General features: G+C 73.3%; 95 protein-coding genes, 1 tRNA gene, 1 other RNA gene and 3 pseudogenes (2 of these 100 running past the window's edge). 55 read left to right on the forward strand and 45 right to left on the reverse strand.

Annotated features, from left to right (window positions below):
- Window positions 1-524 carry the 5' portion of a potassium-transporting ATPase subunit KdpA gene (kdpA, locus tag O7599_RS20870; RefSeq protein WP_281617116.1) on the reverse strand. It extends 1,141 nt beyond the left edge of the window, so 524 of the gene's 1,665 nt are visible here — the first part of the coding sequence; the start codon lies at window positions 522-524; the stop codon falls past the left edge of the window.
- 9 nt (window positions 525-533) lie between these two features.
- Window positions 534-623 carry a K(+)-transporting ATPase subunit F gene (gene kdpF / locus O7599_RS20875; RefSeq protein ID WP_281617117.1) on the reverse strand — a complete coding sequence of 30 codons (90 nt, stop codon included), beginning with the start codon at window positions 621-623 and terminating at the stop codon, window positions 534-536.
- Between the two features lie 428 nt (window positions 624-1,051).
- On the opposite strand from kdpF, the gene crcB (O7599_RS20880) reads away from it, so the two are divergent.
- From crcB (O7599_RS20880) to O7599_RS20890, 3 genes are all read left to right on the forward strand, one after another.
- A complete protein-coding gene (gene crcB / locus O7599_RS20880) occupies window positions 1,052-1,594 on the forward strand; it encodes a fluoride efflux transporter CrcB (RefSeq protein WP_281617118.1) in 543 nt (180 codons plus the stop codon).
- Window positions 1,591-1,965 (forward strand): fluoride efflux transporter CrcB, encoded by a 375-nt coding sequence (gene crcB, locus O7599_RS20885; RefSeq protein WP_281617119.1) that lies wholly within the window; start codon window positions 1,591-1,593, stop codon window positions 1,963-1,965. Before crcB (O7599_RS20880) ends, crcB (O7599_RS20885) begins: the two co-directional genes overlap by 4 nt.
- Before the next feature lie 423 nt (window positions 1,966-2,388).
- Window positions 2,389-3,558, forward strand: coding sequence for a Cmx/CmrA family chloramphenicol efflux MFS transporter (locus tag O7599_RS20890; protein WP_281617120.1), 1,170 nt, complete (start codon window positions 2,389-2,391; stop codon window positions 3,556-3,558).
- A gap of 14 nt (window positions 3,559-3,572) precedes the next feature.
- Here the strand turns inward: O7599_RS20890 and O7599_RS20895 are convergent, their stop codons facing one another.
- Window positions 3,573-4,451, reverse strand: a complete 879-nt coding sequence (locus O7599_RS20895; RefSeq protein ID WP_281617121.1) for a hypothetical protein — start codon at window positions 4,449-4,451, stop codon at window positions 3,573-3,575.
- Between the two features lie 469 nt (window positions 4,452-4,920).
- Between O7599_RS20895 and O7599_RS20900 the strand changes: the two genes are divergently transcribed.
- Both O7599_RS20900 and O7599_RS20905 read left to right on the forward strand, forming a co-directional pair.
- Complete coding sequence (locus O7599_RS20900) at window positions 4,921-7,077, forward strand: serine/threonine-protein kinase (RefSeq protein ID WP_281617122.1); 2,157 nt, start codon at window positions 4,921-4,923, stop codon at window positions 7,075-7,077.
- A 152-nt stretch (window positions 7,078-7,229) separates the two neighbouring features.
- Window positions 7,230-8,564, forward strand: a complete 1,335-nt coding sequence (locus O7599_RS20905) for an FAD-binding oxidoreductase (protein ID WP_281617123.1) — start codon at window positions 7,230-7,232, stop codon at window positions 8,562-8,564.
- 6 nt (window positions 8,565-8,570) lie between these two features.
- Here the strand turns inward: O7599_RS20905 and O7599_RS20910 are convergent, their stop codons facing one another.
- The 5 genes from O7599_RS20910 to O7599_RS20930 form a co-directional block, all read right to left on the reverse strand.
- On the reverse strand, window positions 8,571-9,356 hold the full coding sequence (locus tag O7599_RS20910; protein ID WP_281617124.1) for a hypothetical protein: 786 nt from the start codon (window positions 9,354-9,356) through the stop codon (window positions 8,571-8,573).
- A 107-nt stretch (window positions 9,357-9,463) separates the two neighbouring features.
- The gene (locus O7599_RS20915; RefSeq protein ID WP_281623460.1) at window positions 9,464-10,762 is read right to left on the reverse strand and encodes an MFS transporter; all 1,299 of its coding nucleotides are present in this window, start codon (window positions 10,760-10,762) and stop codon (window positions 9,464-9,466) included.
- A gap of 90 nt (window positions 10,763-10,852) precedes the next feature.
- Window positions 10,853-11,221, reverse strand: a complete 369-nt coding sequence (locus O7599_RS20920; protein WP_281617125.1) for a metalloregulator ArsR/SmtB family transcription factor — start codon at window positions 11,219-11,221, stop codon at window positions 10,853-10,855.
- 65 nt (window positions 11,222-11,286) lie between these two features.
- Entirely contained in the window at window positions 11,287-11,709 is a 423-nt protein-coding gene (locus O7599_RS20925) for a PIN domain nuclease (RefSeq protein ID WP_281617126.1), read from the reverse strand.
- On the reverse strand, window positions 11,706-11,921 hold the full coding sequence (locus tag O7599_RS20930) for a type II toxin-antitoxin system VapB family antitoxin (RefSeq protein WP_281623461.1): 216 nt from the start codon (window positions 11,919-11,921) through the stop codon (window positions 11,706-11,708). Before O7599_RS20930 ends, O7599_RS20925 begins: the two co-directional genes overlap by 4 nt.
- A gap of 78 nt (window positions 11,922-11,999) precedes the next feature.
- Here O7599_RS20930 and O7599_RS20935 point away from each other — a divergent pair, with 78 nt between their 5' ends.
- Window positions 12,000-12,704, forward strand: coding sequence for a (2Fe-2S)-binding protein (locus O7599_RS20935; protein ID WP_281617127.1), 705 nt, complete (start codon window positions 12,000-12,002; stop codon window positions 12,702-12,704).
- Between the two features lie 34 nt (window positions 12,705-12,738).
- Here the strand turns inward: O7599_RS20935 and O7599_RS20940 are convergent, their stop codons facing one another.
- On the reverse strand, window positions 12,739-14,103 hold the full coding sequence (locus O7599_RS20940; protein ID WP_281617128.1) for a deoxyribodipyrimidine photo-lyase: 1,365 nt from the start codon (window positions 14,101-14,103) through the stop codon (window positions 12,739-12,741).
- Between the two features lie 142 nt (window positions 14,104-14,245).
- Here O7599_RS20940 and O7599_RS20945 point away from each other — a divergent pair, with 142 nt between their 5' ends.
- The 5 genes from O7599_RS20945 (at window position 14,246) to O7599_RS20965 (ending at window position 18,247) form a co-directional block, all read left to right on the forward strand.
- Window positions 14,246-14,530 carry a hypothetical protein gene (locus tag O7599_RS20945; RefSeq protein WP_281617129.1) on the forward strand — a complete coding sequence of 95 codons (285 nt, stop codon included), beginning with the start codon at window positions 14,246-14,248 and terminating at the stop codon, window positions 14,528-14,530.
- Between the two features lie 50 nt (window positions 14,531-14,580).
- Complete coding sequence (locus tag O7599_RS20950) at window positions 14,581-14,997, forward strand: STAS domain-containing protein (RefSeq protein ID WP_281617130.1); 417 nt, start codon at window positions 14,581-14,583, stop codon at window positions 14,995-14,997.
- A gap of 171 nt (window positions 14,998-15,168) precedes the next feature.
- Window positions 15,169-16,071 (forward strand): SigB/SigF/SigG family RNA polymerase sigma factor, encoded by a 903-nt coding sequence (locus tag O7599_RS20955; RefSeq protein WP_281617131.1) that lies wholly within the window; start codon window positions 15,169-15,171, stop codon window positions 16,069-16,071.
- 320 nt (window positions 16,072-16,391) lie between these two features.
- The gene (locus O7599_RS20960) at window positions 16,392-17,870 is read left to right on the forward strand and encodes a phosphatase PAP2 family protein (protein WP_281623462.1); all 1,479 of its coding nucleotides are present in this window, start codon (window positions 16,392-16,394) and stop codon (window positions 17,868-17,870) included.
- A 20-nt stretch (window positions 17,871-17,890) separates the two neighbouring features.
- Complete coding sequence (locus tag O7599_RS20965; protein ID WP_281617132.1) at window positions 17,891-18,247, forward strand: PRC-barrel domain-containing protein; 357 nt, start codon at window positions 17,891-17,893, stop codon at window positions 18,245-18,247.
- A 53-nt stretch (window positions 18,248-18,300) separates the two neighbouring features.
- Here the strand turns inward: O7599_RS20965 and O7599_RS20970 are convergent, their stop codons facing one another.
- The 4 genes from O7599_RS20970 to O7599_RS20985 form a co-directional block, all read right to left on the reverse strand.
- Entirely contained in the window at window positions 18,301-19,221 is a 921-nt protein-coding gene (locus O7599_RS20970; RefSeq protein WP_281617133.1) for a YihY/virulence factor BrkB family protein, read from the reverse strand.
- Window positions 19,222-19,323: 102 nt separating this feature from the next.
- On the reverse strand, window positions 19,324-19,935 hold the full coding sequence (locus O7599_RS20975; protein WP_281617134.1) for a VanZ family protein: 612 nt from the start codon (window positions 19,933-19,935) through the stop codon (window positions 19,324-19,326).
- A complete protein-coding gene (locus O7599_RS20980; protein WP_281617135.1) occupies window positions 19,935-20,387 on the reverse strand; it encodes a DUF2267 domain-containing protein in 453 nt (150 codons plus the stop codon). Before O7599_RS20980 ends, O7599_RS20975 begins: the two co-directional genes overlap by 1 nt.
- 348 nt (window positions 20,388-20,735) lie before the next feature.
- Window positions 20,736-21,605 carry an alpha/beta hydrolase gene (locus O7599_RS20985; protein ID WP_281617136.1) on the reverse strand — a complete coding sequence of 290 codons (870 nt, stop codon included), beginning with the start codon at window positions 21,603-21,605 and terminating at the stop codon, window positions 20,736-20,738.
- Between the two features lie 134 nt (window positions 21,606-21,739).
- On the opposite strand from O7599_RS20985, the gene O7599_RS20990 reads away from it, so the two are divergent.
- Both O7599_RS20990 and O7599_RS20995 read left to right on the forward strand, forming a co-directional pair.
- A complete protein-coding gene (locus O7599_RS20990; protein WP_281617137.1) occupies window positions 21,740-22,234 on the forward strand; it encodes an ATPase in 495 nt (164 codons plus the stop codon).
- The gene (locus O7599_RS20995) at window positions 22,231-22,575 is read left to right on the forward strand and encodes a metalloregulator ArsR/SmtB family transcription factor (RefSeq protein WP_281617138.1); all 345 of its coding nucleotides are present in this window, start codon (window positions 22,231-22,233) and stop codon (window positions 22,573-22,575) included. Before O7599_RS20990 ends, O7599_RS20995 begins: the two co-directional genes overlap by 4 nt.
- Before the next feature lie 64 nt (window positions 22,576-22,639).
- Here the strand turns inward: O7599_RS20995 and O7599_RS21000 are convergent, their stop codons facing one another.
- The 3 genes from O7599_RS21000 to O7599_RS21010 are packed head-to-tail and all read right to left on the reverse strand — an operon-like array spanning window position 22,640 to window position 26,592.
- Entirely contained in the window at window positions 22,640-24,724 is a 2,085-nt protein-coding gene (locus O7599_RS21000; RefSeq protein ID WP_281617139.1) for an iron ABC transporter permease, read from the reverse strand.
- 3 nt (window positions 24,725-24,727) lie between these two features.
- Window positions 24,728-25,735 (reverse strand): iron-siderophore ABC transporter substrate-binding protein, encoded by a 1,008-nt coding sequence (locus O7599_RS21005; protein ID WP_281617140.1) that lies wholly within the window; start codon window positions 25,733-25,735, stop codon window positions 24,728-24,730.
- The gene (locus O7599_RS21010) at window positions 25,732-26,592 is read right to left on the reverse strand and encodes an ABC transporter ATP-binding protein (RefSeq protein WP_281617141.1); all 861 of its coding nucleotides are present in this window, start codon (window positions 26,590-26,592) and stop codon (window positions 25,732-25,734) included. Before O7599_RS21010 ends, O7599_RS21005 begins: the two co-directional genes overlap by 4 nt.
- A gap of 162 nt (window positions 26,593-26,754) precedes the next feature.
- On the opposite strand from O7599_RS21010, the gene O7599_RS21015 reads away from it, so the two are divergent.
- From O7599_RS21015 to O7599_RS21035, 5 genes are all read left to right on the forward strand, one after another.
- Window positions 26,755-27,597 carry a hypothetical protein gene (locus O7599_RS21015; protein ID WP_281617142.1) on the forward strand — a complete coding sequence of 281 codons (843 nt, stop codon included), beginning with the start codon at window positions 26,755-26,757 and terminating at the stop codon, window positions 27,595-27,597.
- A gap of 280 nt (window positions 27,598-27,877) precedes the next feature.
- Window positions 27,878-29,695 carry an apolipoprotein N-acyltransferase gene (gene lnt, locus O7599_RS21020; RefSeq protein ID WP_281617143.1) on the forward strand — a complete coding sequence of 606 codons (1,818 nt, stop codon included), beginning with the start codon at window positions 27,878-27,880 and terminating at the stop codon, window positions 29,693-29,695.
- A 9-nt stretch (window positions 29,696-29,704) separates the two neighbouring features.
- A complete protein-coding gene (locus O7599_RS21025) occupies window positions 29,705-30,940 on the forward strand; it encodes an MFS transporter (protein ID WP_281617144.1) in 1,236 nt (411 codons plus the stop codon).
- Window positions 30,941-31,212: 272 nt separating this feature from the next.
- Complete coding sequence (locus O7599_RS21030) at window positions 31,213-31,665, forward strand: phospholipase (RefSeq protein ID WP_281617145.1); 453 nt, start codon at window positions 31,213-31,215, stop codon at window positions 31,663-31,665.
- A 404-nt stretch (window positions 31,666-32,069) separates the two neighbouring features.
- Window positions 32,070-33,323, forward strand: coding sequence for an MFS transporter (locus tag O7599_RS21035; RefSeq protein ID WP_281617146.1), 1,254 nt, complete (start codon window positions 32,070-32,072; stop codon window positions 33,321-33,323).
- Between the two features lie 121 nt (window positions 33,324-33,444).
- Here the strand turns inward: O7599_RS21035 and O7599_RS21040 are convergent, their stop codons facing one another.
- The 3 genes from O7599_RS21040 to O7599_RS21050 form a co-directional block, all read right to left on the reverse strand.
- On the reverse strand, window positions 33,445-34,527 hold the full coding sequence (locus O7599_RS21040) for a DUF5685 family protein (RefSeq protein ID WP_281617147.1): 1,083 nt from the start codon (window positions 34,525-34,527) through the stop codon (window positions 33,445-33,447).
- A 210-nt stretch (window positions 34,528-34,737) separates the two neighbouring features.
- Window positions 34,738-35,130 carry a nuclear transport factor 2 family protein gene (locus O7599_RS21045; RefSeq protein WP_281617148.1) on the reverse strand — a complete coding sequence of 131 codons (393 nt, stop codon included), beginning with the start codon at window positions 35,128-35,130 and terminating at the stop codon, window positions 34,738-34,740.
- Between the two features lie 158 nt (window positions 35,131-35,288).
- The gene (locus O7599_RS21050) at window positions 35,289-35,510 is read right to left on the reverse strand and encodes a hypothetical protein (protein ID WP_281617149.1); all 222 of its coding nucleotides are present in this window, start codon (window positions 35,508-35,510) and stop codon (window positions 35,289-35,291) included.
- Window positions 35,511-35,702: 192 nt separating this feature from the next.
- Here O7599_RS21050 and O7599_RS21055 point away from each other — a divergent pair, with 192 nt between their 5' ends.
- From O7599_RS21055 to O7599_RS21065, 3 genes are read left to right on the forward strand one after another with little or no spacing between them, the layout of a single operon-like run.
- On the forward strand, window positions 35,703-36,890 hold the full coding sequence (locus tag O7599_RS21055) for a CE1758 family FMN-dependent luciferase-like monooxygenase (protein WP_281617150.1): 1,188 nt from the start codon (window positions 35,703-35,705) through the stop codon (window positions 36,888-36,890).
- Window positions 36,890-37,402, forward strand: coding sequence for a MarR family winged helix-turn-helix transcriptional regulator (locus tag O7599_RS21060; RefSeq protein WP_281617151.1), 513 nt, complete (start codon window positions 36,890-36,892; stop codon window positions 37,400-37,402). The genes O7599_RS21055 and O7599_RS21060 overlap by 1 nt, the downstream gene beginning before the upstream one ends.
- Entirely contained in the window at window positions 37,399-38,079 is a 681-nt protein-coding gene (locus O7599_RS21065) for a CE1759 family FMN reductase (protein WP_281617152.1), read from the forward strand. Before O7599_RS21060 ends, O7599_RS21065 begins: the two co-directional genes overlap by 4 nt.
- Before the next feature lie 84 nt (window positions 38,080-38,163).
- On the opposite strand, the gene O7599_RS21070 is transcribed toward O7599_RS21065, so the two are convergent.
- The 6 genes from O7599_RS21070 to O7599_RS21095 form a co-directional block, all read right to left on the reverse strand.
- A complete protein-coding gene (locus tag O7599_RS21070; RefSeq protein ID WP_281617153.1) occupies window positions 38,164-38,541 on the reverse strand; it encodes a DoxX family protein in 378 nt (125 codons plus the stop codon).
- Window positions 38,542-38,710: 169 nt separating this feature from the next.
- Window positions 38,711-39,187 carry an SRPBCC family protein gene (locus O7599_RS21075; protein ID WP_281617154.1) on the reverse strand — a complete coding sequence of 159 codons (477 nt, stop codon included), beginning with the start codon at window positions 39,185-39,187 and terminating at the stop codon, window positions 38,711-38,713.
- Window position 39,188: 1 nt separating this feature from the next.
- On the reverse strand, window positions 39,189-39,377 hold the full coding sequence (locus O7599_RS21080) for an acyl carrier protein (protein WP_281617155.1): 189 nt from the start codon (window positions 39,375-39,377) through the stop codon (window positions 39,189-39,191).
- A gap of 150 nt (window positions 39,378-39,527) precedes the next feature.
- Window positions 39,528-40,865 carry a ketosynthase chain-length factor gene (locus tag O7599_RS21085; RefSeq protein WP_281617156.1) on the reverse strand — a complete coding sequence of 446 codons (1,338 nt, stop codon included), beginning with the start codon at window positions 40,863-40,865 and terminating at the stop codon, window positions 39,528-39,530.
- Window positions 40,862-42,121 carry a beta-ketoacyl-[acyl-carrier-protein] synthase family protein gene (locus O7599_RS21090; protein WP_281617157.1) on the reverse strand — a complete coding sequence of 420 codons (1,260 nt, stop codon included), beginning with the start codon at window positions 42,119-42,121 and terminating at the stop codon, window positions 40,862-40,864. The genes O7599_RS21085 and O7599_RS21090 overlap by 4 nt, the downstream gene beginning before the upstream one ends.
- Before the next feature lie 28 nt (window positions 42,122-42,149).
- Window positions 42,150-42,578: a cupin domain-containing protein gene (locus O7599_RS21095; protein WP_281617158.1), complete on the reverse strand. Its 429-nt coding sequence runs from the start codon at window positions 42,576-42,578 to the stop codon at window positions 42,150-42,152.
- 677 nt (window positions 42,579-43,255) lie between these two features.
- On the opposite strand from O7599_RS21095, the pseudogene O7599_RS21100 reads away from it, so the two are divergent.
- Window positions 43,256-44,152: pseudogene (locus tag O7599_RS21100) on the forward strand (non-reducing end alpha-L-arabinofuranosidase family hydrolase); the annotation flags it as partial.
- 159 nt (window positions 44,153-44,311) lie between these two features.
- On the opposite strand, the gene O7599_RS21105 reads toward O7599_RS21100, so the two are convergent.
- The gene (locus O7599_RS21105) at window positions 44,312-44,953 is read right to left on the reverse strand and encodes a superoxide dismutase (protein ID WP_281617159.1); all 642 of its coding nucleotides are present in this window, start codon (window positions 44,951-44,953) and stop codon (window positions 44,312-44,314) included.
- Window positions 44,954-45,171: 218 nt separating this feature from the next.
- Here O7599_RS21105 and tsaD point away from each other — a divergent pair, with 218 nt between their 5' ends.
- The 3 genes from tsaD to O7599_RS21120 all read left to right on the forward strand — a co-directional run bounded on the left by tsaD (window position 45,172) and on the right by O7599_RS21120 (window position 47,259).
- The gene (tsaD, locus tag O7599_RS21110; RefSeq protein WP_281617160.1) at window positions 45,172-46,215 is read left to right on the forward strand and encodes a tRNA (adenosine(37)-N6)-threonylcarbamoyltransferase complex transferase subunit TsaD; all 1,044 of its coding nucleotides are present in this window, start codon (window positions 45,172-45,174) and stop codon (window positions 46,213-46,215) included.
- Window positions 46,215-46,787, forward strand: coding sequence for a GNAT family N-acetyltransferase (locus O7599_RS21115; RefSeq protein ID WP_281617161.1), 573 nt, complete (start codon window positions 46,215-46,217; stop codon window positions 46,785-46,787). Before tsaD ends, O7599_RS21115 begins: the two co-directional genes overlap by 1 nt.
- Before the next feature lie 136 nt (window positions 46,788-46,923).
- Window positions 46,924-47,259, forward strand: a complete 336-nt coding sequence (locus O7599_RS21120; protein ID WP_281617162.1) for an antibiotic biosynthesis monooxygenase — start codon at window positions 46,924-46,926, stop codon at window positions 47,257-47,259.
- 70 nt (window positions 47,260-47,329) lie between these two features.
- Here O7599_RS21120 and O7599_RS21125 read toward each other — a convergent pair whose 3' ends face one another.
- Window positions 47,330-48,199 carry an SAM-dependent methyltransferase gene (locus tag O7599_RS21125; RefSeq protein ID WP_281617163.1) on the reverse strand — a complete coding sequence of 290 codons (870 nt, stop codon included), beginning with the start codon at window positions 48,197-48,199 and terminating at the stop codon, window positions 47,330-47,332.
- Window positions 48,200-48,339: 140 nt separating this feature from the next.
- Between O7599_RS21125 and O7599_RS21130 the strand changes: the two genes are divergently transcribed.
- Window positions 48,340-49,686, forward strand: a complete 1,347-nt coding sequence (locus tag O7599_RS21130) for a cytochrome P450 (RefSeq protein WP_281617164.1) — start codon at window positions 48,340-48,342, stop codon at window positions 49,684-49,686.
- A gap of 145 nt (window positions 49,687-49,831) precedes the next feature.
- Here O7599_RS21130 and O7599_RS21135 read toward each other — a convergent pair whose 3' ends face one another.
- Window positions 49,832-50,491: a hypothetical protein gene (locus O7599_RS21135; RefSeq protein WP_281617165.1), complete on the reverse strand. Its 660-nt coding sequence runs from the start codon at window positions 50,489-50,491 to the stop codon at window positions 49,832-49,834.
- A 573-nt stretch (window positions 50,492-51,064) separates the two neighbouring features.
- On the opposite strand from O7599_RS21135, the gene O7599_RS21140 reads away from it, so the two are divergent.
- The gene (locus tag O7599_RS21140) at window positions 51,065-51,370 is read left to right on the forward strand and encodes a PadR family transcriptional regulator (RefSeq protein WP_281617166.1); all 306 of its coding nucleotides are present in this window, start codon (window positions 51,065-51,067) and stop codon (window positions 51,368-51,370) included.
- 40 nt (window positions 51,371-51,410) lie between these two features.
- Here the strand turns inward: O7599_RS21140 and O7599_RS21145 are convergent, their stop codons facing one another.
- Window positions 51,411-52,769, reverse strand: a complete 1,359-nt coding sequence (locus O7599_RS21145; RefSeq protein ID WP_281617167.1) for an APC family permease — start codon at window positions 52,767-52,769, stop codon at window positions 51,411-51,413.
- A 158-nt stretch (window positions 52,770-52,927) separates the two neighbouring features.
- Window positions 52,928-53,341, reverse strand: coding sequence for an arsenate reductase ArsC (locus O7599_RS21150; protein WP_281617168.1), 414 nt, complete (start codon window positions 53,339-53,341; stop codon window positions 52,928-52,930).
- A 76-nt stretch (window positions 53,342-53,417) separates the two neighbouring features.
- On the opposite strand from O7599_RS21150, the gene O7599_RS21155 reads away from it, so the two are divergent.
- Entirely contained in the window at window positions 53,418-53,729 is a 312-nt protein-coding gene (locus O7599_RS21155; RefSeq protein ID WP_281617169.1) for a metalloregulator ArsR/SmtB family transcription factor, read from the forward strand.
- A gap of 1 nt (window position 53,730) precedes the next feature.
- Window positions 53,731-54,840, forward strand: coding sequence for an ACR3 family arsenite efflux transporter (arsB, locus tag O7599_RS21160; protein WP_281617170.1), 1,110 nt, complete (start codon window positions 53,731-53,733; stop codon window positions 54,838-54,840).
- Between the two features lie 49 nt (window positions 54,841-54,889).
- Here arsB and O7599_RS21165 read toward each other — a convergent pair whose 3' ends face one another.
- Both O7599_RS21165 and O7599_RS21170 read right to left on the reverse strand, forming a co-directional pair.
- Window positions 54,890-55,264, reverse strand: coding sequence for a metalloregulator ArsR/SmtB family transcription factor (locus O7599_RS21165; RefSeq protein WP_281617171.1), 375 nt, complete (start codon window positions 55,262-55,264; stop codon window positions 54,890-54,892).
- A 24-nt stretch (window positions 55,265-55,288) separates the two neighbouring features.
- Window positions 55,289-56,362 carry an NAD(P)/FAD-dependent oxidoreductase gene (locus O7599_RS21170; RefSeq protein ID WP_281617172.1) on the reverse strand — a complete coding sequence of 358 codons (1,074 nt, stop codon included), beginning with the start codon at window positions 56,360-56,362 and terminating at the stop codon, window positions 55,289-55,291.
- Between the two features lie 124 nt (window positions 56,363-56,486).
- Here O7599_RS21170 and O7599_RS21175 point away from each other — a divergent pair, with 124 nt between their 5' ends.
- Window positions 56,487-57,860, forward strand: coding sequence for an FAD-dependent oxidoreductase (locus tag O7599_RS21175; protein ID WP_281617173.1), 1,374 nt, complete (start codon window positions 56,487-56,489; stop codon window positions 57,858-57,860).
- Between the two features lie 193 nt (window positions 57,861-58,053).
- Complete coding sequence (murF, locus tag O7599_RS21180; RefSeq protein WP_281623463.1) at window positions 58,054-59,397, forward strand: UDP-N-acetylmuramoyl-tripeptide--D-alanyl-D-alanine ligase; 1,344 nt, start codon at window positions 58,054-58,056, stop codon at window positions 59,395-59,397.
- Window positions 59,398-59,412: 15 nt separating this feature from the next.
- Here the strand turns inward: murF and O7599_RS21185 are convergent, their stop codons facing one another.
- A complete protein-coding gene (locus O7599_RS21185; RefSeq protein WP_281617174.1) occupies window positions 59,413-59,895 on the reverse strand; it encodes a GNAT family N-acetyltransferase in 483 nt (160 codons plus the stop codon).
- A 255-nt stretch (window positions 59,896-60,150) separates the two neighbouring features.
- Between O7599_RS21185 and O7599_RS21190 the strand changes: the two genes are divergently transcribed.
- The 5 genes from O7599_RS21190 to O7599_RS21210 all read left to right on the forward strand — a co-directional run bounded on the left by O7599_RS21190 (window position 60,151) and on the right by O7599_RS21210 (window position 66,635).
- Window positions 60,151-61,248 (forward strand): HAMP domain-containing sensor histidine kinase, encoded by a 1,098-nt coding sequence (locus O7599_RS21190; RefSeq protein WP_281617175.1) that lies wholly within the window; start codon window positions 60,151-60,153, stop codon window positions 61,246-61,248.
- 220 nt (window positions 61,249-61,468) lie between these two features.
- A complete protein-coding gene (locus O7599_RS21195) occupies window positions 61,469-63,685 on the forward strand; it encodes an MMPL family transporter (protein ID WP_281617176.1) in 2,217 nt (738 codons plus the stop codon).
- 135 nt (window positions 63,686-63,820) lie between these two features.
- Window positions 63,821-65,146, forward strand: coding sequence for a histidine kinase (locus tag O7599_RS21200; RefSeq protein WP_281617177.1), 1,326 nt, complete (start codon window positions 63,821-63,823; stop codon window positions 65,144-65,146).
- A 31-nt stretch (window positions 65,147-65,177) separates the two neighbouring features.
- On the forward strand, window positions 65,178-65,837 hold the full coding sequence (locus O7599_RS21205; protein WP_281617178.1) for a response regulator transcription factor: 660 nt from the start codon (window positions 65,178-65,180) through the stop codon (window positions 65,835-65,837).
- A gap of 144 nt (window positions 65,838-65,981) precedes the next feature.
- Window positions 65,982-66,635, forward strand: a complete 654-nt coding sequence (locus tag O7599_RS21210; protein ID WP_281617179.1) for a DUF1707 domain-containing protein — start codon at window positions 65,982-65,984, stop codon at window positions 66,633-66,635.
- A gap of 149 nt (window positions 66,636-66,784) precedes the next feature.
- Here the strand turns inward: O7599_RS21210 and O7599_RS21215 are convergent, their stop codons facing one another.
- Window positions 66,785-67,363, reverse strand: a complete 579-nt coding sequence (locus tag O7599_RS21215; RefSeq protein WP_281617180.1) for a CGNR zinc finger domain-containing protein — start codon at window positions 67,361-67,363, stop codon at window positions 66,785-66,787.
- A 61-nt stretch (window positions 67,364-67,424) separates the two neighbouring features.
- Here O7599_RS21215 and O7599_RS21220 point away from each other — a divergent pair, with 61 nt between their 5' ends.
- Together O7599_RS21220 and O7599_RS21225 are read left to right on the forward strand one after the other, a co-directional pair.
- Window positions 67,425-68,624: an MFS transporter gene (locus O7599_RS21220; RefSeq protein WP_281617181.1), complete on the forward strand. Its 1,200-nt coding sequence runs from the start codon at window positions 67,425-67,427 to the stop codon at window positions 68,622-68,624.
- A gap of 77 nt (window positions 68,625-68,701) precedes the next feature.
- A complete protein-coding gene (locus O7599_RS21225; RefSeq protein ID WP_281617182.1) occupies window positions 68,702-69,784 on the forward strand; it encodes a cation diffusion facilitator family transporter in 1,083 nt (360 codons plus the stop codon).
- A gap of 25 nt (window positions 69,785-69,809) precedes the next feature.
- Here the strand turns inward: O7599_RS21225 and O7599_RS21230 are convergent, their stop codons facing one another.
- The gene (locus O7599_RS21230; RefSeq protein WP_281617183.1) at window positions 69,810-70,628 is read right to left on the reverse strand and encodes a hypothetical protein; all 819 of its coding nucleotides are present in this window, start codon (window positions 70,626-70,628) and stop codon (window positions 69,810-69,812) included.
- A 218-nt stretch (window positions 70,629-70,846) separates the two neighbouring features.
- On the opposite strand from O7599_RS21230, the gene O7599_RS21235 reads away from it, so the two are divergent.
- The 3 genes from O7599_RS21235 to O7599_RS21245 all read left to right on the forward strand — a co-directional run bounded on the left by O7599_RS21235 (window position 70,847) and on the right by O7599_RS21245 (window position 75,712).
- The gene (locus O7599_RS21235; protein ID WP_281617184.1) at window positions 70,847-72,622 is read left to right on the forward strand and encodes a histidinol-phosphatase; all 1,776 of its coding nucleotides are present in this window, start codon (window positions 70,847-70,849) and stop codon (window positions 72,620-72,622) included.
- Window positions 72,619-73,245, forward strand: a complete 627-nt coding sequence (locus O7599_RS21240) for a hypothetical protein (protein ID WP_281617185.1) — start codon at window positions 72,619-72,621, stop codon at window positions 73,243-73,245. The genes O7599_RS21235 and O7599_RS21240 overlap by 4 nt, the downstream gene beginning before the upstream one ends.
- Window positions 73,246-73,396: 151 nt before the next feature.
- Window positions 73,397-75,712, forward strand: a complete 2,316-nt coding sequence (locus tag O7599_RS21245; RefSeq protein ID WP_281617186.1) for an esterase-like activity of phytase family protein — start codon at window positions 73,397-73,399, stop codon at window positions 75,710-75,712.
- Window positions 75,713-75,758: 46 nt separating this feature from the next.
- Here the strand turns inward: O7599_RS21245 and O7599_RS21250 are convergent, their stop codons facing one another.
- The gene (locus O7599_RS21250) at window positions 75,759-76,559 is read right to left on the reverse strand and encodes a hypothetical protein (RefSeq protein WP_281617187.1); all 801 of its coding nucleotides are present in this window, start codon (window positions 76,557-76,559) and stop codon (window positions 75,759-75,761) included.
- A gap of 201 nt (window positions 76,560-76,760) precedes the next feature.
- On the opposite strand from O7599_RS21250, the gene O7599_RS21255 reads away from it, so the two are divergent.
- Both O7599_RS21255 and O7599_RS21260 read left to right on the forward strand, forming a co-directional pair.
- A complete protein-coding gene (locus tag O7599_RS21255) occupies window positions 76,761-77,009 on the forward strand; it encodes an SCO4226 family nickel-binding protein (RefSeq protein ID WP_281617188.1) in 249 nt (82 codons plus the stop codon).
- Window positions 77,010-77,172: 163 nt separating this feature from the next.
- Window positions 77,173-80,016 (forward strand): ABC transporter substrate-binding protein, encoded by a 2,844-nt coding sequence (locus O7599_RS21260; RefSeq protein ID WP_281617189.1) that lies wholly within the window; start codon window positions 77,173-77,175, stop codon window positions 80,014-80,016.
- A 136-nt stretch (window positions 80,017-80,152) separates the two neighbouring features.
- On the opposite strand, the gene O7599_RS21265 is transcribed toward O7599_RS21260, so the two are convergent.
- From O7599_RS21265 to O7599_RS21285, 5 genes are all read right to left on the reverse strand, one after another.
- Window positions 80,153-81,235, reverse strand: a complete 1,083-nt coding sequence (locus O7599_RS21265; protein WP_281617190.1) for a hypothetical protein — start codon at window positions 81,233-81,235, stop codon at window positions 80,153-80,155.
- A 307-nt stretch (window positions 81,236-81,542) separates the two neighbouring features.
- The gene (locus O7599_RS21270; protein ID WP_281617191.1) at window positions 81,543-81,806 is read right to left on the reverse strand and encodes a hypothetical protein; all 264 of its coding nucleotides are present in this window, start codon (window positions 81,804-81,806) and stop codon (window positions 81,543-81,545) included.
- Window positions 81,803-82,156 (reverse strand): hypothetical protein, encoded by a 354-nt coding sequence (locus tag O7599_RS21275; protein ID WP_281617192.1) that lies wholly within the window; start codon window positions 82,154-82,156, stop codon window positions 81,803-81,805. Before O7599_RS21275 ends, O7599_RS21270 begins: the two co-directional genes overlap by 4 nt.
- Before the next feature lie 649 nt (window positions 82,157-82,805).
- Window positions 82,806-83,789, reverse strand: a complete 984-nt coding sequence (locus tag O7599_RS21280; RefSeq protein ID WP_281617193.1) for a DUF3710 domain-containing protein — start codon at window positions 83,787-83,789, stop codon at window positions 82,806-82,808.
- A complete protein-coding gene (locus O7599_RS21285) occupies window positions 83,786-93,517 on the reverse strand; it encodes a LamG-like jellyroll fold domain-containing protein (protein WP_281617194.1) in 9,732 nt (3,243 codons plus the stop codon). The genes O7599_RS21280 and O7599_RS21285 overlap by 4 nt, the downstream gene beginning before the upstream one ends.
- 243 nt (window positions 93,518-93,760) lie before the next feature.
- Here O7599_RS21285 and O7599_RS21290 point away from each other — a divergent pair, with 243 nt between their 5' ends.
- Entirely contained in the window at window positions 93,761-95,734 is a 1,974-nt protein-coding gene (locus O7599_RS21290; protein ID WP_281617195.1) for a tachylectin-related carbohydrate-binding protein, read from the forward strand.
- Between the two features lie 68 nt (window positions 95,735-95,802).
- Here O7599_RS21290 and O7599_RS21295 read toward each other — a convergent pair.
- Window positions 95,803-96,576, reverse strand: a pseudogene (locus O7599_RS21295) (glycosyltransferase); the annotation flags it as partial.
- Window positions 96,577-97,562: 986 nt separating this feature from the next.
- Between O7599_RS21295 and O7599_RS21300 the strand changes: the two are divergent.
- Window positions 97,563-98,624, forward strand: coding sequence for a sialidase family protein (locus O7599_RS21300; RefSeq protein WP_281617196.1), 1,062 nt, complete (start codon window positions 97,563-97,565; stop codon window positions 98,622-98,624).
- Between the two features lie 230 nt (window positions 98,625-98,854).
- On the opposite strand, the gene O7599_RS21305 is transcribed toward O7599_RS21300, so the two are convergent.
- Window positions 98,855-98,939 (reverse strand) — tRNA-Ser (locus O7599_RS21305).
- A gap of 72 nt (window positions 98,940-99,011) precedes the next feature.
- On the opposite strand from O7599_RS21305, the gene ffs reads away from it, so the two are divergent.
- From ffs to O7599_RS21350, 9 genes and pseudogenes are all read left to right on the forward strand, one after another.
- Window positions 99,012-99,108: signal recognition particle sRNA small type (ffs, locus tag O7599_RS21310), an RNA gene on the forward strand.
- A 76-nt stretch (window positions 99,109-99,184) separates the two neighbouring features.
- Window positions 99,185-101,575: a DNA polymerase III subunit gamma and tau gene (locus tag O7599_RS21315; protein WP_281617197.1), complete on the forward strand. Its 2,391-nt coding sequence runs from the start codon at window positions 99,185-99,187 to the stop codon at window positions 101,573-101,575.
- A gap of 191 nt (window positions 101,576-101,766) precedes the next feature.
- Window positions 101,767-102,102: a YbaB/EbfC family nucleoid-associated protein gene (locus O7599_RS21320; RefSeq protein ID WP_281617198.1), complete on the forward strand. Its 336-nt coding sequence runs from the start codon at window positions 101,767-101,769 to the stop codon at window positions 102,100-102,102.
- Window positions 102,103-102,249: 147 nt separating this feature from the next.
- The gene (gene recR / locus O7599_RS21325) at window positions 102,250-102,849 is read left to right on the forward strand and encodes a recombination mediator RecR (protein WP_281617199.1); all 600 of its coding nucleotides are present in this window, start codon (window positions 102,250-102,252) and stop codon (window positions 102,847-102,849) included.
- 110 nt (window positions 102,850-102,959) lie between these two features.
- On the forward strand, window positions 102,960-103,622 hold the full coding sequence (locus O7599_RS21330; RefSeq protein WP_281617200.1) for a DUF5063 domain-containing protein: 663 nt from the start codon (window positions 102,960-102,962) through the stop codon (window positions 103,620-103,622).
- 226 nt (window positions 103,623-103,848) lie between these two features.
- Window positions 103,849-105,120: an aspartate kinase gene (locus O7599_RS21335; RefSeq protein ID WP_281617201.1), complete on the forward strand. Its 1,272-nt coding sequence runs from the start codon at window positions 103,849-103,851 to the stop codon at window positions 105,118-105,120.
- 254 nt (window positions 105,121-105,374) lie between these two features.
- A complete protein-coding gene (locus tag O7599_RS21340; RefSeq protein WP_281623464.1) occupies window positions 105,375-106,004 on the forward strand; it encodes a SigE family RNA polymerase sigma factor in 630 nt (209 codons plus the stop codon).
- A gap of 98 nt (window positions 106,005-106,102) precedes the next feature.
- Entirely contained in the window at window positions 106,103-107,572 is a 1,470-nt protein-coding gene (locus tag O7599_RS21345) for a hypothetical protein (protein ID WP_281617202.1), read from the forward strand.
- Between the two features lie 293 nt (window positions 107,573-107,865).
- Window positions 107,866-108,672: pseudogene (locus O7599_RS21350) on the forward strand (SURF1 family protein); the annotation flags it as partial.
- Here the strand turns inward: O7599_RS21350 and O7599_RS21355 are convergent.
- Window positions 108,650-110,692, reverse strand: coding sequence for a prolyl oligopeptidase family serine peptidase (locus O7599_RS21355; protein WP_348652557.1), 2,043 nt, complete (start codon window positions 110,690-110,692; stop codon window positions 108,650-108,652). The pseudogene O7599_RS21350 and the gene O7599_RS21355 sit on opposite strands and share 23 nt — an antisense overlap.
- A gap of 137 nt (window positions 110,693-110,829) precedes the next feature.
- The gene (locus O7599_RS21360; RefSeq protein WP_281617204.1) at window positions 110,830-112,116 is read right to left on the reverse strand and encodes a DNA methyltransferase; all 1,287 of its coding nucleotides are present in this window, start codon (window positions 112,114-112,116) and stop codon (window positions 110,830-110,832) included.
- 300 nt (window positions 112,117-112,416) lie between these two features.
- On the opposite strand from O7599_RS21360, the gene O7599_RS21365 reads away from it, so the two are divergent.
- Window positions 112,417-114,366, forward strand: the 5' portion of a protein-coding gene (locus O7599_RS21365; protein WP_281617205.1) for a polysaccharide lyase family 8 super-sandwich domain-containing protein. It continues 609 nt past the right edge of the window; only the first 1,950 of its 2,559 coding nucleotides appear in the window; its start codon is at window positions 112,417-112,419; the stop codon falls past the right edge of the window.

The following is a 114,366-nucleotide window of genomic DNA, read 5'->3' on the forward strand; positions in this document are numbered from 1 at the left end:
CGCAGCGTGCCGCGCACCAGGTCCGCCCAGAAGTTGCCGAGTTCGCCGGTGCGGGAGCGGGCGAAGCCGCGGATCAGCGCCACCGCGACGGCCATGCCGACGGCGGCCGAGACGAAGTTCTGCACCGCCAGGCCGCCGGTCTGGGTGAGCTGGCCCATCGCCGACTCGCCCGAGTACGACTGCCAGTTGGTGTTCGAGACGAACGACGCGGCGGTGTTGAACGCCTGGTCGGGGCTGATCGCCGCGAAGCCGAGGGAGAGCGGCAGCTTGTCCTGGAACCGCTGGAGGAGATAGAGGAAGACCACGCCGGCCAGGGAGAACGCGAGCACGGCGCGCAGGTACGCGGGCCAGCGCATCTCGGCGTCGGGGTCGGCGCCGACAGCGCGGTAGATCCAGCGCTCGACGCGGCTGTGCTTCTTGCCGGCGTAGACCCGGGCCATGTAGTCGCCGAGGGGACGGTGGACGAGCGCGAGGGCGACGACCAGCGCCGACACCTGGAGCACGTCAGCGAGTATCGGGCTCATCGCGGAACCTCAGAACCTCTCGGGGAAGACGAGGGCGAGGATGAGGTAGCCCAGCAGGGCGACGGCCACGATGAGGCCCACCAGGTTCTCGGCGGTCACAGCTTGGCCACCCCTCGGGCGATGAGTGCCACCAGCGCGAAGATCGCGATCGTGGTGACGACGAAGGCCACGTCGGCCATCGGGTGCTCCTAGACGGTGTCGGTGTCAGGTCGGATCTGACGGACACGTCCAGGGAAACCCCGCCCAGGTGCGGGTGTGACACGCGTTGACGGTGTCCTGACGAGGCGAGGGGCGGCGTTGACGGGATCCATACGCAGGTGAGGGGCGTGCGAGGCGGCACGGGCGGGGCGGGGGTGCGGCGGTAGCCTGGGAGGGCGGTGACGGCCCCCGGTTAGCCCGGCGGGCCGCCGCCGACGGCGGTGGGGCCCGCCGTACCCGAACCGCGGCGCCGGACGCCGCCAACGGTCCCTGCTTGCGACGGAAGGCGCGCGCTGCCGCGCGCCGCGGCGAGTGGGTGAGGTGCGCAGATGACGAAGGCCCCGCGGCCCGGCGAGCACGCAGGGCCGGTTCACCCGGCAGCACCGATCGACCCCGACGTGGAGGTGACGCGGCCCGCGCCGCCGCCCGGGGACCGGTGGCGCGGCCAGGGCGCGCCGGTGGCGGCGGTCGCGCTGGGCGGCGGCCTGGGGTCCGCGGCCCGCTACGGCGCGGGGCTCCTGTGGCCCACGGAGCCGGCGGGCTTCCCGTGGACGACGCTGGCGGTGAACGTCTGCGGGTGCGCGGCGATCGGCGTGCTGATGGTCGTGATCACGGAGGCGCGGACGGCGCACCGGCTGGTGCGGCCGTTCCTGGGCGCCGGGGTGCTCGGGGGGTTCACGACGTTCTCGACGTACGCGGTGGACGTGCGGCGGCTCGTGGTGGAGGAGGGCCGGGCGGGGGCGGGGGTCGCGTACCTGGCGCTGACGCTCGCCGCGGCGCTGGCGGCGGTGTGGGCGGCGCAGGCCGTGACGCGGCGGGCGGTGCGGCGGTGGTCGCCGGGCGGGGACGACCCAGGGGAGGGGGGCGCGTGAACTGGCTGCTCGTGATCGCCGGGGGGATGGTCGGGGCGCCGCTGCGGTACGTCACCGACCGGGCGGTGCAGGTGCGCCACGGCTCGCCGTTCCCCTGGGGCACGCTGGCCGTCAACGTCGCCGGCTGCCTGGTCCTCGGCACCCTCGCGGGCGCGACGCTCGCCGGCGCCGCCTCGGAGTCGGTGCGGCTGCTGCTCGGCACGGGGCTGTGCGGGGCGCTGACGACGTACTCGACGTTCTCGTACGAGACGCTGCGGCTGGCGGAGGAGGGGCGGGGGCGGTACGCGGCGGCGTACGCGGGCGCGAGCCTCGCGGTGGGGTCGGGCGCGGCCTTCCTGGGCGCGGCGGTGGGGGAGGCGGCGTGGGGCTGAGTACGTGGGGGGCGCGGGCCGGTGGGCGGCAAGCCGGTGCGTCGGGCGCGGGCGGGCCGCGGCCCGGAGTCCGCACGGGTCGTGCGGGGGTCGTGCGCGGGCCGTAGGCCGGTCGTACGCGGCTCGTAGGCGGATCGTGCGCGCGTCGTATCAGGGTCGTATGCGGGTCGTACGGGCGGTGCGTACGGAAAACCGGTGTGCCCCCCGCGCCACCCCTCCGGTAGCGTGCGCGTCATGTCGAGCCCCGAGTCGGACAGGGCGGGGGCTTTCGGTGACGCCGTCAGCCCCCTGAACCACTGAGTCCGCGAACCCGCCGCCCCGCCGCCTAGCGCGGCCGGCCCGGCGCGCGCCCAGGGGCGCCGACCGCGGTGACCGAGACGCCTTGCCCCCTTCTTCTCCCTCTCCTCGTCTCGGAGCCCCCCGATGCCCCTGCCGCTCTATCTGCTTGCCCTGGCCGTGTTCGCCATGGGCACCTCGGAGTTCATGCTCGCCGGCCTGCTGCCGGACATCGCCGCCGACCTCGACGTCTCCGTCGGTACGGCAGGCACCCTCACCTCGGCGTTCGCGATCGGGATGGTCGTGGGCGCCCCGCTCGTGGCCGCGCTCGCCCGTAACCTGCCCGCGCGGAGCACGCTCCTCGCGTTCGTCCTGGTGTTCTCGGCGGCGCACGCCGTCGGCGCCCTCACCGACGGCTTCGCCGTGCTCTTCGCCACCCGGGTCGTCGCCGCGCTCGCGAACGCGGGCTTCCTCGCCGTCGCGCTGACCACCGCCGCCGGCCTCGTACCGCCCGACCGGAAGGGGCGTGCGCTCGCCGTCCTGCTCTCCGGCACGACGGCGGCGACGATCGCCGGGGTGCCCGGGGGATCGCTGCTGGGCGCGGCGTTCGGCTGGAGGGCGACGTTCTGGGCGGTCGCCGCCCTGTGCCTGCCCGCGGCGCTCGGCATCCTCGCGGGGATCCCCGGGCGGCGGGGTCGGCAGGGCGCAGCCGGCGGGTCCGCGCTGCGCGCGGAGATCGCGCGGCTCAGGAGCCCGCGGCTGATCCTCGTCATGCTGCTCGGCGCGCTGGTGAACGCGGCCACGTTCGGCAGCTTCACCTTCCTGGCGCCCCTGGTGACCGACACCGCGGGGCTGGCGGAGGCGTGGATCCCGGTGGTGCTGGTGCTCTTCGGGGCCGGTTCGTTCGCGGGCGTCACCCTCGCCGGGCGGCTCGCGGACCGGCGCCCGGGTGCGGTCGTCGCGGCCGGCGGGCCGCTGCTGCTCGTGGGCTGGCCGGTGCTGGCGCTGCTGGCCGGGTACCCGGTCGCGCTGCTCGGGCTGGTGTGCGTGCTGGGGGCACTGTCGTTCGCGGTGGGCGGCACGCTGATCGCCCGGGTCCTGTACGAGGCCGCCGGCGCCCCGACGATGGCCGGGGCGTACGCGACGGCGGCGCTCAACGTCGGCGCCGTGGCCGGGCCGCTGGTCGCCGCGGGGACGATCGGCGCCGCCGGGGACCGCGGCCCGCTGTGGGCGAGCGGGGGTCTGGTCCTGGCGGCGCTGCTCGTCGCGTTGCCGTTCCGCGGGGTGTTCGCGGGTGTGCGGGCCGGCGAGGGGTGAAGCGCGGGTGCCTGCTAGAGGATCGGGAGGAGGGGGATGTCGATGTCGATGCCGCCGCCGTCGTCGTCGTTCGAGGAGCCGCCGCCGTCGCCGGAGCCGCCCGAACCGCCGTTGCCACCGCCGCCGTTGCCGCCGCCGCCTTCGTTGCTCGGCGTGGGCGTCGGCGTCGGCGTGCCGGTGGACGGGGACGACGACTCCGGGTCCGCCGTGTCCGGGTCCGTGACCCGGCCCTCCGCCGGGGTGGTGGTCGACGGCGCCGGGCGGTCCGTGGTGGGCGCCGGGCTCTTCGTCGGCCGGTCCGCGTCGCGGGCCGCCTTCGACGGCGGGGTCCGCGGGTCGGCGGACTCCGCGTCGCCGGGCCGCGCGGCGCCCGAGGGGCGGTCGCCGTCAGGGGTGGGGCTGCCGTCGCCGTCGGGCTCCTCGGACGGCAGCGGCTGCACCGGTGTGTCCGGCCGCGCCACGGCGTTGTCCGTACGGGCCCCTCCGCCGCCGCCCATGGCGTTCGCGGCGAGCAGCCCGCCGGACAGCACGGTCATGCCGGCCGCCGCCAGCCCGGCCAGCCGCCGCTTGCGCGGCTTGGCGCGGCGGTGCCGCGCGGCCGGCGGTACGAAGACGAGTTCCGCCCCTGTGCCGCGGTCGCCGGTGTCCGCGGCTTCCTCCGCCGCGGGTGCCGCGGGCGCCGCCGCGGCCGCCCTCGGCCGGCTGCCGTCCGCGAACAGCTCCAGGTCCTCGGGCGCGGGTCCGCCCGACGCCCCCGCGGGCAGTTGCAACACCGGCGAGCCCAGGGTCCCGTAGATCTCCGGGACCGCGGGAACGTCCCGCGGCGGCGCGCACCAGGGCGCTCCCGCCGCGTCGTGCCGGCTGTCGCAACGCGGGCAGTAGATCGTCGTCACAGTCCTGCCGTCCCTTCGGTCGCGTAGGGGGAGGGGTGCTCGACGCCGGAACAATGTGCCAGCGCCGGAATCCCGCGGAGCACGAAGAATCCCCATAAGGAGTGCGGCGGTGTGACCCATCTCACACAACCCCGGGCGGCGCAGACCCTCCCGCGTCCGGACATGGGCACCCACCGCGTCCCCGCCCGCGTCGCCCGCCCCGACGCGTACCGAAAGAGGGTCAGGCGGCCTACGCCGAGTTGTCGGCAGGGTGTTCCGCGTACGCCGAGGGCGCATTCCGGGGCGCACGGAGGCACGCGGCGCAATCCTCTGGACGCCCGGCCCGCCCGCCTCCGGAGCCGTAGTGTGCTGCCCCTGTCACCGCCGGCCGGTGACATGCCGTCGCGCTGAGGCGGCCTCCGACGGGGGCGACCGGGTGGGGGGAAGCGCCCGTGACGGCCCGACGACCTGGAGGGTGCGGGGGGAAGGCGTGACGGCGTTCGACGCGCTGGAGGGGGGAGATCCGCGGCGGGTGGGCCCCTACCGGCTCCTCGCCCGCCTGGGGGCCGGCGGCATGGGGCGGGTGTACCTGGGCTGTTCGCCGGGCGGCCGGGCGGTCGCCGTGAAGGTGGTGCGCACGGAGCTGGCCGGGAACGCGGACTTCCGGCGCCGGTTCGTCCGGGAGGTCACGGCCGCGCGGCGCGTCAACGGCTTCTTCACCGCCGGCGTCGTCGACGCCGACCCCGAGGGCGAACCGGCGTGGCTGGCCACCGCGTACGTGCCGGGGATGTCCCTGGCCGAGGCCGTGGACGCGCACGGACCCTGGCGGGTGCCCGCCGTACTCGCCCTGGGCGCGGGGCTGGCGGAGGCGCTGGGCGCCATCCACCAGGCCGGCGTGGTCCACCGGGATCTCAAGCCGGCGAACGTGCTGCTGGCCGTGGACGGGCCGCGGGTCATCGACTTCGGCATCTCGGCCGCGGGCGAGGCGGGTGCCCTGACCCGCCCCGGCACGGTAGTGGGCACGCCGGGGTTCATGTGCCCCGAGCAGGTGAGAGGGGTGTCGACGGGGCCGGCGGGCGACGTCTTCTCCCTGGGCGCGGTGCTGGTCTTCACCGCCACCGGCGTCAGCCCCTTCGGGACGGGCATGGCGCACGCCGTGAACTACCGCGTCGTGTACGAGGAACCCGTACTGGACTGGCTGGAGCCGGGGCTGCGCGCCGTCGTGGCGCGGTGCCTGGCGAAGGAGCCGGCGCGGCGGCCCACCGTGCCGGCGCTGGTGGCGGACCTGGCGGCGGCCACGGGGAGCGAGCGGTCGGCCGCGCAGGTGCTCGCCCACACCGGATGGCTTCCGCCGGCCGTCGCGAGCGCCCTCCACGCGCGTACCCACGCCGCGCCCGCCCGGGTCTCGCCCGCCCGCCCTGATCCACCGATCGGGCCGTTCTCGGGGCTGCCCGAGGGGCCGTACGGGGCGATGCCGGCGGGCCCGGTCGCGGCCTCCGCGCTCAACCGGCCCTGCGGCACCGGCTCCGGCTCCGGCTCGGGCTCGGGGGAGGGGGCGCACCCCACGCTGCCCGTGCACGACCACGGCCCGGCGGACACCGCGCACCTGTCCGGCCCGCCCGGACCCGCCGCCGCCTCCCCGCCGCCCGCGCCCGTACCGCCTCCGGCTCCCCGACTCCCGGCCGACGAGCGGCTGTTATGGGCCTTCGCCACCCGCGACGGCGTGCACTCGTCGCCCACGGTGGCGGACGCCGTGGTCTACTTCGGCAGCCTGGACGGCAACCTCTACGCGGTGGACGCCGCCACCGGCAAGTCGCGCTGGGCCTTCGCCACCGGCCGGGGCGTCGACTCCTCCCCGACCGTCGCCGGGGGCGTCGCCTACGTCGGCAGCCTCGACGGCATGCTGTACGCGGTGGACACCGCAACCGGCCAGCAACGCTGGGCGTTCAGCGCCCGCGCCGGCATCAGCTCGTCGCCGGCGCTCGCCGACGGGGTCGTCTACGTCGGCAGCCTGGACGGCGGCCTGTACGCCGTCGACGCCCGGACGGGGACGGTGCGGTGGACGTTCGCCACCGGGGCCGGCGTCGAGTCGTCTCCGGCGGTCGCCGGCGGCGCGGTCTACGTCGGCAGCCTGGACGGCAACCTCTACGCGGTCGACGCGGCCACGGGCCGGGTCCGCTGGCGGTTCCCCACCCGCGACGGCGTGTACTCCTCCCCGACCGTGGCGGAGGGCGTCGTGCACATCGCGAGCCTGGACGGCGGTGTGTACGCCGTGGACGCCGAAACCGGCCTCGGCCGGTGGGACTTCGACACCCGGGCCGTCGTCTCGTCGTCCCCGACCGTGGCCGACGGCGTTGTCTACGTCGGAGGCTGGGACCGCCATCTGTACGCGGTGGACGCCGCCACAGGCGTGGCGCGCTGGCGCTGCCTCACCGGCGGTGCCGTCTACTCCTCGCCGGCGGTCGCAGGCGGTGCGGTCTACGTCGGGAGCCTGGACAAGCACCTGTACGCGGTGGACGCCGCCACGGGCCGGCGGCGGTGGGCGTTCCGTACCGGCGGGGCCGTCGAGTCGTCGCCGTTCGTCGCCGGCGGGGCGGGCTACGTCGGCAGCAGAGACGGGCGGATGTACGCGGTGGAGATTCGGTAGAACCGGTGGGCCCGTCCGTACACCCCGGGGGGCCGTACTGCCCTGTTCGTCCCGGAAGTTCCGGTCGCCGCGGGTACCCCCGGTACGCCGATGGCCGACCCGCGCGGGATGCTGATCGGGACCGTTTGCTGTCGACTTCGTAAGGAACCGACATGAGCAACCTCGAAGAGCTCCGCTCCGCCGTCCGCGGCCGGGTGCTCCTGCCCGGCGACGACGGTTTCGAGCCGGCCACCCAGCCGTGGAACCTCGCGGTGCGGCAGCCCTCCGCCGCCGGCGTCGTGGAGGCGGCCGACGCCGAGGACGTCGCGGCGCTGGTCCGCTACGCGCGGCGGGCCGGTGTCGCCGTGGCCGCGCAGCCCGGGGGGCACGGCGCCTCGGGGGCGGTGGAGGGCGCCGTGCTGCTGCGTACCCGCCTCCTGGACGAGGTCCGGATCGACCCTGCGGCGCGCACCGCGCGGGTCGGTGCCGGGGTGCAGTGGGGACGCGTACAGGAAGAGGCGTCGCGGCACGGGCTGACCGGGCTGCCCGGCAGCTCCCCCGTCGTCTCCGTGACGGGCTACACGCTGGGCGGCGGCCTCAGTTGGTTCAGCCGCGCCCACGGCTGGGCGGCGGACTCCGTCACCGCCTTCGAGGTCGTCGACGCCGACGGCGCGTCCGCCCGGGTGACCGCCGAGTCCGACCCCGAGCTGTTCTGGGCGCTCAGGGGCGGCGGCGGCGACTACGCGCTCGTGACCGCGACGGAGTTCCGCCTCCACCCGGCGCCCGCCCTCTACGGCGGCCAGATGCTGTGGCCGGCCGCGCGGAGCCGGGAGGTGCTGGACGCCTACCGCACGGTGACCGCCGCCGCGCCGGACGAGCTGACCGTCTGGGCGGGGCTGCTGAACTTCCCCGGGGCAGAGCCGGTGGTCGCCGTCCACGCCACGTACCTCGGCGAGGGCGCCGGGGACGCCGGGGCCGAGTCGCTGCGCCCCTTCGACGCGATCGAGGGCCGGATGGACGACAACCGCGCCGTGCTGCCCCTCAGCGAGCTGGGCACCATCATCGACGAGCCCACCGACCCCAGCCCCGGCTCGGGCCGCGCCGAGCTGCTCACCGCCGTCGACGACACGGTGATCGACGCGCTGCTGGCCGAGCCGATCGCCCCGCTGATCGGCGTCCAGTTCCGGCAACTGGGCGGCGCGCTGAGCCGGCCCTCGGACTCGCCGCACGGCGCGCTGGCCGAGCCCTACCTTCTCTACCTCTTCGGCGTGCCGTTCTCGCCCGAGGTCGCCGCCGCCATCCCCGCCCGCCGGGACGCGCTGGTGAAGGCCCTCGGCCCGTACGTCACGGGCCGCAAGCCGTTCACGTACCTCGGCGCGGGCGAGAGCCCGGCGGCCGCCTTCGGCGCCGAGAGCCTGGCCCGCCTGCGGGCCGTCAAGCGCGACCGCGACCCGCAGGGGGTGTTCCGCAGCAACTTCCCCGTGGGCGAGGACACCGGTCAGGGCTGAGCGTCATCACTCCACCACCGCGGTGAACTCCGCGGTGCGCACGGCGTCCTCGTGCTTGAAGTCGAGGAACAGCCGGTACGTCCCCGGGCCCGGCACCTGCGCGTGGAACGCCACGACGGGGCCGGGCTCGGTCGCGCCGTCGCCGGGGGAGCCGTCGGGGTGGACGTGGACGTACGCGAGGTCCTCGCGGCGCAGCGCCACGAGGTGACCGTACGCGGCGAGGTAGGGCTGCAGGTCGGTGACCGGCTCGCCGTCGCGCGCGAACGTGAACTCCAGCCGCCGCCCCTCGCCCGCGGCCGGCTCGCCGGTCAGCGTCACCTCGCGGCCGTCGACGGTGAAGGAGCGGGCGGGCGGGGGGAGTTCGCGCGCCGGGCCGGTGCCGTCGCCGGCCCGGAGGTCCGCGCCGAGGGTGAGGGTGCCGCCGTGCGCGGCGGGGGCGAAGTCGGCGAAGACGCGGTAGGCCCCGGCCTCGGGGAGGCGTACGCGGACGGACCAGGTGCCGTCGTCGCCCTCGGCGGGGTGGACGTGGACGTAGCGGGTGAGGTCGCGGCGTACGACGATCAGGTGGACCAACTTGTCGTGGAGGGGCGTGAGGTCGGCGACGGGGCGGCCGTCGGAGCCGAGGAGGCGGAAGCGCAGCTCGGTCGCGGTGCCCGCCGGGAGGACGGTGGTCTCCAGCGCCAGCGTGTAGCCGTCCGCGGAACTGTCCAGGCCGGCGGGGCCGGCGGGTGCGTGGTGGGCGTGGGCGTCGTGGTGACCGTGGGCGGCGTCGTGGTGGTGCGTGGTGTTCATGGTGGGTGTCCTGCCCTTCTGGTCCGGTGCGGGCCGTGTGATGATCAGCGTAGCAGACATACCCCCGGGGGGTATCTGGCCCGGTGGCGCGCGTCACGCGGGGCGGCCTACGCGGCGGTGGTCGTACGGTCCCGGGTGAGCCGCGCGCCGCCTGCCGGCCGGTACGCCCCGGGCGCCGCGCCGGCCGTACGCCCCGCGCCCGCCGGCCGCCACAGCAGCACCGCCGCCACCGCCGCCGCGAGCCCGACGGCCGCCAGCACGCCCGCCGCCGCGGCCGTCCCCGCCCGCGCCGCCAGATAGCCGGCCAGCGGGTACGTCAGCAGCCACGCGACGTGCGACAGCGAGAACTGCGCCGCGAACGCCGCCGGCAGGTCCGCGCGCGCCGGCACCGAGCGGCGGATCAGCCGCCCCGTCGGCGTCACCATCGCCGAGGTCGCCGCCCCGAGCACGGCCCACGCGGCGAGCAGCGCCGGCCAGGCCCGTACGCCGCCCGCCAGGCCCGCCCCGACGACCGCCAGCACCGGCGCCGGCACGAACGCGGCCGGCAGCATCACCGCGCGGTCGCCGACCCGCTCCAGCACCCGGGGGAGCGCCAGCGCGACGGCCATCGACCCGGCGCCGAAGGCGCCGAGCGCGAGCGACACCTCGCCGACCGAGCGGGCGAAGTGGTCGCGGACCAGGACGACGGTGTTCACGACCACCATCGCGCCGGCCGCCGCCACCGCGAGGTTGAGCGCGAGGAGTGCGCGCAGCCGCGGCGCGGAGCCGAAGAGCCTCATGCCGTACGCGGCCCTGGCGAACGCCCCGCCGCGGGCGCCGCCGGGCTCGCGGGGGGTCGGCTTCGGCAGCGTCACGGAGACGACCAGCGCGGCGGAGGCGGCGAACCCTGCGGCGGTGCCGAGGAAGAGCCGGTCGTAGGTGAGGAGCGTCAGCAGCCCGGCGGCGAGCACGGGGCTGAACAGGCTCTCCATGTCGTACGCCAGCCGCGACAGCGACAGCGCGCGGGTGTAGTCGCGCTCGGCGGGGAGCACCTCAGGGATGGTGGCCTGGAAGGTCGGGGTGAACGCCGCGGAGGCGGACTGGAGCAGGAAGATGAGCACGTAGACCTGCCAGACCTCGGTCACGAAGGGCAGCGCGAGCGCGACGACGCCGCGCGCCAGGTCGGCGGCGACCAGCAGGGCGCGGCGCGGGACGCGGTCGGCGAGGGCGCCGACGACGGGGGCGATGCCGACGTAGGCGGCCATCTTGACGGCCATGGCGGTGCCGAGCACCGCGGAGGCGTCGCCGCCGGCGAGGTCGTAGGCGAGGAGGCCGAGCGCGACGGTGGCGAGGCCGGTGCCGAGGAGGGCGAGGGCCTGGGCGGCGAAGAGGTGCCGGTAGGTGCGGTTGCGGAGTACGGAGAACATGACCCTGGCCTCTTCCCTTGCTCGTGTGCGCATATACGCACACGTTGAACAGAGGGGGGTGCGGGCGGTATTCCCCGGGGTGGATGCGGGTCAGGAGTGCCAGGGCTCGCCGGTCATGAGGTGATCGGCGTGGTTGAGCGCCTCGACGACCAGGCCGCGCAGGTGGCCGTCGCGCAGCGAGTACACGACGCGGCGGCCCTCCTTCCTGGCGTGCACCAGGTTCGCGAGGCGCAGCTTGGCCAGGTGCTGGCTGACCGCCGGCCGGGCGGCGCCGCTGGCGGTGGCCAGCTCGGTGACGTCGGCCTCGCCCTCGGCGAGGAGCCACAGCAGGTGCAGCCGCGTGGCGTCGGAGAGCAGCGCGAACACCGTGCTGGCCGCTTCGAGCTGCTCCCGGTCGGGCGTGAACTCGTGGCGGTGGACGGCGGGGGTGGGCGAGGGGGCGGTGTCGCGCTCCGGCATGCGCCCATCGTATGGCCGTACGAGCCCCCGGCCCGGTCACGCGGCGGGCGTGCGACCGCACCGGATCACTTCCCGGCCTCGGGGCCGTACCACTGCAGCGCCTGCCCGGTCGCGGCGGCGACGCAGTCGAAGTCCCGGTCGCGGTGCAGCAGGGTCAGCCCCTGCAACTCCGCGGTGGCCGCCACGACGAGATCGACGGGACCCGCGCCGCGGTGCTGCCCGCGCCTGGTGAGTGCCTCCTGCACCTGCCAGGCGCGGTCGTACGCCCGATCGTCGACCGGCACCCATCCGAAGATCATCCGAAGGTCTTCCACGCCCCGCGCCCGGTCGTCGGCGGAGCGGGCGCTGTAGAGGAACTCCAGCTCGGTGATCGGGCAGACGGCGACGAGCCCGGCCGCCGCCGCGCGGTCCCACCCGAACTGCTCGGCGTCGCCGCGCATCATCCGGGCGAGCGCGCTGGTGTCGATCAGGTACTGTGCCGCGTTCACCCGCGGTAGTTCCTCTTGTCGTCAAGGAGGTCGAGTTCGAACGCGCCCTCCTCGGCCGCCGCCCGCAGCCGCGTGAGCGCCAGCGCTCTCCGCCGGCTCTCCAGCACCTCGCGAAGGGCGGTGTTGACCGTCTCCTTCTTGGTGCTCGTGCCGAGAGCCTGGGCGACGTCGGCGAGCAGGCCGTCGTCCAGATCGATGACGGTGCGACTCATCATGCACCTCCCTTGATATCGAACGAGCTATCCTTGATATCAACGGTAGCACCTGCTCCCTCTCCCCAGGACCCCGCCGTGACACCCTCCGCCCCCTCCGCCGGACAGCCGTTGCCCCGTGACGTCGTGGCCCGCGTGCTCGACGACGTCGCCGCCGTCGGGCCGTTCTTCGCCCTCGCCGTCGGCGGGCCCGACGACGGCTGGCACCCCGTCGGCGACACCTACGCCCGCGGCGCCGCCGACCTCGTCGCCGCCACCGCCGGTCGCTACGGCACCGCCGAACTCCGTGTCGGCGCCTCCCTCGTCCAGTTCGGCCACGCCTCCCGGCTCTGGTCCCCCGTGCTCGCCTGCGTCCTCCTCCACGGCGTCGTACCGGACCTGACCCGGCTCCAGCGCGCCGACGACGGCCCCGCGCTGCGGCTGCCCGTGCCCGCCGGGCGGGCGGCGCCCGCGGCGGGGCGGCTGCCGGAGGTGCTGTACGACGCGGTGGTGACCCGGCACCTGGAGCCGCTCGCCGCCGGCCTGCGCGTCAAGGTCGCCGCCGGTCTGCTCTACGGCAACGCCGCCTCCGCGCTCGTCGGCGCCGCCGCCGCGCTCCGCGCCGCCCGCCCGGCGCTCGGCGACCCGCTGACCCGGCTCACCGAGGCGCTGCTGGCCACCGGCAGGCTGGCCGGCACCGGGGTGCTCACCGGCCCGGGCCCGGCCTTCCGGCGCCGTAGCTGCTGCCTGTACTACCGGGTGCCCGGCGGCGGCTTGTGCGGCGACTGCTCCCTGCGGGTGTGACCGTCACGCCACCCGGGCCCCCTCGTCGCCCCTCTCATCTCTTTCCCCGCGCCCGCAGGAACCTGTCCGCCCCCTCCTCCAGCCCCACCACCCGCTCCGGATAATCCAGCCCCTCCCGCTCCCCCGCCGGCAGCGTCCACGGCCGGTGGACCGCCGCCCCCGCCACCCCCGCCAGCTCCGGCACCCACCGCCGCACGTACGCCCCCTGCGGGTCGTAACGCCGCGCCTGCGCCAGCGGGTTGAGCACCCGGTTCGGCCGCGTGTCGGTGCCCGTGCCCGCCACCCACTGCCAGTTGAGCTGGTTGTTCGCGACGTCGCCGTCGACCAGCAGGTCCAGGAAGTGCGCGGCGCCCACCCGCCAGTCCACGTACAGCGTCTTCGTCAGGAAGCTCGCCGCCAGCAGCCGCCCGCGGTTGTGCATCCAGCCCTCGTGCGCGAGCTGCCGCATCGCCGCGTCGACGATCGGGTACCCGGTGCGCCCCGCCCGCCACGCCGCGGTCCCGGCCCGGTCCCGGCGCCAGCGGTCGCCGTGCGGGCGGTAGTCGGCGTGCGCCGCGTCGGGGCGCGCGGCGAGCACCTGGTGGTGGAAGTCCCGCCAGGCGAGCTGCCGGACGAAGGCGTCCGCGCCCGCGCCGCCCACCGCGCGGGCGCGGTGCACCAGTTCGGCGGCGGACACCGTGCCGAAGTGCAGGTGCGGGGAGAGCCGCGAGGTGGCGTCGCCCGCGAGGTCGTCGTGGCGGTCCGCGTACGCGGTCACGCCGCCGCGCAGCCAGGCCGTGACGCGCCGCCGGCCCTCCTTCTCGCCGCCGCGGGCGAGGCCGGGGGAGACGCCGGGGACCGCCGCCCGGGCCGGCGGCGCGTCGGAGCGGAGGCCGGGCGGCACCGGGACGCGGCGCGGCGCGGGCAGCGGCGTGCGCGGGGAAGCGGCGTGCCAGCGGCGGAAGTACGGGGTGAACACCGCGAAGTGGTCCCGGCCCCGCGGCGTGACCGCGCCCGGCGCGAGCGCGGTGACGGATGCGTCGTGCACGGTGAGCCGCCGCCCGTCCGCCGCCAGCGCCTCCCGCAGCCGGGTCTCGCGGCGCCCCGCGTACGCGCTGACGCCCGCGGCGACGTGGACCTCGTCCGCCCCCGCGTACGCCGCCACCCGTACCGCCTCGCGGACCGCGTCCCCGGCGCGGACGACGAGCCCGCCGCCGCGCGCCCGCAGCCCCTCGTCGAGGCCGGTCAGGCAGTCCGCCAGGAACGCCCGTCTGTTGGGCGCCGCGAACCCCGTCCGGGCGAGGGCGTCGTCCGACACGAACAGCGGCACGACCTCGTCGGCGGCGCGCACGGCGGCGTGCAGCGCGGGGTTGTCGTGCAGCCGCAGGTCGGACGTGAAGAGGCAGACCGCGACGCTCATGGCGGCATTCTCACGCCGCCGGGGCGCCGCGCCGCGCCGCCATGCCGATGGCGTACGAGCGGACCCGCCGCCGTGACGTGCGGCGTCGAAGGCCCCTACCGGAGCGGCGTTTATCGATTCGTGACCCGGCAAGACGCCGTCCATGTCGAACAGAAGCAGACCCAGTGCGGCGGCGGTGGTCGCCGCGATCGCGGATCTGGCCGCGATCCTCATCGGACTGTGGATACTCCTGTACATCCTCGACGCGAACCGCTCGAACGACTTCGTCGACTTCGTGCACGACGTCGCGAGCTGGCTCGCGGGCTGGTCCCGCGACATGTTCACCGTCGATCCGGACTGGTGGCAGGTCATGCTCAACTACGGGCTCGCCGCCGTCGTGTATCTCGCGGTCGGGCACGCGGCGTCCCGGGCGGTCAGGCGGTGGTGAACCGGCGGTGACCTGAGCCGCGCACCGCCGCCCCGAGTGAGGGAGGGCCGATGAACGCGCCCCGACTGACGTTGCTCGTGCTCAGCTCCAGCGCGGAGTGCACGGTGATCCGCGTCGGCGGCGAGCTCGACCACGGGGGCGAGCGGCTCTTCCTCGACACCGTCGGGTCGTGCGTGGACTCCGGGCACCGCTACGTCGTCCTCGACCTGACCACGCTGACCTTCTGCGACTCCCGCGGCCTCAACTGCCTCTTCGCGGTGCGCTGGCTGCTGCGCCGGCAGGGCGGCGAGCTGATGCTCGCCGCCGTCGGCCGGCGGGTGGCGTACCTGCTGGAGCAGACGGGCACCACCGACGTGATCACCACGTACGGCAGTGTGCGGGAGGCGCTGGACCGCGTGCCGGCGCCGCTGCGGGCGAGGTGGCCCCCGGGCGCCGTCCCGGGGGCCACCCGCCGCCCTTCGCCCTAGCAGTTCCGGCGTGCTGCAAATGGCCCACGGACAGGAGGAAATACGAGCTGGAAGGGGGGTCGTCGGGTCACGTTGGTTACGGGAGCAAAGTAACGGTCAGGTATAGCCGCCGTGATGACGGGTAGCCGCACACAACGCCTGTCGAGCAGAAGTCCACATCAGGGGGACACCATGACGACATTCGTGACGAGCGACCGCGAGTCCCGGAGCGGCACCGCCACGTGCCCCGGCGCGGGACCGGCCGCCGACCCTGGCGCCGACCCGCTCGCCGGCCTCGACCTGCCGCCGCTGCCCGAGCTGCGCGAGGCGAGCACCGCCGACGCGCGGGCCCTGTCCCGCGTCCTCTTCGCCCGGCTGGCGGAGCTGGAGGAGGGCACGCACGCGTACTCGTACGTCCGCAACACCCTCGTCGAGCTGAACCTCGCGCTCGTCCGCTACGCCGTCGGCCGCTTCCGGCTGCGCAGCGAGTCCCGCGAGGACGTCGTGCAGGTCGGCACCGTCGGCCTCATCAAGGCGATCAACCGCTACGACCTCGGCGAGGGCACCGAGTTCCCCACGTTCGCGCTGCCGACGATCGTGGGTGAGATCAAGCGCCACTTCCGCGACACCTCCTGGGCGGTGCGGGTGCCGCGCCGGATGCAGGAGCGCCGGCTGACGCTGGCGAAGGCCAGCGCGCGGCTGGAGCAGACGCTCGGCCGCGGCCCGAGCGTCACGGAGCTGGCCGAACAGACCGGCCTGGACGAGGACGAGGTCGTCGAGGGGCTGGTCGCCGCCAACGCGTACAAGACGTCCTCGCTCGACTACCACGCCGCCGACGAGGAGGGCGAGTCGTTCCTCGCGCGGCGCACCGGGGCACCGGACCCCGACCTGGAGAAGGTCGAGAACCTGGTGTCGCTCAAGCCGCTGGTCGAGGCACTGCCGGAGCGCGACCGGAAGGTGCTGGACCTGCGGTTCGGCGCCGAGATGACGCAGAGCGAGATCGGCGCCGAGCTGGGCATCTCGCAGATGCACGTGTCCCGGCTGCTGTCCTCGATCCTCCGTCGGCTGCGCGACGGGCTGACCGAGCCGGCGTGAGCGCGGGCGCGCGCGTGCGGCGGGCCGGGCAGGGCGGGTTGACCGGGTTGACCGGGTTCACCGCGGGCTCCGGGCGTACCGGAGGCTCCGCGAGCGGCGTGAGCAGTGCGCTCTCCGGGCTCGTACGCCGCCGGAAGGCGACCGGGACCGCCGGGGCCCTGCGCGGGGCCCGGGCCGCCGCCGAAGCCGCCGCCGGGGGCCTCGCCGCCGCCGGACGGGCCGGCGGGCCCGGGGCGCGGCGGACGGCGCGCGTGCTGCGCGCCGCGGGGCACGGGGTGTACGAGGACGTCGTCGCCGCCGGGAGCGGCAGCCGCCGGACGGTGGGCCGGCGGCTGCGCCGGGCGGACCACGTGCTCTTCGCCCGGGTCGCCGCGACGCGCTGGCCCGGCGCGGAGCCGGTGCTGCCGCGGCTGAGCCGCGGCGCCGACCACGGCCTCCTCTGGTTCGGCGCCGCCGCGACGATCGCCGCGCTCGGCGGCTCGCGCGGCCGGCGCGCCGCGCTGCGCGGCGTCGGGTCGCTGGCGCTGGCCTCCGCGACGGTGAACACGGCCGGCAAGGGCGCGTTCCGCCGCGCCCGGCCCGTGCTCGACGCGGTGCCCGTCATACGGCACCTCGCGCGCCAGCCGATAACGTCCTCCTTCCCCTCCGGCCACTCCGCCTCCGCCGCCGCCTTCGTGTGCGGGGTGGCGTTCGAGTCGCCGCGGTGGGCCGCGGTCCTGGCGCCGGTCGCCTGGTCGGTCGCCTTCTCCCGGGTCTACACCGGCGTGCACTACCCCAGCGACGTGCTCGCCGGCTCGGCGCTGGGCCTCGGCGCGGCGCTCGTCGTACGCCGCCTGGTGCCGCCGCGCCCCCGCCCGCCGCACCCCGCGCCGCCGCCCGCGGCGGCGCCCGCGCTGCCGGACGGGACGGGGCTGTACGTCGTGATAAACCCCGCCTCGGGCGTGCAGCCGCAGCTCCTCGACCCCGTACGGCAGCTCGCGGCCGTGCTGCCGGAAGCCGACGTGGCCGTCGTCGGCGACGACAACGGCCCGCTGCCCGACCTGCTCGACACCGCCGCGAAGGAGGCGGCGCGGCACGGCGGCGCCCTGGGCGTGTGCGGCGGCGACGGCTCGGTGGCCGCGGCGGCGGTGGCGGCCATGCGGTACGGGGTGCCGCTGGCGGTGCTGCCGGGCGGCACGTTCAACCACTTCGCCACCGACCTCGGCGTCGAGAGCATCCCCGAGGCGTGCCGGGCGGTGGCGCGCGGCAGCGCCGTCGCCGTCGACGTCGGCCGGCTCCTGCCGCGGGCGCCGGGCGACGGTCCCGTCTACTTCCTGAACACCCTGAGCCTCGGCATCTACCCCGAGCTGGTCCGGTGGCGCGAGCGCTTCTCGCCGATGCTCGGCGGGCCGCTGGGGTCGGTCGCGGCGACGCTGCGCGTCATACGTACGGCGGAGCCGGTCGGCGCGCGGATCAACGGCCGGTGGCGGAACCTCTGGCTGCTGTTCGCCGGCTCGGGCGCGTACCACAGCGTGGGCGTCGCGCCGGTGCGCCGCGACAACCTCGCCGACGGGGTGCTGGACGTGCGCACCGCCCACGCCGGGCGCCTCGGCCGCGCCCGGCTGCTGGCCACCGCGCTGGCCGGCGGTCTGGCCAGGACCCGGCTGTACGCCGCGGGGCGGTTGCGCCGGGTCGCCGTCGCGGGGCTGCCGGAGGGCACCCGCATGGCGTACGACGGCGAGGTCGTCGCCGCGCCGACCGCGTTCGTGCTGGATAAGCTCGAAAGAGCGCTGACCGTCTACCGGCCGGCCAAGGACTGACGCATCCCCCGGGAGGCACGGTGTTCGAGGCACACGACATCCGCGAGTGGCGCGGCCACCCCGTCCGCGGCGCGGACGGCGGCAAGATCGGAGAGATGGAGGCCGTGTACGTCGACACGCGTACCGACGTGCCGTCCTTCGCCACCGTCAAGGCCGGCGTGCCGGGCCGGCGGCGGCTGGTGTTCGTACCGCTGGACGGCGCCTCCGTCAGCCCCGGGTACGTGACGGTCGCGTACGACAAGAGCCAGGTCAAGGGCGCGCCGTCGATCGACACGGACGGCGAGCTGGCGTTCGAGCAGGAGCCTGCGGTCTACAGCCACTACGAGCTGGAGTACGAAGCGGGCGCCGCGGGCGAACGCAGGCTGGCCCGGCGCTGACCCCGCCGGCCGCCGCGCCCCGCCACCGCCCGTACGGCCGTCGCGGCGCCCCCTCACCGCGGTACGGCCGGCACCGCCGGGCGCCGCGGGCGGCGGGCCGTCTCCGGCGGGGCCGCCGCGCGGGCCAGCAGCGCGTTGAACTGCGCGCCGGCCAGGAGCGCCAGGTTCGAGAACCACAGCCAGATCAGGAAGACGACGACCCCCGCCAGCGACCCGTACAGCCTGCTGTACGTCCACGCCGCGTACGACGCGTAGAACGCGAAGCCCGCCGACGCCAGCAGCCACAGCGCGCCCGCCAGCAGCCCGCCCGGAATCGCGTGCATGACCGTCCGCGACTCGGGCGGTCCCGAGCGGAAGAGCAGCAGCACCAGCAGCGCCGCCACGAAGACCAGGAACGGCCAGCGCAGGAACTCCCACGCCGCGGCCGACTGCTCGCCCAGCCCGAACGGCCGCCCCAGCGCCCGCGCGACCGGCGCGGTGACCACCAGCGTGAGCGCGCCGGACACCAGCAGCGTCAGCAGCAGCAGCGCCATCGCCAGGATCGCCGGCGCGCGGCGCAGCACGGGCCGGCTGTCGGGGGTGCCGTACATCGCGTGCAGGGCGCGGCGGAAGACGGACAGGAAGCTGCACGCGGACCAGACGGCGCTGGCCACGCCCACGACGGTGAGGATCCAGGCGGTGGAGTCCCCGCGGGTGACGTCGTGGAGCGCGTCGTTGAGCGCGGTGCCGGAGCCGGCGGGGGCCAGCCCGGTGACGTAGGCGATGAGGGCTTCGGTGCCCGAGGGGTCGGCGAGGCCGATGACGGTGAGGGTGACGAAGAGCGTGGGCAGGACGGTGAGTATGGCGTAGTACGTGAGGGCGGCGGCGTAGTCGCTGATGTCGTCGTTCCAGAGGGCCACGGGGGTACGGCGCAGGGCGGCGCGGTAGCGCGCCCACTCCGTACCCTCGTCCCGCGCGTGCGCCCCACGCTTCATCGGCTCCGACTCCGATCGTCGTTCACTTCGCCACCGCCCGAACGCCCGCCCGGCATACCGCCGCGGACCCCTCCTGTCTACCGTGTGCGGGCCCCGGGTTCTTCAACCGGCGGGGCGCGGCCCGCGGAAGAGCCGCTGCCACCAGCGTCGGCGCGGTGGGTGCACGGCGCGGCCGAGCCGGCGGCCGAGGAACAGATAGCCGAGGAATGCCCCGGTGGTGTTCAGGATGACGTCATCGATGTCGAACGCCCGGCCGGTGAGGAACGTGCCCTGGACCACCTCGACCGCCGTCATCACCAGGGCGGTGCACAGCCCCACCCGCAGCAGGCCGCGGGCGCGCGGCACGAGCACGGGTAGCAGCAGCCCGAAGGGGACGCCGAGCAGGATGTTGCCGCCGAGCTGCCGGAGGGTGTCGACGAACGCCGGCTGGGTGACGTAGTCGCGGATGGAGTCGCCGGGGCGCAGGTTCGTGTGCGTCATCGGCTCGGAGGCGGCGGACTTCTCCAGCGTCAGCCGCGCCAGCACCACGGCGAACGCCACCATCAGGGCGAACGCCACCAGCATCGCCAGCCAGCGCACCCACCGCGCCACGGGCGCCGCGTCGGCGGGCTTCGCCTCCCGTTCCGGGGGCGGTTCCGCCGCGGTGGCGGTGGCTGTGTCTGTGGCGGCGGAGGTGGTCGTGGTCGGGTCCCGGCGCCTGCGGGAGGTCCCCATCACGACCCCCCGAGGCCGAAGAACCGGGCGTGGTCGTCGGGGAGCCTGTCGAGGATCCGGCGCAGCAGTTCGGGCTCGACGGCGTCGGCGAGGGCGCCGAGTACGGCGTCGGTGTCGCGGGCGGCGGCGGCCTTGCCGGTGTGCTCGCGGTCGGCGACCGCCTCGATGAAGCCGTCGGGGGTGCGCGCGTGGTCGGCCGGCGCGGTCCCGGCGAGCAGCGGACCGCAGGCGGGCGGCAGCACCCTGGCCAGCTCGGTCCTGTCGTCCCCGAGCAGCCGGGTGCCGAGCACTTCGACGACGGTGGTGACGGCCTGCGCGGCGTCGCGCAGGTCCGCGTACCGCCCCCGGCGCTGTACGTCGCGCAGCAGTCCGTCCGGCGTCAGCCGCGGGGAGCCGTCGGCGGTGCCGCCGGCGCTCCGCGACTCGTCGGCGGACGGGGGCATGGAAGACATGAACCCTCCCTTCCGGGGCCGGGCGGAGTGCCCGGCGCGGTGTGAGCGGGCGGTTACCCGGCCGTCCGGCCGGTATGCACGGGGCCGTGACCGCTGGGCCGCCCGCGGCCCGGTGGGGCACGCGGGAGACGTGAGCCGCGCACCGGGGCGGTCACCCGGATCCGTCCCCCGCCCCGGGCCGTGCCCCGGGGCACCCCGCCCGCCGTCGGCTACGCCGCGGCGCGGGCCGGCCCCGTGTCCGGCCCGTGCCGCGGCAGTCCCGGTGCGGCGGCGGTGTACGCGGTGTAGGTGACGTACGCGAGCGGCCCGGCGTCCGTTCACGCGCCCGCGTCTTACGCGCCCCGCGTCTCACGCGCCCGCGTCGAGGACCTCCCGCAGCTTCGCGCCGAACGCCTCCGGCTGCCCCGCGTAGCCGAACTCCGCGTCGAGGAAGCCGCCGTGGTGGCTCGGGAAGACCGTCGCCTCCTGCCCCAGCAGCGCGGCCGTGCCGCGTGCCGTACGGGCCGTGAACGTGTCGCCGGACTCCTCGCCCACCGCGATGACCACGCGCGTCGGCGCGGCGGCGAGCGCGGCCGGGTCCGGGCGGTAGTCGGTGACGGCGTAGGAGCGGTCCGAGAGCAGCGGGTCGTCGCGGTTGCCGTCGTCGCCGGCCGGCATGCCGAAGGCCGCCGGGTCGGGCGCGGGCTGCGCGAAGTAGGCGTCGGTGAACTCGCCCCGCCACGCGCCCAGCGCCATGAACGCCGCCATGCCCGTGCCCCAGCCCTTGGCGTGGTAGGCGTCCGTGACCCCCTGCCGCGCCCGCTCCGCGGCCCCGGCGTCCGGGAGCGCCGGGATGACCGGCGGCTCGTGCGCGACGAGCGTGGTCACGTCCCCGGGGTACGCGGCCACCAGCGCCAGCGCCGTCACCGCGCCGCCGCTGCTGCCGAACAGCTCGACCGGGCCCGCGCCCAGCGCCGCGATGACGGCGTGCACGTCCTCGGCCTGCGTCCGCGGCGAGTGGTCGACCCGGCCGTCCTTGCGGGTGCTGCGGCCGAGGCCGCGGGGGTCGTACGTGACGACCGTCCGGTCCGGGAACTGCGCCGCCAGCGCGCGGAAGCCGGAGGCGTCCATGGGCTGGCCGATGAGCAGCAGGGGCGGGCGGCCGCCGGCGGGGGGCAGCGGGCCGCGCACGTCGTAGACGAGGTCGGCTTCGGGGGTCTCCAGTGTGTGGGTGTCCATGTGCGTGCAGACGGTCCGGCCTGCGGGAACTCATCGGTGCCGGACACGCCGCCGCTTTACTGCAACTCAAGGGTTGCAGTAAAGGTCACCCATGTGCAATGCTGAGGTTGCAGATCGACACACGAGGAGGAACCGTGAACGACACCGCGTACACCGAGGAAGAGCTGGCGGAGCTGGACCGGATCGCCCGGCAGATCGACATCGACGCCCCCGCCGAGCGGGTCTGGGACCTGGTCGTACGGCCCGGCTGGTACATCAACGAGGGCGAGGTCCTGGACGAGCCGGACGTGCGCTACGAGGGCGACGTCGCCGTCGTCCGCGACGCGAACCTGGGCGAGTTCCGCTTCCGCACCGTGGAACTCGACAAGCCGCGCTACGCGGCCTTCCGCTGGCTCGGCACCCCGCACCGGAACGAGTCGAAGAACTCGACGCTCGTGGAGTTCTGGATCGACGAGCGCCCCGGCGGCGGCGTGACGCTGCGCGTCGTGGAGAGCGGGTTCTCCGACCTCTTCGACGAGCCGGCGGCGTGGCTGAAGGAGCGCGCGGGCAACGACAAGGGCTGGCTGGAGGAGCTGGCGGCAGGCAAGGCGTACGTCGAGAAGGCCGCCGCCGCGGCGCCCCGGCCGTGACCGCGCCCGCCGGCCCCGCCGTCGTGTGCGCCGCGCTCGGCGAGCCGACGCGCTGGGCGATCCTCACCCGCCTCGGCGAGGGCCCGATGTCGGCGTCTGCGCTGGCCAAGGTCATGCCGGTCAGCCGGCAGGCCATCGGCAAGCACCTCGACGTGCTGCGCGAGGTCGGTCTCGTGGAGTCGGAGCAGCGCGGCCGGGAGATCGTCTACGTCGCCGTGGGCGCCCGGCTGGGCGCACTCGCCCGGGAGCTGGAGCGCATCGGAAGGACCTGGGAGACCCGCCTGCTGCGCATCAAGGAACTCGCCGAACGCCCGGACTCCGACCCGCCCCCGCACCGCTGACCCCGGCGGGGCTCCTCCCCGGCCGCGCGGCGCCGCCCTCCCCGGCGGCGCCGCGCCCGGCGGCCTACCTGCCGCCCCGGCTGCGTACCAGCAGGTACATGAAGTACGGCGTGCCGATGACCGCCGTCATCAGGCCCGCGCCGAGCTGCGCCGGGGCGATGACCGACCGGCCGATCACGTCCGCCGTGCACACCAGCACCGCGCCCAGCAGCACCGCCACCGGGAGCACCCGGGTGTGCTGCCGGCCCACCAGCGCCCGGGCGGCGTGCGGCGCCACCAGGCCGACGAAGCCGATCGTGCCCGCCGCGGAGACCGCCGTGCCGGCCAGCACGACGCTCAGGATCAGCAGCCACAGCCGGCTGCGGCCCAGGTCCAGGCCCAGCAGCCGCGGCGTGTCCTCGTCCAGCGAGACGAGGTCCAGCTCCCGGCGCCGTACCGCCGCGATCGCCAGCCCGGCGGCCAGGACGACGGCCAGCGGCACGACGTCCGGCAGCGTCCGCCCGTACGTGGAGCCGGACAGCCAGGTCAACGCCATCGTCGCGTTGAACGGGTCGGTCAGCACGATCAGCAGGCTGATCAGCGCCGTCGAGGCGGTGGCGAAGCCCATGCCGACGAGCACCAGCCGGTTCTGCTGGAATCCGCCGCGGGCGGCGAGGCCGAAGACCCCGACGGAGGTGACTGCCGCGCCGGCCAGCGCCGCGGCGGACAGCCCCCACGAGGTGGGGATGTCCACCGTCGTCACCAGCAGCACCGCGCCGAGCGCCGCGCCGTTGGTGACGCCGAGCACGCCCGGCTCGGCCAGCGGGTTGCGGGTCACGGCCTGCACCAGCGTGCCGGACAGCGCGAGCGCGGCGCCGGCCAGCAGCGCCGCGAGCACCCGCGGGACGCGGGTGTCGAGGACCACGTCGGTGGTCGGACCCGCCCGGCCCTGCAGCCAGTTGGCGACGTCGCCGAGCAGCAGCTTGGTGTCGCCGAGCAGCAGGGCGGTCACGGTGACGGCCACCAGCGCGGCCACCAGCACCGCCGTGGTGACCACGAACGTCCGGTGGCTGCGGATGCGCAGCTTGTCGGTGTCGGCCGCGCCCGCGCTGTCCCGCAGCCGGGCGGCCATCACCACGAGGAACACCGCGCCGACGAGGCTGGTGACCACGCCCGTCGGCACGGAGACCGCCGTGTCCGCCGGCACCAGGGCCCGCAGCAGCACGTCCGCGCCGAGCACCAGCGCCATGCCCAGCAGGGCCGCCAGCGGAATGCCCGCCCGCGACTTCCCGTACGTACGGAACCTGCGGGCCACCGCCCGTACCAGCGCCGGCGCACACAGGCCGACGAACCCGATCGGCCCGGCGAGCGTCACCGACGCCGCGGAGAGCAGCACCGCGAGCAGCACCGCCGTGACGCGGGTGGCGCGCACCGGCACGCCGAGCCCGCGGGCGGCGTCGTCGCCCAGCGCCAGGGCGTCGATGCGCCGGGCGAGCAGCAGCAGGCCGGCGAGCCCGGCGACGGCGAGCGGCAGCATCTGCAGCACGCCGTCCCAGCCACTCTGGGAGATGCTGCCCTGCTGCCAGTCGTAGAGGCCCTCCGTCTCCTCGGGGAAGAGCAGCAGCATCGCCTCGGTGACCGCGAACAGCCCGAGCGTCAGCGCGGTGCCCGCGAGCACCAGCCGCACCGTGCCCGTGCCCAGGCCCGAGAGCCCCAGCACCACCGCCGCGGCGGCGAGCCCGCCCACGAACGCGACGCCCGAGGAGGCGAGCAGCGGCAGCGACACCCCGGTGGCGGCGGCCAGCCCCAGCGCGGCGTACGAACCGGCGTTGACGGCGAGGGTGTCCGGCGAGGCCAGCACGTTGCGGCTGACCGCCTGCAGGGCGGTGCCGGCGATCGCCAGCGCCGCGCCGACCACCAGGCCCGCGACCATCCGGGGCAGCCGCGAGGCGAGGACGACGGAGGAGTCGCCGGAGTCCGCCTGCCCGGTGAGCGCCTTGACGACCTCGGCGGCGCCGACGTCGGAGGTGCCCTGGGTGAGGTCGACGACCGCGAGGGCCGCGACCAGCAGCGCGAGCCCGGCGGCCACCGCCGCCGCGCCCGTCCGGGACCGTACGGTCGGCGGCGGGGCGGGCGCGGCCTTGGGCGTGGCCGGGGCGGTGACCGCCATCGGCTACTTGCTCAGCACGCCGACGAGGCCGTCGACGTACTGGTTCATGGACTCGGTGCCGCCGAACATCCAGATGCCGTCGTCCAGCCGGTGGACGTCGCCCGCCTTCACGAACGGCAGCGACTTCCAGACCGAGTCGCCCGCCAGCTCGCCGCCCTCGGTGAACGGGGTGCTGGAGTCGTCGTCCTTGTTGGCGATGTAGACGAACTGCGTGTCGTCGGGGAGCTTCGTCAGGCCCTCGACGTCGGTGGAGCCGAGGCCGTAGTCCTTGTCGCCCTCGACGTCCCAGGCGTTCTTCAGACCCAGCCGCTCGTTGACCGCGCCGAGCAGCGAGCCGCTGGTGAACGGGCGGACGGAGACCTGGTTGGAGACGACGTAGCCGTCGGCGAAGGCGACGTTCCCGCCGCCCAGACCGGCGTCGTCGAGCGCCTTCTTGCCGTCCGCGAGCTTGGCGTCGAACTCCTTCTTCAGCTCCTCGGCCCGGTCGGTGGTGCCGGTGGCCTCGGCGATGAGGTCGAGGTTCTCGGTCATCTGGCCGATGGGGTCGGCGGCGTCGGCGGAGCGCAGGGTGAGCACGGGGGTGCGCTCGCCGAGCTGCTTGACGGCCGACTGCGGCAGGTCGCTGGTGGCGACGATGAGGTCGGGGTTGAGCGCGGCGATGGTGTCGATGCTGGGCTCGCCGCGGACGCCGATGTCCTTGGGCTCGTTGGTGAGCGGGACGGCGGAGTCCCAGGTGTTGTAGCCCTTGACGTCGGCCACGCCGACGGGGTCGACGCCGAGGGACACGAGGTGCTCGACCACGTTCCACTCGGTGCCGACGACCTTCGTGGCGGGGCCGTCTTCGAGCGTGACCTTCTTGCCGGTGGCGTCGGTCAGGGTGATCGGCTGCGCGGCGCCCTTGCCGGCGCCGCCCTTGTCGTCGTCGTCCGCGGCGTCTTCGGTGGTGCCGCAGGCGGCCAGGGTGAGCGTCGCGGCGGTGGCGACCGCCGCGGTCAGCAGGAGGCGTCTCATGAGGAAGTGCTGAGCCTTTCGCTTCGCTTGTGGTGTCGGCCGATGGCGCGGGTGCGCAGCCGGCCCGTCAGGGGGTCGTCGTCGACGTCGATGCGGATCCCGTACGCCTTGCTGAGCAGTTCGGGCCGCAGGACGTCCTCGGGGCGGCCGTCGCCGACGACGCGGCCGTCGTCGAGCAGCACCATGCGGTCGGCCACGGCCGCCGCCTGGTCGAGGTCGTGCAGGACGGCGCCCACCGCGATGCGGTGGTCGTCGGCCAGATCGCGTACGAGGTCGAGGAGTTCGACCTGGTAGCGCAGGTCGAGGTGGTTGGTCGGCTCGTCGAGCAGCAGCACGCCGGTGTCCTGCGCGAGGCAGCCGGCCAGCCAGACGCGCTGCAACTGCCCGCCGGACAGGTGCTCGGCGCCGCGCTCGGCGAGGTCGGTGACGCCGGTCATCGCCAGCGCCCGGTCGACGGCGGCCCGCCCGCCGGGGTCGGAGGCGCCCCAGCGGCCGCGGTACGGGTACCGCCCGAACTCCACGACGTCGCGGACGGTCAGCCCGCTGGGCGTGGGCCGGCCCTGGGTGAGCAGCGCGACGTGGCGGGCGAAGTGCCGGGTGGACAGAGCGAACCCGTCGGTGTCCTCGTCGATGACGAGGTGCGCCCTGCGGGGCCGTTGCAGCCGGGCGAGGGTGCGCAGCAGGGTCGACTTCCCGCTGCCGTTGGGCCCGACGAGGGCCGTCACCTCGCCGGGGCGCAGCCGCAGCGAGGCGTCGTGGACGACGTCGACGCCGTCGTACGCCACGGTGACGTCGGCGGCGGACAGGGCGTGCCCGCGGGGTCCCGCGGCGGTGGGCGTGCTCTCTCCGGCTCTCACGGGAGCTTAGGTTAACCTAACCTCACCCCGCCTCGGCAGTCGGTGCACGAGGGAACCGTGCGCGCCGTCGCCGAGGGCCCCGGCCCACCGGCGCAGGCGGCCCGCCTTACGCTCTCTCCACGCGCCCCCGCGCCCTTCCGACTCCCCGAGGAGACCGGCCCGATGAGCTGGTGGAAGAAGCTCCGTACGACCCTGGCAGGCGGCGAGAAGGACACCGGCCCCTGGTGCGACGCCTGCCGCAGACGGGTGCCGGGTCCGGTGACGAAGGCCCCGCCGCCCGGGGTCCTCTACACGTTCTACGTGGGCGCGCCCGGCCGCGTCGAGGTGACCAGCGTCCGGGAGGCGTGCGACGACTGCTGGCGGCGGCACCGCGAACTCACCGCGGAGGGCGAGGCGGACTACCGCAGGGAGCACCCCGTGGAGAAGTACGTCGCGGCGCTGCGGGACCCCGACGTGTCCGTCCGCGAGGACGCGTCGCGCGTGCTGACGACGCTGCGCGACCCGCGCGCGGTCGGCCCGCTGATCGCGGCGATCCGCGCGGAGATGCTCCACCCGCGGGCGGACCGGGCGTACCTCACGGGCAACCTGATGTTCGCGCTGGCCGACACCGGTGGCGACGAGGCCCGGGACTACCTGGTGAAGCTGCTGCGCGCGCCGGCCTCCTGGCGGGACGTCCCCCGCCCGGACTTCTACCCCCTGACCCCCGCCACGGACTGGGTCGTCCCGGCGCTCGCCGTCTTCGGCGACACCGTGATGCTGCGCCCCCTGCTGGACCTCCTGGCGGCGGACCGGCCCGTGCCGCTGCGCCGTGGCGCGGCGCGGCATCTGGACCGCATCACGGAGGGGACCGGGACCCAGTGGTGGCTGGGCGGTCCGGTGGCGTGCGCGGTGACGGCGGAGGGCCGGGCGATGGCCGCCGGGGCGCTGCGCGCGGCGGCGGACGACGCGGACGAGGAGGTACGCGGTCACGTCCGGCGGGCGCTGGCGCGGGTCGGGGGTTGGTAGCGGGGCGGGGGCGCTCGGGGTGTGCGGCGGGCGGGCCGTGCGTGCCGCCCGGCTTCGGCCCGGCGGCGGACGGGGGGTGGCCTCTGCGCGTAGAGGACGATCTCCGGAGCGGGCCCCGGGCGCCTCGCCGGCGGGCCCCCGCGGGGACCGAGTCGAACGTCACTGGCGCGCGACGGGGGTCGCGGGGCGAGAATACGGGTGGGCGGCGTGCGGATGCCGGACCCGCTCGGCGTGCCGCGGCACCCGCGGCGCCCGACGACGCGTACATCCAGGAGGCTCCGTGACCGCCGCACCACCGCGTACGACAGCCGCCCCCGCCCGCGGCGGGGAGGGGCCGCCGGCCGCCGTGCCGTGGGCCTCCGCCGTGCGGGCGAGGGCGCCGTGGCTGGAGTCGCTGAGCCGCCGGGCGTGGTTCGCACCCGCGCTGGCCGCGGTGGCCGGGGTGCTGCTCGCGCTGGCCTTCCCGCCGTACGGGCTGTGGCCGCTGGCCGCCGTCGCGCCCGCGGCGCTGTTCGTGCTGCTGCGCGGCGCCCGCCGCAAGCGGGACGCGTTCTGGGTCGGCACGGCCTTCGGCGTCGCGTTCTTCGTCCCCCTGCTGTGGTGGCTGTCCAACCTCGGCATCCTGCCGTGGCTGCTGCTCAGCGTCATCCAGGCGCTGATGCTCGGCGGCCTGTGCCTCGCCGTGCCGCCGCTGGTCCGGCTGCCCGCCTGGTGGCTGTGGGCGGCGGCCTGGTGGGTGGCGGTCGAGGCGGTGCGCTCGCGGGTGCCGCTGGGCGGCTTCCCCTGGGGCCGGCTGGCCTTCAGCCAGCCCGACGCCCCGACGCTCGGCTGGGCGTCGGTCGGCGGCGCCCCCGTCGTCAGTGCCGTCGTCGCCCTCGCCGCCGGCGCGCTGGCGGCGCTGGTCACCGCGCGGGCCGCGCACCGGGTGGTGCCGGCGGTCGCGCTGGCCGCGGCGGTCGCGCTGGGGGCGTGCGGGACGCTGCTGCTGCCGAGCGCCGGCGACGCGGGCGACGAGCGGGCGACCGTGGCCGTGGTGCAGGGCAACGTGCCGCGGGCCCGCAGCCTGGAGGAGCAGGCCCGGGTCGAGATGGTCGCCGAGAACCACATCGCCGCGACCGACGAGCTGATCGAGGACGTCGAGGCGGGCCGGGTGGAGCGGCCCGACCTGGTGCTGTGGCCGGAGAACGCCACCGACCGCGACCCGCGCAACGACGCCTACCTCAACGCAGAGATCTCCCGGGTCGTGGACGACCTCGGCGCCCCGATCGTCGTCGGCGCCATCCTCGACGCCCCCGGCGACCGCATCCGCAACGCGGGCCTCCTCTGGCTCCCGGGCAGCGGCCCCGGCACGTACTACGCGAAGCGGCAGCTCGTGCCGTTCGGCGAGTACATCCCGATGCGCTCGCTCCTCGGCGGCTTCGGCGACCTGCAGCTCATCCCGCGCGACTTCGAGCCCGGCGAGGAGGCCGTGCGCCTGGACGCCGGGAACGTCCGGCTGGCGGAGTCCATCTGCTACGAGGTCGCGTACGACGGCCAGGTCCGCGACCAGGTGCGTACCGGGGCGAACCTGCTGGCCGTACCGACCAACAACGCCACGTACATGCGGGACAACAACCTGGGCGAGCCCGAGCAGCAGCTCGCGATGTCCCGGCTGCGGGCGGTCGAGCACGACCGCTCGACGCTGGTCGCGTCCACGACGGGCATCAGCGCGATCGTCACGCCGGACGGCGAGACGGTCGACGAGACGGGCCCGTGGCGCCGGGAGGTGCTGACCGCGGAGGTGCCGCTGCGCACGGACGAGACGCTGGCGACCCGGGTGGGCGCGGCGCCGGAGTGGGCGATCACGGCGCTCGCGGCGGGGGCGCTGGGCGCGGCGCTGTACCTGCGGCGGCGGGACGGGGGCGTAGGTGGAACGGAGTCCGGGGCGGGCGAGGCTGCGGGCGAGACCGCGGAGGGCAGCGAGGCCGGAGAGGGCAGCGAGGCCGGAGAGGTCGGTGCGGCTTCGGAGACGGGCGCGGCTTCCGGGGCCGGTGCGGTGGCCGAGGCCCGCGAGACCTCCGCGGCCGGCGGGGCCCGTACGGCGACGACGGAGGGCTGAGCGGGCACGGTGACCAGGCTGGGGGCGGACTTCCGGCGGCTGTGGTTATCCGCCGCGGTCTCCAACCTGGGCGACGGCGTACGCCTGACCGCCCTGCCCCTGCTCGCCGCCGCCGTGACCCGCGACCCGGTGGCCGTCGCCGTCGTGTCCGTCGCGGCCGAACTCCCCTGGCTGCTGGTCAGCCTCCCCGCCGGCGCCCTGGCCGACCGGGTCGACCGCCGCCGGCTCATGGTCGCCGTCCAGCTCGCCCGGATGTGCCTGGCCGTGCTGCTGACGGCGACCGTCCTGGCCGACCGCTCGTCGATCGCGATCCTGTGCGCCTTCGTGTTCCTGCTGGGCATCGGGGAGGTCGTCTTCGACGCCGCGGCGCCCACGATCCTGCCGCGCATCGTGCCCCGGGATCAGCTCACCCGGGGCAACGCCCGGCTGTTCGGGGTGGAGTTGGGCGCCAACGAGTTCGCGGGACCGCCGCTCGGGGGTGTCCTCTTCCGGCTGGGGCAGGCGGTGCCGTTCGTGCTCGACGCGGTGAGCTTCGCGGCGAGCGCCGCCCTGCTGGGCAGGCTGCGCGGGAAGTTCCGGCCGGAGCGCGCGCCGGACGCCGACTCCTCAACCGCCGGGCTGCTGCGTGAGATAGGCGAGGGCTTCCGCTGGCTCTGGCGGCATCCCGTGATCCGCACCCTGTCGGTCGTCGTCACGTTCATGAACCTCGCCCGCGCGATGACCATGGCCGTCTTCGTCCTCTACGCCCTGGAGACGCTGCGCCTGTCGGCGGTCGGCTTCGGCGTGCTCTCCAGCGCCGTCGCGGTCGGCGCGGTCGCCGCGTCCTGGGCTGCCGAGCGCATCCGCCCCGCGGCGGCCGGCCCGTGCCTGGTGGCCGCCGTCCTTGGGCACGGGCTGACGACGGTCGCGATGGGGGCGACCTCCGACCCGTGGGTGGCGGGGGCGAGCAGCGCGGCGTTCGGCTTCGCGACGATGACGTGGAGCGTGCTGACCGCGGCGGTGCGCCAGACCGTCGTACCGGATCGGCTGCTGGGCCGGATCAGCAGCGTTCATCGGTTCCTGAGCTGGGGCAGCCTGCCGCTGGGGTCGCTGCTGGGCGGGGTACTGGCGGCGGCGTACGGGCTGCCCGTGCCGTTCGTCGCGGGCGGGGCCGCGGTCGTGCTGGCGGCGCTGGTCGCGGCCCGCACGCTGCTGCGGGTCTCGGCGCTGCTCGACGGAACCGGGCCGGCCGCGCGGGCGACTTGACGTCGTTCGCCGAGGAGGCCGCCGTCGGCTTCCGCGCCGCCTTGTCCAGTGGGCGCCGGCCCGATGCCGTTGCCATGCACGGCGGTTGCGGGACGGTTGCGCCGGTCGGGGACGTACACCGACTTCATGAAGCTGTCAGGAACATGACTTCCCCAGGCCATTCTACGCGCATAGCCTGAGCGCCGGCACGGCCGACTGCCTGCACTTCCAGGGCAGTTGGCGCACCCCCAGGCCGTGCGCCGCGACCCGGCGCACCTACCCGAGGAGTCCTCATGCGCCCCACCGCAACGAAGGGTCTGGTCGCCGCCGGCGTCACCGCGGCGGCCCTCCTGGCAACGGTCGCCCCCGCCGAGGCCGCCCCCGCCGACAAGCCCCAGGTGCTCGCGAGCTTCACGCAGACCAGCGCGTCGAGCTACAACACCTGGGCGGCGGCCGAGGCGAACCGCGGCGCCTGGTCGGCGTACGGGTTCAACTGGTCGACCGACTACTGCAGCAGTTCCCCGGACAACCCCTTCGGCTTCCCCTTCCAGAAGTCCTGCCAGCGCCACGACTTCGGCTACCGCAACTACAAGGAACTGGGCACCTTCGACGCCAACAAGTCCCGCCTCGACAGCGCCTTCTACGAGGACCTCAAGCGCGTCTGCACCCGCTACTCGGGCGCCACCAAGACCTCGTGCGACAGCACGGCCTGGGTCTACTACCAGGCCGTACGCGCCTTCGGCTGATCCCCGTCCCCACCCCACCCGGCCCCGGCGGCGCCCCCACGCCGCCGGGGCCGGAAGCCGTGGTGGGCGGTACGCGCGTCCGCACGCCCGTCCGCACGCCACCAACCCGGCGTCCGGGGGGTGGCGTCGGGGTTTGCCGGCGTCGCATGGGCACCCCCCGAGGCACACCACCTGACACAGACGCGCCGACCGCCCCGGGCGAACGAAAACGACACGAACTCGGGGTAACGCCCTCCGGGAACCGGGGCAAATCGCCCTCGCGGGACGACTTTCGCCGATCCACGTGCATCCGGCACCGTGCTCGCCGGCCGAAGTCGCCTGACGCGCATATTCCGTTGACCCCGGCCCGCCCCGGCGCAAGAGTGTGGTCCGGCAGGGGGCGGCGGCGTGCCTGGGGCGGTGTGGTGGCTGGTTCGGAGATGGCCCGTGAGCTGCGAGCCAGGGATCCGGCTTCCCATTCGCCCCTGTGGACGGCGGACTTCCGGCTCTTCTTCACCGCCCGCACCACCTCCCTGCTCGGCGACGCCATGCTCCCCGTCGCCATCACCGCCGCCGTCCTGGGCGCCGGATACGGCGCGAGCGGCGTGGGCTACGCCCTGGCCGCGCTCGTCGCGCCGTTCGCGGCCCTGATCATCTTCGGCGGCGTCCTGTCCGACCGCTTCGGCGCCCGCCGGCTGATGGTCGTCTCGGACGCCGCGCGGCTGGTCTTCCAGATGGCGCTGGCGCTGCTCTTCCTCGCGGGTACGCCCCGGCTGTGGCAGATCCTCGTGCTGCTGGCCCTCGTCGGCGCCGGCAGCGCGCTCTTCCAGCCCGGCGTCGCCAGCGTCACGCCGCGTGTCGCCCGGGACGTACAGAAGGCCAACGCCACCCTGCGCATCGCCGAGTCCGTCACCCTCGTGCTCGGCCCGTCGCTCGCCGGGCTGTTGCTGGCCGTCTCCTCGCCCGCCGCCGTCGTCGCCCTCGACGCCCTGACGTACGCGGTCAGCGGCGCCTGCCTCTTCGCGCTCCGCGCGGTCCCCATGGGCCCCGGCACGAAACGGGACGGCGCGCCGTCGTTCCGGGCCGATCTGGTCGAGGGCTGGCGGGAGTTCACGGCCCGCACCTGGCTGTGGAGCGTCATCGTCGTCTTCATGCTCTGGCAGCTCGCCGGCGCGGGACCCACCACCACCCTCGGCAACAGCACGCTCGTCACCGACTACGGCGCCTCGACCTTCGGCCTGGTCATGTCGTCCCTCGGCGCCGGCAGCGTGCTGGGCGGGCTCGTCGCGATCAGACTCCGCCCGCGGCACCCGCTGCGCGCGGGCGCGCTGTCGATGACCCTGTGGGCGCTGATGCCGCTGGCCGTCGGCCTCGGGCTCGCCGCGCCGCTGGTGGCGGTGTGTTACGGGATCAGCGGAATAGGGGCGGCGTTCTGGATCGTCATGTTCCACACGAGCGTGCAGACGCACGTGCCGCAGGACGTCCTCGGCCGGGTGCACGCGTACGACGCGGCCGGCTCGCTGGTGATGAAGCCGGTCGGCCAGGCGGCGGCCGGTCCGATGGCGGGGGTGGTGGGGACGGTGCCGCTGCTGTTCGTGTCCGCGACGATGGCGGTGGTGACGTGCGTGCTGCTGCTGGCGATCCCGGCGGTACGGGGCCTGCGGCGGGTCGGGGGCTAGCGAGGGCGGGCGGGTAGCGAACGCGCGCGCCCGCCCTGGGCGTACTGCGGGACGCCCCGCTGTACAGACACGACGGCCACCGGCGAGACGCGCACCACCCGGCTCGGATCGATCAACCCGCCTAGCAGTTGCAGTCGCAGCAACCGCAGTCGCAGTCACAGTCGCAGCAACCGCCGCCGTCGTCTCCGTCGTCCCCGCCGCAACACTGGCAGCAGTTGCACAGGTCACCGCAGCCGCCGCAGTCGCACCAGCCGCTTCTCCTGTGCTCCTCCGCCGGCCCGCTGTCCTGCCCCAGCGGTACGCCGAACTCCGGCGGCGGGGGGCCGAAGCCGCCGCCGGCGTGCGCGAAGGTCCGGCGTACGGCGCGCTCCAGCTCGCCGACCAGCAGCGCGCGGACCAGGCGGTCGTCGGTGAACTCCGCGTCCGCCAGGGCGAGGGCGACGCCGCGTGTCGCGTCGTCGCACAACTGCCGCACCCGGGCGGGCTCCGTGGCTGTTGCGGCGATCGGGTTCCACGCGCCCGTACGGCGGTCCTCCTCCGTGTCCTGCACCGCGTCCAGCAGGTGGGCGACCCGGCCGAAGAGGCGCCCGGCCTCGGCCAGGGCCTCGGCGTTCCCGGGCCGGCCCGCCAGCTTCGCGGTGTGGGCGAACGCCGCCGCCGTCGCCAGCTCCGTCGCCTCGGTCACCGCCAGCACCGACGTCCCCGGCCCGGCCAGCGCCTCCGCCTCCCGCTGCCGCTCCACCGCCTCGATCAGCACCGCGGTGTCGAACCCCAGCCCCGCGCCGCCCCGCGCCCCGGCGGCCTCCCAGCCCCCGGCCACCCGCCGCGCCGGGGCCGCCAGCACCGGCCGCGCGAGCGCCCCGTCGCCGTCGGCGACGTGGTCGCGTATCTTCGCCGACGCCAGCAGCAGCGAGACCACCGCCGCCAGCCGTGCCCCGTCCCCGTACGCCACCTCCGCGCGCCGCATCCGGCGCAGCGGGCACGGTCCCGCCTTGCGCCAGCCGCCGCCGCTCCTGCCTTCGGCCGGCGCGGCCTGCGCGTCGTACAGCACCGATATCAGCAGGCCGTCGTGGTTGGTGGCCGCCCGCGCGACCTGCCCGCCCTGGCCGCGTAGCGCCAGGCACAGCCCGCACAGGTGCCCCAGCCACTCCTGGGCCAGCCCCTTGGGCAGCCGGCAGCGGCACGGCCGGATGATGCCGAACATGCGTGTTCCTTCCCCACGGTCCCCTGTCGGGTGGAAGACGAGGCTACGCGGGGCACGGTTCGCCGGTGGCGGCAGTCGGTGAAGCCGGGGCGGTTGCCGGCCACGTGGCGGAGGGCGCGGGGAGCACGGGCGGTCGGGCGGCGGCTCCGCATCGGACCGGTGGTCACCGGCGTCGGCCCCTCAGCGATCGGCCGGTCAGCGAGCGGCCCCTCAGCGGCTGGCCGGCTCCTCCCACCAGGTGAGATGGGCGGCGGCCCGGGCCACCGGCTCGATGATCTCCCAGCCCTCCGCGATCAGCCCGTCCTCGACGCGCCAGATGTCGACCACCGCGATCTCCGGCCCGCCCCCGGGAAGCCACCGCCGGGAGTGCATGACGACGTGGTCGCCGTCGGCCAGCAGGTGGCCGATCTCCACCCGCATGCCGGCGAGCGGGGTGAGCGCCGCCTCGACGGCGGCGAGCCACTCCGCCTTGGACGACGTGGTCGCGTCGGGCCGGTGATGGACGAAGTCGTCGCTCAGCAGCGGCGCGAGGCCGTCGACGCCGCCCGTCTCGATCAGTCCGGCGAGTGCCCGCTGGACGAGGGTCTTGTTGTCTGCGCTCATGCGGGCGAGTCTCGCCGCGGTCGCGGCGGCTGTCGATGACATGGCGTTTCATGGCGTACGACGCCCACGGTGGGTGCCCCCGGCGAACGTGCGGCGTTCGCCGCACGGCCGGCGCCCCACCGCCGCCCGTGCGGCTCGTGCCGCTCACGTGCCCGTCGTCAGAGCTTCTCCATATGGTCGTACGGCGCGGTGACCCGGACCCGGCGGGAGCCGAAGTCGACGAGCATCGCGACGCCGTCCTCGGCGGAGACGATCGTGCCCAGGCCGTACCGGTCGTGTGTGACCCGGTCGCCGGGGGCGAAGGTCTTGGCCGCGGGAGCGACGGGTGCCTTGAAGGGACTGGTGGGCAGATGGCGCCGGGGCGCGGATGCTTTTTTCATCGGAAACCCAGTATGGGCCGCCGGGGCGGCCGGCGTGCCTGTCGTACCCGATCGAAACCGATCCGTCAGCCTTCAGAGGCCCCCGTGCCCGCCCGCACGGCGCCCTCGCCCTCCCGGGGAATACATGACCAGTCATGTTGTTGAGGGGGTGTACGCGCCCGGAAGGACGGGCCGAGCGAAGAGGAGCGGATCATGCAGTTCGGGATCTTCAGCGTCGGCGACATCGCCCCCGACCCGGTGACCGGCCGGACCTACAGCGAGGCCGAGCGCATCGACAACATCGTCCGGGTCGCGAAGCGGGCCGACGAGGTGGGGCTCGACGTGTTCGCGCTGGGGGAGCACCACAATCCCCCGTTCATCCCCTCGTCGCCGCCGACCCTCCTGGCCTACGTCGCGGCGCAGACCGAGCGCATCATGCTCAGCACCTCGGTCACCCTGATGACCACGAACGACCCGGTGAAGATCGCCGAGGACTACGCCATGCTCCAGCACGTCGCCAAGGGGCGGCTGGACCTCATGGTCGGGCGCGGCAACACCGTGCCGGTCTACCCGTGGTTCGGCAAGGACATCCGCGAGGGCGTCGCGCTGGCGCTGGAGAACTACAACCTGCTGCACCGGCTGTGGCGCGAGGACGTCGTCGACTGGGAGGGCAGGTTCCGTACGCCGCTGCAGGGGTTCACCGCCACGCCGCGCCCGCTGGACGACGTGCCGCCGTTCGTCTGGCACGGCTCCATCCGCTCGCCGGAGATCGCCGAGCAGGCCGCGTACTACGGGAACGGGTTCTTCGCCAACCACATCCTGGCGCCGAACTTCCACTTCAAGCGGCTCGTCGACCTCTACCGGCAGCGCTACGCGCACTACGAGCACGGCACCCCCGAGCAGGCCATCGTCGGCCTCGGCGGGATGTCGTTCGTCGCCGGGCGGTCGCAGGACGCGGTGGAGCGCTTCCGCCCGTACTTCGAGAACTACCCGATGTTCCGCGGGTCCCGGCTCGAAGACCACATGGAGGCGACGCCGCTGACCGTGGGCAGCCCGCAGCAGGTCATCGACAAGGTCCTCACCTTCCAGGAGGGCTTCGGCGACTACCAGCGGCAGTTGTTCGCGGTCGACGGGCTGGCGCTGCCGGTCGACATGGCCCTGGAGCAGGTCGAACTGCTCGGCACCGAGGTCGTGCCGGTCCTGCGCAGGGAACTGGAGTCGCGCCGGGCGGACGGCGTGCCGGACGCGCCGACGCACGGGTCGCTCGTCAGCGCCAAGTACGGGGACGCGGAGCCGCGCCAGCCGCGGCCGAACCCCAACCGCGGCGACAACCTGTCCGGCACCATGCCGTACCAGGACAGCGACCCCGCCGTCCAGGCGAAGTTCCCCGTGGTGATCTGATGGCGGCCACCACGACGCAGATCGCGCTCGCGGCCTGGGAGTCGTTGCTACGGGCCCAGGCCACGATCGCCCGCGAGTTCGAGTACACGGGCGACTGGGGGGACGTGCTGCCGCGCGAGTACGCCGTCCTGCACGCCCTGTCCGCCTCGGACGACGGCCGCCGGATCACCGACCTCATGCAGGACGCGCTGCTGACGCAGGCCGGTGTCTCGCGCCTCGTGGCCCGGCTGGAGAAGCGGGGGTACGTCGAGCGCCGCGACGACCCCGCGGACGCCCGCGCCTGCCGCGTCGCGCTCAGCGCGGCGGGGCGCGAGACGTACCGCAGGCTGGGGCAGGCCCACGCGCGGCAGGTGCGGGAGGTGATGACGCGGGCCCTGGGCACGCAGGAACTCGAAACGCTGCGGGAGCTGACCGAGGCCCTCATCGCCGCCGACCCCGGCTCCCCCGCCCCCTCCAGCCCCTCTTCCCCCTCTTCCCCGTCCACCCGAGCGCAGCGAAGGAGGTCCGCGTGACCACCGAACGGAAGATCGTCGTCATCAACGCCGGTGTCAGCGAGGAGTCGTCGACCCGCAGGCTCGCCGGCCGGATCGCGCAGCAGAGCATCGACACCCTCGCCGCGGCCGGGATCCCGGCCACCGTGAGCATGCTCGACCTCGGGCCGCTGGCCACCGACATCGCGCGTTCGCTCGTCTCCGGCTTCCCCACCGCGCCGGTGAGCGACGCGATCGCCGGGCTGGCGGGCGCGGACGCGGTGATCGCGGCGACGCCGGTGTACAAGGCGGGGATCAGCGGCCTGTTCAAGTCGTTCGCCGACCTGATCGACAACGACCTGCTCATCGCCGTGCCGGTGATCCTCGCGGCCACCGGCGGCACCGCCCGCCACGCGATGGTCACCGACGACCAGCTCCGCCCGCTCTTCGCCTTCCTCCGTGCCCTGCCGGTGCCCACGTCGCTGTACGCGGCGCCGGAGGACTGGGGCTCCCTCGAGCTGGGGAAGCGGATCGCCCGGGCGGCCGGCGAACTGGCCGTCCTGCTGCGTACCGACGCGCCGCGGCAGATCGCCGACGACAACTGGACGGGTTACCAGCACACGTTCGCCGGCCAGGCCACCCGCGCGGACCAGAGCGCGACGGACGTCGACTTCAGCACGGACCTGATGCGCCTGGCCGCCGGCGGCGAGGCGACCTGACCCGCCCGGTCGGGCCCCCGCGCCCTCCCGGCCCGTGCGCCGTACCGGCCGGCGGGTGGCGGAGGGGCGTGGACGGCGGTCGGGTCAGGTGAAGGACTCGGGTCCGAAGCGGCCCACCGCCACGAAGAGGGCCAGGGCCAGGTACGTCAGGTCCAGCACCACCACCTTCTCGCGGCGGCGCACGCGGGTCGCGACCGCGCCGGTCATCAGCAGCGCCGCGCCGGTGGCGGCCAGCGGCACCAGGACCGGTGCGATGTCGAGGGCGGCGGGCAGGATCAGGCCCACCGCGGCGAGGGCCTCGACGCCGCCGATGGCCTGGACGGTGCGGGCGTCGAAGTCCTCGACCCACCTCCCGCTCGGGTGGGCGGCCAGTTTCTCCTTGGGCAGGAACAGCTTGCTGACGGAGCCGACCGCGTAGACCACGGCCAGTAAGCCCGCGGCGATCCACAGAGCGACGTTCATGACCATTCCCCTCGCAAGACGGTCGGGCATCCGGGGCCCGGAGACCCACGCCTTGTGAGACTGCCCTCCTGCGACGGCCGGGACAACGGTGCACCGAGCCGTTCCCGCCGCCGCCGGGGGAGGCCGCGGTGACACGGCGGCCTCGCCCCGGGCGGCGTGCGCGAGGGCCTCAGCCGTCGCGGGCGTCCTCCTGCCTGGTCCGGTGCTCCTGCTCCACGATTCCCTTGATCCGCGCCATGTTGATCTCGGACATCTCGTTGAGGTGGTCGGTCATCTGGTCGTTGTCGTACGGGGCGCCGTCCCGCATGTCGAACTCCTGCACCCAGCGCATCTCGGTGCCCTCGCGGGTCACGCGGTAGGTCCAGTGCAGCTTCATGTAGACGAAGGGGCCGGTTTCGATCCGGTGTGCCCGGACCGAGAGGGAGTCCCGGTCGGGGCTGCGGTGGGAAACCCACTCCCACACCCGCCCGTTCGCGTCCGGGCGCGTCTTGATCCGGAAGTCGATGCCGTCGTCCGTGTGCCGGAGGATCTCCGTCTCGGCGTAGCCGGCGAACATGTCGGGCCAGGACTCGACGTCGTTGGTCATGGTCCACACGAGGTCGACCGGGGCCTCGATGAGGACGGCGTGTTCGGTGCGCGCCCCCATGTCAGGCCCCCGCCCCGGAGACCCGGTCGTTGATCATCCGGAGCGTGCCCCCGGGGGTCCGCATGTCGGACTCCGGGATGTCGACGCCGAGGGTCTGCTTGATCCGGGCGGACAGCTCCAGCAGGGCGAGCGAGTCGTAGCCGAGTTCGTCGAAGGCGATGTCGGCGATGTCGCCGTTCAGATCGGTCACGTCGGACTCTCCTGCACAGTCTCTGATGAGGGATACGAGGTGGGAAAGGGTGATCTCGGGCACGGGTGACCTCCGATGGCAGAGCGCGTCGTCGCGCGGTGGTGGTGGGATGGCGTGCGTGGGGTGTGCGGGACGCTCGACGTCCCGCGGTCAGCCGTGGCGGCTGAGGACCATCGCCGAGTTGAAGCCGCCGGCGCCGCGCGCGACGACCAGCGCATTGCGCACCGGCCGCTCGCGGGGCCCGTCGAGCACCAGGTCGATGCCGAGGCCGGGAGCGGGGGAACGGGTGCCGGCGGTCGGCGGGATGACCGAGTCCCGTATCGAGAGCAGGGCGGTCGCCACGTCCAGGGCGGCGCCGCCCGCGTACAGCCGGCCGGTCAGCGTCTTGGGGGCGGTGACGGGCACGGCCGAGGGGCCGAAGACCTGCGCCAGGGCCTCGGCCTCCGCCCGGTCCCGGGCCGGTACGCCGAGGGCGTCGGCGAAGACCACGTCGATGTCCGCCGGGTCCGTCCGCGCCTCGCGCAGGGCCCCTCTGATCGCGCCCGCCAGGGCGGGGGGTCTGCCGGAGCCGGGACGGGGGTCGAAGGTGGCGGCGTGTCCCGCGATGCGCCCGTAGATCCCGGGGGCGTTCCGGAGCAGCGCGGCGTCCTCCCGTTCGACCACCAGGAGCGCACCGCCCTCGCCGGCGACGTAGCCCGTCGCGTCGGTGTCGAAGGGCAGGTAGGCGCGGCCGGGATCGGGGGACGTGCTCAGCAGCCCCATGGGGAGCTGGACGGTCAGTCCCCAGGGGCACAGCGGTGCGTCGAAGCCGCCGGTCAGCGCGGCGCCGAGCGTGCCCGCGCGCAGCAGGCGCGCCGTGTGGGCGGCCGCGTCGAGGGCGCCGGCCTGTTCGGAGACGAAGACCGAGCTGTGTCCGCGCAGGCCGTGGCGGATGGAGACCTGGCCGGTGTTGACCGCGTAGAACCAGGCGAACGACTGGTAGGTGCTGACCCGTTCCGGGCCTGTCCCCCAGAGCTTCTGCAACTCCCGCTGGCCGAACTCGAAACCGCCGCACGCGCCGGCCGTCAGCACGCCCAGGTCGTACGTGTCGAGGTCGCCCGGATCGAGTCCGGCGTCCGCCAGCGCCCAGTCGGCGGCGGCCAGGGCGTAGCGCGTCATGCGGTCGGTCTGCGGCAGCAGGCGCTGGGAGAGGAGGGCGTCGGCGTCGAAGTCGAGCACCTCGCCGCCGACGCACACGGGGTAGGCGCGCGGGTCGAAGCGCTGGATGACGTCGATGCCGCTCTTGCCGGCGAGGGTCGCCGCCCAGAACTCGGCGGTGCCGGTGCCGTTGGGCGCGACGACCCCGAGACCGGTGACGACGGCGCCGGTCGTCCCGGAACGGGCCGCTCCGGCAGGGGTTCCGGCGGGGGCTCCGGCAGGGGCTCCGGCAGGGGCGGCTCCGGCACCGGCCGCCGCGGTGCCGGGCCCGGTGCCGGCCGCGACGGTCACGGCGCCGCCGCCTTCGCCGGGGGGCGGCCGAGGACCGCCGCGCTCTGGAATCCGCCGAAGCCGCTGCCGACGCTGAGCACGGTGTCCACCCGCCGCTCCCGCGCCACGTTGGGCACGTAGTCCAAGTCGCACTCCGGGTCGGGCTCGTCGTAGTTCGCGGTGGGCGGGATCACGCCGTGCTCGATGACCAGCGCGCTGGCGGCCAGCTCCAGCGAGCCGATCGCGCCGAGCGAGTGCCCGATCATCGACTTGATGGAGCTGACCGGCACCTCGTAGGCGCGGCTGCCCAGGCTCCGCTTGAACGCGGCCGTCTCGTGCCGGTCGTTCTGCCGGGTGCCGGAGCCGTGGGCGTTGATGTAGCCGAGGTCGTCGCCGGTGCGGCGCGCCTGCCGCATCGCCGCCCGGATGGCCTCGGCCATCTCCCGGCCGTCCCGCGTCAGCCCCGTCATGTGGTACGCGTTCGACCTCGTCGCGAAGCCGCGGACCTCTGCGTACAGGTGCGCCCGGCGGCGGCGCGCCGCCGCCAGCTCCTCCATGACGAACACCGCCGCGCCCTCGCCCAGGACGAAGCCGTCGCGGTTCCGGTCGAAGGGCCGGGACGCGCGCCCCGGATCGTCGTTGTTCACCGAGGTCGCCTTGATCGCGTCGAAGCAGGCCACGGTGATGGGGGAGATGGGGGCGTCGGTCGCGCCGCAGAAGACCACGTCCGCGCGCCCGGTGCGGATGAGGTCGGCCCCGTACCCCACGGCGTCGAGGCCCGAGGTGCAGCCCGTGGAGATCACGGTGACCGGGCCCTCCGCGCCCGTCTCCCAGGCGACGTCGCGGCCGATGGAGGAGGGGACGAAGTAGTCGAAGATCCGCTCGGCCGTGACGGTGTGGTCGACCAGCCAGCGGGTGCCGTCGTGGCTGACCCGCCGGTAGTCCAGGTCGAGGCTGGTGGTGCAGCCGACGGCGGTGCCGATGCTGACGGCGGTACGCGCGGGGTCCCGCCGGGCCGGGTCGAGCCCGCTGCTCAGGACCGCCTCGCGGGTCGCGGCGATCGCCAACTGCGTCGCCCTGTCGTACGTCTCGGCCTCCGCGAGGGTCAGCCCTTCGGCGGCCGGGTCGAAGTCGATCTCCGCGGCGACGCGGGACCGGAACGGCGCGGGGTCGATCAGGGTCATCGTCCTCGTCGCGGTGCGCCCGGAGACCAGCAGCCGCCAGAACGCGTCCGTCCCCACCCCGCCCGGGGCCCGTACCCCGATGCCCGTGATCACCGCTCGCTTCTCCGCGTGAGCGCCCACGTCAGCCGCCCACGCGCGGTGGTACGCACCCGGGGTCGGGGACGGGCTCGGTGTCGACGTGGCCGAGTTCGGGCCGGGGCGCGAGCGGGGCGACGTGGAACACGGCCCTCATGACGCCGCTTCCGCGGTTCTCGATGCGATTGCGCTGTCCGCGGGTGATGAGGAGCGCCTCGTCCGAATGCAGGGGGACTTCTTCGCCGTTGACGCGGATGACGGCAGAACCCTCGATCAGATACAGGTACTTGTCGGAGAACGGGTGATAGTGCTCCGTGACGACTTCCCCGGGGGCCAATTCGAGATGCCCCAGGAAACCGGAGGTCGCACCGACGGAAGCGGGCGTCAGCAACGCCCGTGTGCTTCCGCCCTGCCGGCGGCTCGGCGCCACGTCCACCAGGGCGACTCTGGCGGCCAATGCCTCAGTCTCTGCCATGACTTGTCCTGTCTGTCCTGACCGGTGCGGGTCGGATCCGGTCGTCCGGGGGAATGCGGATGTCACGGGGTGCCGGCCTTTCGGGCCGGCGGGACGGTAACTCCGGGAATTTCCTGGGGAGGTGCACGTGGAACGACGAAAGGCCGGGTGCGATCTCGGGGAAAAGCCGGGCTCCGCCCGGCTGTTATCGGAGAGGAACGGGTAGTCCGCTACGCCTGGTGATTTCTCCACCGTGTCCGGGCGAAAACGAGGACGCGCATTGCGCCACTCAAGTGGGTGTAGTTTTACGATCAGTCCGATCAGCGGCGGGTCGGAGGGGTCGGAGGGGGCGAAGCCGGCGGTGTCCGCCCCTCGCAGCCGAAAGATTTCGGTGATCTTCGCGAATCTTGCGGAACCCCTTGACGCCGTTCGCCGGCTCCCTATCATCCCAGTTGCTCGATACTTCGACTCACGTTCGGCATTTCGAACCGCGAGAAGAGATGTCATGATCTCGTCAATCCCGGGCTGACGGGACCCGTCCACTCGATCCCCAAGAGGTCCCCATGCGCAAAGGAACCCTCAGCCGCAGGAAACTGTCGGTGGTGCTCACCACCACGGTGGCGGCCCTGACCACACTGGCGGCGACGGCCGTCGCCGACCCCGCAGAGCCCGGCTCGTCGGCCACGCAGGCGTGCCCCCTTCCGTCGACGTACCGGTGGTCCTCGACGGGCGTGCTGGCACAGCCGAAGAACGGGTGGGTCTCGCTCAAGGACTTCACCAGCGTGGTGCACAACGGCCGGAACCTGGTCTACGGGACGAAGGTCCAGGGGTCGTCGTACGGCTCGATGGCGTTCAGCCCCTTCACCAACTGGTCGGACATGGCCGCGGCCGGCCAGAACGGGATGAACCAGTCCACGGTGGCGCCCACGCTGTTCTACTTCGCGCCCAAGAACGTCTGGGTGCTGGCGTACCAGTGGGGTCAGTGGCCCTTCATCTACCGCACGTCGAGCGACCCCACCAACCCCAACGGCTGGTCCGCGCCGCAGCCGCTCTTCACCGGCAGCATCTCCGACTCCGGCACCGGCCCGATCGACCAGACCCTGATCGCCGACGGCCAGAACATGTACCTGTTCTTCGCCGGTGACAACGGCAGGATCTACCGGGCGAGCATGCCGATCGGGAACTTCCCGGGCAACTTCGGCTCGTCGTACGCCACGATCATGACCGACTCCAGGAACAACCTGTTCGAAGGGGTGCAGGTCTACAAGGTCGACGGTCAGAACCAGTACCTCATGATCGTCGAGGCGATCGGCGCGAACGGGCGCTACTTCCGCTCGTTCACGTCCTCCAGCCTCGGCGGTTCGTGGACCCCGCAGGCCACGAGCGAGGGCAACCCCTTCGCGGGCAGGGCCAACAGCGGCGCCACCTGGACCAACGACATCAGCCACGGTGACCTGGTCCGCACCAACCCCGACCAGACCATGACCATCGACCCCTGCAACCTGCAGTTCCTCTACCAGGGCAAGGACCCCGCCGCGGGCGGCCCGTACGACCAACTGCCCTGGCGCCCCGGTGTCCTGACCCTCCAGCGCTGAGGACTGAACCAGCCCGCAGCCCCAGCCGCAGCCCCTGCCGCGGCCGCGCCCGGCGGACGAAGGGCTCCCGCGCGCACGTCGCGCGGGAGCCCTTCGCTGTGCCGCCTGCCGGTGACGGGTGGAAGACGATCACGGGCAGGACGCGGGGTGTGCCCGCCGTCAGGGGGCGAGCAGCAGGTTGTTGCCGTTCTCCTTGGCGGCGGCGTAGCGCCTGGCCACGTCCTGCCAGTTGACGACCTGCCACATGGCGTCGATGAAGTCGACCTTCTGGTTCTTGTACTGCAGGTAGAAGGCGTGCTCCCAGGCGTCGAAGACCAGGATCGGGGTCGAGCCCTGGCCGACGTTGCCCTGGTGGTCGTAGATCTGCTCGACGATGAGCCGGCCGCTGACCGGCTCGTACGCCAGGACGCCCCAGCCGGAGCCCTGGGTGGTCGCGGCTGCCTTGGTGAGCTGGCCCTTGAAGTTCCTGAACGAGCCGAAGGACTCGGCGATGGCGTCGGCCAGGTCGCCCACGCCGTCCTTGTCCAGGGGCTCGCCGCCGCCCTCGCCGGTCATGTTGTGCCAGTAGATGCTGTGCAGGATGTGCCCGGAGAGGTGGAAGGCCAGGGACTTCTCCAGGCCGTTGATCGAGCCCCACTGCTCCTTGTCCCGCACCTCGGCGAGCTGGTCCAGGGTGTCGTTCGCCCCCTTCACGTAGGCCGCGTGGTGCTTGTCGTGGTGCAGCTCGATGATCTCCGGGCTGATCACGGGGGCGAGTGCCGAGTAGTCGTACGGAAGCTCCGGGAGCGTGTACAGCGCCATGTCCACCATCCTCCGGCGTAATTGCAAACTTTGCGCAATTGCACGCTACCAGCAAGAGGACCCGGGGCCCGATCAGACATCGGTCCTAGGACCGATGTCGTGTCGCGGCCCGCCCGGCGCCGCCGTCGACCCACGTGTTCCCGCCCGGCTAGGCAGAGCCAGGAGCTTATTGCAAACTATATGCAACAGCTATGGGGATGCGGGAGTGAGGAGCGGGCGTGGGATCTCCGGTCGTGCTGGGCATCGAGTCGTCCTGTGACGAGACCGGCGCGGGCCTGGTGCGGGACGGGCGGCTGCTGGGGGAGGCGGTGGCGTCGAGCATGGAGGCGCACGCCCGCTTCGGCGGGGTGGTGCCGGAGATCGCCGCCCGCGCGCACGTGCACGCGCTGCGCCCGGTCGTCCGGCGGGCGCTGGACGGGGCCGGGCTGCGGCTGTCCGACGTCGGGGCGGTGGCGGTGACCACGGGGCCCGGGCTTTCGGGTGCGTTGCAGGTGGGGCTGGCGGGGGCCAAGGGCATCGCGTACGGGCTGGGGGTGCCGCTGTACGGGGTGCACCATCTCGCCGGGCACGTGGCCGCGGACACCCTGGAGCACGGGCCGCTGCCGGATCCGTGCGTGGTGCTGATCGTCTCCGGCGGGCACACCTCCCTGGTGCTGGTACGGGACCTGGCCCGGGATCCGCTCGTCCACCTCGGCGACACCCTGGACGACGCGGCGGGAGAGTGCTTCGACAAGGTCGCGCGGGCCTTCGGACTGCCGTATCCCGGCGGTCCGGCCGTCGACAGGGCGGCGCGCGGGGGCGATCCGCGAGCGGTCGCCTTCCCCCGGCCGCTGCCCGGCTCGTACGACTTCTCCTTCTCCGGGCTGAAGACCGCCGCGGCCCGCTGGGCGGAGAGCCACGCCGGTCGCGAACTCCCGGTGGCGGACGGCGCCGCCTCGCTGCAGGAGGCCGTCGCCGACGTGCTGACCCGCAAGGCGGTCGCGGCCTGTACGGAGTACGGGGTGGGAACGCTGGTCGTGGTCGGCGGCGTCGCCGCCAACTCCCGGGTGCGGGCGCTGGCCGGGGAGCGCTGCCGGGCGGCGGGCGTCCGGCTGCGGGTGCCGCCGCCGCGGCTGTGCACGGACAACGGCGCGATGATCGCGGCCGTGGGCGACCTCCTCGTACGCGCGGGAGCCGCCCCCGCGCCACCGGACATGTCCATCGACCCGTCGGCGCCGCTGGAGTACGCCGTCCTCCACCCCGGTCTGGCGGTGGCGGCCTGATGCGTACCGGCATCCGCGTCCTCGACGGCGCCGCACTCCTCGCCCACACCGACGCCCTGCGCTCCGTCTATGCCGACGCCTTCTGCGCCCCGCCCTGGAACGAGGACGAGAGCAAGGCGGAGGAGTTCGCGGCCGCCCTCCCGGCACACGCCCGCCGGCCCGGCTTCACCGCCGCGACCGCCGTACGGGACGACTGCCTCGTCGGCTTCACCACCGCCTGGCCCACCCTGGCGCCCTTCCCCACCGACCGCTGCTACCCCCAGGCCGCCGCCGGCCTCGGCCCCGAGCGCACCGCGCAATGGCTGTGCGGCGCCCTGGAGATCGACGAACTTGCCGTCACCCCCGCCGCCCACGGCACCGGCACGGCCGCCGGACTCCTGGACGCGGTCACCGCCGACGCCCCCGACGGCCGCGCCTGGCTGCTGACCTCCGTGCAGGCACCGCGCGCCATGGCCTTCTACCGGCGCCACGGCTGGACCCAGGCCACCCACCCCTCCACCGAGGGCAAGGGCATCGTCGTCTTCCTCGGCCCCCGCCACCCCGCGCGGTCGTCGGCCGCCCTCCCCCTCTAGACCCACCGGAGCGCACGAGACCTCTTGCCACCGTGTCCGGGCTGCTCACCCGCTATGACATGACATAGCAAGTAATTGTGCGATCAAGTCGGCCGACTGCCCCATGAGCCGGGCTGTATAGGGGCACGATCGATGTATGACTATTACCGCGCACATCGACTCCAGCCGCCCGGTCGCCACGCTGATCAACGTCTTCACCGTCGCCCCGGAGCGCCAGACCGAACTCGTGACGCACCTCGCCCGCGCCACCGAGGAGACGATGAAGCACCAACCGGGCTTCATCTGCGCCAACTTCCACGCCTCCCAGGACGGCCGGCGGGTCGTCAACTACGCCCAGTGGGAAACCGAGGAGCACTACTGGAAGATGCGCGCCAACCCCGAGGCCCAGGTGCACATGGACCAGGCCGCGGAGATCGCCACGGAGGTCTGGCCCAGCCTCTTCGACGTCCGGTCCACCCACGCGAGGGCGTAACCGGTGCCGTGCCCGCGCCTCCGGCGGGGGTGCGGGCACGTTCCGGCCCGCCGGGGATGCGGGGTGGCTGTCAGGGCTTGCGTCCGACGCCCGCGCAGATCCACTGGCGTTCGGCCCCGGGCGGGACGGGCGTACCCGCGTCGGTGTGCCACGGCGAGGCGGGTGCCGGGTCGGGGCGCCAGAGCGACACGGGGGTCAGGCCCGGGTCGAGCAGGTCGAAGCCGTCGAACAGCCGCCTGATCTCCGCGTAGCTGCGAAGTGTGAGGGGGGAGTGGGCCTTCTGGTAGACGTCGGCGGCCCGCTGGACCCGGCCGTCGGTGTCGAACTCGGAGGTCGAGTGGGAGACGACCAGATGGCTGCCCGGCGCCATCGCGGCGCGCAGCCGCGCCACGATCCCGGGCGGGTCCGCCTCGTCGCCGATGAAGTGCAGCATCGCCAGCATGATCACGGCCACCGGCTCGTTCAGGTCGATGACGTCGCGCAGCTCGGGATCGGCCAGGATGTCCCCGGGCTGCCGGGCGTCGCCCTGGACGACGGCCACCAGGGGCGGTTTGCCGAGCAGCGCCCGTCCGTGGCTGACCACGACCGGATCGATGTCGACGTACGCCACGCGCGAGTCCGGGGCGACGTGCTGGGCGATCTCGTGCAGGTTCTCGTGGCCGCCGCCCTCGACCGGCATCCCCGAGCCGATGTCGATGAACTGCCGTATGCCGGCGCCGGTCAGGAACCGCACCGCGCGCCGCAGGAACGCGCGGTTCTCCCGCGCCATGAGCGGCGCGTCCGGAACGTGCCGCCGGACTTCCTCCATGATCTCGCGGTCGCGGGCGAAGTTGTCCTTGCCGCCGAGGAAGTAGTCGTAGATGCGGGGGACGGTCGGGGGCTGGAAGTGGAGGTAGTCCTCTTCCCCGCGTCCTTTCCCGTCCGCCGAGGGCTCGTTCATCCCGATCTCCCGCCATGCCCCTGCCGCGCTGCACAATCCGTGGAACCATGCGAGCGTATCCACCGGCCGCCGAAGTCGCCCCGGCCACAACCGGATTCGGCTGACAACGTTGCCGGGACGTGACCCGAGGAGGGAGTGCCATGCCGGAAGCCGGCATCGACCAGATCCCCGGCCCGCCCGCGGGCGGCGACGGCCTCAAGGCGATCGCGGCGGCGGGAGGGCTGCACAACTACCAGCTCAGGCTGCACGCCGAGTTCGGGCCGGTGGTCCGCTTCCCCCTGCCGGGTGCGGACGTGGCGGTGTCGGTCGCCGATCCGGTGCTGCTGGAGGCCACCGCGCAGATCAACAAGCGGCCGGAGAAGCTGTTCGCGTTCCTGGAACCCCTCCAGGAGTCGGGCAACGTGCAGACGCTCCCGGCCGACGAGCACGTGCCGTGGCGCCGGGTGATGCTGAACGTGCTGGCCGGACGGCCCTCGCACGAGGCGCACTTCGCGCAGTTCACCGCGCTGACGGCGGCGATGGCCGACCGGTGGGCGGAGAACGCCGCGCGGGGCCCCGTCGAGCTGCAGAAGGATCTCAGCGAGCTGTCGCTGCGGATGGTCTGCGAGTACGCGCTGGGCAGCGGCCTGGGGTCCGAGGAGGCCGCGGGGCGGGTCGTGTCGGCGTTCGAGGACGTACTCACCGACTACCTGGCGAAGCTGTACCAGGTGGACGTGGGCGGCACGGAGGAGGAGCGCCGCACCCGCTCCGAGGAGGCCCTGACCTATCTGCGCGCGACCGTCGACGAGGTGCTCGCCGCCCACCGCGCGCGCGGCGCCACCGAGCAGGCCGACCGGAGCGACCTGATCGCGGCCCTGGTCAGGGCCGGCGAATCGCCGGCGCGGATACGCGACACGGTGCTGATGACCATGATGGCGGCCCACCACACCACCGGTGTCGCCATCTCCTGGACGCTCTACCTGCTGTCCCGGCACCCGGAGGTGGCCGCACGGGCCACCGAGGAGCTCGACCGGGTGCTCGGCGACCGCGACGCCCCCGACTACGGCGACCTCAGGCCGCTGGCGTACCTGGACATGGCGCTCCGCGAGGCCATGCGGCTGTACCCGCCGGGGCCGTACGGCGCCCGGGAGGCCACGGAGGACGTCGAGCTCGGCGCGTACCGCGTTCCCGCGGGGACGACCATCTTCTATCCCTTCTGGGCCGTGCACATGAACCCCGACCACTGGCCGGATCCGGAGGTGTTCGACCCGGACCGCTTCACCCCGGAGGCGTCCGCCGGGCGGCACCGGTTCGCGTACATCCCGTTCGGGCTCGGGCCCCGGAGCTGCGAGGGCTCCACTCTGGCGATGGTCGAGGCGAAACTCGTCCTGGCGATGCTGCTGAAGCGGTTCCGGTTCGCGATGGCGCCCGGCCAGACGGTCACGCCCGTCGAACGCTTCGTCCTGTGGGCCGCCGAGGACATCCGCATGGACCTCACCCCCCGGTGACCCGCGCGGGGCCCCAGGTCCCCGCAGATCCGCGAGACCCCGGGCCCCGACCGCCGTCCCCACCGGCGGCGGGCCGATCCCCAGACCAGAACTGCGACCAAGGGGCCCGCCGCTGGCTCAACTGACGGGAGGTGCTCTCCAGCTGCTACTTTCTCCCCGGCGTCCACTTCATACCGAGTCGATACGCGCGGGAGATCATGTCCTGCACGCCCCGTCCCTCCTGCGGGGTGAACCACCTCACCTCGCGTCCCACGACGAGTTCGTTGCCCTGGCGCTTGATCAGGGCGATCGCGCACGCGTGCGCGCCCGGCGGGCATTCGTCCAGATGTATCTCGAAGCGGTCGCCGCGGTCAGAGACGAGGGTCACCACCGCGTCCAGGCCGCGGAAGTCCCGGGGACCGTCATAGATGTAGACGAAGAGCAACAGCTTCGAGAACTCCTCCTGGTGGTCCAGGTTGATCACGAGGTTTTCGCCGGCAGCCCGCGCACCGGTCCGGTCGTCCGCGTCCAGTGCGACGTAGGGGAACTGATCCACCGCGCCGAAGGCGTTGCCGAGCGCCTGCACCACCGTCTTGCTGCCGTCACGACACCTGATCATGCAGCCGAGATCGAGGTCCACGTCCGCCGTCGTGGCTGCACGGATTGCGGCCCGCGCCCTGCGGAAGCGGCCACGTGCCTCCCGGGCGGCCTGCTCCGCGGCCAGCCGGGGTGCGACCCAGTTCAGGCCGACTCGGATCAGTCCCGTGGTGACGCCGTGCTTGTCCAGGGAGATGGTGGGAGATGTCTTGGTCAGGACCACTGTCATATCTATGGCGCCTCTCTGAATGAACGGAGGCCGACACGTGGGGTTTGCCGACTCGGCCAGGGGCACTCGACCGCATGCTGCGCACCGATGCCCGCTTGCTCCCGACGTGCTAGAGAGTGGCACGAGCTTCGTTCGCGAGGCGTTGGCTCTTGGGTCGCTCGCCGGGGACGTTCGGCCTCTTGCAAGAGGACGGTCGGCAGGGTGGCCCACGGTCTGGGAGGTCAGTCGGAGGCCAGACGCCGATCAGTCGGCCCTGGAGCCCGGCGTAGCCCGGCCGCGTCCGCGTCGCCCACTTTGCGTACATCCGGCGTCGCTAGCAGATCCGGCTACCAACGTGATCACCGCGGTGGCGCGGGGCGAATGAGCCAGCCGGGACAGCCGCCGCACGTCGTGAGCTCTCTCCCGGCGTCCCCATCACGGGTCCATGGCCTGCATCGGTCATGGGCGTGACTCCTCTACGCAACGGGAGAGTCGGCGGCGGGGGGCCGGAAGGCGGCTGGGGGTGGTGGCGCGGCGTAGACTTGACGGCCGATATCGGCTTCGTCACTCCGTGGGGATTCTGGAGGTGGAGGGATGCGGGAGTTCCAGCGGGGGGCGGTGCGGCTGCACATCCTCCACCACGCGGCCGAGGAGGAGATCCACGGCGCGTGGATGACCCAGGAACTGGCCTCCCACGGCTACCAGATCAGCCCCGGCACCCTCTATCCGACGCTCCACCGCCTGGAGGCGGACGGGCTGCTGGTCTCCGAGCAGCGGGTGGTCGACGGTCGCACCCGGCGGGTGTACCGGGCCACGGAGGCGGGCAGGCAGGCGCTGGCCGAGGACCGCAGGGCCCTGGCGGAGCTGGCCCGCGAAGTCCTCGGCGACGACCCCGCCTGACGGGCGGCGCTCCCTCAGCCGAGCTGCCCGTGCGGACCGATCACGGCGTGGGGACACGGCGGGCGGGGGGCGTCGGCCCGGCGTCGTCGGAGGGCGGCGTCTGTCCCCGGTCATCCCCTCCGCCGGGGGGCCGCCGTGCCCCCGTCCCGCGCCGGACCGCGTAGAGCGCGGCGCCGGCGGCCAGCACCGCCGCCCCCCAGACCACCGAGGTCAGCGGCAGGGCGAAGGCCAGGGTCAGGCAGCCGGCCAGGCCGACGACCGGGATCACCCGGGGCGGACGGCCCTCGGCCCGTGTCAGCGACCAGGCCGAGGCGTTCGCGACGGCGTAGTAGACGAGCACGCCGAAGGACGAGAAGCCGATCGCGCCGCGTACGTCCAGGGTCGCGGCGAGCACCGCCACCACCGCACCCACCGCCAGTTCCGCGCGGTGCGGCACCTGGAAGCGGGGGTGGACGGCGGCCAGTGCGTGCGGCAGGTGCCGGTCACGGGCCATGGCCAGCGTCGTACGGGAGACACCGAGGATCAGCGCCAGCAGCGAGCCCAGCGCGGCGACGGCCGCACCGGCCCATACCACCGGCGCCAGCCCGTCGACGCCCGCGGCCCGTACCGCATCCGACAGCGGCGCGGAGGCGTCCGCCAGGTGCTGCGCGCCCAGCACGGTCAGGACGCCGACGGCCACGAGGGCGTAGACGACGAGCGTGATGCCGAGCGCGATCGGGATCGCCCGCGGAATGGTGCGGGCCGGGTCGCGTACCTCCTCGCCGAGGGTGGCGATGCGCGCGTACCCGGCGAAGGCGAAGAACAGCAGCCCCGCCGCCTGCAGCACCCCGCCGAAGGACGCGTCGGCGCCGACGTCCAGCCGGGCCGTGTCCGTGTCTCCCGAGGTCAGGAGGGTCACCATCACGGCGGCGAGGACGGCCAGCACCGTCGCCACGATGGCGCGCGTCAGCCACGCGGACTTCTGCACGCCCACGTAGTTGACGGCGGTCAGTGCCACGACGGCGGCCACCGCCACGGCGTTCCGGTGATCCGGCCAGGCGTACGCGCCGACGGTGAGCGCCATGGCCGCGCAGGAAGCGGTCTTGCCGACCACGAAGGCCCACCCCGCGAGGTATCCCCAGAACTCGCCGAGCCGTTCGCGACCGTAGACGTAGGTGCCGCCCGAAGCGGGATAGCGCGCGGCCAGCCGGGCCGAGGACGTGGCGTTGCAGTACGCCACGACCGCCGCCACGGCGAGCCCCAGCAGCAGCCCCGAACCCGCCGCGTCCGCCGCGGGGGCGAGGGAGGCGAAGATGCCCGCGCCGATCATCGCCCCCAGGCCGATCACCACGGAGTCCAGGACGCCCAGCCGGCGTTGCAGTTCGCCCCGGTCCGGGGCGGTGCCCGGCGTCGTGTCCATCGGCCCTCCTTCAGCGAATCGTAACGCTGTCCGATATCGGAGAACGATACATGAAGGAGCGGTGGCGGGGGTGAGGCGATCTCGCTGCTGAAGGATCGTGCCTGACGGTCGGGTCGGGTGGACCGCGACGACGCCGCGGAGCGTGGATACCGGTGCGCTCAGCCGGTCTTGGTCGGGGCGATGCCGGCGATGAGGTCCTCGACGCGGGTGCGGATCTCGTCGCGGATGGGACGTACGGCGGCGACGCCCTGGCCGGCGGGGTCGGCGAGCGTCCAGTCGAGGTAGGTCTTGCCGGGGAAGACGGGGCAGGCGTCGCCGCAGCCCATGGTAATGACGACGTCGGACGCCTGCACGGCGTCGACGGTGAGGACCTTGGGCTGCTCGTGGGCGATGTCGACGCCGACCTCGCGCATGGCCTCCACGACGGCGGGGTTGACGGTGTCGGCGGGGGCGGAGCCGGCGGAGCGGACGTCGACGCGGTCGCCGGCGAGGTGGGTGAGCCAGGCGGCGGCCATCTGGGAGCGGCCGGCGTTGTGGACGCAGACGAACAGGACGGAGGGCTTGTCGGACATCGCGGGCTCGTCTCTCTTGTCTGGCGGCGACAGGGTGGGGTGGCATCAGTTCCGCCTGATGTGACAATATCAGCCCATGCTGACGTCAGTCGATACTGAAGTGATCCGCGCTCTGGCGGATCCGCTGCGGTTGCGGATCGTGGAGTTGCTGGCCGAGGAGACGCTGTGCACCACGCACCTGGTGGAGGAGACCGGCGCCCGGCAGACGAACCTGTCCAACCACCTGCGGGTGCTGCGCGAGGCCGGGGTGGTGGAGACCGAGCCGTGCGGGCGCTTCACGTACTACAAGTTGCGCCCGGCCGTCCTGGAGGCACTGGCGGGCTCGTTCACCGAACTGGCCGCGACCGCCCGCGCCACCGTCGAGTCCGACCGCAAGCGAGCCTGCTGAGATGGCAGCCCCCACCATCGGCCCCAAACCCAGTGCAGAGGCGTCCGTGGTCGGGAAGCTGTCGACGCTCGACCGCTTCCTGGCCGTGTGGATCCTGCTGGCCATGGCCGCCGGGCTCGGACTGGGCCGGGCGGTGCCCGGGCTGGACGACGCGCTGGCGAAGGTCGAGACCGGCGGCATCTCGCTGCCCATCGCCCTCGGGCTGCTGATCATGATGTACCCGGTCCTGGCCAAGGTCCGCTACGACCGCCTGGACGCCGTCACCGGCGACCGGCGGCTGATGGCCGCGTCCCTGGCGGTCAACTGGCTCGTCGGACCGGCGGTGATGTTCGCCCTCGCCTGGATCTTCCTGCCCGACCTGCCCGAGTACCGCACCGGCCTGATCATCGTCGGACTCGCCCGCTGTATCGCCATGGTCATCATCTGGAACGACCTCGCCTGCGGCGACCGCGAGGCCGCCGCCGTCCTGGTCGCGCTCAACTCCGTCTTCCAGGTCCTGGCCTTCGGCCTCCTCGGCTGGTTCTACCTCGACCTCCTCCCCGGCTGGCTCGGCCTCGGCGAGGACGAGCACCTGGACATCTCCGCCTGGAAGATCGCCGCCAACGTCGCCGTCTTCCTCGGCGTCCCGCTGCTCGCCGGCTTCCTCACCCGCCGCCTCGGCGAACGCCGGCTCGGCCGGGCGGACTACGAGGCGCGGTTCCTGCCCCGTATCGGCCCGTGGGCGCTGTACGGGCTGCTCTTCACGATCGTGCTCCTCTTCGCCCTCCAGGGCGAGACGATCACCTCGCAGCCGCTGGACGTCGCCCGGATCGCCCTGCCGCTGCTGGTGTACTTCGCGCTCATGTGGTTCGGCACCTTCGCCCTCGGCAAGGCCCTCGGCCTGGCCTACGACCGCACCGCCACCCTGGCCTTCACGGCCGCCGGGAACAACTTCGAACTCGCCATCGCGGTCGCCATCGCCACCTTCGGCGTCACCTCCGGACAGGCCCTCGCCGGCGTCGTCGGCCCCCTCATCGAAGTCCCGGTCCTCGTCGCGCTCGTGTACGTCTCCCTGGCCTGGCGCCGGAAGTTCACCCCCGCGGCGGCCGTCGGGCGCTCCGCACCGACGTGACTCGCAGGCGGGGTGGGTTCGTTCGCGCCCGGGGCCGGAGGCGGGCGGGTCAGGAGCCGGAGGGGTGCAGGGTCTGGCCCATGGCGGCGACGACCGACGGCTCGACGCGGTAGAAGACCCACGTGCCGCGGCGCTCGGAGGTGAGCAGCCCCGCCTCCTTCAGCTTCTTCAGGTGGTGGCTCACGGTGGGCTGCGAGACGCCGACGTCGGAGATGTCGCACACGCACGCCTCGCCGCCCTCGTGCGAGGCGACCAGGGAGAACAGCCGCAGGCGCACCGGGTCGGACAGCGCCTTGAACATGGCGGCGGTCCGCACCGCTTCCTCGGCCGTCAGGGGCCGCTCGGTCAGCGGCGGACAGCACGGGGCCACCGCCGCGGGGGCGTCGGGCTCCAGCACCGGCAGCGCGGTCTTGGTGTTCGACATACGTCTATGTTCACACAGGTCGAATCATGTGAGCCCGACCGCGGCCGGGGCCCCGCCGGCGTAGGCGGCCAGCGGGCCCGTGACGTGCGCGGCGTCGCTGCCGACGCCGCGCAGGGTGTTGGAGGCGAAGGAGCGCTGGAACTCCAGCCCCAGGTACACGAGGCCGGGGTGGGTGAGTGACAGCCCACCGGAGTGCAGCGGGAGTCCCTGCTCGTCGAGGGCGCCCAGGCCGGCCAGGAAGCCGACGTTCGGCAGGTAGCCGGTCGCCAGCAGCACCGCGTCCACCGGCTCGCGGCCGCCGTCGGGCCAGACGACGTCCGTGCCGTCCAGCGCGGTGAACATCGGCCGGCGCACCAGCCGGCCGGTGTCCAGAGCCCGGCGGTAGTCGCCCGCGTCGTTGACCAGCCGGCCGGGCACCACGGCCGCCAGCCAGGCAGGCGGCAGCAGGTCGAAGCCGCTGGTCACCGACCAGTGGTGGACGTCCCGGCCGCGGGAGCGGCGCGGCAGGAACGCCACCGGCGCGCGCGTGGCGAGGGTGACCGCGGCGGCGGTGCCGGTCAGCTCGTATCCGATCTGCACGGCCGAGTTCCCGCCGCCGACGACGACCACCCGCTTGTCCGCGTACGGATCGGGGTTGCGGTAGTCGGCCACGTGCAGCAGCTCGCCCCCGAAGCCGTCCGCGCCGGGCAGGACGGGAAGCGCCGGGCGGGAGCCCGCGGCCACCACCAGACCGGCGGCGCTCAACTCGGCGCCCGCCCCGGTGCGTACGACGAAGCCGGGCCCGTCGGCGGCCACCGCCTCGACCCGGGTGCGGGTGCGGATGTCGGCGTCCAGGCCGACGGCGTAGCGCTCAAGGTAGGCGACGACCTCGTCGCGGTGCGGGTAGCGCTCCGGGTCCCCGGGGAAGTCAAGACCGGGCAGCGCGCTGTGGCGGGCGGGCGAGAAGAGCGTGAGGCTGTCGTAGTAGCCCGGCCAGGATCCGGCCGGGCGGTCGGAGGCTTCCAGCACCACCGGCGTCAGCCCGCGCCGGCGCAGTTCGTACGCGGCGGCCAGCCCGGACTGGCCCGCTCCGATCACCACGACGTCGCACTTCTCCACGATGACCCCTACTGATTCGACGTATGCCTATGTTGACGCTCATCGAATCAGATGCCATGCTGGCCCCGCAAGCATCGATGAGGATCGAAACAGGCCGCCGCACAGGAACCGAGGACGTACCGACATGAACCACGCACCGGATCCGCCCGTAGCCGTCATCGGCGCTGGCCCGATCGGCCTGGCCGCCGCCGCGCACCTCCTCGACCGAGGCATCGAACCGCTGGTGCTGGAAGCCGGGCCGCGGGCCGGTACCGCGGTGCGCGCGTGGGGGCACGTGCGGCTCTTCTCCACCTGGGCCGAGCTGACCGACCCGGCCGCGGAGAAGCTCCTCGCCCCCACCGGCTGGACCAGGCCCGCCGCGACCGCGTACCCCACCGGCCGCGACTGGGCGGAGCGGTACCTGCAGCCGCTCGCCGACGCCCTCGGCGCCCGCGTGCGCTACGACGCGCGGGTCACCGGCGTCGCCCGCGCCGGGCGCGACCGCATCGTCGACGCCGACCGCGCGGCGCAGCCCTTCGCGGTCCACGTCGTACGAGCCGACGGCGCCGAGGAGCGCCTCCTCGTACGCGCCGTCATCGACGCCTCCGGCACCTGGTCCACCCCCGGCCCGCTGGGCGCGACCGGCCTGCCCGCCCTCGGCGAGCGCGCCGCCGCCGACCGCATCGCCTACCGCATCCCCGACCTGACCGACCCGGCCGTACGCGCCCGCTACGCGGGCCGGACGACCGCCGTCGTCGGCTCCGGCGCCTCCGCCTTCACCGCCCTGGCGGCCCTCGCCGGCCTCACCGACGACGCGCCCGGCACCCACAGCCTGTGGATCCTGCGCCGCGGCATCGGCACGCACACCTACGGCGGCGGCGAGGCCGACCAACTCCCCGCCCGCGGCGCCCTCGGCCTCGCCGCCAAAGCCGCCGTCGACGACGGCAGGGCCACCGCCGTCACCGGCTTCCGCACCGCCGCCGTCGAACGCACCGCCGCCGTCGAACGCGACGCCGACCGGCCCGACCGCCTCGTCCTCGTCGCCGAGGACGGCCGCCGCAGCGAGCCCGTGGACGAGGTCATCGCCCTGACCGGGCTGCGCCCCGACCTCACGTTCCTCGGCGAACTCCGCCTGCGCCTGGACGAACGCCTCCAGGCCCCCGTCGCGCTGGCCCCGCTCATCGACCCCAACGTCCACTCCTGCGGCACCGTCTACCCCCACGGCGCCGCCGAACTGGCCCACCCCGAGACCGGCGTCCACCTCGCCGGCATGAAGTCCTACGGCCGCGCCCCGACCTTCCTCGCGCTGACCGGCTTCGAACAGGTCCGCTCCCTCGCCGCGGCCCTCGCCGGCGACCACGAAGCCGCCGCCCGCGTCGAGTTGACCCTCCCCGAGACCGGCGTCTGCGGCGGCACCGGCCTGGCCGACGCGGAAGGCACCGCACCGGCAGACGGAGGCTGCTGCGCCGCCCCCACCGCGGGACTCCTCCAGATCGGCACCGCCGCCGGAGGCTGCTGACCTCGTTTCCGATACGATGCCGCTCCCTCGCTCGGGGCATCGGCACCGCATATCGGCGGCATATCCAAATCCGCATACGCGCCCGCAACACCACCCCGCCTTGACTCAAGGCGTGACCCACAGCGAACCAGCCTCCTCCTACCTCTACCTCTCCGGCCTCGCGCCCGCCCCCCGGCTCCCGCGCCGCGCGGGCCTGATCCCGCTCAGCCTCCGCGAGATCGCCGCGGTCGTCGGCGGGACGGTCGAGGGCGACGGCGACGTGACGGTGACCGCTCCGGCCGTGCTCGACGGCCGGCAGGCCGAGCCGGGCGGCCTCTTCGTCGCCGTCCCCGGCGAGCGCGTCGACGGCCACGACTACGCGGGGCAGGCCGGCCGGGCCGGCGTGGTGGCCGTGCTCGGGTCCCGGGCCACGCCGCTGCCCACCGTCGTCGTCGCGGACGTCCAGGCGGCGCTGCAGACGCTTGCCGCCCACGTCGTGGCCCGGCTGCGCCGCGGGCTGACCGTCGTCGGACTGACCGGGTCCCAGGGCAAGACCGGCACCAAGGACCTGCTGGCGGCCGTGCTGGCGAGCGCCGCGCCGACGACCGCCACGAACGGCTCGTTCAACAACGAACTCGGGGTGCCGCTGACCATGCTCCGCGCCGGCCTGGGCACCCGGTTCCTCGTCCTGGAGATGGGCGCCCGCCGCGTCGGCGACATCGCCGCGCTCACCGGCCTGGTCGCGCCCGACATCGCCGTCGTCCTCAACGTCGGCCAGGCCCACCTCGGCGAGTTCGGCTCGCGCGCGGCCATCGCCGAGGCCAAGGGCGAGCTCGTACGAGGACTGGCGCCCGGCGGCACCGCCGTCCTCAACGCCGACGATCCGCGCGTCATGGCGATGCGCTCGCTCACCGACGGCCCGGTGCTGACCTTCGGCCGGGCGGAGCACGCCGACGTACGGGTCCTCGACCCGGCCCTCGACCGGCTCGGCCGGCCCTCCTTCACCCTGCGGACCGCCGACGCCTCCGCCCACGTCGCGCTGCCGCTCGTCGGCGCCCACCAGGCGCTGAACGCCTCCGCCGCCGCGGCGGCGGCACTGGCGGCCGGCCTTCCCCTCGACGTCGCCGCATCGGCGCTGCCCACCGCGTCGTTGTCGAAGTGGCGCATGGAACTGCGCGACCTCGCCGGCGGCGCGACGCTGCTCAACGACTCGTACAACGCCAACCCCGACTCCACGCGCGCCGCCCTGGACGCGCTGGCCGCGATCGAGGGCGGGCGGCGCATCGCCGTCCTCGGCGAGATGCTCGAACTGGGCGAGGAGAGCGAGGCAGAACACCGCGCCGTCGGCGCGTACGCCGCCGCCCGTACCGACCTGGTGCTCGCCGTCGGCGAGGCCGCCCGGCCGATCGCCGACGGCTCGGGCGAGCGGGCCGTGGCGCTGGCCGACAACGCCGCCGCCGTCGACTGGCTGCGCGGCAACCTCGTCGCCGGCGACGTGGTGCTCGTCAAGGCGTCCCGCGGGGCGTGCCTCGACGAGGTCGCCGCCGCGCTCACGTAGCGGGCGTGCCGTGTGTCAGTGCTCTTCCGGCAGTCGGCCCGGGTGGTCGTCGGCACGGGGCAGGTCTCGCAGGAAGCGGGACGACTCTCCGGCCTGGCCGGCGTATCCGCGGCTGCGGTAGAACTCGTGCGCGGCGCGCCGCCGATCCCCGCTGGTGACCTCCATGCGGAGGCATCCGCGCGTGACGGCGAAGGACTCCGCCGCCGCGACGAGGTGGGATCCGACGCCGCAGCCGCGTGCCCGGTCGGACACCACCAGGGCCACGATCCGGCCCCAGGAGCCGTCACGTTCGAAGAACGGGCAGACGTGGACGGCGATGACACCCAGCAAGTCGTCGCCGGCTTCGGCCACATAGACCGCGCCGGACGGGTCCGCGGCCCAGGTCCGGATGCGGCGTGCCGTCGCCGCCCGGCCGTCCTGCGGATAACCCAGTTGGCCGAGCAGCTCGTTGACGGCCGAGGCGTCGGAGCCGCGTGCCGCGCGGATCCTCATCACCATCACGCCCTCCGCCACGGCTTGGTTCGCGCCGGTGACCGGCCCGGCGGACGGGCGCCACGCCCCGGCTCGCTGTACGACATGCGGCCAGTCAAGGCAGCGCGGTGTTGCTTCCACGTATGCGGTTTCCGATACATGGACCATATGCACCGGCTCGTAGCGTGAGTGATATGCGCGCTTTCGGGTTCGGCGCCGCCGTGCCGGCGCCGTCGACGGCGGCCACGCGGCACCCGGCACCGGACGTGGGGGGAGAAGACCGTGGACAGGCGGCGGCCCGGTTTGAGCGTTCGCGTCAAACTCACCCTCAGCTACGCCGGATTCCTCACGCTCGCGGGCGCCCTGCTGCTCTCCGCCATCGGCCTTTTTCTCCTGCGGGAGGGCTGGTTGCGTACGAACGAGGAGGGGGCGTGGCGAGCGACTCCGGGCACCGACTTCGTGCGCGGCTTCACCCCCGTGGCGGCCGCGGTGATGGTGTTCCTCCTGGTGTTCGGCCTCCTGGGGGGATGGATCCTCGCCGGCCGCATGCTCGCTCCGCTGTCCCGCATCACCGACGCCACCCGCGCGGCCACGCACGGATCGCTCTCCCACCGGATCCGGCTGCCGGGTCGCAGAGACGAGTTCCGCGAACTCGCCGACGCCTTCGACACGATGCTCGCCCGGCTCGAAGCGCACGTCGCCGAACAGCGGAGATTCGCGGCCAACGCCTCACACGAACTGCGCACGCCGCTGGCGATCTCGAAGTCGCTCCTGGACGTGGCCCACCACGACCCGACACGCGAGCCCGGCGAACTGGTCGACCGTCTCCGCACCGTCAACACGCGCGCGATCGACCTCACCGAGGCGCTGCTCGTGCTGAGCCGTGCCGAACAGGGGTCCTTCACCCGCGAACACGTCGACCTGTCCCTGCTCGCGGAAGAGGCGACCGAGACCCTGCTGCCGCTCGCCGAGGAGCGCGGGGTCACCGTCGAGACCTCCGGCGAGGTGGCGCCGGCTTTCGGGTCGCAGGCGCTCCTGCTGCAGTTGACCACGAACCTCGTCCACAACGCGATCGTCCACAATCTGCCGGAAGAGGGCACGGTCTGGGTGCGGACCGCCGCCCGCCCCAACGGTGTGACGCTGACCGTCGAGAACACCGGCGAAGAAATCCCCCCGCAGCTCGCCGCGACCCTGACCGAACCCTTCCAGCGCGGCACGGAACGCGTCCACACCGACCACGCGGGCGTCGGCCTCGGCCTGGCCATCGTCAACACCATCACCCAAGCCCACGGCGGAACCCTCACCCTCACCCCCCGCCCCACAGGCGGCCTCCACACCACAGTCCACCTACCCCCACCAACCGCACCCGCCCCCAGATGACGAACCCGGCCACGCCGCGGCGGACGCCCGGTGCGTACCGGCGATCGGGGCGTCCCGGTCTACCTCTCGGGGAGGACCGCGGGGCGGTACCGCGGTACCGGTCGCGGCCGCCGCATTCGCCACCGTGGGCCCAAGAGACCGAGGTGAGGCGTGCCTAGCGTGGACCGCGGGTCGGATCCCGGCCCCTGTCCCGTCCTCTGCGCGCCCCCGGGGGTTCTCCGTGGCCACGTTCCTCTACCGGCTCGGCCGGTTCTCCTTCCGGCGGCGAAGGCTCGTCCTCATGCTGTGGATAGCCGTGCTGGCCGCCGTCGGCATCGCCGCCACGGGGGTGACGAGCAAGACGACGGACACCTTCAGCATCCCCGGCACCCAGTCCCAGAAGGCTCTCGACCTGCTGTCGGAGGAGTTCCCGCAGGCGGCCGCCGACGGGGCCACGGCCCGCGTGGTCTTCGAGGCGCCGGACGGGCAGCGGCTGACGTCCGGCGCCCACAAGGCCGAGGTCGAGGCACTGGTCGCCGACCTCGGTCAGGCACACCAGGTGAAGACGGTGGCCGACCCGTACGCCGCCGGCACCGTCAGCAAGGACGGCACGATCGGCTACGCGCAGGTGACGTACGAGGTCGCGGACGCCGACGTCAGCGACCGGGCCCGCGCGGACCTGGAGGACGTCGCCGCCCAGGGCGAGCAGGCCGGCCTCCACGTCAGCATGGGCGGCACGGCGGTGGCCGAGGAACCCCACCAGAGCACGACCGAGCTGATCGGGATCCTGATCGCCGCCGTCGTCCTGGTCATCACCTTCGGCTCGCTGGTCGCGGCCGGGCTGCCCCTGCTGACCGCGCTCTTCGGGGTCGGCCTGGCGATCCTCTCGATCACCCTCGCCAGCTCGTTCATCGACCTCAGCTCGAACACGAGCACCCTCGCCCTGATGCTGGGCCTGGCGGTGGCCATCGACTACGCCCTGTTCATCGTCTCCCGCTACCGGGAGGAGCTGAAGGGCGGGCACCCGCCCGAGGAGGCCGTGGGGCGGGCGGTCGGTACGGCCGGGTCCGCGGTGGTGTTCGCGGGGCTCACCGTGATCATCGCGCTGGCCGGGCTCAGCGTCATCGGCATCAGGGTGCTCACCGACATCGGGCTCGGCGCGGCGTTCGCGGTGATCGTCGCCGTCGTGATCGCGCTCACCCTCCTGCCCGCGATGCTCGGCTTCGCCGGCGGACGGATCACGACCGGGAAGCTCAGGACCCGCCGGATGCGTTCCGTCGAGCGCGGCGAGCGCGCGCCCATGGGCGTGCGCTGGTCGACGTTCGTGCTGCGCCACCCGGTCAGGGTCCTCGTCACCTCGGTCGCCGGTCTGCTGCTGCTCGCCACGCCCGCCCTGTCGCTGGAGCTCGGCATGCCGAGCGACGAGTCGGCCGCCCCCGGCAGCACCCAGCGCGTCGCGTACGACACCATCACCGACGGCTTCGGCCCCGGCTACAACGGCCCGCTGTCGGTCGTGGTCGACGCCCGCGGCAGCGACGACCCCCGGGCCGCCGCCGAGGAGGCGCGCGCCCTGCTCGACTCGCTGCCCGACGTCGCCTCGGTGAGCCCCGCGACCTTCAACCCGGGCGGTGACGTCGCCCTGATCAGCGCCACCCCGGGCTCTTCGCCCAGCAGCGGGGAGACGGTCGACCTCGTCTCCGACATCCGCGACCGGAGCGCGGACCTGCGGGACGACACCGGCGCCGAGGTGATGGTCACCGGAACCACCGCCCTCAACATCGACATCTCCGGCAAGCTGACCGACGCCCTGGTCCCGTACCTGTGCGTGGTCGTGGGCCTGGCGCTGATCCTGCTGATGCTGGTGTTCCGCTCGATCCTGGTCCCGCTCAAGGCCGCCGCCGGCTTCCTGCTGAGCGTGCTGGCGACCCTCGGTGTCGTCGTCGCCGTCTTCCAGTGGGGCTGGCTCGCGGACGTCTTCGGCGTCGACCAGACCGGCCCGGTCGTGAGCATCCTGCCGATCTTCATGATCGGGGTGGTGTTCGGACTCGCCATGGACTACCAGGTCTTCCTGGTGACCCGCATGCGGGAGGAGTACGTGCACGGGGCCGAGCCGGACGAGGCGGTCGTCGCGGGGTTCCGGCACGGGGCCCGGGTGGTCACGGCCGCGGCGGTCATCATGATCGGCGTGTTCTCCGGGTTCGTCTTCAGCGACGAGTCGATCATCAAGTCGATGGGTCTCGGCCTGGCCGCCGCCGTCTTCTTCGACGCCTTCGTGGTACGGATGACCATCGTTCCCGCGATCATGGCGCTGCTCGGCCGCCGCGCCTGGTGGCTGCCCCGCCGGCTGGACCGCCTGCTGCCGAACGTGGACGTGGAGGGCGAGAAGCTGCGGTCTCACCTCGCCGCGGCGCCCGAGAGCACGCCGGAGCCCGAGCGCGTGCCCACCGGAAGGGGCTGAGCTTCCGGACGTACGATCCGAGGCAGAGAGGCAGAAGGGCCCGGCCGGCCCGCCCGTGACCGACGACCGCCCGCCGGCCGGCCCACTCCCCCGGGGAACCGGCGGGCGGTCCCCGCACCGAGAGGGCATACGACCGTGACCACACCGACCGCGGCGCGCGGCTCCGGCGGGGAGCAGTCCGGTTCCTCGGTCGAGCCCGAGGTACTGCTGGGCGAGGCGGAGCGGCCCTCGGACGCGCTGGTCATGCGCAAGCTCAGGCGGTTCATCGAGGCGGACCAGGGTCACCCGTGGGTCAGGCGCTGGGGGGTACCGCTCCTCTGCGCGCTGTTCGGCATCCCGGCCCTGCAGAACGCGGACCACGAACCCGGTCCCGGCGTACCCGTACTCCTGGCCCTGATGGCCGCCTTCTGCGTCCCGCTGCTGTGGCGGCAGCAGAAGCCCATCCTGATCTTCGCCGTCACCTCGGCCGTGGCCGCCGGGGCGCTCGCCTGGGACGCCAACACGGGGTCCGAGGCCGCGCGGGTGGTGGCGCTGCTCAACGTGGGCCGCGCCGTGCGGCCCGTGTCGCTCGCGGTCTGTGTGGCGATCGCCGCCGCGCAGACGGCCCTCGCCACCGCCGTACGCGGCGACGGACAGGACATCGGCCTGCAGACCTGGGTGGTCGCGCTCATCCAGGCGGCCCTCGTGGTGGCCGTCGCCGCGGCGGGGCTGGTGGCCCGGGTCGTGAACGCGTACATCAGGGCCCTGCACGAGCGCGCCGTCCGGCTGGAGGTCGAGCGCGACCAGCGGGCCCGGCTCGCCGCCGCCGCGGAACGCGCGCGCGTCGCCCGGGAGATGCACGACATCCTCGGCCACACCCTCGCCGTCATCGTCGGCCTCGCGAACGGCGCCGCCGGACTGACCGAGGCGAAGCCGAAGCGGGGCGCCGAGACCCTGCGCATCATCGCCGACAGCGGGCGCGACGCCCTGGCCGAACTGCGCCGCCTGCTCGCCGTCATCGGCGACGACGACCGGACCGCCACGGAGGGCACCCCGCTCGCGCCCCAGCCGGGTTTCAGCGATCTGAGGCCGCTGCTGGCGCGGGTACGCGCCGCGGGCCCCGCCGTCACCCTGCACACCGAAGGTGCCCGGGCCGACCTGCCGCCCGGCCTCCAACTCGCCGTCTACCGCGTCGTCCAGGAGGCTCTGACGAACACCCTGAAGCACGCGGCGGCCGACACGGCGGTCCAGGTGACGATCACCGCCGACGACACCGTCGTGGACGTCACCGTCGAGGACACCGGCCCGGCGCTCACCCCGCGGTCCAACGACGACGCCCGCGGCCTTGTCGGCATGCGCGAGCGGGCCGCCCTCTACGGCGGGAGCGTGACTGCGGGGCCCAACGACCGCGGGGGCTGGACCGTCCACGCCCGCTTCGTGATCGCGACCACCTCGGCACCCGGCGCGCGGCGTCCGTCATGACCACCTCGGCAGCAAGGGAGAGGCGTCCCGTATGACCACCGTCCTCATCGTCGACGACCAGACGCTGCAGCGGCTCGGCTTCAGCATGCTGATGGAACAGCACCCCGATCTGACGGTGGTCGGCGAGGCGACGCACGGCGCCGAAGCGGTGCGCAAGGCCGCCGAACTCCGCCCCGACGTCGTCCTGATGGACGTGCGCATGCCCGGCATGGACGGCATCGAGGCCACCCGCCGCATCGTGCAGTCCGGCGGCCGCTCCCGGGTCCTGGTCCTGACCACCTTCGACCTGGACGAGTACGCGTACGCGGCGCTGCGCGCCGGTGCCAGCGGCTTCCTCCTGAAGGACGCCCTGCCGGACGAGTTCATCGCCGGCGTACGGGCGGTGGCCGCCGGAGACGCCGTCATCGCCCCGGGGCTGACCCGAAGGCTCCTCGACGCCTTCGCCGACCGTATGCCGGGCTCGACGACCACCGAACAGGAGCGCCTGCTCGCCGCGTTGACCGACCGCGAACGCGAGGTCCTCGTGGCCATGGCCACCGGCTGGAGCAACGCCGAGATCGCGGAGCGGTTCTCCCTCGCCGAGTCGACGGTCAAGTCGCACGTGAGCCGGGTGCTGGCGAAGATCGGGGCGCGGGACCGCGTGCACGCGGTGATCTTCGCCTTCGACGCGGGGCTGGTGAGACCCGCGTAACCCCGCGGGCGGGTCCCGCGCCGAACGGCGTTGGCCGGCAGCACTCCCGACGGGGCCGGAAGTGTGTCGCGATATAGCGCTAGCCTGGTGGTCGCGCCGCTGCCCGCGTCGCGCGCCCACGTATGACAGGACCGGGACGGAAGCATGTCGGGAGAGATCTCGCCCCTCGGGAAGGGCTCCGGCCCCGCCCCGTCGCCCGAACTGCGTGCCTCGCACGCCGACCGCGACCGGGTGGTGGACGTGCTGCGGATCGCGGCGGGGGACGGTCTGCTGACCGCGGACGAGTTGGACCAGCGCGTGGAGGTCGCCCTGTCGGCGCGGACCCGCGGCGAACTGGCAGCGCTCACCGCTGATCTGCCGCCCCTGCCGGCCGCCCCCGGTGCGGCCGGGGTGGAGGTGAAGGACCTGGTCCGGATCGAACAGATCCACAGCGGCGCGATCGAGCGCGTCGGGCACTGGGTGGTACCGCGCAGACTGGAACTAGCGGTGACCTTCTGCGAGGTGACGCTCGACTTCACCGAGGCGGTGATCACGCAGGACACCCTGCGGATTGACGTGGCCATGGTGGGGAAGCGCCTGACGCTGGTCACCGGACCGGGCATCGTGGTCGACAGCGACGGCCTGCAGTTGGTGCACTGCAAGGTCGTCTCCCGGCAGCCGCCGGCGGATCCGGGTGCACCGGTCAGGCTGCGGGTGGAACTGGTCGGGCAGAAGGCCCACGGCCGCGTCGTGGTGCGGCCCCGGCGGCGGACGTTCGGACAGTGGCTGCTGCGCAGGTCTCAGGGCCCGGGGCGGTAGCAGGAGCCGTCGATGCCGTGGACTCGGTTCCTTCGGCCGGCCGTTCGCCGGGCCGCCCTCACGGTGCGCCTGCAGAGGGACTCTCAGCCATGAGGCGTTTCTGGCTGTCCCTGTCGGTCGGCCCTTAGGCGCCGCGCCCCGGGTCGGGGTCAGGGGGTGGGGGTCCGGCGGGCGCGGAAGGCGGCGGCTTTGACGCGGCTCTGGCAGGCGGTGGAGCAGAACTGGCGGGCGGCGTTGCGGGAGTTGTCGACGTAGACGCGGTCGCAGCGCGGGGCCCGGCAGACGCCGAGGCGGCCGGCGAGGTCGCTGCCGAGGGCGAGGGCGAGGGCGGTGGCGCAGCCGGCGCTCCAGCCGACGGCGAGGGTGTCGTCGCTGCCGTGGAAGTGGACCTGCCAGGGCTCGCCCGGTACGCGGTCGAGCTGGGGGCGGGCTCCGGTGCTGCGCAGGAGGGAGTTGAGCAGGTCGGCGGCGGCGTCGAGGTGCTGGTCCTCGACGGCTTCGAAGACGGCGCGTAGCTGCTCGGCGGTGCGGGCCAGGTACGCCGCAGCCGCGGGTGCGGCCCCGGCTTCGCCGGGGAGGGCGGCGGCGACGGCCGCCGGCAGGTCGGCGTCGCGGGGGGCGGTGTAGGGGCGACCGCGGGCGGTGCCGTCGGTGAGGGTGTTCACCAGGGCGGCGGACACGTCCAGCAGCGTCGCTACGTGACTGTCGAACATCACTTGACCGGTCACCCCTCGGGTCCTAGTTTCGTCACTGACATTATCTGATTCGCCGGTGACGGGGTGGTGGGGCGTGGGCCGTCTGCCGGCGGGGCAACGGTTGCCGCGGAGCGTCTGGGTGCTCGTCGCCGCCCGCACCGTCAACCGCCTCGGGGCGTTCTCCCTGCCCTTTCTCGCCGTGCTGATCACGAGGCGGTACGACGCCCCACCCGCGACCGCGGGGCTGGTGGTCGCCCTCTTCGGGCTCGCCACGATTCCCTCGCGGCTCGCCGGCGGCCGGCTGGCCGACCGGTACGGGCGGCGGCGCACCATGCTCGTCGGACTGGTGGGCTGCGCCGTGGCGCAGGCGGGGGTCGCCGCCGCACCGAACCTGGCCGTCGTCGTGGGGTTCGCCGTGCTGCTCGGGCTGGTCTTCGAGCTGTACGAGCCGCCGAGCCAGGCGATGATCGCCGACGCCGTGGGGGACGCCGCGCGGGTGCGCGCGTACAGCCTGCTCAACGCCGCGCTCGCGGTGGCGGGTCTGGCCGCCGGAGTGCTCGCCGCAGGGCTCGGCCGGTGGGATCTGCGCTGGCTGTTCGTCGCCGACGCCGTCACATGCCTGCTGTGCGCGCTCGTCGTACGCATCGCCCTGCCCGCCGACGGGCCGGGAGCGGACCGGCGCGGGGACGGCCGTACCGCGGTCGCGCCGTGGCGTGACCGCACGCTCCTCGCGATGCTGGGCACAGGCACGCTCTTCGCCCTGGTCTACCTGCAGATCACCGTCATGCTCCCGCTCGCGCTGGACCGCCGCGGACTGCAGCCCGCCGACGCCGGTCTGCTGCTCGCCGTCTCCGCGCTGGTCATCGTCGCCGGCCAGCCGCTGCTGCGCCTGAACCCGCTGTCCGCCCGGTCCGCGCCCGGCGCCTTCGCGACCGGCGGCGTGCTCCTTGCGGCCGGGCTCGCCGGGTACGCGGTGGCCGACGGCTTCGGTGCCCATGTCGCCGCCACCGTCGTGTGGAGTCTGGGCGACCTGCTGCTGGTCGGGCGGGCGCTCGCGGTCGTGGCCGGGCTCGCGCCGCCCGGCGGCACCGGCCGCTACCTCGCCGTCTACGGCACCGGCTGGGGCATCGCCGCGGTGGTCGCGCCGCTGCTCGGCACCCAGCTCCTCGACCGGGCCGGGGTCGCCGGCATGTGGTCCGTCATGGCCGGGCTCTGCGCGGTCCTGGCGGTCGTGCAGCCCGCTGTCGTACGGGCGGCCGCGGGCCGGCGGCGTACGTGCACCTGCGTATCGTGAGCAGTTGATAGGTGCTTGCGTGCGCGCATGTGCACATAATGGAACTGTCTCTCCCCGCGCCGAGAGGACGGAGCCACATGAGCGAGCAGCACCGGCACGACCACGACCACGGGCACGAGCAGGACGGCCGGCTGTCCCGATGGCGGCACCGCTTGTCCCACGTCCTCGTACCCCACTCCCACGACGCGGCCGACAAGACCGACCACGCCCTGGAGTCCTCCGCCCGCGGCATGCGTGCGCTGTGGGTCTCGCTGGCCGTGCTGGGCGTCACCGCCCTCGCCCAGGCGGTCGTCGTGGTCGTCTCGGGCTCGGTCGCGCTGCTCGGCGACACCGCCCACAACGCCGCCGACGCGCTGACCGCCGTACCCCTCGGCCTCGCCTTCCTCCTGGGCCGCCGCGCCGCCACCCGGCGCTTCACCTACGGCTACGGCCGCGCCGAGGACCTCGCGGGCCTCGTCATCGTGCTGACCATCGCCGCCTCGGCCGCCTTCGCCGCCTGGACGGCGATCGACCGGCTGCTGAACCCGCGCGACGTCGCGTACCTGCCCGCGGTCGCGACCGCCGCGGTCGTCGGCTTCCTGGGCAACGAGTGGGTGGCCCGCTACCGCATCCGCGTCGGCCGGCAGATCGGCTCCGCCGCGCTGGTCGCCGACGGCCTGCACGCCCGCACGGACGGGTTCACCTCCCTCGCCGTGCTCTTCGGCGCGGGCGGTGCGGCGCTCGGGTGGCAGGCGGCCGACCCCGTCGTGGGCCTGCTGATCACCGCGGCGATCCTGTTCGTCCTGCGCGACGCGGGCCGCGAGGTGTTCCGCCGGATCATGGACGCCGTCGACCCCGCGCTGGTCGACGCCGCGGAGGGCGCGCTGCGGGAGGTCCCGGGGGTACGGGCCGTGGGCGAGCTGCGGCTGCGCTGGATCGGGCACCGGCTCCGCGCGGAGGTCGCGGTCGAGGTGGACGGCGAGCTCAGCGTGCGCGAGGCGCACGAGGTGGCGGTGGCGGCCGAGCACGCCCTGCTGCACGCGGTGCCGAAGCTCACCGCGGTGCTGGTGCACGCCGACCCCGCGCCGGCCCCCGGCCTGGCGGACCCGCACGCGGCGCTGGCCCACCACGCCGCCCGGGACGGCGCTTCACGGCACGCGGTGGAGGCATCGGCCGGGTAGACCCGCGAGCCCGGCTCCCCGGCGGCTACGCCTGATTCAGGAAGGCGCCGACGGCCGAGGCGTCCAGCAGCCGGCCGCTGCACCAGTCGGCCAGCACCAGATCGAACTCGCGCATCGCCTGTTCGAGGCCGGCCGCCGACTCCGTCGCGGCATCGAGCAGGGGCGCGAGGCACAGCACCGTGACCCGGTCACCGAGTGCCTGTCCGTACACGACGAGCGGATCGGCGGCGATCACGAACGAGTCGACCACGCGGCCCGGATCATCACCGATGCGGACGCCCGCGTACGGCCTGCCGCCGACGGGCAGCAGTTCTGACAGCCGCCGCAGCGAAACCTCCGTGGAGAGGGGATCGATCGGGGTCCGGCGCACGTGAATCCTGTCGAAGACGCGCATCGACGACGCACCCTCGCCGACCACCCGCGAAGACTGCCGGAAGACCTCATGGATCGCGCGCATCTCCGCCTCGACCTGACCCGCGAGCTGACGGGACACCAACTCGGCCTGCCGCCAGTCGTCCTCGTGGATCACGAAGTGCTCCCCCGAACCGGTGGAGTCCTCGGTCGGCGGCAGCGGGTCGAAGATCGTCGGCAGGGAGTACGCCATCTCCTGCGGGTCCACCGTCTGAATCCGTCTCAGGGTCAGCACCAGGCTGCCGCTCCGAAGGAACTGCGCGGCGCTCGGCGGGTCGGCCCGGACAACGGCCCATGACTCTCCCCCGAGATCGAGACGCGTCTCGTACTCGAACGAGTCGGGGAGCTGTCCGGGAGCGAGCTCGGTCCGTGCGAACTCCTCCTCCGTCTCGGCGTCTACGAACACGACCCGCACCGACTCCGCGTGCGCCATGCCGTCACCCCTCACCGATCGCAGTCCCTGTCCCGCCGCCCGCATCCGCCGGACCCGTGGACGGTACCGGTGCGGTCCCGGTGCCGGCCATCGCGGGATCGACGGAGGGTTCCTTCACCTTCGCGACGCCGCGAGGTAACCGGCGCATCCGCAAGGAGAGGGAACGCGCCGGTTACCTGGGCGCACAATCGCGCCACCTCATCCTGGAAGGGACCGGTGTGTCACACGACCACTCCCACAGACGTCCGCACCCCCACAGCCACAACCAGGACATCGACGAAGCAACCCGAGCCGCCGCGGACACCTCCGCCTCCGACTCCGACCTCACTCCCAAAGAGCTCTCGCGGCGGCGCATGCTGAAGGCCGCCGGGGTCACCGGGGCTCTCACCGCCGGCATGTCCGGCATGCTCGGCGTCACTCCGGCGATGGCGGAAGACGCCGCCCGCGGCAAGGACGACGAGGACAGGGACGACGAGGACAGGGGCAGCGGCCGAGGGCGCGGCGACGGCGTCCGCCACTGGCTGGCGGGCGACCACCACATCCACACCCAGCACTCCTCCGACGCCATGTACACCGTCCTCGACCAGGCGCAGCACGGCGCGGCGTTCGGGCTGGACTGGATGGTCATCACCGACCACGGGGGCGCTACCCACGCCCGCATAGGCGTCGACCTGGTCAACCCCGACATCAGGGCGGCCCGCGCCGAACTGAAGGACACCCTGATCTTCCAGGGCCTGGAGTGGAACATCCCGGCCGCCGAGCACGGCACCGTCTTCGTGGTTCCCGGGAAGCACGAGGTCGAGGTCCTCAAGCAGTTCGAGAACGACTACGACGGCTCGGTCAACAACGCCTCCGGCAACACCCCGGAGAACGAGGCCCTCGCCGTGGCCGGAATCCAGTGGCTGGGCAAGCAGAAGGACCGGCGCCGCGTCGAGGACGCCCTCTTCCTGGCCAACCACCCGGCGCGCAACGGCATCGACAGCCCGCACGAGATCCGGGCCTGGCGTGACGCCGACCCGCGGATCGCGGTCGGATGGGAGGGCGCCCCCGGCCACCAGGCGGCCGGCCTGCCCGCGGGGTACGGTCCGGGCTCGGCGCGCGGCTTCTACGGCAACTCCCCGAGCGACAACTCGTTCCCCGGCTACCCGCCGGAGAGCTACCGCTCCTGGGGCGGCTTCGACTTCTACACCGCCACCGTCGGCGGGCTGTGGGACTCGCTGCTCGCCGAGGGCAAGCCGTGGTCGATCTCCGCCAACTCCGACTCCCACGTCAACTGGGGCGACACCTCCCGCCGCCCCGACGGTTCGGACTCCGCGCAGTTCAACCGGGACGGCCGCTACGGCGACCCGGTGTACGCCGGTGAGGTCAACCTCGCCGCCGGTGACTTCTGGCCCGGCATGTACAGCCGTACCCACGTCGGCGCCGCCGATCGCAGCTACTCCGCGGTGATGCGGGGCATCCGGGACGGCCGTATCTGGGTGGACCACGGCCGGCTGCTGAAGAACCTCGACGTCCGGGTCGTCGCCTCGGGCCGGGGCTGGGACCGCGGCCGCGGCGAGGAGACCCTCGGCGGCACCCTGACCGCCCGCAGGGGCAGCCGGATCGAGCTGGTCGTCACCGTGACCGCCCAGGATGTCCCCAACTGGGGTGCGTTCCTGCCCCGGTTGAACCGGGTCGACCTGATCCGCGGCGCGGTGGACGTGTCCCACGCGAGCTCCGACCGCGACAAGCTGAGGGCTCCGGACACCCGGGTCGTGCGACAGACCGACACCTCGGGACGCACCGGCACGTACACCCTGCGACACGACCTGGGCACGCTGGACGAGCCGTTCTACGTCCGGCTGCGCGGCACCGACGGCAACCGGCAGCAGCCGGGCTACCACGGCGCGGAGGTCGACCCGGCCGGTCCGGCCATCGACGTGGTCGGCGACGCGGACCCCTGGCGGGACCTGTGGTTCTACACGAACCCGATCTGGGTGCTGCCGAGCCGATGAGCTCAGAACCGACCCCTGGAGCGGAGGTGTCCACGGCCGTCCACACGGTGGCCGTGGACGCCGCCGCCTCCGGGCTCGCCGCCGCCGAGCATCTGGTGCACCGGATGGACGACGCGCTGACGGGTCTGCTGCGGGAGGACGGCCCCGAGGGCTACGTCGTCAGCACCCATGTCGCCCGTGCGCCGGTCACCCGCTCCGCGGCCGTGGTGAGCTGGCGCGGCGGCCCGGAGCCGGCGCGGGTCACGGCCCGGCTGCTGGCCGCCATGCCGGAGCTGACCGCCGTCGACGGGGCCCTGGTCACCGACGCGGCGCTGGCCCCAGGGGCGCTTGCCGCGGGCGGGGAGGCCCGGCAGCGGGCGGCGGGCCGGCTGGCCCGCTACCCCGGCCGGGCCGGCGTCGAGCGGCGTACGACACCCGCCGACGCGGTGTCCGGGAGCTGCCTCGACGCCGTGGAAGGGCTGGCCGGAGTCACCGTCACCCCGGACGCCGTCCTGGACGCGACCGGCTTCGCCCGCCCAACCTGGCGGGACGGCCGCTGCACGCTGCTGGTGCAGCGGGGCACGGCCGGCGTTCTGGTGCCGTTCGAGGTCCGCCACCAGATCGCGTGCTGCGCGGACCACTGAGGCGACGGAAGGCGCCCCCGGGCCGAGGCGACGCCGTGAAGGCGCACAAGGGACGTACGCGATCTTCGTCGGCTGTTCACGCGGCCGTTCCGGCGGCACCTGTCCGTGAGTGCGACGATCCGGCGCGGCAGCGGACGTACCGGAGGAAACGATGTCCCAGAAGAGAACGCGCGCCGCGCTCGCAGCCCTGGTCGTGGCCGCCGCCCTGCCGGGTGCCGGGGTGGCGAGCGCGGATCACGGACCGCAGCGGCCGGCGCGGTCGGCGGTCTTCGAACGCACCGCCACCTACCCGGTCTTCCAGAACCGGCCGGCCGGCGAGGACCCGGCGACCGAGACCGTCGCCGAGATCTCGGCGGTCAGCGAGGACGGTCGCACCCTCGTCCACACCGACGCGGCGGCCCGGCGGATCGGCTTTCTCGACATCGGGAACCCGCACCGCCCGCGCGGGCTCGGCACCCTGTCGCTGGCGCGGCTCGGCGACGCCGAGGACGAACCCACCTCGGTGTCCGTGGTGGGTTCGTACGTCCTCGTCGTGGTGAACACCGGCGCGAGCCACGCCGATCCCTCCGGCCGGCTCGACGTCGTCTCCCTGCGCGATCGCGAGCGCGTCGCGAGCTTCGACCTCGGCGGCCAGCCCGACTCCGTGTCGATCAGCAAGGACAAGCGCTACGCCGCCATCGCGATCGAGAACGAGCGCGACGAGGAGGCCGTGCCGCCCGGAGGGGAGGCGGGGGATCTGCCGCAGGCTCCGGCCGGGTTCGTGCAGATCGTCGACCTCGGCGCCGGCTCGCCGCCGTCGAGGTGGCGTACCCGGCCCGTTCCGCTGACCCGCGACGACGGCACGCCGCTGCCCGCCCTGGCCGCCGCCGGGATCGCCGCACCCACCGACCCGGAGCCGGAGTACGTCTCCGTCAACAGCCGCAACCAACTCGCCGTGACGCTCCAGGAGAACAACGGCGTCGTCGTCATCGACCTGCCGACCGGCGACATCACCCGGGCTTTCAGCGCGGGTACGGCGACCGTGGACGGCATCGACACCGCCGAGGACGGCACGATCGACCTGACCGCCTCGCTCACCGACGCGCCGCGCGAACCCGACGCGCTGGGCTGGATCGACGACCGCTACCTGGCGACCGCCAACGAGGGCGACTGGCGCGGCGGCACCCGCGGCTGGTCCGTCTTCGACAGCCGCACCGGCGAGGTGGTCTGGGACGCGGGCAACAGCTTCGAGCGGCTCGCCGCGCGCCACGGGCTGCACGACGACGACCGGTCCGGGAACAAGGGCACCGAGCCGGAGGGTCTGGCGATCGCCGCGTACGGCGGCGTGCGCTACGCCTTCGTCGCCTCGGAGCGCAGCAACTTCGTCGCCGTCTACGACATCAGCCGCCCGACCCGGCCCGTCTTCCGCCAGATGCTGCCCACCACCAACGGCCCCGAGGGCGTGCTGCCGATCCCGTCGCGCGGCCTGCTCGCGGTCTCCAGCGAGGTCGACGACGCCGGGGCGGGCGTGCGCTCCGCGGTGAACCTGTTCCGCCTGGGCAGGGGCGCCCCCGGGTTCCCGGACGTCGTCTCGGCCGCGGACCCCGCCGGCGCTCCGCTCGGCTGGGGCGCCCTGGGCGCGCTCTCCGCCGCACCCGGCAAGGCGCACCAGCTCTCCACCGTCACCGACGCCGCGTACGCCCCGACCAGGATCCTCACCGTCGACGCGGCACGCCGGCCCGCAGTCCTCACCCGGGCCCTGACCGTCAGGGACACCGAAGGACAGCCCGTCGGCTACGACGCGGAGGGCATCTTCGCCCGGCCGCAGGGCGGTTACTGGCTGGCCGTGGAGGGCGAGACCGGGGCGGGCAACCGACTGGTGCGGCTCGACCGCGACGGGGTGACCCGGCAGCTCGTCCCGCTGCCGGCGGACGTCGCCGCGGGCCTCGGCAAGCAGGGCTTCGAGGGAGTCACCGCCACCACCGGCCGGCACGGCCGCGAAATCGTCTGGGCCGCGCTGCAGCGCGAGGTCACGACGGACCCGGCGGGAGTCGTGCGGCTCGGCCGGTACGACGTCGGGGCCGGCACCTGGAGCTGGTTCGGCTACCGGCTCGGCTCCACCACCACGCCGGGCGACTGGATCGGCCTCTCCGAGATCACCGCGGTCGGCGACAGGCTCGCCGTCATCGAGCGCGACAAGCTGAACGGCCCGGCAGCCAGGGTCAAGCGGATCTACACGGTCGACATGCCCACGTCGGCGGCGCCCTCGGGCACTCTGCCGGTGCTGCGCAAGAAGCTCGCGTACGACGTCCTGCCGGACCTCCGGGCGACGCACGGCTGGACGCAGGAGAAGCTCGAAGGGCTGACCGTGGCAGGGGACGGCGAGGTCTACGCCGTCACCGACAACGACGCCCTCCAGGACGCCACCGGTGAAACAGTCTTCCTGAACCTCGGCTCCCACAAGAGGGTCTTCGGCACACGCGACTGAACGACCACGACGCACCTCCACAAGGGTTGGCCGTGCCCGCCGAGGATCACCCCGGGGGCGGCGGAGGAGGGCCGTCCCGCTCCCGGTCCCGGTCCTGGTCCTGCCGGGGCCGGCTGGGGGCGCCCGCGATGGCGTTCTGGAAGCGGGTGCGCAGGCCGCTCCAGTGGGCGTCGTGACGGGCCGCGCGGCGGGTGGCGCGGGCGAGCTTGTGCGGGCGGTGGGCGTAGAAGCGGTGTGCCCAGGGTGATGCGGGACGGGCCAGGCGGATCGCCCCGACCGCTCCGACCAGGGGGATGACGACGCCGAGCACGCCCATGCGGAACTTGCCCTTGGCGAAGGAGACCACGGCGATGAGCGTGCCGACGATGAGGTTGACCGCCCACAGGAGCACCCCCTGCTGCTGCGGCCCTCCTTCGTCGTCCACGTCGAAGGGGGACGAGCCGATCAGCACCATGCCGACGACCACGGCCGTCAGCACGGTGACCTCGACCGACGTGCGGCCCTGCTCGCTCCAGTAGACGTCGTGCAGGTGGACGATCAGGGCGAACTCGTCGAGCACCAGACCCGTGCCCATGCCGAACACGACGGCGACCACGGACTCGGCGACCACGCCCCCGTCCACGAAGACCGCGCCGAAGCCCCCGATCACCATGAGGACGACCCCCGGCACCACGTGGTGGATGTGCATCCCGCCGGGGTCGATGTTCCGGAACGGTCCCCTGCCGGCGCGGATCATGCGGGTGATGCCGCGGGTGACGAGGAAGGTGACGACCAGGGCCGCCAGGGCCAGCAGTGGGGGTACCCGCGCGGTGTCGACCATGGTGAGGGTGAGCCGGCCGTCGACCATGCCGCGTCTGCACCTTTCGCCTGGACTCGGATGTCTTCCGGCTTATTGTCGCGAAGCGGGCAGCGGAGCGATCACCGCCGCGCCGCGGCCGGCGGTGTCGACCACCCAGGATGCTCGATCGATGACGCTTGGTCGCTCATCAGGTGCGCTTCCGATGCCGGGTGCAGTATGGAAGTACAGCCGATCGGGAGGTGCATGATCATGGCCGAGTTCATGGACGTTCACCACGGAATGAAGGGGCTGACGGGCGAGCAACTGCAGGAAGCCCACCGCGCGGACCGGGCCATCGAGGCCGAGGAGGGGGTGCGCTTCAAGCAAGCCTGGGCGGACCCGCGGTCCGGTGAGGTCTTCTGCCTGTCGGAGGCGCCGTCGGCGGAGGCGGTGATGCGCGTTCACGAGCGCGCCGGCCACCCGGCCGACGAGATCCATCCGGTGCCGCTCACGGCCTGACACGGGGCCCCGGCGCGGAGACCGTCGCAGCGCTCGGCAGCCGGTGGCGGCCGTCCCGGCATGAGAACCCGGTGACAGCCTCGTGTCCCACCGCCCGTCGGTAGGTTGGCGTTGTCGCCGCCGGGCGGGGTGGGGCCGGGCGGGGCTCAGGAGGGCGGGCGGGATGCGCGGGACGGTACTGGACGGGCGGTACACGCTGGTGGAGCGGGTCGGCTCGGGCGGCATGGGCGTGGTGTGGCGGGCTCACGACGCGCGGCTCGAACGGCACGTCGCCGTCAAGCTGCTGAGGCTGCCGGCCGACACCCCGGCCGCCGCGCGGTCCCGCGCGGCGGCGATGTTCGTACGGGAGTCGCGCGCCGCCGCGGCGCTGGAGAGCGCGTACATCGTGCCGGTCTTCGACTACGGCAGCGAGGGCGACGACCCGTACCTGGTCATGCCCCTGCTCTCCGGCCGCACCGTGCGCGACCTGCTCGCCGACGGCCGGCCGTTATCCCTCGACCTGACCGCTCGGGTCGCCGCGCAGACGTGCCGGGCGCTGGAAGTGGCGCACAGGGCCGGCATCGTGCACCGCGACATCAAGCCCGCCAACGTCATGGTGACGGGCGAGGGCGTCGTGCAGGTCCTCGACTTCGGCATCGCCAAGTTCCTGGACGCCACGACCGCGTGGAAGCAGGTGACGACCGAGACCGGCACTCCCGCGGGGACGTTGCGGTACATGGCCCCCGAGCGACTGCTGGGTGAGTCGGTGGACGGGCGCACCGACGTGTACTCGTGCGGCGTGATGCTCTACGAGATGCTCGTCGGCCGCCCGCCGTTCGCCACCGACGCCGCGCCCGCGCTCATCCACAGCCATGTGTACGAGCCGGCTCCACCGGTGGCCGCCGCACGCCCCGACCTGCCGCCCGGCTGGGGCGCGCTGGTCGCCGAGATGCTGGCCAAGGGCCCGGACGACAGGCCGGCGGCGGGGGAGGTCGTGCACCGGCTGGCGGCGCTGCAGGCCGTCCGGGGGAACGGAGAGGCGGCGGTCCCAGCGCCAGCCCCGCCTGCGTTGGACGCCGGGGCGCCGCCGGAGCCGGCAGGGCCGGCGTCGAGCCCTCCGCCCGACACGCCCCCCGCCCCGCCCGCCGCGCCCGACCCCACCGCCGCGCCCCAGCCCACCGCCGCACCCGCACCCGCCCCCGCCCCCGAGCCCGCCCCCGCGCCGGACACGGCCCCCGACCCGCCCGCCGCCAAAGCGCCCTCCCGCCGCCGCGCCGCCATGTGGGTCACCCTGACCCTCGTCTCAGCCCTCGTCGCGGTGCTCGTCGTCGCCGACCCGTTCGGCGGCGACAGCAGCGAGGGCGACGCCCGTGGATCGCGCCCCACCCCCGCCACCCCCGTGTCCCGTACCGAGACGCTCACGATCGGCACAGCACAGGACTCCAAGGGCCCGGCGGCCGCCGTGAAGGGTGCGAGCGAAGGCGGCACGCTCACCGTCGCCGAGACCGCGAGCGTCTACGGCCTCGACCCCGCCAACGTCGGCAACGAGGCCGAACGGGCCCTCGCCCCCCTGGTCTTCCGCACCCTGACCACCGTCAAGACGCTCCCCGACGGCTCCACCAAGCTGGTCGGCGACCTCGCCACCGACCCGGGCAGGATGTCGGACGGCGGCCGGACGTGGTCGTTCACGCTGAAGGCGGGCGTGACGTACGAAGACGGCTCCCCGATCACGTCGCGGGACATCGCGCACGGCATCGAGCGCAGCCTCGACACGGACGTGTCCGACACCACCTCGCTGCTGCTGCCCTGGCTCCTCGGCGAGGGCTACGCCCTGCACCGCTCCGACTCCCCGTCCCTCCCCGGCGACTCCGTCGAGACGCCCTCCTCCGACGAGATCGTCTTCCATCTCCCGGAGCCCCGCACCGACTTCAACCTGGCCCTGACCGACCCGGCCGCGGCGCCCGTACCCCTGACGGAGGACGCCGGCGCGGACTACGGGGAGCGACCCGTCGCGAGCGGCCCGTACAAGCTCGCCGACGTCATCTCACCGTCGAACATCCTGCTGGTCCGGAACCCCGGCTGGTCCGCATCGACCGACCCGGTGCGCCACGCCTACCCGGACCGGTTCCGGATCGAGACCGGGCTGGCGGAGGGCGACATCCTGGAGAAGATGACGAACGCCGAGCCCGGTCGCCCCGTCATCACGCTCACCACGGCGGCCACCGCCGACATCCGCGACCAGGTCGGCACGAACCGGATCGGCACCCTGGAGGCCCGGCCCCTGACCACCGAGGGGTACGTTGTCGACACCAAGCGGCTGCCGGACGTACGGGTGCGCCGGGCCCTCGTCACGGCGTTCCCGCCCTCGGCGGCGGACCCCGACGGACCCTCCGGCTCCGCCCCTGCCACCCATCTGATCCCCCCGGGCCTGCGCGGCTCCCGGGACTTCGACCTCTACCAACCGGGCCCCGACGGCGACCCGGCCGCGGCCCGCGCCCTGCTGGAGGAGGCGGACGCGGTCGGCACCCCCATCACCGTCGGCAGCACGACGGACGTGACGGCCGCCCGCGACATCGCCACGGCCCTCGACGAGGCCGGCTTCGAGGCGACGGTGAAGGAGATCGGCTACGGCGACGTCCACGGCGCGATCGACCCGGCCGAGAAGGGCGACGCGGACCTGTACCCCCTGGCCCTGACCGCCACCTGGCCCACCTCCAGCGCCCTCTTCACCCCCCACCTCGACGCCACCTCCCCGTACGCCACGCTCCTCGCCCGCCTGGACGACCAGGCCGTCCGCGCCCAACTGCAGAAGGCGAAAGCCACGGAGGGCTTCGCGGCGGCGGCGAAGGAGTGGGCCGAACTCGACCGGATGCTCATGGAACGCGCCGTGATGGCCCCGACCCACGTGCCGACTCACACCTACCTGCACACCAAGGACGCGGCCGGCCTCACAGTCGGGCCGAACGGGGTCTCCGCTCTCACGGCTTACGTAGTCGGCGAGGAGAAGGAAGCACCAGACGAAGGCTGATAAACCGCAACGCAACGGACGCGGCGCACCCCGAGCGCTCCACGGCGGAGGAGACGAGATTCGACCAAGGCTCGTGTACGGATGTGGACAAGCCTGAATGAGGTGGTCGGTGTTCACGTGGGCGTGGAGGTGGCCTCTAAGGCCGCCCGATCCTATTGAGGCGCTGGACCACGGTTTCCATGTGGTGGGACGTTGCCCACGCCAGCCATTGGGAAGGGCCGCCGGCCCTGCCCGAGCCCCGGGTCCGGCGGGCGCAGGAGAGTAGCTCCTCGTCGCCCCAGGAGGTGCGTGCTCCTGCGGTCGGCCAGTCGGGGGACTGCGTGAGTTCGGAGCACAGCGTCATGAAGTCGTCGTTGCCCGGAAGGCGTCGGTCGTAGATGCGTACCTGCCATTGCTCGCCGACGGTGTAGGCGAGGAACGGGTCGGGGGCGCTGGACGGAGCGGCGGGCGGTCGATGCGGGTGGACCACACCGTAGTCGGAGAAGTCGAGCCTGGAATCGGGGAGCTCTGAGGTCACTCGCCGCCAGAGCGACGCGTCGTAGCGGAGATATGGATGTGGTTGGCGGCGCGGCAGTTCCGCCAGCTCTACCGGGTGTGGGAAGGCGCCTGAGGAGACGGCGAGTAGCTGCCAGTCGGTCTCGGAGAGCGCTTGGACGGCCTTGACGACGAGCGTGGTGTGCGTGGTCAGGGTTGTCTCGCCCGACACTGCGCCGACATCGATTATCAACCGTACGTTGTGCGGCCGTTGCCCAGCCCGTTCCAGGAGGTCCCGCACGTGATCGACGGTGTGATGGGGATTGGCTTCCATCTGGTGGAGGGCAACGCGGACGCAGATTCCACGGCGGTGCTGGGCAGCGGCATGTCGTGCCGCAGCCACTGTGGGTGCCGGGGAGTCGGGCCGCAGGACGGGGATCACACGTGGCATGTCACCAGCGAGACAGCGTTGGGATATGTGAAAGAGCGGTGTATGCACGAGGTCGCGTAGCTGATGCGTGAGCGGTGCGTGGCATTCCACCGCGATGTCCAGAGCCGATCCTGGTTCCAGGGGCTGGTGATCCAGGTGTTTCAGAAAGGTGGGCACGACTGACCGTGATTGATCATGGATGAGGTGGAAGAGCGGGAGTATTCTGTGCTCTGTGGCGGGGTATAAATGCGCGAGTGCCGAAAATTCCCAGCGCAATCCTTTGAGGATCGGGATGTACAGTGTCAACAGTCGCACCCCCGGAAAGCGAGTCCCCGCTCCGTGACCTGGTACTTCCTCAGAGTCCGGCGGTGAAATGGCCCGGGCAAGTGCATATTCGGTCAATGCGGTCCAGTTTCGGAAGTCTCATGTGTCACTTCCATGCGCAATAGGCGCCCCTTTACTGTCTTCGGCGGGCCTGGATGCTTGAGGGTGCAGGGCGTAGATGTGTATGAGGCGGCGGGTTGGCACCGGTGGTTGCGGGAGGAGGACTTTGGTGAGGTTGGTGAGGGGCTGTCGGTTGTGGCGGGAGGCGATCTCGTCGTGCGGATACTCGAGGAGGTGCCTATCCGAGCCAGACGACTCTCACGATGGAGATCGCGCGCATCCGTTCCGGTGCGAGATACATGAAGTAGCCGCGGCCACCGAAGATGTCCAGGGTCCGGAGGCCACCGCCGTGGGCAGGGCCGCGGCCGGCGGTTGCGGCGTCGTAGCCGAGGATCGCGAGCTGCTCTGCGAGTCGTTCGACCTCTGTGATGACCTCGACCGGAAGGCCGTCGGTGACGTGCGCGGTGTCAGGGTTGTAGTGCCAGGTCCAGTCGTCGCTCACCCGGCGACCTCGCGCTGGGCTGCGGCCAAGAGCTGCTGGATCTCCGCCACTAGTGGGTTGACCTCTTCAGGGGTGCTGGCTGCTTCGACGGCCGCTTCCAGTTGTCGCAAGCGGGCGGCCTGCTCCGGGCGGCGCTGTATTGCCACGAACTCGCCCCAGTACTGGAGGAATGCGCGGAGAGGGGCGATCGTGCTCTGTGCTGCCGCCTGCTCGGCCGCTCGGTCGAGGTGGTCGGCGAAGGCGGGCAGCTGGGCCGGAGCGATCTGGGCGATGGCGGTGCGCAGCGCGGCCGGGGTGAGTGCGGGCATAGCGATCAAGGGTCCGCTGGAGGTGAAGTGCTGCTCGGTCATCGCTGCTCCCCTGGGCAGCCGGCTGACCGGCCACCTGACACTGTCGCCGTCCTGGCGTCACCATCGTATCTAGCGGGACGAGCGCGGGAGCGGGAACGGACGGGGACCGGGTTGTCGGACTCGCAGGGCACAGAGCGCGTGCATCCCAAAGGCCCGTTTCACTTCTTCGTGGGGCTCATGGGCGAGCCTGGAAGTGAGGCCAGGGCATGCGTGAGCCCCGCAGCGGCGTGCCGGTGCGGGGCTCGTTTCGCCTGGTCAGGCGGGGTGCGGAGGATACGAGATTCGAACTCGTGAGGGTGTGAACCCAACACGCTTTCCCATTCGCCGTGTTGCTGTCCGGGCCGGGACGGCTCCGTTCTGACCTGCGGGTTCGAACCTGCTGGCGACTGCAGTGAACGTCGATGTACGAGGATGAACGAGACCAGAATTGAGACCAAGAACGTACCCCAGAGCACCGCCGGGGCACTGCGCTCATCGCAGGATCGCCGAAGGAGCAGCGCATCATCCGGCCCCCGGAACCCGCACCCTGTTCCAGCTCCACTGCCTGAGCTTTACGGTGCGTCGAACTGTCCATGACGGGCGAGCCCAGTTCCCCGGTGGCTATGCCGGATTCAGATATCGACGCCAGCAACACGAAGCGTGGTCGAGGCTAACGTGGCGGCCATCGAAGGGGGACGGCGCTGCCGCGGCTCTTCGCGACGGGCGTGCTGGTGAGGTCCACCACGGTCTCCAGGAAGAGGTGACGGACGTAGGCGTGGTGTACGTCGGACTCAGCGGCATCGCCACGGAGCACTCCGCGCAGTAGCCACCCGGGTCCATGGCAGCCGAGGAATCTCACTCGGGCAAGCCGCCCGGATCCATCGCGTACGGGAAGCATGCAGTCCAGTTCCTTCCCCAGTGCGCCCACCTTCTCCTCAGCCTGCCCCCCGGCCGTAAGTACTTGTGAGCTCAACCGGCCGCGCACGTCATCCCAGGTGCCGCCTTCGGCAGCATGAAACAGCTGTAGCTGCAGAGCCGTCTTCTCGAAGATGAAAGTGACGGCCTCGACATCCTGCCCACGCTGCTCGGGACGGAGGGTGACCTGATTGATGTCGGGCACCCGGAGAGCGCCGAGCGCCAGCCGTCTGACCTGGGGATCGAACGGTTCGGTCGCATCCCACGGCCCATGGGCGCCGTCCCGGACGAGTGGTCGCATCAGCTCGGCCGAGTCGACGACTTCGCGGCAAGCTGCTTCCGCGTCGCTCAGAAGTGCGTCGACTTCGTCCTCACGGAGGCCGTCCCGCCGCACCGCGGACCACAGGAGTGCGGTTGTCGCCTCAAGTCCTCCGACACTGTCGCTCTCCGCCTCCATGCCGAAGGAAGCCTCGCCCAGCAGCACCATGGTGAGCGTGACTGCATCCTCCGCAGACAAGGGAAGGTCGGCACTCAGGAGATCAGCCACAACCTCCCCGACGCTAGCCGGTGCCGGCTTGGCACCGGAGAGGTGCTGGGTCACCCACAGCGCATACGCACAGCTGATGACCAGTGCCGGTGACGATTCACTGATTGCGCCGAACTTCGCTTGTGCCACGGTCTCGGGTGATAGGCGGCCATTAGTGGCGTATTCATCCAGAAGGGAACGCGCATCTGTCATCGACTACCTGCTCCTCGCATCCGCTCTCGCGCCATCTTATTGAGACGCGAGACTGCTGATCCGACGAACATCCCCGTGTTGACGAGGGAGCTGACCGGATCGACCACAGCAAGCCCATGGGCCGGAGTCACGTCGACGACAGCCTGGGCCACATCTGCAGAGGCTTCTCCACCATCCTCCATCGTTGACTTTCTCGTCTGTTTTCTCTCGGCGCTCCGCTCAAGTTCGTCGTCGCCGGATTGACTACCCCGCCCGGAAGCAGGCCGAATGTCATCAAAGGCAGGGCCGATGTCAGGTAGGTCAGCGGGATCACAGTTGTGGACGAGAGTGTCCGTCATGCCCACGGCGACGTGGTATGTGTGGGCGTCGTCCACCGTGAGGTTGTGGACCGTCGTCTCCGCTGTCCGGGCGCGAACAGCAGTGAGCTGGACATACGTGCCGGCACCCGTCTGGAGCCACTGGCCCGGTTTGAGGTCGCCTGCCCCCTGCCACTTCTTCAGGGCCGGGACCCAGAACGGGTGGCCCTCCGTGGCCGTGAGGGTGGCGGTGGCGTCGTCCGTCGGGCCGTTCGGGGCGACCGTGAGGTCGACCAGGTGCTTCTCGCCGGTGCCCTCGATGGTCGCGGTGACCTTCTCGTCGCTCGTCTCGCCGGTCGTCGGGTCTGTTGCCCTGACCTTGTCGCCGACTTCGACGTCCTCGATTGGTTTCCTTGATCCGTCGGCCATCACCACCTCGGTGCCGGCGGTGAAGCTGTTGGCCGATGCTGCGGCGCTTGCGCCTTCGGCGACGCAGGTGCCGGCGTCCACCGCTGACTCGACACGGTCGGCGTTCTTGCCCACAGTCGTCGCGGTTTTGGTGGCCATACGGCCGGCCTTCGCCGCGCGGACCGCGCCGGCGCCCGCGCCGCCGGCGGCGGCGCCGGCGAGGGTGGCGGTGGCCCAGGCGCAGGCTTCCATGTCGCCCTTGGTGAGGCAGTCCTTGAAGTCGTTGTAGCCGGTGAGTTCGGCGGCGGCGGACAGGCCGGTGCCGAGGGCGTCGCGGACGGCGGGGGCGGTGTTGCGGGCGAATTCGACGCCCGCGTCGACCGCCGCGGAGACCTCCTGGACGACGTCCCCCGCGGCCGCCACCGCCGCGGCGCGTACGTTGTCTGCGCTCTGTGCGGCGTCCGCGATCACGTCGCGGGTGACGTCCACCACCCGGGCCGCGACGTTGGGAGCAGACGAGACGATGTCCGCGGCAACCTCGTAAAGGGGTTTGAGCGCGGCGGTGACGGCGGGCAGCGGGTTGTTCGTGATGGCTCGTTTGACGGCGGCCTTCGCCCGGTTCGTGATGTCTCTGGCCTCTTGGAGCAGTCGTCGTTTGGCTTCGCGGGCTCTGGCCTCCGCCCAGTCCGACGCGGAGGACCCCTTGTCCTTCAGCCCGCGGATGATCTCGTCGATCCGGTCGTTCGCCCTGTGGTAGCCGTCGTTGCCCGTCCGGTCCAGCCTGGCGGCGGCTCTGTCCGCCACGCGGGCGGCGGATCTGGCCGCCGACTTCGCCGCCCGCCAGGCTTGGCGGGCGTATTCCTTCATCGCCGCGGCGGTCTTCTTCGCCGCCCGCCTCCGCTCCAGCAGGTCACGGACGCGGTCGGCGACGCCCGAGATCATGTCGCGCAGACCGCTCCAGATCGTCTTCGCCAGGTAGGCGCGCGCCAGCGCCAAGGCGCCGCCGAGGAGGCCGCAAGGGAGGCAGAACCCGAAGTTGCCGTCCGGGTCGGCATGGTCCATCGGCGACGCCGCCGCATAGCCGTAGCGGTTGGCGAACGCCGAGGGCCCGGAGGCGTACGTGGCGGCGTCGCGTGAGACGAACCCGGCGGCGCCCGGGTCGTACCAGCGGGCGCCCATGTTGACCTGCCCGGAGTCCGGGTCGGTCCAGTCGCCCTGGTAGCCGGCGTTGCCCGAGAGTTCGTCTTCCCCCGCCGGCTCTCCGAACGGCGTGTACGCCGCGGACTCGGCCAGCTCCGCGCCGCCCTCCGCGGTCGCTTCGTAGCCGCCGACCACATCGCCGTGCGCGTCCGTGAACGCCAGTCGTGGCGTCCCGCCGTCCTCGGCGACCGACAGCAGTTCGTCCATCGCCCCCCGCCCGTACGAGGCGGTGCCGTCCTTGACCGGGTCGGGGGCGAGACCCGCGTAGCTGAAGTCGGCCCCGCCGCGCGCTGCGACGCGGTCGAGCGAGTCGTAGTCGTACGAGACGGAGCCGGCGTTGACCAGCCGGTCGAAGGCGTCGAAGGCGAACTCCTCCGTCAGCCCCGAGCTGGTGCGCGAGGTGAGCGCGCCGCGCGCGGAGTACTCGTAGGCGTAGTCGCCGTCCGACAGCAGCCGGTTGCGTTCGTCGTACGCGGCGGTCTCGTCGCCGTTCTTCGTCCGGTTGCCCGCGTCGTCCCAGGCGTACTCGGTGGTGGCGCCGTCCGCCGTCCAGGACGTCAGCCGGCCGGCGTGGTCGTAGCCGTAGGAGTTCTGCGACGGGCCCGCGAGGCCGGCGGTGTTCTTCGCGGTGAGGTGGTCGTTGTCGTCGAACTCGTAGTCGATCGAAGCGACGGTCTGCCCGCCCGCGTCGGTGAGGGTGTCGCTGTCGATGCGGCCGACGTCGTCGTAGGTGAACGTACGGGCCCGCCCGCCGTCGAGCGTGGTCTGCTCGAGCATGCCCGCTTCGTCGTACGCGTAGCTCTGCCGGGCGCCGGTGAGCGGGTCGGTGGCGGAGGCCAGTCGCTGGTCGACGTACGTGAACTGCGCGGTTCCCGCGGCGTCAGTGCGGCTGCGCAGCAGCCCGTCCTCGTCGTAGGTGTAGCTCGCCTCGCCCGCCGGACCGGTCGCCTCCAGGAGCAGTCCGCGATCGTTGTAGCTGTACGTGTTGTCCCCGGTCGGAGACGCCGCCGATGTCAGCCGGCCGGCGGCGTCGTAGCCGTAGGCACGTTCGGTGGTCGTCGCCTCCGCGCCGCCGCCGGTCTCCAGCACGAGTTGCCCGGCGTTGTCGTACGTGCGCTGTCGCGTCACACCACCCGGGGCGCGGACCTCGACGGCCTGGCCGGCGGCGTCGTACGCGGTGGTCCAGGTGCGGTCGGCGACGGCCGGGTGGTCCGCGGTGGCTGGCTCGACGGCCGTCTCCGGCAGACCGAGGGAGTTGACGGTGTAGTGGGTGGAGTTGCCGCGGCCGTCCGTGTAGCGGGTACGGTTGCCGGCCGCGTCGTAGCCGAACGACGTGGTGAGGGCCGTCGTCTCCGACACCGGCTCCGTCTGCTCCGTGAGCCGGCCGAGCGCGTCGTGGGCGTAGGTCGTCGTGCGGCCCAGGGGATCAGTCGAGGCGGTGAGGTTGCCGGCGTCGTCGTAGTCGTAGTTCATGGCCCGCAACGGGCTCATGTTCGCGTCGAGGTCGGACTCCTGAACCAGCCTGCCCGCGTCGTCATAGGACTGCCGCGAGGTGCGCCCGAGGCCGTCGCTGCGCCGGACCTCACGCCCGCTGCCGTCGTATCCGAACTGGGTGAAGACCCCGCTGGGTTCGGTGACCCGGGTGGCCTGGGAGAGCGAATCGTAGGCGAGGTGCGTCTCGGCCCCGCTGGGGTCGGTTATCGCCGTGACGTTGCCGCTGTCGTCGTAGCGGTACGCGGTGGTGAACGCGGCCTGCTCCGGGTGGCGTTCGAGCCGGGTCTGCGTGAGGGGCCGGTCGAGGTCGTCGTAGGTGACCTCCGCGCGTGCGCCGGTGGGGCCGGTGACGGAGAGGACCTCGCCGGTGCGGGTGTAGGTGTACGACCAGGTCGCCCGGTCGTCGCCGGTGCCGGTGGGCTCGTCGCGCTCGGTGAGCCGGTTCATCCGGTCGTACGAGTAGCGGCTGGTCCGCTCCAGCGGATCGGTGACCTCGGTGACGTTGCCGAGGGCGTCGTAGCCGTAGTGGGTGGTGGGCGTGACAGCCGTGGACGAGCCGGGAGCGGTGTACGGCGGTGCGGAGACGGAGGTCTGGCGGCCGAGGTCGTCGTACGTCGCCCGGGTGGTGTTGCCCAGCGGGTCCACGGACTCGGTGACCTCGCCGTACATGGTGAGCCCGGTCACGGTCAGCGGCCGGACCGGCTGTGCGGCGGTGCCGTCGCCCGGCTCCGCCTGCACCTGGGGGGCCGTGGTGGAGACCCGCCGGCCCAGTGCGTCGTAGCCGAGGTTCGTGGTGCGGCCGAGCGGATCGGTGACGGCGGTCGTCAGGTTGCGCTGGTCGTAGTCGTAGGTGGTGGTCAGGTCCGCCGAGCCGTTCAGGACGATCTCCTGCCGGAGGCGTCCGGCGCCGTCGTAGACGTAGTCGACGGTCTCCGGCGTGGTGCTGACCGGCCAGGGCACGTTGGAGGAGGAGCCGCCCGAGGTGGTGCGGGTGACGTTGCCGGCGAGATCGTAGTCGTATGTGGCACGCTGCACCGGCCCGGGGGCCGCGCCGCCCGCGACGGTGCCCTTCACCCGGCCCACGGCATCGTACGTGGAGGTGGTCACCGTGCGGCCGTTGCCGGTGACCTCTCGGACGACGTTGCCGGCGTCGTCGTACTCGTTGGCTTCGAGGACGTAGTCGTGTGTGCTGCCGTCCGGGGCGTGGAAGTCCTTCAGGGTGATGGACCTGACCAGGTCGTCACCGTAGTACTGGTACTCGAGGGTGCGGCCCATGGCGTCGGTCTGTCGGGCCAGCCTGCCCGCCATGTCGTAGGAGTACGAGTTCAGTACCGCGAAGTCGCCGGTGTCGTCGGCCTCCTCGGGGTCGCCGTCCCAGTCGACGAGGCGTACTTCGGCGGCCATGTTCCGGGCGGTGTAGGCGTACTCGTAGCGGTTGCCGTTCGCGTCGACCATGAAGGTCTGGTTGCCGAAGACGTCGTAGCCGTAGGTCGACTCGTTGCCCTCGGCGTCGGTGACGCGGGCGGGGCGGCCGTGCTCGTCCGGCTCGAAGGTCATCGACCGGGAGGGGTCGGCGCCGACGGCGTCGCTGATCTCCACGCGGGTGACGAAGCCGTCCGGGTCGTATGCGGTCGTGGTTCGCATCCGGTGTGGCGCGGCGGTGACGGCGTTGGCGACCTCGGGTTCGGTGACGGTCACCGGTCTGGACAGCTTGTCGTAGGTGTACGTCGTGGTGACGCCGCTGGGCCGGCTGTCGGAGATCTCGGTCTCGCCCGTGAGCCGGCCGAGTTCGTCGTAGGTGTAGCGGGCCGTCAGCCCGGAGGGCTGGACCACCTCGGCCAGGTCGCCGCTGCGGTAGTAGGCGTAGCGGGTTTCGGCACCGCGCGGGTCGGTGGTGGTCTTGGGCAGCCCTGTGGGGGTCTGGCCGCCGTCGCGGGCGGGCTCGGCGCCGGTGGTGTAGGTGTGCCGCGTGGTACCGCCGTCGGGGTTCTTCTGGGTGAGCAGAGCGCCGGTGGGGTTGTAGGTGTAGGCCGTGAGGTAGCGGTCGTCGGACGGTCCGCTGGAGCGGCCGTCGCGGGTGCCGGTGGGCAGGTCCTTGCGGGGGTCCAGCTCAGGGAGGTCGGTCGGGTAGGAGGTGTGGGAGGTCTGGCAGTCGTCCTTGGCCCGGCACGTGGTCCGGGAGGTGATGTTGCCGCGGTCGTCGTAGGCGAGCGTGACGGTGTCGCCTGTCTCGCTCGTGACGCCGGTCTGGTAGCCCTTGTCGTCGTAGGTGAAGCTGCGGATCGCGACGCCGTCCACGGGATGGCGGATGAAGTCGGGCTCCGAGCCGCCGTCGCCGGGCGGATTAGTGCAGAATGCCGGGTCCCCGGGGTCCGGCTGGCTGCAGACCTCGTCCGGCGGGTCCGGGGGTGACGTGGACGGCTCGCCGGGTTTGTCGGCCTCGCGGACGCCGAGCGCCATGGGCTCGCCGTAGCGCACGAGCTGGGAGGTGAGGGCGTCGTACTCGTAGAAGTAGGGGTGGCCGAGGGGGTCCTGCACTTCGATGGTCCGGCGCATGTCGGTCTCGTCGCCGTAGACGGCCGGCCTGCCGTACCGCCAGGTGCCGCCGTTGCCGTCGGTGTACTCCTCGACCCGGTCGGCGGAGGTGTCGTACGTGACCTCGGCGCCGGTGCGGCCGCTGGGCAGAGCGATTCGCGTGAGCAGGTCGGCGCCTTGCTTGCCGAGGGTGTGGTGGGCGGCGACGGACTGCGGGCCCAGCGGGTGGGCGTAGACGGAGACCTCGTCGATGCTGCCGGCGAAGTGCCGGGCCTGGGCGCTGCCCCAGCCGGGCCAGTTCGCGGGGGAGTCGGGGTGCGCGGCACCGATCTGGTTGTGGGTGAGCTTCTGTCCGGCGAGCGGGGCGCCGTCGAGGGTGCCGGCGAGTTGCCCGTCGAGGTAGAGGCTCTGCTTCTGACCCGAGACGGAGAGGACGGCGTGGTGCCAGTTGCCGTCGTTGACGTTCTTCGTGGTCGCGGTGATCGGCTGGGCGGTGCCGTTCCAGAACTGGCCTCGCAGCTTGCCGTCGGTGCCCACGTAGAGCGTGGGCACGCCGCTCGTCGGGGCTGTGCCCCACGCCTTGTCCTGGTAGCCGAGGAGAGGGCCGCCGACGCCGGTCGGAATGGTCTTGAACCACAGCTCGACGGCCGTGTCCCTGCTCTTCTTCAGAGTGCCGCCGGGCAACTGGATCCGCGACGAGTTCCCGTCGAAGACGGCGGCGGTGTCGGGATCGCCGCTGACGGCGCCCTGGGCGCCGAGGGTCACGCCGTGGTGAGTGCCGCGGTCGTCGCCGAGGTTGACGTCGACGGTGCTCTCGGCCGCTGTGCCCTCGCCCTCGCCGAGCCGCCAGTGCGACTCGGGACGGGAGTCGCGCACGGCGGTGGCGTAGTGGTTGCCGGCGGTGTACTCGTACGACGTGCAGCTGCCGTCGGGCGCGCAGACCCGGTCGAGGCGGTCACCGGCGTAGGTGTAGTCCCAGGCCAGAGCGGCGCCGCCGACGGGGTTGGTGCGTACGGAGGTGACGTGGTCACCGGTCCAGGCGAAGGTGAGGGACCGGCCGCTGCGCGCGTTCTCCGCCTTGGCGATGCGGCCGCCGGAGTAGGTGTACGTGACGGCGTTGGACGTGGCGTCGGTGATCTTGACCAGCAGGCCCGAGCTGCTGAAGGAGTAGCGGGTGCCGGACTTGTCCTGCAGCGTCCAGGTGTTCGCGGTGGCGTCCCGGGTGAGGCGGGCGTAGCGGCCGGGCGGCGGCTCGTAACTGCCGTCGGGGTTCTTGCCGTAGCGCACGTCGCGGCCATCGGGGTAGCGGATGACGACGTTGCCGCTGCCGTCGTCGTCGGGGCTGAGGCGGACGTCGTAGCGGGAGGTCCAGCCGGCGCCGAAGGCAAGGTCGCGGCGCGGGTCGAGGCTGTTGTACGAGCGTACGAGCGTCAGATCCGGGCCGATGCCGGCAAGGGAGGCGTCGATCGCGGTGGTGGAGTAGTTGCCGGTCAGCGGGTCGGCTTCGTTCGCCTGGCCGTCCGCGATCCGGGAGGTGATCTCCGGCTGGGGCACGGAGGTCAGCAGCGCGATCTGATCCGTCGGAACCTCGTTGCCCGCGTCCTTGACGAAGCCGCGCCACAGATAGGTCTTGCCCCAGGAGAGCCTGCCCGCGGGTACGGTCCACGCTGGGCTGCTCTGGTACGCGGAGGTGGTGCAGCCGGTCGGTTTCCCGTCGTCGCCGCGCTCGCAGACCTCGAACTTGTACTCCAGGGTCTGGCCCGCGGGGGCGTCCACGTCGATGGCGGAGGCCCACAGATGCGGCGTGAGGGTCTGGGCGAAGTAGCCGTTGGGCGGATACTGCTCCTGGACCACGGGGGCGATGTCGAAGACCTGCAGCAGGAGCCGGGCGGGCGGAACCTGCTCGTCGGTGAAGACGGTGCCGCCGGTGCGGACCATGGTGAAGTCGAGCGTGTAGCGGCCCGGTGGCAGCTTCTTGATCGTCGCGGTCAGCGTCGTCTTCGACCCGTGGGGCACCTCTCCGGTGAGGTTGGCCGCGCGCTGCTGGGTGACGAGCTTGCCCTTGGCGTCGAACGCCCGGTAGGCCAGGTAGTACCCGCCCGGGGTCCAGGTCTGGGCGCCCTTGTTGGTGACGCTCAGCTTCACCTTGCCGTCCTGGTTCTGCAGGACGGGCGGATCGGGCACCGGCTGGACGAAGCGGTAGTCCGCGGCGTACGGCGAGTGGGTGATGAACAGCTTGGGCGGGTTGGCGGTGCCGTGGCCCGCGAACTTCTTCCAGGCCAGGTCCTCGGCGGCGGCGCGTACGGACAGGCCGTGGTTGGGCTGTCGGCCGCTGACCCAGCGCTGGACGAGGTCGCGCCCGCGCTTGCCGAGGTTGAACAGCTCGTTGCGGGCGGGGCAGTCGGACTTGGAGTCACCGAGCTTGATGTGGCCGTGGGCGAAGGACTTGGAGGCGAGGCTCGGGCCGGTGGCGGGGCCGGGGTAGGACATGCCGGTACCGGCGGACCAGGACTCGGTGACCGGGTGCACGGTGACCGGCCGGGACTTGCAGGAGGCCGAGTCGAAGTTGGCGAGCTGCAGCTGGACGCCGAAGATCTTGTGGTTCCGGAAGTCCTCGTCGACGTCGGGGAAGCCGAGGTAGGTGGCGGTGGGCCCGCTCGCCGACTTGCCGACCTGTAGCTCGGTGTCGCCGACGACGGAGCCGCCGTCCTTGACGTAGGCGCTGGTGCCCGCGGAGACGGAGCGCACGGAGGGGTCGACGCGGACGGGGAAGACCCGGTCGTCGGCGCGCAGCCAACGGCGGTCGAGGGTCACTTCCAGCGACTGGGCGCCGGGCTCGCCGACGAGGCGGTAGGCGACGCCGTCGGAGCGGGCGGGGACGGCCGCGGAGTCGTCCATGAAGCCGGGGGGTATGACGGCCCGGGTCCGGCCGTCCGCGTCGCGGAGAACGACGGAGCCGTCGTGGAGGGATGCGCGTAACCCGTCGAGTGCGAGGGGGAAGCGGAAGACGGCGGGCGCGTCGGGGGAGTGCAGGACGAGGGTCTCCTTCACGCCACCGGGCTGGGACTCCAGCCATAAGCCGGTGTCGGGGAGCACGTCCTCGTACGTCACCTTGCTGCCGTCGACGCTTCCGGGAACGCGCGCGGCACCGTGCAGCCCGTACGACACCGCGGCGCCGGAGGGCAGCCGCAGACCGGCCAGCCGGGTGTCCGCGGCGCTGTCGCCGAGGCGGACGTCGACGGAGTCGGCAGCGTTGTCCCAGCCGCCGGGGCGGGCGCGGAGCGTGGTGTCGATGGGATACCACTCGCCGTCGGCATCCCGGAAGTTGAGCGGGTCGGGGGACGTCTCGGTGGTGTGGGTGCCGTCGTCGTTGGCGTACGTGCGGCTGTACGCGGTCCGCTCCCCGGGCAGCTCGCGGCTCCGGCCAGGCTCGAAGCCGCTCCCCGCCGGCTCGGGCGCCGCCGCGACCCGTACGTCGTTCTCGGGCTGGCTCGGCCGTGCGTCACCGGAACGCCCCTGGCCCGTGGGGTACTTGGCGCGGTGAGTGGTGGGCGCCCGGCGGTTGGCGTCCCGCTCCCGTACGAGGTGGTCGCGCCCGCCGGCGTCGCCCCAGCGCTGATCGGGCGTCCCGGGGGCGGGCGGGTCACCCGGCAGCAGGGGGATCCCGGAGCCGGAAAGGGCGAGCGAGGTGATGCCGATCACCGCTGCGAGCAGGACGGCGACGGCGGTGGCGAACGGGCCCCGCCGAAGTCTGTTCGTCGTGACGTAACGCGCAATTCTTCGGTACGCGGGCATAGGTCCCCCCACAGGTCCATGAACGCGAACAGGCGTTCAGATCATGAGTGAGGCATGACGGGAATGTCGAGGAAAAACTTGAATGTTCATCAACAAGCCAGACCTGAGCGCCCTATGTTTACCTCAAGGCCGCTGCAGCGTTCACTCATGGCTGCCTACCGTCCCCCGAGGGGGGTGGCGACGTGAGGTGGGAAGCGGCGTCCCCTGAGTCCGTCACACGACAGCCGACCTGGAGGGATGCCCATGCGACGCGTACCGCGAAGACGATTCGTACGCACCGCGCCCGCGTTACTGGCGGCGGTGGCCGCGGCGGTTCCGCTGACGATCACGGCGCCGGGGGCGGCGGCAGCCGACGACAGCGTGACCTGTACGTCCACCGCGCCTCTGTACTCCGTCACCCCGGCCGGGAACTTCATCCGCCGCAACGTCGACAACCCCGCCGATGCCACGCAGGTGCCCGAGCCGTTCTCGATCGACACCGACTGGGACCGCTACCCGCGCGTTCTCGCCGGCGGGAAGGCCCAGTTCTACGGCATCAAGGCCGACGGCCTCTTCCTCAGCCACCGCGAATACAGCACCGAGACCTGGGACGTCCACCACAAGAAGATCAGCGACGGCTTCACGCGCTACCGGCTCACCGAGAACCGCCACGAGATCACCGTCGATCAGGACAGCAACATCTGGCACGTCGACGACGGCGGAGACCTCCGCTGGAGCCAGTACTCCCTGGACACCAACGCCTGGAACCCCGCGGGTGACCGGAAGATCGACTCCGGCTGGGGGCGCTACGACCTGATCGTCGCCACCGACCTCGGCGTGCTGTACGGACGCGACGCCGCCACCGGCAACCTGCTGCGCTCCCGCTACGATTTCGACAGCCAGCGCTGGCTGCAGCGCCACGACACCGTCAGCTGGGCCGACTGGCGCGGCACCCAGGACGTGACCTCGTTCGGCGGCGACACCCTGATCCGCGTGCAGCCGAACGGCGACCTGCGCTACTTCCGCTACGCGGAGGACCAGGGGAACTTCACCGTCTACAACCGGCTCATCGCAGACGGCGCGCACTGGGCCGGCTACACCAGCGTCTCCGGCGGACCCGCCTCCTGCCGCCTCACCGCCGAGCACTCTCCAGCCCGCCCCTCGATCGGCATCGACACCGACAGCCCCGCCGCGATCCAGCAGTCGCCGGGCGGCGCCATCGAGTACGCGTACACCGACAACATCGGCCGCCTCGTGCACGGGTGGCAGAGCGATCCGAACGACTCCAACAGCACCCAGTGGACGACCATCTCCGGCAACGAGGCGTTCTCCGGCACTCCTTCCCTCGCCGCACAGCCCGACGGTGAGACCGCCGTCACCGCACAGAGCATCAACAGCGACATCTGGTGGACCCGGCACGCGCAGGGCAACCCGGACTGGGAAGAGTGGTTCAACCTCGCGGGCGCCATGGCCCAGCACCCCGTGACCGGCACCATGCCGGACGGACGGCTCGTCCAGTTCGCCGTCGACGCACAGGGCAAACCCTGGTATCGCATCCAGCAGCGTCCCAACGTCGCCTTCATGGGCTGGATGCCGCTGACGGGACAGGGGTTCTCCGGCCCGTTCACCGCGATCACGGTGCGCGACGGCATCCAACTGTTCGGCGCCGATGCCACGGGCCGGCTGCGTACGGCGGCCTTCACCGGCACCGCGGTCGGCACCTGGGCCTCCCTCGGCGACGCACCCCTGACCGGTCGCCCGGCGGTCGTCGTCTACCCCGGCTACCGCATGGGGGTCTTCGCCCGCGCCACCGACGGCCGCATCGTCTCCTTCGCCCAGGCCACGGAGGGCGGCGCCTTCCCGACCGCCTGGACACGGGTCGGGGACTTCACCTCCGCCGGGTCTCCGTCGGCCGTGATCAGCCCGATCACGGGTGTCACGGAGCTTGTGGCCCGCGGAGCCGATGGAATGATCTACAACACCGGGGAGCAGACCCAGGGTTCGGGCACCTGGCGCACATGGCGGCAGGAGTCCTTCGAGGCGTCGGCCACCGACCCGACGGCCCTCACCTACTCGAACGCGAACGGCCCGACCTGGGCCTTCTCCTACCGTACGAGCGCCAACCAGACACGCTTCTACGAAGCCCGCCCCACGGCGGCCAGGGCCACGTCAGGCTCCGGAGCGCCGACCGCACCCGGCTTCGCGGCGCACCGCCTGCCCGCACCACCGGGGATGTGATCGGACCGCGTGACGACGGCGCCGGGCCGAGGGGGACGTCACCCGCCGGCCCGGCGCCGTTGCCTGCGGTAGTGGTGCTCCAGCTCCGGGTGGCGGTCTCCCGGTTGCCGCAGGAAGGCGTCGATCAGCTCGGCGTCGGTCATCTCGTACGTCGCCCACACCGCCTCAGGGCGCTCGTAGCCCCGCTCGCCGCCGTTCCACGGCTTGTGGCGGCCGGTGAAGTGCAGCACGGCCACCTCCTCCGGGACCGGGTCCCCGGGCTCGATGCGCCGCTTGACGTAGTTGTACGCCGCGTCGAGGCGGGTGAACTTGTGCTCCAGCAGCGCGTTGAGTATCCCCTGGTCGTGCTTGTCGAGTTCGTACAGGCCGGAGTGTCCGGTCTCGTCGATCCGGGCACAGAACTCGTCGGTGAGGTAGTCGCGCGATATCACGAGCAGTCCGCTGTTGAGCTTGGTCTGCTCCTTGAGGAACTGCGGTACCGCGGCCAGGCCGCCGCGCAGGCTCATCAGTTCGGAGATGTCGCCGAGCACGACCATGTCGGTGTCGAGGGTGATCACCGTGTCGTAGTCGCGTAAGCGGAAGACGTCGAGAATGAAGTACGCCTTGCGGACCAGGTAGTTTTCACGGTTCCCCTTGACGAACCCGTCGTAGTGCCCGGCATCGACGCGGCGCAACACGATGCGCGGGTGCAGCCGGTGTATCCGGGTCAGCGACGCGGGCTGCAGGTCGTCGTAGAGGACGACGAAGTCCTCGCAGATGTGCGGGTTGTTCAGGGCGAGGCTGCGCAGCAGCGTGAGAAAGCCGGGCAGGTAGTTCTCGTCCACGTACGACGCGAACGCGATCCGGTGCCGGCTCTCCGCGGTGCGCTCGCGCTCCTTGCGCGACGGGCCGGCCGCCTGCGGCGCCGTACCGGGTCCTGCGGAGACGAGGTCCTCGAAGTCAGCCAGCGCCGCACGTATCTGACGGTCCGTACGGCCCCCGGAGGCCATGGCGCCGAGCGCGGCGGCGAGGCGCGGTCGCGCCGCGGCCGGGTCACCGGCCGCCACCAGACGGAGGCCGTCGGCCCATAACTCGACGTCCGGCCGCACGGCGTGGGCGGCGGCTTCCGGATACTCGCGCCGCAGCCGGCGCAGCGCCCGCTCGGTGTGCTTCAGCCCCTCCTGCAGGCGCTCGACCTGCGTGGCAGTGTCGGTGTCGTCCTTGCGCGTCAGCGCCAGGTACCGCTTGTGGGCCTCGATCGCGGCGCGGTCGTCCCCGAGCGCCTCCTGCGCGCGGGCACGCAGCCGCCATGCCGCCCGCGAACCGCCGCGCACCGCAAGCAGGGTGTCGGCGATCAGCAGCGCCAGCGCGTCCTCCGGCGCGGCACCGACGGCGAGCGCCTTGGTGCCGACATCGAGCAGCGCGCGAAGCAGGGCATCCGTGGGCTCGTCCTTCTGCTCGGCAAGGGCCCGGATGCTCCGCACGAGCCGCTGGCGGTGGCCGTCACGGTTGTCCTTGAGCTTCTGACCGTGCAGCACGCACAGGTGCACGCATTCCCCGACGGAAGGAGCCGGTCCCGAACGTGTCGCCGCCGGCGCCTTCCGTCGTCTTAATAACCAGCTTTCGGGCACCCCGAACATGCTCCGTCCCCTCCCCTGTCTCACACGGCCGCGGAGAGTGGCCGGAGAGCCGGGAGTGTAGATATGTCAGATGACTTAGTGCCGAACGTCCGGCAAACAACCAGGTGATACGGATCATCGTCGTACGTACGGACGGCAGTCTGGGCATCCCGAACCAGCACCGCGCCGACCGGCCGGTGCGTTTCTCCTGCACAAGGGAGCGCCACTGCATGGCCACGACGACGCCATTCACCGCCGGCGACGGCGGCTACCACACGTACCGCATCCCCGCGCTGGCCGTGACGCCCGCCGGCACGGTGCTCGCCCTGGCTGAGGGCCGGGTGTCCGGGGCGGGCGACACCGGGGACATCGACATCGTGCTCCGGCGGTCGCAGGACGGCGGCCGGAACTGGCTGCCGCAGCAGGTCGTGGTCGCGCACGGCGGCGACACCGCGGCGAACCCGGCTGTGGTGGTCGAACCGTCGTCGGGGGACGTGCTGCTCCTGTCGTGCCGGCAGCCGCCGAACGTCACCTCACAGATGATCCGCACCGGGGAGGCGGCACCCCGACGGATATACGTCCAGCGCTCGTCGAACGACGGCGAGAAGTGGTCGGAGCCGACCGACATCTCGGCGCAGGTCCGCCCCGGATGGATGCGCGGATACGGCACCGGCCCCGGCCACGGCGTGGCACTCACCGGCGGCAGGATGGTGGTGCCCTGCTGGCACACCCGTTCGCCGACCGGGAGCGACACGGGGGCGGAGACCAAGTACTACGGTGCACACGGCATCTACAGCGACGACGGCCAGACCTGGACGGTCGGGTACACGTCGTCCGTCCCGAACGGGTCCGTGAACGAGAACGAGACCGCCTGCGCCGTGCTCCCGGACGGCACGCTCTACGTCAACTCCCGTTGCCTGCCCGACGGCATCGTCGGCTACCGCGGCGACGCCTACTCCACCGACCGCGGCGAGTCCCTCGTCCGGGACATCCGCCCCCAGGCCACACTTCCCGGCCCGGACTGCCAGGGCAGCCTGCTCACCCTCCCGGACGGTCGCCTGCTCTACTCCGGCCCGTCCCACCCTTCGGAGCGCGCGGCGCTCGGGTTGTGGGTGAGCGACGACGACGGCGCCACGTGGCGCCTCACCCGCCACCTGACCGGACTGCCCGCGGCGTACTCGGACCTGGCGGTGCTGCCCGACGGCGAGAGCGTCGGTGTGCTGTACGAGACAGGCGACTGGTCTCCGTACCGGCGAATCGAGTTCGTCACGGTGCCGCTGGCCGTCCTCTGAGGGACGGCCCTCGGGGGCCTGGGCAACGGTGGTCACCGTTCCCGCGGCCGTGGCGTTTCGTCGGCAGGGCCGCGTCAGAGCCGTCAGTGGTCACCGGGTAGCCGCTCGCGCATGCGGCGGCACCTGAGGGGTGACTACAACCAAGACTGCCCTGCATCCTCATACGGCCACCACGAAGCCCCGCAGCGGCGTGCCGGTGCGGGGCTCGTTTCGCCAGGTCAGGCGGGGTGCGGAGGATACGAGATTCGAACTCGTGAGGGTGTGAACCCAACACGCTTTCCAAGCGTGCGCCCTAGGCCTCTAGGCGAATCCTCCGCGGGCCACAGTACAAGACGGGGTGGGGTGGTCGCGAACTCGTTCGCCGGGGGTGGGATCGGTTAAGGTGGAGACTGCCCCTCACGCGGCGCTATCTCGCTGAACTCCCCCAGGGCCGGAAGGCAGCAAGGGTAGGTGGGCTCTGGCGGGTGCGTGGGGGGCGCCTCCTTGTGCGGGGTGGGGCGGGGGCCGGGGGTTTTCGTGGGTGGGCGCCGTTGTCGGCGGTCACCGATATCGTCGTAGTCGTGTCGCAGCTCGCTCTCTACCGCCGCTACCGGCCCGAGACCTTCGGCGAGGTCATCGGGCAGGACCATGTGACCGGCCCGCTGCAGCAGGCGCTGCGGAACGGCCGGGTCAACCACGCGTATCTGTTCAGCGGGCCGCGGGGCTGCGGGAAGACGACGAGTGCGCGCATCCTCGCCCGGTGTCTCAACTGCGAGCGGGGGCCGACGCCGGAGCCGTGCGGGGAGTGCCGGTCGTGCCGGGACCTCGCGCGGAACGGGCCGGGGTCGATCGACGTCATCGAGATCGACGCCGCGTCGCACGGCGGTGTGGACGATGCGCGTGAGCTGCGTGAGAAGGCGTTCTTCGGGCCTGCCGCCAGCCGGTACAAGATCTATATCGTGGACGAGGCGCACATGGTCACCTCCGCGGGGTTCAATGCCCTGCTGAAGGTGGTCGAGGAGCCGCCCGAGCACCTGAAGTTCATCTTCGCCACGACCGAGCCGGAGAAGGTCATCGGGACCATCCGGTCCCGGACGCACCACTATCCCTTCCGCCTCGTCCCGCCCGGGACGCTGCGCGACTATCTCGCGGACGTCTGCCGCGTCGAGGCGATCCCCGTCGAGGACGCGGTGCTGCCCCTGGTCGTACGGGCCGGGGCCGGCTCCGTGCGGGACTCGATGTCCGTCATGGACCAACTGCTCGCCGGCGCCGGTGCGCAGGGTGTGACGTACGCCATGGCCACCGCCCTCCTCGGGTATACGGACGACGCCCTGCTCGACTCCGTCGTCGACGCCTTCGCGGCGGGTGACGGGGCGGCGGCGTTCGCGGTCGTGGAGCAGGTCATCGAGGGCGGGCACGATCCGCGGCGGTTCGTCACCGACCTGCTGGAGCGGCTGCGGGACCTCGTGATCCTCGCCGCCGTGCCGGACGCCGGCGACAAGGGGCTGATCGACGTTCCCGCGGACGTGCTGGAGCGGATGCGGCGCCAGGCCGACACCTTCGGCGCGGCCGAGTTGAGCCGCGCGGCCGACCTTGTGAACGAGGGGCTGACCGAGATGCGCGGCGCCACCGCGCCCCGGCTGCAGCTCGAGCTGATCTGCGCGCGCGTGCTGCTCCCCGGGGCGTACGGGGACGAGCGCTCGGTGATGGCCCGGCTGGACCGGCTGGAGCGCAACGCCTCGACGGGCCCGCCGGCCATGGGGTACGTACCGGGGCCGGACGCCCACCGGCCGCCGGGCCGGGACCGGGGCGGGGACGGGGACGGTGGGGGTGCCGTCGGTGGGGATGGCCGTGGGGATGGCCGTGGCGGTGTCACCGGTGGTGGCGGTGGTGGCGCTGGCGATGGCGGTGGCGGTATGGGTGGCGGGGCCCGGGCGGCTCTCGCCGAGCCGGGTGGTCCGGCTGCTTCCGGTGCTGGGTCTTCCGGTGCCGGGTCTTCTGGGGCCGGGTCTTCCGGTGCCGGGCCCTCTGGAGCCGGGTCCTCCGGAGCTGGGTCTTCTGGTGCCTCCGGGGGTTCCGCCCCTGCCGGCCCTCCTGCCTCCGGTGGTGGCGAGGCGCAGGCGCGTCGGCCCGGGGCCTGGCCCGGGGCTGGAGCACCCGCGGCGGGACCTGCGGCGGCACCGGCGGCACCCGCACCCGCGGCGGCGGCAGCCGCCGCGCCGGCACCCGCGGCCGGGGGCGTTGCCGCCGCTACTGCTCAGGGGGTGCCCGCGCAGCAGGGGGGCGGTGTTGCGGGGGCCGCTTCCGTGCGGCAGATGTGGCCCGACATCCTGGAGGCCGTCAAGCACCGGCGGCGCTTCACCTGGATTCTGCTGAGCCAGAACGCCCAGGTCACCGGGTTCGACGGCGGGACGCTCCAGCTCGGCTTCGCCAACGTCGGCGCCCGGGACAGCTTCGTCAACGGCGGCAGCGACGAGGTGCTGCGCGAGGCGCTGGCGGAGCGGTTCGACGTGCAGTGGAAGGTCGAGGCCATCGTGGACCCGACCGGCGGGGGCGGCGGCGGCTCCGCGGCCGGGCCCGGCGGCGGGGGACCGGGCGGTCCCGGCGGCGGTCAGGGCGGTTCCGGGGGCGGTCCCGGCGGTGCCGGTGCCGGGGCCGGCGGCGGGTTCGGCGGGGGCGGCGGTGGTGGCGGGGGCGGCGCCGGGTTGCGCCAGTCCGTACAGACTTCGCCCCCGCCCTCCGTACCGGCGCCCGCTCCGCCCCGGCAGCCCCCGCCCGCGGCGGCCGGGCCCGGCCGGCCGCCCCCGCCCGACCCCGGGCCGCCCCCCGACCCGGGACCGCCTCCGCCGCCGCTGGAGGACGACATCCCCGACGAGGACGACCCGGATCTCGACGACACCGCCCTGTCCGGCCACGACCTGATCGTCCGCGAGCTGGGCGCCACCGTCATAGAGGAGATCCGCCACGACTGAGGCGGCGCCCCGGCCGCGTCCTCCGCAAGGATGACGATGGCGAAGGAGCGCGCCTCCCCGCGTGGCAACGCGGATGGAGCGCGTCCTCCCTGCGATGGACGGCAGCGCGGCGGCGGAGAACGTAGGCTCGCCTGGACCGGCCCGACACCCGAACCGACGACGTAGACACAGCGCGACAAGGAGCGAGCGACGTGATGCCTGGTGGTGGCCAGCCCGACATGCAGCAGTTGCTGCAGCAGGCCCAGAAGATGCAGCAGGAGCTCGCCTCCGTCCAGCAGGAGCTGGCCGAGACGCCGGTCGAGGGGACCGCGGGCGGCGGGCTGGTGAAGGCCACGGTGACCGGCTCCGGCGAGCTGACCGGTCTGGTGATCGACCCGCGCGCCGCCGACCCCGAGGACACCGAGACGCTGGCCGACCTCGTCGTGGCCGCCGTGCGGGACGCGAACAGCGCCGCGCAGCAGCTTCAGCAGGAGCGGCTCGGCCCGCTCGCGCAGGGGCTCGGCGGGATGCCGGGGCTGCCCTTCTGACCACCCCTTCTTCCACGTCACCGCGCGGGGCCGTTCTCGGCCGTCCGGATCTGCCGGGTTCCGAACCGGTGGCCATCCCCGGAGCGGGTTGAACCCGGCGGTAGCGGCTAGCTTGGTGCAGGAGAGCGGACACGAGAGAGGCGTCGCGTGTACGAAGGCGTGGTCCAGGATCTGATCGACGAATTGGGCAGGCTGCCCGGCGTCGGTCCCAAGAGCGCGCAGCGCATCGCCTTCCACATCCTGCAGGCCGAGCCGGCCGACGTCCGCCGGCTGGCGCATGCGCTGACCGAGGTGAAGGAGAAGGTCCGGTTCTGCGCGGTGTGCGGGAACGTCGCGCAGGCGGAGCAGTGCCGGATCTGCGCCGACCCGCGGCGCGACCCGGCCGTCCTGTGCGTCGTCGAGGAACCCAAGGACGTCGTGGCCATCGAGCGGACCCGTGAGTTCCGCGGGCGGTACCACGTGCTCGGCGGCGCGATCAGCCCCATCGAGGGTGTCGGCCCGGACGACCTGCGGATACGGGAGCTGCTCGCCCGGCTCGCCGACGGCGCCGTCACGGAGCTGATCCTCGCCACCGACCCCAACCTCGAAGGCGAGGCCACGGCCACGTATCTCGCCCGCATGGTCAAGGCCATGGGTCTGAAGGTGACCCGGCTGGCCAGCGGCCTGCCCGTCGGCGGTGATCTGGAGTACGCGGACGAGGTCACACTCGGCCGTGCCTTCGAAGGCAGGCGGTTGCTCGATGTCTGAAACGGAACCACGTGCCCGCCGGCTGGATCCCGGCGCAGCGCCCAGCAGCCCGGCAGGCCGCCGCACGCGGCCGGGTGGTGCGCGGGGCGCCGACAGAGGAGGTCTGCTCGATGTCTGACGCCACCCTGCACCAGGCGACGCAGGACCCGGACAGCTTCGCGGTCCAGATCGCCGACTCGATCGAGAGCTTCATCGTCGCGGTCACCGAGGTCGCCAAGGGCGACGAGCCGAACAGCGCCGTGCCCTTCCTGCTGCTGGAGGTCTCGCAGTTGCTGCTGGCCGGCGGCCGGCTCGGTGCGCACGAGGACTTCGTGCCGGACGAGCGGTACGAGCCGGACACCGGCCCCGAGCCGGACGTCGACGAGCTGCGCGAGCGGTTCGCCGAGCTGCTGGACCCGGTGGACGTCTACTCCGAGGTCTTCGACCCGTACGTGCCGCGCAGCACGCCCGTCGCCAGCCGGATCTCCGACGACCTCGCCGACGTGATCACCGACCTGCGGCACGGCCTCGCGCACTACGCCGCGGGGCGGGTCAACGAGGCGCTGTGGTGGTGGCAGTTCTCGTACCTGTCCAACTGGGGCCCGACCGCGAGCGCGTGCCTGCGCGCCCTGCAGTCGCTGGTGGCGCACGTGCGGCTGGACACGCCCCTGGGGGAGCTGGACGGGCTCGACACCGACAGCGACGCCGCGCTGGACGACGGGCGGCTGGAGGAGGAGGCGGGCCGGGTGATGGCGGCGGAGATCGCGGAGCCGCTGGGCCTGCGGCGTACGTGAGCCCTCGGGGGGCGCGGCGTACGGCCGGGGCGCGTGGAGCGGTGTGTACGCCGGGCGTGCGCACCGAGTTCGTCGGCCGGATTCTGGGGCTCCGGATGTGACCTGCCTTACGTTTCCGTGTGTCTTCGGCCCTCGGGGGCAGGTGGGTCTCCGAGTCGGCCCGCCCTGGGCGTATGCGCCGGCTCGGTAGACTGAGCCGACCGAAACACCATTGCGAGGAGCGCACGTGGGCCTTGTCGTGCAGAAGTACGGCGGCTCTTCCGTCGCCGACGCCGAGGGCATCAAGCGCGTCGCCAAGCGGATCGTCGAGACCAAGAAGGCGGGCCACCAGGTCGTCGTCGTGGTGTCCGCGATGGGCGACACGACGGACGAGCTGATCGATCTCGCCGAGCAGGTCTCCCCGATCCCCGCCGGCCGCGAACTCGACATGCTGCTCACCTCGGGCGAGCGGATCTCCATGGCCCTGCTGGCGATGGCGATCAAGAAGCTGGGCCACGAGGCGCTGTCGTTCACCGGCAGCCAGGCGGGTGTGATCACCGACGCCGTGCACAACAAGGCCCGGATCATCGACGTCACGCCCGGCCGGATCCAGGAGGCGGTGGACAAGGGCGCCATCGCGATCGTCGCCGGCTTCCAGGGGGTGTCCCAGGACAGCAAGGACATCACGACGCTCGGCCGCGGCGGCTCGGACACCACGGCGGTGGCGCTGGCGGTGGCGCTGGAGGCGGAGGTCTGCGAGATCTACACCGACGTGGACGGCGTGTTCACCGCCGATCCGCGGGTGGTGAAGAAGGCCCGTAAGATCGACCGGATCCCGTACGAGGACATGCTCGAACTGGCCACCAGCGGCTCGAAGGTCCTGCTGCACCGCTGTGTCGAGTACGCGCGCCGGTACAACATGCCCATTCACGTCCGCTCCTCGTTCTCGGGGCAACCGGGCACCTGGGTAGGCAATATCTCCGAGGGAGCAGAAGGCATGGAGCACGCGATCATCTCCGGAGTCGCGCACGACGTCTCCGAGGCGAAGATCACGGTGGTCGGGGTCCCGGACAAGCCGGGCGAGGCCGCCGCCATCTTCCGGGCGATTGCGGACGCCGAGATCAACATCGACATGGTGGTGCAGAACGTCTCGGCCGCCGCCACCGGCCTGACCGACATCTCCTTCACCCTGCCCAAGACCGACGGCCACCGCGCGATGGAGCTGCTGACCAAGGCGCAGCCGACGATCGGCTTCGAGTCGCTGCGCTACGACGACCAGGTCGGCAAGATCTCCCTTGTCGGCGCCGGCATGCGCTCGCACCCGGGCGTCACCGCGACGTTCTTCGAGGCGCTGTCCAACTCGGGCGTCAACATCGAGCTGATCTCCACCTCCGAGATCCGCATCTCGGTGGTGACTCGCGAGGACGTCGTCAAGGACGCGGTACGCGCCGTGCACACGGCGTTCGGCCTCGACAGCGAGAGCGACGAGGCGGTCGTCTACGGCGGCACGGGCCGCTGAGGTACTTGTCACCGATCCGTTGGTCCATACCGCTTGCGCTGAACGCCCTTGCCATCCGACGATTTCGGTTCGCGCCGTCTGCAACCGCGGCGGCGCCGCGAAGCGTCTCTGTCCCTGCCCGCATTGGCCGGCCGCACGGGTAGCAAGGGAGTGGGCATGGCAGTACGCGCGGTAACACGACCGGCGATGCCGCCGTGCGCGTACAACCTTGACGGGGGTCGGTGTGTCAAACAGGCGTGGCAGAGGCACTCAGCATTGCGACCCTTCCGGCCGGCCCCGCGCTGCGCCCCGGTACTTCCGCGGCGTCCCGGGGGCTGCCGGTGATCGCGCCGTGGTCCGCGCGGCCTGCCGCGAAGAAGCCCGCGGCGGACGCTGACGACGCCGTGGCGGAGGGCACCAGCGTCGACCACCTCACCGAGACGTACCAGACCCACTACCGGTCGCTGCTCGGTCTCGCCGCGCTGCTGCTCGACGACCTCGCCTCCTGCGAGGACGTGGTGCAGGAGGCCTTCATCCGCGTGCACTCGGCGCGCAAGCGGGTCAAGGACCCGGACAAGACCCTCGCCTATCTGCGGCAGACGGTCGTCAACCTGTCACGTTCCGCGCTCCGTCGGCGCATCACCGGGCTGAAGCTCCTCTCCAAGCCCATGCCCGACATGGCCAGCGCGGAAGAGGGTGCGTACGAACAGTTGGAGCGCGACCAATTGATCCAGGCGATGCGCGGGCTGCAGCGCCGGCAGCGCGAGGTGCTCGTGCTGCGTTACTTTGCGGACATGACCGAGGCTCAGGTGGCCGAGTCGCTGGGCATCTCGCTCGGCTCCGTCAAGGCCTACGGGTCCCGGGGCATCGCCGCACTGCGAACAGCCATGGGAGCGCGGGCATGAGCGAGCGTTTCTACGGATCGGGACCCCCGTGGGAGCGGGGTTCCGAGGGATCCGGCGGGTCGGGAACGGGGACCGGCGCCGGGCGCGGGGCAGTGGATGTGGCGGAGACGACGGAGACGGCGGAGCTGCCGGTGGTTCCGGCGGGTGCGGACGAGGTGACGGCGGCGGTGCCCGAGGCGACTGCGCCGGAGGCGGCCGGGCCCGAGGCGGCGGGATCCGGCGCGGCCGGGTCCGGGGCGGCGGATGCCGAGGCGGCTGTGCCGGAGGTGGCCGGGTCGGAGGCGGCTGGGCCGGAGGGGGCCGCGGGGGCGGACGAGGGGGCGACGGCGCGGGGCGCGTCGGGTTCCTCGAACGGGTCCGGCGCGGGCTCGGACGAGCCGGGCGCTGTGCCGGGCGGTTCCGCCGGGTCCGGCGGTTCCGAAGGGCTGGACGGTGCAGGTGATCCGCACGGTGCGCACGGCCCGGGCGGCCCGGGTGGTGCCGCCGGCACCGGTGGTGCGGGCGGTTCCGGCGGGGCCGGGACCCCGCGGTGGCCCCACGGCTACGGCGGCGGGGACGGCGACGACGAACCGGGCGGCGAGGAAGAGCTGCGCCTGCTGCTGCACTCCGCGGTCGACGGCCTGGAGCCGGCGCCCGGCACGCTGCAGTACCTGCAGAGGGCCGTGCCCGCGCGGCGTACGCGCCGCCGCCAGTTGATCGCGGTCGCCGCGGTCGCGGTGGTCGCCCTGGCGGTCTCGGTGCCGGCGCTGATGAACGTCGCCGGCTCGACCAGCGAGAAGAACCCGCGCCACGACATCGCCAACAGCCAGTTGCCCAGCGCGGGACAGCAGGGCGGAGGCGGCGCGGTCGAGGGCAACGACTCGGACGCCACCGCCGGCAGCGAGGAGCCGAAGGACGAGGAAGAGAAGACCGAGAGCCCCGGACACGAAGAGAACACCGCCGCCCCGACCGGCGGCTCCGAGGGCACGGCTGCCGCGGAACCGTGCGCGCCGACGCAGGTCAGCGAGCCGGTCGCGGCGAGCGGCACGCCTGACGAGGCCGGCCGGGTCACCGGGTCCTTCACCGTCACCAACGTCTCCACCACCGCCTGCGTGGTCGAGTCGTCCGACGGCGTGCAGGTGGGCGGCACCTTCGGCGCCGCGAGCGCGAGCGAGGTCGACACGCGCACCCACACCGTCGGCGACGCCGCCACGGACCTGCTGCCGTCGCCGGAGACGACCGGTGCGCTGGTCCTGGCGGCCGGCGAGTCGTACGTGGTGGAGTTCGCCTGGGTCCCGGAGACCAGCAGGGACGGCGGCTGCACGACCACCGCCACCACCCCGGCCCCCGACCCCAGCGACGGCACGCAGTCGTCGCCGGACGAGACGCAGTCCGAGCCCGACCAGGGGACCGAGACCGGCGGCGACACCGGCGGCACCGGCGAACCGGGCGAAGGCGACGACACGACCGACGGCTCCGTCACGCTGACCCACTCGCCGGAGGCCGACTCCTCCGCCGTGGCCAGCGTCACGGTCGAGAACGCCTGCGCGGGCACCGTCTACTACACGGAACCGCTCCCGAGCGCCTGATCCCCACCGCGCCCCGGCCCTGAGCCGGGGCGCCGCCCCGGCCCGCCACGCCCCGAGTCCCGGCCCCCGAGTCCCGGCCCCCGAGTCCCGGCCCCCGAGTCCCGGCCCCCGAGTCCCGGCCTCCGAGTCCCGGTCCCCGAGTCCCGGCCTCCGAGTCCCGGTCCCCGAGTCCACGGCCCCGCGTGCTCCCGCCGACCCCGGTCTCCCGACGCCGCCCCGACCCCCCTCCTGTCCTCCACCGCCGACCCGGCCCCCTGGGTGGACGGCCCCGGGGGAGGCCGTACCGTGGAGACGTGTACCGGTTCCTGCTGACGCCCCGCTGGTGGGTCGTCAACGTCTTCGCCGCACTCGCCATCGCGGTCTGCCTGGTGATGGGCAGTTGGCAGTTGAGCCGCTTCGAGACGCGCGTGGACACCCACCAGGAGCAGGAGGAGCAGCAGGACCGCGCCGCCACCGACGGCGTCGCCGGCCGGCCGATGGCCGAGGTGCTGCCCGTGACCCAGGAGACGACCGGCGACGCCGTGACCGTCACCGGGCGCTACGGCCCCCAACTCCTCGTCCCCGACCGCACCCTCGACGGCGAGACCGGCTTCTACGTGCTGACCCTCCTGCGCACCGACGACCCGGTGAGCGACGACGGCGCCGCCGGAGCCCGTACCTCCGTTCCTGTCCTGCGCGGCTGGCTGCCCGGCGAGGCCGACCCGGCGAAGGCCCCCGAGCCGCCCGCCGGCGAGGTCACCGTCACCGGCGCCCTGCAGGCGTCCGAGCACCAGGGCTCCCCCGGCGTGCACACCGAGGGCGGGCTCCCGCGCGGCCAGGTCGGCATGATCAGCGCAGCCGCGCTGGTCAACGTCGTCGACGAGCAGGTCTCCGCCGCCTGGGTCACCCTCTTCGAGGCCGACGGCGGGATGCGGCCCGTGCCCGCCGAGGTCCCGCAGGGCAGCGGCCTCGACCTCAAGGCGTTCCAGAACCTCGGCTACACGGCCCAGTGGTTCGTCTTCGCCGGATTCGTGATCTTCATGTGGTACCGGCTCTTCCGCCGCGAGGCGGAGCTCGCCCGTGACAGGGCCCTCGGCCTCACCTCCCCCGATCCCGACGAGAGCGGTCCCCGGGACCCGGTTCCGGATCCGGCCGGGACGGCTGCGGAGCCAGGTCCGGAAGCAGATGACGGCGAACGAAGTCGAGCTCCAGCCTCAACTGCTTGATCCGCTCCTCCACGACCAGCGAGCCGTGCCCCGCGTCGTACCGGTACACCTCGTGCGGATGCCCGCGCTCCGCCAGCCGTCCGACGTAGTTCTCCACCTGCCGGATCGGGCACCGCGGGTCGTTGACCCCCGCGGAGACGAACACCGGCGCCCGCACCCGGTCCACATACGTCAGCGGAGACGACGCTGCGTACCGCTCGGGGACGTCCTCCGGCGAGCCGCCCATCAGCGTGCGGTCCATCGCCTTCAGGGCCTCCATCTCGTCCTCGTACGCCGTCACGTAGTCCGCGACGGGCACCGCCGACAGACCCAGCGCCCAGGCGTCCGGCTGCGTGCCGAGGGCGAGGAGCGCCAGATACCCGCCCCACGAGCCGCCGCCGACGATCAGCCGCTCCGGGTCCGCGAGGCCGGAGGCGACGGCCCATTCGCGCACCGCCGCGATGTCCTCCAGCTCGATGAGCCCCACCCGGTGCTTGAGCGCGTCGGTCCACTCCCGGCCGTAGCCGGTGGAGCCGCGGTAGTTGACGCGGACCACGGCGACGCCGTGGTCGACCCAGGCCGCCGGGCCGGCCGCGAAGGCGTCGCTGTCCTGCCAGGTCGGGCCGCCGTGCACGTCGAACAGGCACGGGAACGGGCCCTCGCCCGCCGGCCGCTGCACCAGCGCGTGGATCCGGCCGCCGGGTCCGTCGACCCAGGCGTCCTCCACCGGCACCGAGCGCGGCGCCGCCTGGCCCGGCGGCTGCAGCACCACGGCCCCGGCGGCGGACCGCACCCGCGGCGGCTCCGCGCCCGACGACCAGTGGAACTCCACCGTGCCGTCCGGCCGGGCCGTCGCCCCCGAGATCGTCCCCGGCGGGGTCTCCACCCGGGTCAGGGCGCCGGAGCCGGGGCCCTCCAGCCCGTACCGCCACAGCTCGCTGCGCGCCTGGTACGTGTGCAGCACGAGCAGCGCGCTGCCGTCCGGATACCACTCCGCCGACACGTCCCCCGGCAGGTCGAGCTCCAGCTCCCGGGCCCGGCCCGTCTCCGGGTCCCAGATCATCGGCTCCCACCGGCCGCGCCGCTGGTGCCCGACGAGCAGCCGCGCGTCGCCCGCCACCGGCGCGAAGCCCAGCACCTCCAGGCCCAGTTCCTCCCGGCCGCCCTTGGTGTCGTCCAGCTCGGCGACCGTCGGGTCCGCGCCGGAGGAGCCGCCGAGCCGCAGCACGCGCAGCGCCGCGTGCATCGCGTCGCCGTGCTCGGTGTGCTCGATGGCGAGCAGCTTGCCGTCGTGCGAGAGGTCGCCGACTCCGGCGGACTCCCGGTGCCGGTAGATCTCGCTGGGCTCGCCGCCGGGGCGGACCAGGTGGATCGTCGTGCCCGTCTCCTCCGTGGACCTGCCGACCACCGCCGTGCCGTCCCGCCCGAGCGCGAGGCCCGCCGAGTACGCCGCCGGCAGCCCCGCCGCCGCCCGGTCCTGCCCTGGGGCGGCGCCCGCGAACGGCTGCCGCCGCCACACGCCGAACTCGTCCCCGTCGGTGTCGCAGAACCACCACACCCACTCGCCGTCCGGCGTCAGCGCGCCGTCCGTCGTGCCGTTCGGCCGGTCGGTGACCTGGCGGATGCCGCCCGTGCGGCGGTCCCAGGCGTACAGCTCGAAGGTGCCGGTCACGTTCGACACGTACAGCGCGCGATCCGGCGCGTCCTCCGCCCACCCGGGCAGGCTGATCCGCGGCGCCCGGAACCGCCGTTCCCACGCCGGCGCCGGCCCCGCCGGCCCGCCGGGGCCGGCGCCCGGCTCGCCGCCGCCGGTCCCGTCCCCGCCGTTTCCGTACGCCTCGCGCTTTCCGTACCCCTCGCCGTCTCCGTAGCCCTCGCCGCCGACGCTCGCGTCGTCACCGGCACGTCCCGCCTTGCCCCCGTCGATCTCGCTCATGCCGACATTCTGCGTCCTCGCCGGAGCCGAGCGGCGCGCGCACCGCCAATCTGTGGATTACTGCCCAGTTGTGGATAAACCCCCGCCGGTGACCCGACCCGCCCCCCGGCCCTCGTCCCCCGGCAGCCGCGCGAGCCCTACGGCCGTCCGCCCGACACCGCGTACTCGAACAGCGCCTTGTTGCTGTTCCGTTTGCGGATGACCTCCACCTCGACCCCCGCGAAACCCGCCTCGCGGAGCAGCGCCGCGTACCAGTCCTGCGCCGGCACCTGGTTGCCGTAGAAGGTGGAGTTGCCGATCACGTAGACCACCCGCCCCCCGCCGCGCACGTTCGGGTACGCCGCCCGGAAGTGCCCCCACATGTCGTGCACGTACTTGCCCACGTAGTTCGCCAGCAGCGGCCCGTTCCGCCCGCCGTCCCGGCGGATCGCCGCCTGCGCCCTGGCAAGTTCGCCCGCGACCGGCTCCGGCACGCCCTCGGCCGCCGGCCCCGGCGGGCGCCAGGCCCGTACACGCGAGGTGGCCGCGCCCCAGGTGCCGCCGATCGCCTGCCAGTCCAGCCGGCCGGCGTCCTCCGCCCGCCGCAGGTGCCGCATCCAGTACATGTACGGGCGCAGCTCGCGGATGTACGACATACGGTTCACGTACGGCGGCGAGGTCAGCAGCAGGTCGCAGGGGGTGAGCCGGCCGGCGGCGGGCTGCATGTCGCGGGAGTCGCCGTACAGGACGCGCGCCGTGCCGGGCAGCGGGGGCGCGGCGTTCGCGAGCGTGGTGCCGGTCTCGCGGCGGAACGTCTCCAGCACGGCCCGCGCGGCATCGAGGTCGAGCGCCTGGAGAGTGCCGCCGCCCGCGTCCTGCTCCTGCGCCTCCTTGAACGACATGCTCTGGTGGTTGAACGCCGCGTTGCTCGACGCGATCAGCGTCCGGCAGAACGCCACGTCCAGCAGGTCCCGCCCGCCCGGCGGCAGCCCGCCCGCCGCGGCGTCCAGCGCCCGGCGCACCGCCTTCAGCGCGTCCAGCGCGCTCCGCGCCCACCACCGCCCGATGTTGTGCAGCTCCGGCTGCCACAGCTCGGCGGCCTCCGGCAGCAGTTCCTCGGCGCGGTGCACCAGCGGGGCGAGTGCCCGCCGGGTCTCGTGCAGGTGATCCGGCTCGTACGCGGCGGTCTTCGTCTTCCCCAGCCAGATCAGGAACGGGTTCACGTCCAGCGACTGCCCCGTCAGCCCGTGCTCGGCGGCGGCGAGGGGGGTGGTTCCGGTGCCGGAGAAGGGGTCGGTGACGACGGAGCCGGGCGGCATCTCGGCGGCGTAGCGGCGCACGAGGCTCACGGAGTAGGCGGGGGTCAGCCGGAGCCAGCCGTGGCGTCCGGCGCCGGTGTTGGCGCGGTAGGTGAGGTGTGCGTTCTGACGTGTGTCCGACCGCATGCGCTCGCTCTCGCCGATGAGGGTGGGGGGTAGCGTGGATCGTAGTGGGCGGCGGCCGGCCGCCCGGTGTGAACGGGCAAGTCCCGTCGTACGGAAAGCGGGCGCACGGCGGCACGGCGCGCGCGTACGCGGTGGCCGCCTCGCGCCCCGCGAAAGAGCGCCTGTCGCCTTCTGCCGGCGTTTCCCGTGAAACCTCCGCCGCGCGCCGGATTCCGGCCGCACCTCGCAAGCGCTTGTCGGCGCACCCCCCGTCTGCTTGACTCCGGCTGCCAGTGCCCCAACGCACCGGGGGAGGACCCCATGGAGTTCACCCGCAGACGCCTGCTGTCGACCCTGCCCGCCGCCGGTCTGCTGGCGGTCCTCCCGGCCCGGCCCGCCGCCGCGTCGGAAGCGGCCGCGGATCCCGCCCTCCTCCTCGCCCACACCCGCGCCGTCTTCGCCGGCACGCCCGAGACCAACGCCCGCCCCGAGGCGGCCGCCAAGGTCGCCGCCCTCCACGGCACCGCCCGCGCCAACCTCGCCGCGATGGCCGACACCGGCACCGCCACCGGCGAGCTGTTCGCCGGCGTCCCCCTCGGCACCAGCGACGTCAACCTCGCCACCTCCTACCGCATGCTCTACGAGATCGCCCTCGCCACCCGGGCCCCCGGCGGCGACCTGCACGGCGACACCGCCGCCCAGCGCCGCGTCGTGGACGGCCTGGTGTGGCTGCACGCGCACTACTACGGCGACCAGTCCCAGGGCTACTACGGCAACTGGCACAACTGGGAGATCGCCATCTCCACCCACGTCGGCAAGACCTTCGCGCTCCTGGCCGACGTCCCCGGCGCCGTCCCCGCCGGCCTCCTCACGACGTACGTCGCCTCCATGGACGCGTACCTGCGCAACGGCAAGGACGGCGACGTCGACCTCGACTCCCGCTTCCACACCGGCGCCAACCTCGCCGACATCACCACCAACCGCATCATCCAGGGCGCCCTGCTCGCCGCGGCCCAGGAGACCGGCGGCGAGGCGCGCATCGCCAAGGCGCTCGAGGACCAGCTCACCGTCTTCGCCACCGTCGACCCGTACGACATCCGCCACGGCAACACCGACGGCTACTACGCCGACGGCTCGTTCATCCAGCACCACTCCGTCGCGTACACCGGCTCGTACGGCAAGGCACTGCTCACGCGCGTCGTCCAGACGCTCAAGATCCTCGACGGCACGGGCTTCGCACACACCGACGCGCTCGTGCCCGTCGTGCAGCGCTGGGTGCGCGACGGCTTCGCGCCGCTGATCTTCGAGGGCTGGATGATGGAGGTCGTCAAGGGCCGCGCCGTCGTCCGCACGACGTCCGGCTACACCGACGTCGCCGTCGTCGTCGAGGCCGTCGTCGACCTCGCCGACTACGCGACCGGCGCCGAGGCCGCCGCGCTCAAAAGCTACGTCAAGCACATCCGCGCCACCTCGCGCGCCGCCCTCGACCCCGCCTCGTTCGTCTCCCCCGTCAGCGTCGTGCGCTACGCCGACATCGTCGGCGACGACACCGTGCCGCCCGCCGACCTCAACCCGGCCGCGCGCAGCGTCGCGTTCAACGCCATGGACAAGCACGTCCACCGGCGCCCCGGCTTCGCGTTCGCGCTCGCGCGCAGTTCTGATCGCATCAGCAAGTACGAGTACATGAGCGGCGAGAACCTGATGCCCTGGTTCCAGGGCGACGGCGCGTACTACCTGTACCTCTCCGGGCAGGACCAGACGCGCGCGTACGGCGTCGACTACTACACCGTCGTCTCCCCCTACGGCCTCGCCGGCGCCACCGCGCCCGTCGAGCGGCGCGGCACCGTACCGGAGCTGTACGACGGCAAGCTCTGGTACGACAACCCGGGCCACCCGCTGAACTTCACCTCGTCCTCCGAGTCGCAGAACAAGTACGTCTACTTCCCGCGCGGCACCAACCGCCACTCCGGCGGCGCCGTCCTCGGTGTGTACGGCACGTCCGCGATGGTGCAGTCCGACGACGTCGCGTACGCCGAACGCGATGTTCTCCCCGACGACTTCGTCGTCTACCGCAACGCGACCGCCACCAAGTCGTGGTTCATGCTCGACGACGAGATCGTCGTCCTCGCCGCGGGCCTCGGCGACCCCGCCGGCCGGACCGTGACCACGACAGTCGACGCCCGCACCGCCGATCCCTCCGCCGCCGTTTCCGTCACGGGCGCGCGCCGCGACGGCCGCGCCTGGGAGGGGCCGGGCACGGCGCACCTGAGG

The organism is Streptomyces sp. WMMC500 (assembly GCF_027497195.1).
Taxonomy (GTDB): Bacteria; Actinomycetota; Actinomycetes; order Streptomycetales; family Streptomycetaceae; genus Streptomyces.

What these genes read in the sequence shown, in the direction of transcription:
- crcB (WP_281617118.1), top strand. Translation starts at nt 1,052, where the DNA reads ATGACGAAGGCCCCGCGGCCCGGCGAGCACGCAGGGCCGGTTCACCCG.
- O7599_RS20890 (WP_281617120.1), top strand. Translation starts at nt 2,389, where the DNA reads ATGCCCCTGCCGCTCTATCTGCTTGCCCTGGCCGTGTTCGCCATGGGC.
- O7599_RS20905 (WP_281617123.1), top strand. Translation starts at nt 7,230, where the DNA reads ATGAGCAACCTCGAAGAGCTCCGCTCCGCCGTCCGCGGCCGGGTGCTC.
- O7599_RS20910 (WP_281617124.1), bottom strand. Translation starts at nt 9,356, where the DNA reads ATGAACACCACGCACCACCACGACGCCGCCCACGGTCACCACGACGCC.
- O7599_RS20915 (WP_281623460.1), bottom strand. Translation starts at nt 10,762, where the DNA reads ATGTTCTCCGTACTCCGCAACCGCACCTACCGGCACCTCTTCGCCGCC.
- O7599_RS20920 (WP_281617125.1), bottom strand. Translation starts at nt 11,221, where the DNA reads ATGCCGGAGCGCGACACCGCCCCCTCGCCCACCCCCGCCGTCCACCGC.
- O7599_RS20930 (WP_281623461.1), bottom strand. Translation starts at nt 11,921, where the DNA reads ATGAGTCGCACCGTCATCGATCTGGACGACGGCCTGCTCGCCGACGTC.
- O7599_RS20940 (WP_281617128.1), bottom strand. Translation starts at nt 14,103, where the DNA reads ATGAGCGTCGCGGTCTGCCTCTTCACGTCCGACCTGCGGCTGCACGAC.
- O7599_RS20945 (WP_281617129.1), top strand. Translation starts at nt 14,246, where the DNA reads ATGTCGAACAGAAGCAGACCCAGTGCGGCGGCGGTGGTCGCCGCGATC.
- O7599_RS20950 (WP_281617130.1), top strand. Translation starts at nt 14,581, where the DNA reads ATGAACGCGCCCCGACTGACGTTGCTCGTGCTCAGCTCCAGCGCGGAG.
- O7599_RS20955 (WP_281617131.1), top strand. Translation starts at nt 15,169, where the DNA reads ATGACGACATTCGTGACGAGCGACCGCGAGTCCCGGAGCGGCACCGCC.
- O7599_RS20970 (WP_281617133.1), bottom strand. Translation starts at nt 19,221, where the DNA reads ATGAAGCGTGGGGCGCACGCGCGGGACGAGGGTACGGAGTGGGCGCGC.
- O7599_RS20975 (WP_281617134.1), bottom strand. Translation starts at nt 19,935, where the DNA reads ATGGGGACCTCCCGCAGGCGCCGGGACCCGACCACGACCACCTCCGCC.
- O7599_RS20980 (WP_281617135.1), bottom strand. Translation starts at nt 20,387, where the DNA reads ATGTCTTCCATGCCCCCGTCCGCCGACGAGTCGCGGAGCGCCGGCGGC.
- O7599_RS20985 (WP_281617136.1), bottom strand. Translation starts at nt 21,605, where the DNA reads ATGGACACCCACACACTGGAGACCCCCGAAGCCGACCTCGTCTACGAC.
- O7599_RS21000 (WP_281617139.1), bottom strand. Translation starts at nt 24,724, where the DNA reads ATGGCGGTCACCGCCCCGGCCACGCCCAAGGCCGCGCCCGCCCCGCCG.
- O7599_RS21005 (WP_281617140.1), bottom strand. Translation starts at nt 25,735, where the DNA reads ATGAGACGCCTCCTGCTGACCGCGGCGGTCGCCACCGCCGCGACGCTC.
- O7599_RS21015 (WP_281617142.1), top strand. Translation starts at nt 26,755, where the DNA reads ATGAGCTGGTGGAAGAAGCTCCGTACGACCCTGGCAGGCGGCGAGAAG.
- O7599_RS21030 (WP_281617145.1), top strand. Translation starts at nt 31,213, where the DNA reads ATGCGCCCCACCGCAACGAAGGGTCTGGTCGCCGCCGGCGTCACCGCG.
- O7599_RS21040 (WP_281617147.1), bottom strand. Translation starts at nt 34,527, where the DNA reads ATGTTCGGCATCATCCGGCCGTGCCGCTGCCGGCTGCCCAAGGGGCTG.
- O7599_RS21045 (WP_281617148.1), bottom strand. Translation starts at nt 35,130, where the DNA reads ATGAGCGCAGACAACAAGACCCTCGTCCAGCGGGCACTCGCCGGACTG.
- O7599_RS21050 (WP_281617149.1), bottom strand. Translation starts at nt 35,510, where the DNA reads ATGAAAAAAGCATCCGCGCCCCGGCGCCATCTGCCCACCAGTCCCTTC.
- O7599_RS21055 (WP_281617150.1), top strand. Translation starts at nt 35,703, where the DNA reads ATGCAGTTCGGGATCTTCAGCGTCGGCGACATCGCCCCCGACCCGGTG.
- O7599_RS21060 (WP_281617151.1), top strand. Translation starts at nt 36,890, where the DNA reads ATGGCGGCCACCACGACGCAGATCGCGCTCGCGGCCTGGGAGTCGTTG.
- O7599_RS21070 (WP_281617153.1), bottom strand. Translation starts at nt 38,541, where the DNA reads ATGAACGTCGCTCTGTGGATCGCCGCGGGCTTACTGGCCGTGGTCTAC.
- O7599_RS21075 (WP_281617154.1), bottom strand. Translation starts at nt 39,187, where the DNA reads ATGGGGGCGCGCACCGAACACGCCGTCCTCATCGAGGCCCCGGTCGAC.
- O7599_RS21095 (WP_281617158.1), bottom strand. Translation starts at nt 42,578, where the DNA reads ATGGCAGAGACTGAGGCATTGGCCGCCAGAGTCGCCCTGGTGGACGTG.
- O7599_RS21105 (WP_281617159.1), bottom strand. Translation starts at nt 44,953, where the DNA reads ATGGCGCTGTACACGCTCCCGGAGCTTCCGTACGACTACTCGGCACTC.
- O7599_RS21115 (WP_281617161.1), top strand. Translation starts at nt 46,215, where the DNA reads ATGCGTACCGGCATCCGCGTCCTCGACGGCGCCGCACTCCTCGCCCAC.
- O7599_RS21120 (WP_281617162.1), top strand. Translation starts at nt 46,924, where the DNA reads ATGACTATTACCGCGCACATCGACTCCAGCCGCCCGGTCGCCACGCTG.
- O7599_RS21125 (WP_281617163.1), bottom strand. Translation starts at nt 48,199, where the DNA reads ATGAACGAGCCCTCGGCGGACGGGAAAGGACGCGGGGAAGAGGACTAC.
- O7599_RS21130 (WP_281617164.1), top strand. Translation starts at nt 48,340, where the DNA reads ATGCCGGAAGCCGGCATCGACCAGATCCCCGGCCCGCCCGCGGGCGGC.
- O7599_RS21135 (WP_281617165.1), bottom strand. Translation starts at nt 50,491, where the DNA reads ATGACAGTGGTCCTGACCAAGACATCTCCCACCATCTCCCTGGACAAG.
- O7599_RS21140 (WP_281617166.1), top strand. Translation starts at nt 51,065, where the DNA reads ATGCGGGAGTTCCAGCGGGGGGCGGTGCGGCTGCACATCCTCCACCAC.
- O7599_RS21145 (WP_281617167.1), bottom strand. Translation starts at nt 52,769, where the DNA reads ATGGACACGACGCCGGGCACCGCCCCGGACCGGGGCGAACTGCAACGC.
- O7599_RS21150 (WP_281617168.1), bottom strand. Translation starts at nt 53,341, where the DNA reads ATGTCCGACAAGCCCTCCGTCCTGTTCGTCTGCGTCCACAACGCCGGC.
- O7599_RS21155 (WP_281617169.1), top strand. Translation starts at nt 53,418, where the DNA reads ATGCTGACGTCAGTCGATACTGAAGTGATCCGCGCTCTGGCGGATCCG.
- arsB (WP_281617170.1), top strand. Translation starts at nt 53,731, where the DNA reads ATGGCAGCCCCCACCATCGGCCCCAAACCCAGTGCAGAGGCGTCCGTG.
- O7599_RS21165 (WP_281617171.1), bottom strand. Translation starts at nt 55,264, where the DNA reads ATGTCGAACACCAAGACCGCGCTGCCGGTGCTGGAGCCCGACGCCCCC.
- O7599_RS21175 (WP_281617173.1), top strand. Translation starts at nt 56,487, where the DNA reads ATGAACCACGCACCGGATCCGCCCGTAGCCGTCATCGGCGCTGGCCCG.
- O7599_RS21185 (WP_281617174.1), bottom strand. Translation starts at nt 59,895, where the DNA reads ATGGTGATGAGGATCCGCGCGGCACGCGGCTCCGACGCCTCGGCCGTC.
- O7599_RS21205 (WP_281617178.1), top strand. Translation starts at nt 65,178, where the DNA reads ATGACCACCGTCCTCATCGTCGACGACCAGACGCTGCAGCGGCTCGGC.
- O7599_RS21210 (WP_281617179.1), top strand. Translation starts at nt 65,982, where the DNA reads ATGTCGGGAGAGATCTCGCCCCTCGGGAAGGGCTCCGGCCCCGCCCCG.
- O7599_RS21225 (WP_281617182.1), top strand. Translation starts at nt 68,702, where the DNA reads ATGAGCGAGCAGCACCGGCACGACCACGACCACGGGCACGAGCAGGAC.
- O7599_RS21230 (WP_281617183.1), bottom strand. Translation starts at nt 70,628, where the DNA reads ATGGCGCACGCGGAGTCGGTGCGGGTCGTGTTCGTAGACGCCGAGACG.
- O7599_RS21240 (WP_281617185.1), top strand. Translation starts at nt 72,619, where the DNA reads ATGAGCTCAGAACCGACCCCTGGAGCGGAGGTGTCCACGGCCGTCCAC.
- O7599_RS21245 (WP_281617186.1), top strand. Translation starts at nt 73,397, where the DNA reads ATGTCCCAGAAGAGAACGCGCGCCGCGCTCGCAGCCCTGGTCGTGGCC.
- O7599_RS21250 (WP_281617187.1), bottom strand. Translation starts at nt 76,559, where the DNA reads ATGGTCGACGGCCGGCTCACCCTCACCATGGTCGACACCGCGCGGGTA.
- O7599_RS21255 (WP_281617188.1), top strand. Translation starts at nt 76,761, where the DNA reads ATGGCCGAGTTCATGGACGTTCACCACGGAATGAAGGGGCTGACGGGC.
- O7599_RS21260 (WP_281617189.1), top strand. Translation starts at nt 77,173, where the DNA reads ATGCGCGGGACGGTACTGGACGGGCGGTACACGCTGGTGGAGCGGGTC.
- O7599_RS21275 (WP_281617192.1), bottom strand. Translation starts at nt 82,156, where the DNA reads ATGACCGAGCAGCACTTCACCTCCAGCGGACCCTTGATCGCTATGCCC.
- O7599_RS21280 (WP_281617193.1), bottom strand. Translation starts at nt 83,789, where the DNA reads ATGACAGATGCGCGTTCCCTTCTGGATGAATACGCCACTAATGGCCGC.
- O7599_RS21285 (WP_281617194.1), bottom strand. Translation starts at nt 93,517, where the DNA reads ATGCCCGCGTACCGAAGAATTGCGCGTTACGTCACGACGAACAGACTT.
- O7599_RS21290 (WP_281617195.1), top strand. Translation starts at nt 93,761, where the DNA reads ATGCGACGCGTACCGCGAAGACGATTCGTACGCACCGCGCCCGCGTTA.
- O7599_RS21300 (WP_281617196.1), top strand. Translation starts at nt 97,563, where the DNA reads ATGGCCACGACGACGCCATTCACCGCCGGCGACGGCGGCTACCACACG.
- O7599_RS21330 (WP_281617200.1), top strand. Translation starts at nt 102,960, where the DNA reads ATGTCTGACGCCACCCTGCACCAGGCGACGCAGGACCCGGACAGCTTC.
- O7599_RS21355 (WP_348652557.1), bottom strand. Translation starts at nt 110,692, where the DNA reads ATGAGCGAGATCGACGGGGGCAAGGCGGGACGTGCCGGTGACGACGCG.
- O7599_RS21360 (WP_281617204.1), bottom strand. Translation starts at nt 112,116, where the DNA reads ATGCGGTCGGACACACGTCAGAACGCACACCTCACCTACCGCGCCAAC.